The following is a 113,154-nucleotide window of genomic DNA, read 5'->3' on the forward strand; positions in this document are numbered from 1 at the left end:
AATGGAAAGTATTTGACATGATTGCCGAAGGCATCAGCCTGCTGTCCGCCAAGCAATCGGAGCTCAGTGGCCTTATTCGCCAGAAGGGCATCGATGCGGTCAGCGGCCAGTTGCGTGAGCTGACCAGCAAGCCGGTAACCCCGCTGGACACCGCCCAATGAAACTGACCCGCCCCCTGACCCGGGAGCAGTTGCCTGCCTGGTGGGCGGAGCGTGATACCCTGTTTGCCGAGACCACGGCGGATCTGAGCGGGGTGGAGCGCATCGACTCGGTGGGGCTGGCGTTGCTGGTGCAGTGGAGCCAGGCCCTGGCGGCCCGCGATCAGCGGCTGGCGCTGGGCTCTCCCCCCGACAGCTTTTATCCTCTTGCCGATTTATATGGAGTCAGCTCGCTGTTCGAGCTGGCCAACACCGATTCCCGGAGCCAACATGGATCTGAATAACGAAGTAGAACGCCGGCTGCGCGAGGCCCTGGAGCTGGACGAGCTGTATGTAAAAAGCGAAGGTGATCACTTTCAGGTGATCGCCGTGTCCGGCATCTTCGCCGACATGAGCCGGGTCAAGCGCCAGCAGGCCATCAACGGTCCGCTGATGGACCTGATTGCCCAGAACGCCATTCACGCCCTGAGCGTCAAGACCTTCACTCCCGAGCAGTGGGCCCGGGAGCGCAAATTCATCATGCCGTCCTGACAGGAGCGCGAATGGACAAATTCAGAATTCAGGGCCCCTGCCGGCTGGCCGGTGAGGTGACCATTTCCGGCGCCAAAAACGCGGCTCTGCCGATACTGTTCGGCACCCTGCTGTGCGACGAGGCGGTGCAGCTCTCCAACGTGCCCAGGCTGAAGGACGTGGACACCACCCTGCAGCTGCTGGCTTCCATGGGCGTGAGCGTCAAGGTCAACGGGGATGTCACCGTGCTGGCCGGCGCGGTCAACAGCCACATTGCGCCCTACGAGCTGGTGCGCACCATGCGCGCCTCCATCCTGGCCCTGGGGCCGCTGGTGGCCAAATTCGGCAAGGCCGATGTGTCTTTGCCCGGCGGCTGTGCCATCGGTGCCCGCCCGGTCAACCTGCATATTCACGGCCTGGAACAGATGGGCGCGAACATCAAGGTGGAAGACGGCTACATCAAGGCGCGGGTCGACGGTCGCCTCAAGGGCGCCCATATCCTGATGGACATGGTCAGCGTGACCGGCACCGAGAACCTGATGATGGCGGCGGTGCTGGCGGAAGGGCGCACCATTATCGAAAACGCCGCCCGGGAGCCGGAAGTGGTGGATCTGGCCCACTTCCTCAATGCCCTGGGCGCCAACATTCAGGGCATTGGCCAGGACACCCTGATCATCGACGGCGTCGAGGCCCTGCACGGCGGCAGTTACAGCGTGCAGCCGGATCGCATTGAAACCGGCACCTTCCTGGTGGGTGCGGCCGTGACCGGCGGTGACATCACCTGCCGCAACACGGATCCGCACCTGCTGGAAGCGGTCCTGGTGAAGCTGCGGGAAGCCGGTGCCCTGGTGGAAACCGGCGAGGACTGGATCCGCCTGGACATGACCGGCCGCACCCTGAAGCCGGTGGACATCAAGACCGCGCCCTATCCGGCCTTTCCCACCGACATGCAGGCCCAGTTCACCGTGCTGAATGCGGTGGCCAAGGGCGTGGGCCAGGTGACCGAAACCATCTTTGAAAACCGTTTTATGCACGTGCCCGAGCTGAACCGCATGGGGGCTCACATCGAGCTCAACGGCAACATGGCCATTTGCGGTGACACCGAGCAACTGACCGGCGCCACCGTGATGGCGACCGATCTGCGTGCCTCCGCCAGCCTGGTGCTGGCCGGCTTCGTGGCCGAGGGCACCACCATAGTGGACCGCATCTACCATATCGATCGCGGCTATGAAGTGATTGAAGCCAAGCTGTCCGCCCTGGGCGGCAACATAGAGCGCATCAAGGGCTAAGCCCCGTGACTGGGGACTGGGGACTGGGGATTGGCCTGGTTTCCAGCCCCATTCTTAATTCTTACGCTTTCCTAATCCCTAATCCCTAATCCCTAATCCCTAATTGGACTGGCCCGAAAAAAGTAGACACCTTCATTTAATGAGAAGGTGTTATGAAGTACAAACCCCACCGTCACTTTAGCGATGCATTCAAACGTGAGGCCGTCGAGGCCTCGCTATCCACCACAGAGACACAAGCTCAGCTTGCTGGCAGACTCGGGATCCATCCTAACCAATTGAGTCGCTGGCGCAGAGAGTGGATCATGACCAAGAAATCATCTGACAAAGCAGTTGAAAACATCGGACCAGAAAAAAGTTTGCAGGATCTGGAGCGTGAAAATGCTCGACTGAAGAAGCTGCTTGAACGAAAAGAGCTGGAGAACGAAATCCTAAAAAAGGCGCAAGAGTACTTCGCCAAGCACAGCAAGTAAGGTTTGCCTTTATCGAGGCTCACCGAAGTCAACGCTGGCGGGTCTCGATAATGTGTGAAGTACTCAATGTGTCACGAGCGGGATATTATCGTTGGCGAGCACGTCAGCATGCTCCGGGAGAACGTGTCATCAAGCGACAAACTCTGAAAACCTTCCTGCTCGAGCGAGCCAGGCAACAGAAGAATGTGCCGGGTTATCGCAAGCTGTGGCTGGAAGCACGGGATGCCGGGTTCTGCTGCGGCAAGAACCAGGTTCAGCGCTTGCTGAGAGACGCTGGTTACCATTCATGCACGGCTCTTAAAGCAGGGTATCAAAAGCCGACATCATTCTTGCCTGTGCTACCGAACTTGCTGAATCGCCGCTTCTCGGTTGGTGCGGCAAATCGAGTCTGGGTATCAGATATTACTCAAATCCGGTGCCACGAAGGCTGGCTCTACATCGCAGTAGTCCTGGACCTGGGTACACGTCGCGTGGTGAGCCGAGCCATGGGTGCCATCAATAGCGCCCAGCTGGTGCTGGAGGCCCTTGAGCAGGCATGGCAACATCAGCGGCCAGATGGGACACAGTTGTTGTTCCACTCTGACCAGGGGAGTCAGTATCGCAGCGAAGAGGTGATGAGATGGCTCACTACACGGGGAATCACCATCAGCATGTCTCGGCGAGGTAACTGCTGGGATAACGCCTGTTCGGAAAGCTTCTTCGCGCTGCTCAAGAAGGAATGGACACATCCATTAGGAATGCTCGGAAGAGACGAAATGGCAGATGAAGTCCGGTATTATACGGACGAGTATTACCCGAAAGTGCGGCGCCACATGGCGCTGGGAGGAATAACTCCCAATGCCTACGCAGCTGCCGCTTAACTTAAGTGTCTACTTTATCGGGGCCACTCCAAATCCCTAATCCCTAATCCCTAATCCCTAATCCCTAATCCCTCTTTTTATCTCAGTCGCTGAAAGCGGCGATCTTCCTCGATCTGTACCGGCAGGGTCAGGATCTTGCCTTCCCGCAGCACCGTCACGCGAATTTCCGTGCCCGGCCGGGTTTCCGCCACCATGTCCATGGCTTGGCGGGTGTTGGCGATCTCCTCGCCGTTGATGGCCAGCAGCACGTCGCCGCTTTCAATGCCGGCCTTGTCGGCGGGCGCATTGGTGCTGACGCTGTCCACATAGATGCCGGCGCGCTCTTCCAGGTTCAGCAGCCGGGCCATGACCGGGGGAATATCGGCGCCGCCAATGCCCAGGTAACCCCGGATCACTCGACCGTTGGCGATCAGATCCTGCATGATGCGGGTGGCGAGGGCATAGGGAATGGCAAAACTGATGCCATAGCTTTCCTGGTGGGCCACGCTCTGGAAAGAAGCGGTATTGATGCCCACCAGTTCGCCATACACATTGACCAGGGCGCCGCCGGAGTTGCCGGCATTGATGGCAGCGTCGGTCTGCAGCAAATCCTGGCGGCCGTTGCTGTCCGGCCCCATGCTCGACAGGCCGCTGCGGCCGGTGGCGCTGATGATCCCCTGGGTGATGGTCTGGCCTACGTTGTAGGGGTTGCCGATAGCCAGCACGATGTCGCCCACCTGGGGCGCGAGATCCTCGCTCTGGGGAATGACCGGCAGCCGGTCGGCGTCGATTTTCAGCACCGCCAGATCCGTGGGCACATCAAAGCCGATCACCTTGCCGGCGATAATGCGGCCATCCTGCAGCGCCACTATCACCTGATCCGCTTCGGCGATCACGTGGTAGTTGGTGAGCACATAGCCCCTCGGCGACATGATCACGCCCGAGCCCAGGCCGGTGGCGCTCAGCTCGGGGCTGGTGCCGCCATGCTGAAAACTGCGGGTGTAGATATTGACCACGGCGGGACCGGCCCGGGCGGCGGCGTAGGCAAAACTGGTGATGCCGGCCTGGGGATTACGCCACCAGTGTTCGATGGACTGGGTACGCAGCTGGGGAAACAGCAGCAACAGCAGCACGGCCATCAGTACGCCGTAGAGCACGCCCTGAAGACTGTATTTGAAAAGAGTGGCTGGCCGCATGGCATGAGACGGTGGCTGTTGAATCCACCAAGCATAACATAAAGGAAAGGCCAAGGGAGTGCTGCCGGCGGCAGACTCCCTTTGGTGTCAGGGAGTTATCTCAGTACCAGGTAAATGGAGGAGTTGCCGCGCTGAATGTTCAGGGCCAGCACTTCCGGTTTGGCCTCGATGATCTTGCGCAGCTCGCCCAGCTCTCTGACCCGCTGACGGTTGACGCCGATGATGACGTCCCCTTCCTCCAGGCCGGCCATGGCGGCGGGGGAGCGGGGCGTGATCTCGGTGATCCGCACCCCGCGCACGGCGTCGCCCCGCTCGCTGTTGGCCAGGGAGGCGCCTTCCAGTGCCGGGTGCAGGGTGTTGGCCGACAGGCTTTGCTCACTGGCCCGGTCCAGGGTGACGTCCACGGTGCTTTCCTTGCCGTCCCGGAACAGGCCCAGGCTGACGGTGCGGTCGGCGCCCATGGTGGCCACCTTGGCGCGCAGCTCGCCAAAGGAGCGGATCGGCTTGCCGTCCAGGCTGATGATGATGTCCCCAGCCTTGAGTCCGGCCTTGGCGGCGGCGGAGTCTTCCAGTACCTGGCTAACAAAGGCGCCGTGCTGGCTGCGGTAGCCAAAGGTGCGGGCCAGCTCGGAGGTCAGCTCGCCGCCCATCACACCCAGCACACCCCGGCGCACTTCCCCGTATTCCAGAATTTGATCCACCAGGTTTTTCACCATGTTGGCGGGAATGGCGAAGCCGATGCCGATGTTGCCGCCACCCGGGCCCAGAATGGCGGTGTTGATGCCCACCAGCTTGCCATCCAGATCGAGCAGGGCGCCCCCCGAGTTGCCGGAGTTGATGGCGGCGTCGGTCTGAATGAAGTTTTCCAGGTTTTCCACGTTGAGCCCGGTGCGCCCAAGAGCGCTGATCACGCCGGTGGTCACGGTCTGGCCGAGGCCGAAGGGGTTGCCGATGGCGATGGCGAAATCCCCCACCCTGAGCTTGTCGGAGTCGGCGAAGTCAATTTCCACCAGGTTTTTGGCATCCACCTTGAGCAGGGCAATATCGGTCTGCTGGTCGGTGCCGATCAGCTCGGCTTCGTATTCCTGACCGTCGGTCAGGGTGATGAGGATCTTGTCGGCGTCGTCGATGACGTGGTTGTTGGTGATCACATAGCCCTTGTCGGCATCAATGATGACCCCGGAGCCCAGGGCCTGAAAGGGGCGCTCGCGCACCTGCTCGCCGGGCACGTTGGGGCCAAAGAAAAAGCGGAACGGCTCGGGCAGGACCTGGCGGCTGATCTTGCTGCCGGAGACCGAGATATTGACCACGCCGGGGCTGACCTTTTCCACCACCGGAGCCAGGCTGTTGATCTCGCTACCGGCGCCAAAGGGCAGGGCGGCCTGGGCCGCGGGCAGGGCGGCGAACCCCATGCTCAGGGCCAGGGCGGAAACCAGGGGGAGTCGACCTTTCATGCATATGCTCCTAACTGTTCAAATGATAAATGCCGGAAATTGCTTGTTCAGACTCGCCGTCGTGAGCGGAGTTCCGTGCCAGCGTGTCAAATGGTGCTGCTTTCATTAATTGTGGTTTTTGTGTGGAAGATCAAGCCTCTGCCGGCCATTCCTTGCCCTGTCCCAACCCGCCTCGCTACACTGGCGGCCCTTGCGTTCATTCAGTGATTGCCATGACCCCGAGCAGTAAATACCAGGCGGATCTGACCCGTTCCGATTTTGTGCGCGACCCGGCCCAGGCCGAAGCGGTGGCCCATTTACAGCGTTTGTACGACGATCTCACGGCGGTGCCGGCCGAGCCTCCCAGGCCCAGCCTGTGGCAGCGGCTCACCGGTCGCCCCGAGGTGCCCGCAGCACCGGCTCGCGGGCTGTATTTCTGGGGCGGCGTGGGCCGGGGCAAGACCTACCTGATGGATACCTTTTATGACTGTCTGCCCTTTGAACGCAAGCTCAGGGTGCACTTTCACCGTTTTATGGTGCGGGTGCACGATGAATTGCAAAGCCTGAAGGGGCAGGCGGATCCGCTGAAAACCGTGGCCGAGCGGTTGGCCCGGGACGCCCGGGTGATCTGTTTCGACGAGTTTTTCGTGTCCGACATCACCGACGCCATGATCCTCGGCACCCTGTTTGAATACCTGTTCGGTCATGGCGTTATCCTGGTGGCCACCTCCAATATTCCCCCCGACGAGCTGTACCGCAACGGCCTGCAGCGGGCCCGTTTTCTGCCGGCCATCCAGCTTATCAAGGCCCACTGCGAGGTGGTCAATGTGGACTCGGGGACCGATTACCGGCTGCGCACCCTGCAGCAGGCGGAAATTTATCACTACCCGCTCGACGTTCAGGCCAGTGCCAACCTGGAGCAGTATTTTGCCCGCCTGAGCAACGAGCCGGGGCGCTGGGGCGCCGATATCGAGATCAACCACCGCCAACTGGCCACCATTGCCGAGGGGGATGGCGTGCTCTACATCGGCTTTAACGAGCTGTGCTGCACCGCCCGCTCCCAGCTCGACTATATCGAGCTGGCCCGCTGCTACCACAGTGTGCTGCTGGCGGACGTCCAGCCCATGGGGCTGGACACCGACGATGCCGCCCGCCGCTTTATCGCCATGGTGGACGAATTCTACGAACGCCACGTCAAACTCATTATCTCGGCGGCGGTGCCCATGGAGCAGTTGTACGGGGAAGGGCGGCTCAATTTCGAGTTCCGGCGCTGTCTGTCGCGGCTGACCGAAATGCAGTCCCATGAATATCTTGCCAGAGAGCACCTTCCTTAGTCACAATATGCGCCCCGGTCCGAGGCATGGTCGGGGGAAAGGGCGGGCGAGCCGGCCGGTTTCAACGGGCATTGAAATTAGCAGGTGATTTTTAAGGCAACTTTACCTATAATCGCCCGGCCCACGTTACACAGCCGCCGATAAGGTGGCATCACAGTAAGCAGACAGCTACTCGAAGGGGTAGGGGGTCTGGTCGTGTTTTGCGCATGTGCGCAAGTGTAGGATTCATTTTCAGTAATTTGGGTTCATCCATGAAAACTTTTGTTGCTAAGCCAGAAACCGTCAAGCGTGACTGGTATGTTGTTGATGCAGAGGGCAAAACTCTGGGTCGTCTGGCCACCGAGATCGCCCGCCGCCTGCGCGGTAAGCACAAGCCGGAATTTACTCCTCACGTTGACTGCGGTGACTACATCATCGTGATCAATGCCGAGAAGGTACAGGTAACCGGTAATAAGGCCCAGGACAAGATTTACTACTCTCACTCCGGTTTTCCGGGTGGCATCAAGTCCATCAGCTTTGAAAAGCTGATTGACCGCAAGCCCGAGATGGTTATCGAGTCTGCCGTACGCGGCATGCTGCCCCGCGGCCCCCTGGGTCGTGCCATGTACCGCAAGATGAAAGTCTATGCGGGCAGCCAGCACAACCATGCTGCGCAACAACCTCAAGTACTTGACATCTAAGGCGGGATTAGGCAAATGGCAGAAACTCAATACTACGGTACCGGCCGTCGCAAAAGCTCCACTGCGCGCGTATTCGTAAAGGCGGGCAGCGGTAACATCGTTATCAACCAGCGTTCACTGGATCAGTACTTCGGTCGTGAAACCGCCCGCATGGTGGTTCGTCAGCCGCTGGAACTGACCGAGCTGAGCGAAAAGCTGGACCTGTACATCACCGTTGCCGGTGGTGGTATCTCCGGTCAGGCTGGCGCCATCCGTCACGGCATTACCCGTGCCCTGATGCAGTATGACGAGACCCTGCGCGGTGCTCTGCGCAAGGCCGGCTTCGTGACCCGTGACGCCCGTCGCGTTGAGCGTAAGAAAGTTGGTCTGCACAAGGCGCGTAAGCGTCCCCAGTTCTCCAAGCGTTAATTGGGACAGCAGTCTTGTATATCAAAAAGCCCGGTTTACCCGGGCTTTTTTATTGTGTAGAGCCGGTTTTCACGCATCAATCACTCGTTGCTTAGATATTGATTTGAAACAAGTTGTGGCGCCATATATGAGAGCTTGGGCACTCTGGCCGTCCTTGTAAAAGACCGCGCTTTTCATTAGAATTTCCGGGTTTTTTTGTGGCAATTGAAACCATGATATCCGCCGCGGTTGCCACATCGCAGTATCAATGCATGGAACGAAAAATAAATGCGCGGAGACCAAATGGGAGAGTTTTTGGATGAGCAATGCGCCAGTTGATACCGGTCGCCGCAGATTTCTGACCTGGTCAACCACAGTTGTGGGTGGGGTCGGAGCTGCTTTTGCCGCTGTGCCCTTCATAGCATCGTGGAACCCCAGCGCCAAGGCGAAAGCCGCCGGTGCGCCGGTAGAAGTCGACATTAGCAAAATGGAGCCCGGTCAGTTGATTCGGGTGGAGTGGCGGGGCAAGCCGGTGTGGGTTGTGCGTCGCAGCCAGGAAATTCTGGACGGGCTGCCCCAGCATGACAACCAGCTGCGGGATCCTGCCTCCGAGCAGCCGCAACAGCCGGATTACGCCCAGAACGCCTACCGTTCCATCAAGCCCGAGGTGTTTGTGGCCGTGGGCCTGTGCACCCATCTGGGGTGTTCGCCGACCTACCTGCCCGACAGCTTCGGCGAGCAGGTGCAGGGTGTCAGCGCCGGCTTCTTCTGTCCCTGTCACGGTTCCAAGTTTGACATGGCCGGCCGTGTGTTCCAGGGGGTTCCGGCTCCGCTGAACCTGGTCATTCCCCCTTATTACTATGTCAACGACGCCACCATTCTGGTGGGCGAAGACAAGGAAGGAGCCTAACATCATGCTGGGTAAACTCGTAAGCTGGATCGACGAGCGCATTCCGATGACGGCGACCTACAACAAGCACGTAGGTCAGTATCCCGCGCCCAAAAACTTCAACTTCTGGTATTTCTTTGGCTCCCTGGCCATGCTGGTGCTGGTTAACCAGATCCTGACCGGCATCTGGCTGACCATGAACTACAACCCCTCCGGTGAAGGCGCCTTCGCCTCCATCGAGTACATCATGCGGGACGTGGAATACGGCTGGCTGCTGCGTTACATGCACAGTACCGGTGCCTCCGCCTTCTTCGTGGTGGTCTACCTGCACATGTTCCGGGGACTGATCTACGGCTCTTATCAGAAGCCGCGCGAACTGCTGTGGCTGTTCGGCATGCTGATCTTCCTGGTGCTGATGGCGGAAGCCTTCATGGGCTACCTGCTGCCCTGGGGCCAGATGTCGTTCTGGGGTGCTCAGGTGATTATCTCGCTGTTCGGGGCCATTCCGGTCATCGGCGACGATCTGACCCTGTGGATTCGGGGCGACTACGTGATCTCCGGCGCCACCCTGACCCGCTTCTTTGCGCTGCACGTGATTGCCCTGCCGCTGGTGCTGGTGATCCTGGTGTTCCTGCACATTGTTGCCCTGCACGAAGTGGGCTCCAACAACCCCGACGGCATCGATATCAAGAAAAACAAGGACGAGAACGGCTGGCCGAAAGACGCCATTCCCTTCCACCCTTACTACACCGTAAAAGACATTGTCGGTGTGGCCGGTTTCCTGTTCTTCTTCGCCTTTGTGATTTTCTTCATGCCCGAAGGCGGTGGTTACTTCCTGGAAGCGCCGAACTTTGAAGCGGCCAACGGCCTGAAGACCCCCGAGCACATTGCGCCGGTCTGGTACTTCACCCCCTTCTACGCCATTCTGCGGGCGGTTCCCGACAAGCTGATGGGTGTTATCCTGATGGGCCTGTCCATTGCCGTGCTGTTCGTGCTGCCCTGGCTGGATCGCTGCAAGGTGCGTTCCTTCCGCTACCGCAGCAAGCTGCACCTGCTGAACATCGCTCAGTTCGTGATCTGCTTTATTATTCTAGGCATTCTGGGCGCGCTGCCGTCCACGCCGGTACTGACGCTGCTGGCCCAGGTGACTTCGTTCGGCTATTTCGCCTTCTTCGTGCTGTTGTTCTTCTACAGCAAAAACGAAAAAACCAAGCCGCTGCCAGAGAGGGTAACGTTCAAATGAAAAGGATAGTTGTTGCATTGTTTGCGCTGTTGCCGGCTCTGACCTTTGCTGCCGGCGGCAATGTTCACCTCGACGAGGCGAACTATGATCTGACCGACAAGGCCTCGCTGCAAAACGGCGCCAAGTTGTTCATGAACTACTGTGCCGGCTGTCACAGCACCCAGTACCAGCGTTACAACCGGGTGGCCGAGGATTTGGACATTCCGGAAGACGTGATGCAGGCCAACCTGAACTTCACCGGCGTGGCCATCGGTGAGCTGATGGAAAACGCCATTCCGGAAGCCGATGCCGCCAACTGGTTTGGTGCCGCGCCGCCGGATCTGACCCTGGTTGCTCGGGTGCGTGGTGCCGACTGGCTCTACACCTACCTGCGTTCCTTCTACAAGGACGACAGCCGTCCCTTTGGGGTGAACAACCTGGTGTTCCCGTCCGTGGGCATGCCCCATGTGCTGGAACCGCTGCAGGGCAGCGCTCATCTGAAAACCGAAACCCGCACCGTTGACGGTGTGGAAGTGGTCACTCCGGTGGGCATTGAAGCGGACGGCAACGGCGAGCTGAGCGCCGGCGAATACGACCAGGCGGTGCTGGATATCGTCAACTTCCTGGTGTATTCCGGTGAGCCGGTCAAGCTGGAGCGTCAGCGCCTCGGCTACTGGGTACTGGGCTTTTTGGCTATCTTCTTCGTCATTGCCTACCTGCTGAAGAAAGAGTACTGGCGGGACGTACACTGAGTAGACGTCGTCTAAGCTGAACAGGTGAACGGCAATGGGGGTATACTGCTTCCATTGCCGTTCCATTTTTGATTTCTGGAGGATTCAATGGCAGTTGCGGCCAACAAACGTTCCATTATGACGCTGTTTTCGGGGGCGGATGACATCTACAGCCACCAGGTGCGCATTGTACTGGCGGAGAAGGGTGTCAGTGTGGAGATCAGCCAGGTCGAGCCTGACAGCCTGCCCGAGGACATGCTGGAGCTGAACCCCTACGGTACGGTGCCGACCCTGGTCGACCGGGAGCTGGTGCTTTATGAATCTCGCATCATCATGGAATACCTGGACGAGCGCTTTCCTCATCCGCCGCTGATGCCGGTGTACCCGGTGGCCCGGGGCAACAGTCGGCTGATGATGCACCGCATCGATCAGGACTGGTATTCACTGGTGGCGCGCATTCAGCGTGGCGACAAGGCCGACGAGGCCCGCAAGGAGCTGCGTGAGGCCCTGCTGGCCATTGCGCCGGTGTTTGCCGAATTCCCCTTTTTCATGAGTGAAGAGTTCAGCCTGGTCGACTGCTACATGGCCCCGCTGTTGTGGCGGCTGCCGTCCCTCGGCATTGAGCTGTCCGGCCGTGGCGCCAAGGAGCTCAAGGCCTACATGGTTCGTCTGTTTGAGCGTGACTCCTTCCAGGCCTCGCTCACCGAAGTTGAGCGCGACATGGGCGGCAAGGTGTGACCATGGACGAGATGACCCCCAGCCGGCCCTATGTGCTGCGGGCCTTTTACGACTGGCTGCTGGACAACGAACTGACCCCGCACCTGCTGGTGAACGCCGAGGTGCCCCATACCGAAGTGCCGCGCCAGTACGTTAACGACGGCCAGATCGTGCTCAATATCTCGCCCAGCGCCGTGGTCGGCCTGCACATGGACAACGAGGCGGTCAGCTTCAATGCCCGTTTCGGCGGCCAGCCGCTGCAGGTGTACATTCCCATGGCGGCGGTGGTGGCCATTCAGGCCCGGGAAAACGGCGCCGGCACCTTCTTTCCGCCGGAGCCGGCCTACGAGACCTGGCTGGAAGCCGCCAGTCGGGAAGACGATGAGCCGGTGCCGCCGGAAATGGAGCCGGCCCAGCCTGCCCCCAAAAAGGGACGGCCCAACCTCAAGGTCATCAAGTAATAAAAAACGCAGCCACGGGCTTAATGCCGATCAGTTAAGCCAAATCGCTTGACGATCCCGCTCAGAAGATCAAAATCCGATGATCACAGGTCATCGGATTTTTTTATGCTGCTTTCTGACGCACTGGCTCGCACCTCCCTCAATCGCACCGTTGAATTTCACAGCCTGGCTGAGGTGCTCGACCCCGAGATAATCCAAGCTTGTCTGGCTTCAAACGGGGTGGCGACGGTGCGCAAGCGCAAACTTCCGATGGAAGCCATGGTCTGGGCAGTCATTGGCATGGCGCTGTTTCGTGGCGATTCCGTACGCCAGCTCATCAATAAGCTGGATATCGTCCTGCCACAAGAAGTCGACTCGGTGGTGCGCAGCGCGGTCACACAAGCACGTAAAAAGCTGGGCAGCGACGTGGTGCGCGATATCTTCAGGCAAACCAGTGCCAACTGGCATGCGCAGGCTCAGCATCCGCACTGGAGCGGACTGAACCTGTATGGTGTTGACGGCGTAGTCTGGCGCACTCCGGACTCACCACCGAATGCCGGTGCCTTTGCCCGCACCGCCAACCAATCCACGGACGCCGCTTATCCCCAGGTGCGCATGGTGTGCCTGATGGAGCTGAGCAGCCATTTGTTGGTGGACAGCGCCTTTGACAGCGTCGCGGTCAATGAAATGCAGCTGGCGGTCCGCTTGCTGCCGAGCATACCGGACCATAGCCTGACGCTGTTTGATAAAGGGTTCTACTCATTGGGGTTGCTGCATGCCTGGCAACAAGGGCAGCAACGGCACTGGTTGCTGCCGTTGCGTAAAGGCACGCAGTATGAGGTGGTGCGCAACCTGGGCCGCGATGACAAACTGGTGCGGTTGACCCCCAGCCCGCAGGCAAGAAAAAAGTGGCCCGACTTATCGGAGACGCTGGAAGCGAGACTGCTGAGTAAAACCGTCAAGGGAAAGCTCGTTCATATCCTGACCTCTCTGACCGATGCCATGGCCTATCCGGGTCGGGATATTGTGGATTTATATGCCCATCGCTGGGAAATCGAGCTGGGCTATCGAGAAATGAAGCAGCACCTGCTGGACAGTCGCTTCACCTTGCGTAGCCAGTTGCCGGAGCTGATACACCAGGAGTTATGGGGTGTGCTGCTGGCCTACAACCTTATCCGCTACAAAATGATCTTGATGGCTCGAGTGTTACCGGCGACCTATCCGAATCAGCTGAGCTTCAGGGAAGCCTCGTCCTACATCATCTTCAAGCTGAGCCAGCTGCCCAGTGTGGCACCGGGCAACTTGCCAAGAGAGGTATTTGCCCCAGAGAAACAGGCCAAACAGTTCAAGCTGGAGGGGAAACGAGAACGAAGTTATCCAAGAGTGCTGAAAGCTTCCAAAAACACCTATCCGGTCAGAAAGAAAAATGCCGCTCACCTTAAGTGAACGGCATTAAGCCACGGGCTGCGTTTTTTATTACGTCTAACGTCTAACGTTTCAGGGCGCATCCTGGACGTATTCAAAGGCGGTGACCACCCTGGACACGCCAGCCACGTTACGGCTCAGCTGCACGGCGATGTCCGCCTCCTTGCGGGTGACCAGGCCAATCAGGAATACTTCGGTGTTTTCGGTGACCACCTTGAGCTTGGTGCCGTCGATGTTCTTTTCCGCCAGCAGGGTGCTCTTGACCTTGGAGGTCAGCCAGGTGTCCCTGCTCTGCTGGGCCAGGGTCAGGGGCGGGCCGATGCGCACCTCGTTGAACACTTCCCTGACCCCGGGCACCTCACGCACTATGGCCTCGGCCCGGGCACGGTAGGCCTCGGTGGGAGTCTGGCCGATCAGCAGGGCCTTGCCGTTGGTGATGATCACCGCAAAGCGGCTCTCATTCCACATCGGCTTTTCTTCCCCGAGCCGGTGCAAGGCGCGCATTTCCATGGTCTGATCGCCGATCTGGGTGCCGAAGGTGCGCCTGTCGGTGATCATGTTGGCGCTGGTGGCGCCGCCGGCGGCCACCAGGCCGGCACAGCCCTGCAGCAGGGCAAGGGAAGTCAGCAGCGTGATCACTGTCTTGTTCATGCAGTCAGTCCTCCTGGCTGGGAAACAGGGTACGGTCGATGAGATCGCACAGGCAGTGCAGGGTGAGCAGGTTTACCTCGTGAATGCGCGGTGCCCGCAAGGCTGGCACTCGAATTTCCACGTCGTTGGGGCCGAGCAGGCCGGCCAGCTCGCCGCCGTCGCCGCCGCTCAGCGCCACTATGGTCATGTCCCGGCTGAGCGCCGCCTCGGCGGCCTTGATCAGGTTGCGGCTGTGGCCGCTGGTGGAAATCACCACCAGCACGTCGCCGGCCTGGCCCAGGGCTCGTATCTGGCGGGCATAGGCGTCGTCGAAGTGATGATCCACGGCAATGGCACTGATGCTGCTGGTATCCAGGGTCAGGCACATTGCCGGCAGGGCCGGACGTTCGGTTTCATAGCGGTTGATAAGCTCGCTGACAAACAGCTGGGCCAGGGCATTGGAGCCGCCATTGCCGCAGACCAGCAGCTTGTTGCCGTTGAGCAGGCACATCACCATCATCTGCGCCGCGGCCAGAATGTCGTCGGGCAGGGCTTCGGCGGCGGCGATTTTGGTCTGAATGCTTTCGGTAAAGCTGGCTTTGATTTCTTCCTGCATGAGGCTCCTTAAAAGGCGTTGGGTATCCAGTTGAGCTGGTCGCCGTCGCAGGCAACCAGATCGAAACGGCAGGGCTGATGTGCTTCGTTCAGCCCCTTCATGTGCAGATAGCTGAGGGCGGCACGGCGCAGGCGCTGCTGTTTGGTGGTGGTTACCGACACGGCGGCCCCGCCGAAGCGGCGATTCTGGCGATAACGCACCTCCACAAACACCAGGGTTTTTCCCTGGCGCATGATGAGGTCAATTTCGCCCAGTTTGCACTGGTAGTTACGGGCCACCGGCAGCAATCCCTGAGTGCGCAGGTAGTCTTCGGCCCGGCGTTCATACAGGGCGCCATGGGCGCGTTTATTGTGGCCCGGTTTGCTGTTCGATGGAAAGCCAGTCGCCATTGACGTATTCCCTCCATTCCAGGCGGCGCTGTACCACGCCCGCGGGCGATACCGTCAGCTCGCCGGTCAGTCCCGGCACCGCCGGCGCCCCCTGGCGCAGCGCCGGCAGTTGCATCACCACGGCCCTGGCGTCATAGCCCAGGGCAAACAGCCGCAGCCAGGCGGAGCTGGCATCGGGCCAGAGGGCCAGCACCTCCTCCTTCAGCTGGGGCGAGCCGTCAAACATCCAGGGCATGTCCGCCAGCCGTAATCCGGCCAGCTCTCCCATGGGGGCTTCGCCGGCGGGAATGTAGCTGCGGGAGATCACATAGGTGGGCAGGCGGCCGGCCCGGCTGTCCCGCACAAAGTCGAAATAGGGCAGAATAAAGCGGGTTTCGGCGGCGTTGGAGACCATAAACACCGAGTCCGGTGCGCGGGCTTCCGGCACCGCGCCCAAGGGGGTGCCGCCATTCACTGGCAGCCCCGGGCCGGCAGCGGCGGGGCGGCTGCTCAGGGCCCGGCGCACGTCGGCCTCGATGCCGGCCTGGTTGCTGAAATAGGCCAGGATGGCGGGGCGGCCGCTCTGGGCCTGCCACTGACGGTTGAACTCCGCTGCCACCCGGCGACCCAGCTCGTTGGCCGGCGCGAACACCAGCGGCTGCTGGTGGCCGTCGTCCCAGATGCGGCGGGCGGCGTCGGCGGCCTCGCCCTCGGGGGACAGGGAAAAATAATAGAAGCCGGCCAGCTCCGGTTGATAGGCGGGCTGGTTCAGAGCCAGCACCGGAATGGCCGGGTCCTGCTTGAGCAGGGCGTCCACGTTTTCCTTGAGCAGGGGCCCCAGAATAAAGTCGGCGCCGGCCTGCATCACCTGCAGGTAAAGGGCACCCATCTCGGTCCCCTGAGTGTCAAAAAAGCTGACCCGGGCAGACTGGCCCTGACCGGCGCTGAGAATGCCGTTGCGAATGGCTTCGCCCTGCTCGGCCAGGCGGCCGGACAGGGGCAGCAGGACGGCGATGTGACTCGGGTTGAAGTCTTGTTGCTGCGCCACCGCCTGAGTGTCGGGCAGGTAGGCCCGGCCCGGGTGCTCCGGATAGCTGTTGCTCCAGGACTGCAACTGCCAGTTGCGCTGGGCCTCGGGCTGCCCGGTGGCGTTGAGGATGGCCATCAGCCGGAACCAGCCATTGGCCTCGGCGGAATATTGCTCGCTCTGGGCCTGGCGCAGGTTGGCGGCGGGCACCGCGCTCAGCAGCCGGTGAATGCGCTCGCGGTTGTTGCCCTGGGCGGGGCCGGAAAGCAGCTCATGGCGGGCAATCAGGGCCAGGGCGGCTTCCAGCGGCTGTTGCTGTTGCTCGTACAGGTTGGCCTGCAACAGCCACAGGTAGGCCCGGGCGGAGGGGGCAAGGGCTTGAGCGTCGATGCTCTGCAGCCGCTGCAGACCGGCTCCCGGTTGCTGCTCCGTCAGCAGCACGGCGGCGTCGAGCAGAGTGAGCACCGGCTGTTGGGACAGGGAGGCGGCATTGCGCAGGTTGTTGAGCCGGGCTCTGGCGTCGGCGGTGTTGCCCTGCTGCAGCTGGGCGCGGATGGCCAGTACTCGCCAGGCAAAGGCGTCGTCTCCGCTGGCGACCTCGGCCTGGGCCGAATACTGCTCGGCTGCGCGGTCAAGGGGACTGAACATGTCCGGTGCCGGCTCGGGCGTGACGGCGGGCTGCATGAGCCCGGTCCCGCAGGCGGCGAGAACCGATGAAAGCACCAGGGTAAACAGCAGTCGTGTTACACTGGCCCATTGAGTTTGAGTTGCCAATCCCTTATTTCCCATGCTGAGTCATTCTGGTCCTAAGTGTAATCGGGCCGGGACGGTGAAACAATTGCTTGCACAGGAGTCATCATGAACCAGGCCGCCGCCCTTTACATTGTGCCCACCCCCATCGGAAACCTGGGTGACATCAGCCAGCGTGCGCTGGATACCCTGCGCCAGGTGGATGTGATTGCCTGCGAGGACACCCGCCATACCGGCAAACTGCTGTCCCATTATCAGATTGGCACCCCTACCTGGGCGCTGCACGACCATAACGAGCAGCACAAGGCGGAGCAGCTGGTGAACCGGTTGCTGGACGGTAAGAGCATCGCCTTGGTGTCGGATGCGGGCACGCCGCTGATCAGCGACCCCGGTTATCACCTGGTCAACCGCTGTCGCGAGGCTGGCATTCAGGTGGTGGCGCTGCCCGGCCCCTGTGCCGCGGTCACCGCGCTGTCGGCGGCCGGCCTGCCCACGGATCGTTTTGTGTTCGAAGGCTTTTTGCCCGCCAAGGACAAGGCCCGTCACGACAAGCTGGAAAGCCTGAAGGACGAGCCCAGAACCATGGTGTTTTACGAATCCCCCCGGCGTCTGCTGGATACAGTGGCGGCGCTGGTTGAAGTGATGGGCGAAGAGCGCCGGCTGGTGGTGGCCCGGGAGCTGACCAAGGCCTTTGAAACCATTCACGGCCTGCCGGCAGGCGAGATGCTCGACTGGCTGAAGGAAGACGCCAACCGCTGCCGGGGCGAAATTGTGCTGATGGTGGCCGGACACAAGGCGGACGCCGATGCCCTGCCGGTGCCGGCGCTGAAAACCCTGGCCCTGCTCAGCGCCGATCTGGGGCTGAAAAAGGCCTCGGCCCTGACTGCCGAGATCCACGGCTTGAAGAAGAACGCCCTGTACAAATACGGGCTGGAAGCCGGCTTATAATCCGATGTGAAGATCGTCTGCCACAGCGCATAACGTCGACCAAAGGGCCTGCTTCTCGACACGCTTCGAGCACCTCCTTGTGTCGCTCGGCAAATGCATCTGACCGCCAGGGATGGCGGGAATGCCGAAAATGCAGGAGCAATTTTTCGGCCCCTGCATTTGATCGGTCGTGAAGCAGCTCCCTTTGCCCTCCTGTTGGTAATCTGAGCTGATTGCCGGGTTAAACTCTGAATTGCCCCAGCCGCAGTTCCTGCTGTTCCACCTGTTGCTCCATGATGGCACACTGTGCCACCTGATGGCGGGCGCCATCCGCCACTGCCTGGCCGTGATCACGAATGTTGGTGGTGTTGCGGTTGATCTCCTCGCTGGTGGCGCTTTGCTGCTCGGCGGCGGTCACGATCTGCAGGTTCATGTCGTCGATACGCGTCATGGCCTCACGAATGCGGGTCAGTAGCGCGTTGGCGGCGCCCGCTTCTTCCGCGGTGCGGCTGGCGGCGTCACGGCTTCGGTGTATGCGCGACTCGGCCAGGCTCACGCCCTGCTGCAGGCGCTCAATCATCTGGCGAATTTCCTGAGTGGACGCCTGGGTGCGCGAGGCCAGGGAGCGCACTTCGTCGGCCACCACCGCAAAGCCCCGGCCCGACTCACCGGCCCGGGCCGCCTCGATGGCGGCATTGAGCGCCAGCAGGTTGGTCTGCTCGGCAATGCCGGTGATCACCGACAGAATGGATTCTATCTGGCCGCTGAGCTGGCTCAGCTCGTTGATGGCCAGGCTGGTTTCGTCCATGTCCTCGGCCAGCCGGCGAATGGCGCTGGTGGACGATGACACCACGCTCACGCCGTCTTCGGTTTCCCGGCTGGCGTCGGTGGCCGCCTGGGCCGCGTGCTGGGCGTGGCGGGCCACGTCTTCGGCCGTGACCGTCATTTCCTGCATGGCGGTGGCCAGCTGATCCAACTCCCGTAATTGCTCCTGCAGCCGGCCGGCGGCCTGCTCGGCTTCCCGAGTGGTATGGCTGGCGCTGGCTTTTACCTGCTGCGAACTGCCCTTGACCTCGCCGATCAGGGTTTGTAAGTGCTGCAGCAGGCCGTTGAATTCCTGCTCTACCTGAGTGATTTCGTCATTTCCCCGGGCCGGCAGCCGCCGGGTCAGATCCCCTTCGCCCTGGTTGATCTCCTTCAGTGACTGGTGCAACTGCACCAGCGGGCGCAGCAGATGACGCACCAGAAAGCCCAACAGCAGCAGGCTAAGGGCCACACCGATAAAGGTACCTATTGCTGCCCGGCGGTTAAGGTTGTCAACCTCGCTCATCACAGTATCCCGATCCAGTACCACGCCGATATACCAGTCCATGCCGCTGAGGCCGTTCAGGGGCGTAAAGGACACCAGCAGGTCGGCCTCGTTACCGCTTATCTCGGTCAGGGTGGCTTCCAGGGCCGGGGTTTTGCCGTTAAACAAGGTGCTCAGCGGCTGGCCGTTAAGGGCGGCATCGGGATGGGAAATGATATTGCCCTTGCCGCTCAGCAGAAAGGCATAGCCTGCCTGGTTGAAGTCGAGGGTATTGAGGGCGTCGGAAATCACGCCAAGGTGAATGTCGCCGCCAAAGGCGCCGCGGAATTCCCCCTGCTGAGTGAATTTGGTTACGGCGGAGATCATCAGCTCGCCGCTGCTGGCGATCACATAGGGCTCGGTCAGCACCGCTCGCGGGGCCAGCCGGGCCTGGTCATACCAGGGACGCTGGCGGGCATCCCAGTCGGCCGGCGGGTTCCAACTGGCGTCGTTGGTAATGGCCCGTCCGCCGGTGCTCTCCAGTCCGCCGAACATGGAGTCGAACTGTTCCACCAGCACAGGATCGGTAAAGGCGGCATTGATCTCGCCGTTGTCAAACCGGCGATCCAGCTGCTGGGCGGTGAGATCGATCAGCTGCAGCTTGCCGTTGAGCCAGCCGGTGATCTGGCGGGCCAGGGTGTCGCTGGTTTCCATGATGCCGGCCCGGGTTTGCGCCATCAGGGCGGCGCGCATCTGGGTGGCCTGCAGTACCGACAGCACCCCTGTGGTTAAAAACAGCACGGCCGCCGCCGCCCAGCCGACCTTGTGGGCAATCTTCATGGTCATCGTCCTTGATGGGTTCCGAAAGAGAATGCTCAATAATAAAGCGCTTCAGGTCGTGGCCCCAGAGCTTGTCTCGGTAATTCGTCAAAATGAGATCCCGGCCACTGTTTAGCCTGCAGAAGGTGCAATTTGAATGGGACTGGCGCCCGGCGCCGGCCTGGGGTACACTGCGCGCCGAGCTGGCCGGACAATCGCTGCCTCGTCGTGGTGCCTTTGGCAGACGGGCGAGGGGGAGGAAAGTCCGGGCTCCACAGGGCAGGGTGCCAGGTAACGCCTGGGGGGCGTGAGCCCACGACCAGTGCAGCAGAGAGCAGACCGCCGATGGCCTTCGGGCACAGGTAAGGGTGAAAGGGTGCGGTAAGAGCGCACCGCGCGGCTGGTAACAGTCCGTGGCACGGTAAACTCCACCCGGAGCAAGACCAAATAGGCCTCCTACAGGCGCGGCCCGCGCTGGAGGCGGGTAGGTTGCTGGAGCCGGCGAGCGATTGCCGGCCTAGAGGAATGATTGTCAATCGGGCTTGCCCGATACAGAACCCGGCTTACAGGCCAGCTCACCTTATTTATCCACAACGCAGCCATCAGGCTGCGTTGTTTCGTTATGCCACCGGCTTCCGCGTATTTTTTCTTTGTCTCTCGCCTTTTCACGGCAAATCGCCGTTGGTGTTTTTAAACAGAGTCGTCAACAGCGCCCTTTGTCGTGAGCAACTATTTCCTTGCTTGAAATGCCGGTATTCGCTCCTTACACTTGGTGCGGTGGGAAAAAGTGGATCTTTGTGGAACAAAGTAGAATTTCAGGGACTCTGAATGTTGCGCGGTGCCCATGCCATCAGCCTGGACAGCAAGGGGCGGCTGGCCATACCAACCCGATATCGTGAGCCGTTGCGTGATGAATGCGATGGCTTGCTGGTATGCACTATCGACATCAGCCACCCCTGTCTGTTGCTTTACCCGCTGAACGAGTGGGAGCTGGTAGAGAAAACCCTGCGCAGCCTGTCGAGTACTCATCCCCAGGAGCGGCGCCTGCAGCGGCTGTTACTGGGGCATGCCGCCGAGTGTGAACTGGATGGCAACGGCCGTTTTCTGGTGCCGGCGCCCCTTCGGTTGCACGCGGGGCTGGATAAAAAAATCATGCTGGTAGGGCAGCTTAATCGTTTCGAAATCTGGAGCGAGCCCCGCTGGCAACAACAAATAAACGATGATTTGCAGGCGCTTCCCGAGGAAGGCTGGGACTCATCGGAACGATTGCGGGACTTTTCGCTATAACAATGAGTGAACAACAGGCACACATTACCGTTCTGCTGGAAGAAGCAGTGGCCGGTCTGAATATTCGTCCCGACGGCATCTATGTCGACGGCACCTTTGGCCGGGGCGGCCACTCGCGCCATATTCTGTCGAAACTGGGCCCGAATGGCCGCTTGCTGGCCATCGACCGGGATCCGGCGGCCATTGCCGTCGCCGAGCAAATTCATGACTCCCGTTTTCAAATACTGCACGGCCCTTTTTCCGGTCTGGCCGCCATGATGGAGGCCGAGGGCCTGACCGGCAAGGTGGACGGCGTGCTGCTCGACCTGGGGGTGTCTTCGCCCCAGCTGGATGAAGCCGAGCGGGGGTTCAGCTTTCAGAAGGACGGCCCCCTCGACATGCGCATGGATCCCGGCAGCGGCCAGAGTGCCGCCGACTGGCTCAACCATGCCGATATGGACGACATCGCCTGGGTGCTGAAAACCTTTGGCGAAGAGCGCCATGCCCGCAAGATTGCCCGGGCCATCGTACACGACCGGCAGACTACGCCCTGGAGCCGAACCCGCCAGCTGGCGGAGATGATCGCCCGGGTCAACCCCAGCAAGGAAAAGAACAAGCACGCCGCCACCCGCAGCTTTCAGGCCATTCGCATCTACATCAACAGCGAGCTGGACGAGATCGAGCAGGCACTGAATGGCGCCCTGACGGTGCTGGCCCCCGGCGGCCGGTTGTCGGTCATCAGTTTCCATTCCCTGGAGGACCGTCTGGTCAAACATTTCATTCGCAAGCAGGAAAAAGGCCCTGAAGTGCCGCCCGGACTGCCCCTGACCGAGGCCCAGCTGGCCGGTGGCCGGCTGCTGAAAAGCGTGGGCAAGGCGCAAAAGCCGTCGCCCGAGGAAGTGGCCGCCAACCCGCGGGCGCGCAGCTCGGTGCTGCGGGTGGCCGAGCGGCTGGAGACCTCGGCGTAATGGAAAGCCGCATCAACCTGGCCCGGGAAATCGGGCGGGATCTGTGGCGTTACAAATGGCTGCTGGGGCTGGCCATGATCACCGTGGTGTCGGCCATGACGGTGATCGTGGTGACCCACAGTACCCGTCAAAAAACCAGTGAATACAACGAGCTGATGGCCGAGCAGGACAAGCTCGACATCGAATGGCGCAACCTGCTGCTGGAGCAGAACACCCTGATGGAGCACAGCCGCATCGAGGCCCTGGCCCGGGAAAAACTGGGCATGAAGCGGCCCGAGCCGGGCAAGGAAAAACTGGTGATGCAACCATGAGCTGGCGCAAAAAACAGAAAAAGGAGCCGATGCTGGCCCGCGGGCGGTTTTATTTTACCTGCGGCGTGATCCTGCTGGCCTTTTTTGCGTTGTTCGCCCGGGCCGCCTGGATCCAGGTGATCTCGCCGGATCGGCTGCGTCAGGAGGGGGATCTGCGCTCCCTGCGCTCCACGGCGGTCAGTAATGCTTCACGGGGCATGATCATGGATCGCAACGGCGAAGAGCTGGCGGTGTCGGTGCCGGTGCAGGCGGTGTGGGCGGATCCCAAGCAGATCCATGCCGAACAGAGCCTTAACAAGCAGCAGGCCTGGCAGGCGCTGGCGGAAGTGCTGGGCGTGCCCCACGACACCCTGCTGGCCCGCGTGCAGGACCCCAAGCGCCGCTTTGTGTATCTGCAGCGCCAGGTCACCCCGGCGGTGGCCGACTACATTCGCAAGCTGCGCCTGCCCGGGGTGCACCTGCGTCCGGAAGAGCGGCGCTTTTATCCCACCGGCGAGATCAACGCCCACCTGGTGGGCATGACCAATATCGACGGCGCCGGCATCGAGGGCATAGAGCGGGCCTTCAACGACTGGCTTACCGCCCAGCCCGGTGAACGCAAGGTACGCAAGGATCGCCTGGGCCGAGTGATTGAGGATCTGGGGGTGGTGGCACAAGCCCGGGAAGCGAACCACATCGAACTGACCATCGACCAGCGGGTGCAGGCCCTGGCCTACCGCTCCCTCAAACGCGCCTTTGAATACCACAGGGCCACCTCGGCCTCGCTGGTGATGCTGGATGTAAAAACCGGTGAGGTGCTGGCCATGGTCAACGCGCCTTCGTTCAACCCCAACAACCGCAGCCAGTACCAGAGCTTTCGCGCCCGCAACCGGGCGGTGACCGACACCTATGAGCCGGGCTCCACCCTCAAGCCGATGATAGTGGTTAGCGCCCTGGAAAACGGCGTGGTGCAAGCCGACTCCATCATCGACACCAGCCCGGGCTGGATGCGGCTGGGGGGCAAACGGGTGGCGGATACCCGCAACCTGGGCAAAATCACCGTGGAAACCGTGCTGCAGCGCTCGTCCAACATGGGCATGGTGCGCATGGCGATGGAAGAAACCCCGGATCAGCTGCTCGACACCCTGTATCGCTTTGGCCTGGGCATCGACTCGGGCATGGGGCTGGTGGGCGAGAGTACCGGCCTGGTGCCCCAGCGCCGGCGCTGGTCCGACATCGAGCAGGCCACGTTGTCGTTTGGCTACGGCGTGACCGTCACCCCACTGCAGCTGGCCCAGGCCTATGCCATTCTGGCCAACGGCGGCGAGCGCCATCCGCTGACCATCATCAAACGCAATCAGCCCGCCAGCGGCGAGCAGGTGATCCCCCGCCGCCATGCCGAGGCGGTACTGAACATGCTGGAAAGCGTGGTACGCCCCGGCGGCACCGCCACCAACGCCGCCATTGCCGGCTACCGGGTGGGCGGCAAGACCGGCACCTCGCGCAAGGCCATCGCCGGCGGTTACGGCAGCGATTACGTGGGCCTCTTTGCCGGCGTGGCGCCGCTCAGCGATCCGCGCCTGGCCATGGTGGTGGTGATCAACGAACCCCAGGGCGATCAGTATTACGGCGGTCAGGTGGCGGCCCCGGTGTTTGCCGAGGTGATGAGTGGTGCCCTGCAACTGCTCAACATTCGCCCCGATGCGGCCACCGAAGAACAATTCCAGCTGGCAGGACAGGAGGCAGCCGTTGTCCCTCACACTTAGAGAGCTGGCGATTCCCCTGGGCCACGCGGCCCCGGCCATCGCCATTGAGCACATCACCCTCGACAGCCGGGCGGTCACCCCCGGCTGCCTGTTTATTGCCGTTAAAGGCCATCAGACCGACGGTCGTCAGTTTATCGGCAGTGCCCTGGAGCGGGGTGCTTCGGCGGTGATCTATCAGGCCGACACCCCCGAAGCGGCCGGCCTGGATGCCCAGGACCACCGCCTGCTGGGCGTGTACCGGCTGCCGGAGCAGCTGTCGCGGCTGGCCGGTGCCTTTTATGGCGACCCGTCGCGGCAACTGCAACTGGTGGGGGTGACCGGTACCAACGGCAAAAGCACCGTCTCCCAGCTGATCGCCCACTGGAGCCAGTTGCTGGGCACCACCACCGGCGTGATGGGTACCCTGGGCAACGGCTTGTGCGGCCGGCTTCGGCCTGCCGTCAACACCACCGGCTCGGCGCTGGAGGTGCAGGCCGAGCTGGCGGCCATGCTCGACGCCGGTGCGCGCAGAGTGGCGATGGAGGTGTCTTCCCACGGCCTGCATCAGCACCGAGTGGCCGCGCTGGATTTTGACGTAGCGGTGTTCACCAACCTGAGCCGGGATCATCTGGATTACCACGGCACCATGGCGGAATACGGTGAGGTCAAGCGCGGCCTGTTCGAACTGTGCCGCCAGGGCCGGGTGATCAACGCCGATGACGTTCACGGCCGGCGCTGGCTGGCTCATTACCCCGACGCCGTGGCCTACAGCCTGCACGGCCGAATGGCGGATTTTCCCGGCCGCCAGCTGGTGGCGGAAACGGTGCATTTTTATGGTGACGGGGTGAAAGTGACCATTAACTCCGACTGGGGGAATGGTGTATTATCCGCCCCCCTGATCGGCCGTTTCAATGTCGCCAATCTGCTGGCGGCCATGGGGGCGTTATTGGTGCTTGGTGAGTCCTTCGAGCGACTGCTGGAAACCGCCCCCAAACTGGTGGGGGTGGCCGGGCGCATGGAGCCCTTTACCGCCCCCGGCAAGCCGCTGGTGGTGGTGGACTATGCCCACACCCCGGATGCCCTGGAGCAGGTGCTACAGGCGCTGCGTCTGCACTGCCGGGGCCGGCTGTGGTGCCTGGTGGGCTGCGGCGGCGATCGGGACAGGGGCAAGCGGCCGCTGATGGCGGCGGCGGGGGAAAATGGCGCCGACGAGCTGATCCTGACCGACGACAACCCCCGCACCGAGTCACCGGCGGCCATTATCTCCGATATGCAGGCCGGACTCAGTGCACCGAATACCGCCAGGGTGATTCACTCCCGGGCCGAGGCCATTGCCTATGCCGTGGGCGCAGCGAACGAGCAGGACATTATTTTGGTAGCAGGCAAGGGCCATGAGGATTATCAGATAGTGGGTACACAGACCTTACATTACAGCGATCGGGAAACCGTGGCCGCCGCGCTGGCCGCCGCGCTGGGAGCAGACCGGTGATTGCCATTTCCCTGAGCCGGCTGGCCGAGGCCTCCGGCGGCGAGCTGCGCGGGAGTGACCGCGATATTCTGGCGGTGTCCACCGACAGCCGTCAGCCCATGGATGAGGGCTGCCTGTTTGTGGCCTTGTCCGGTGAGCGTTTCGACGCTCACGACTTTGCCGCCCAGGCGGTGGCGCAGGGGGCGGCCGCCCTGTTGGTGGAGCGCTGGCTGGATTCCGAACTGCCCCAGATCCGGGTGGCCGACACCCGGCTGGCGCTGGGGGTGCTCGGCGGCCTGGTGCGTGAGCAAAGTGGTGCCCGGGTGCTGGCCATTACCGGCAGCTGCGGCAAGACCACGGTGAAGGAAATGGCCGCCAGCATACTGCGCCAGAAGGGCGAGGTGCTGGCCACCAGAGGCAACCTCAATAACGAAATCGGGGTGCCCCTGACTCTGTGCGAGCTGACCCACGACACCGACTACGCGGTGATCGAGCTCGGCGCCAACCACATCGGTGAAATTGCCTGGACCAGTTCGCTGGCAAAGCCCCATGTGGCACTGATTAACAACGTGGAAGCTTCACACCTGGAAGGGTTCGGCTCCCTGGAGGGCATCGCTCAGGCCAAGGGAGAAATCTACAGCGGTCTGGTTCCCGGTGGCGTGGCCATTGCCAACGGCGACAGTCCCTTTTGCAGCCTGTGGAAACAGCAGGTGGAACTGATGTATTTCGGCGACCGGCGCGACTACCAGGCCCGCCAGGTGACCCTGGATGGCGCCGGCTGCGCCCGGTTCCGGCTGCTGACGCCTAAGGGCGAGGTAGAGGTGCAGTTGCCGGTGCCCGGCAGGCACAATGTGGCCAATGCCCTGGCTGCCGCCGCCGGTACCGAGCAGCTCGGCGCCAGCCTGGAGGAGATTGCGACCGGTCTTGCCGCCTTTAACCAGGCCAAAGGCCGGCTGCAGGTCTGGATGCGACCCGGGCTGACGGTGCTGGATGATACCTATAACGCCAGCGTCGCGTCGGTACTGGCGGGGCTCGATACCCTGGCCAGCCTGCCCGGGTATCGTATTTTTGTGTTCGGCGACATGGCCGAGCTCGGCGATTACAGCCGCGACATGCACATCAAGGTGGGCGAGCATGCCCGCCAGCTCGGCATTGATGCGGTGCTCACCGTGGGCCGTGACAGCAAGGACACGGCCACGGCGGCCCAGGGCCGTCATTTCGACAACAAGCAACAACTGTGGCCGGCGCTGAAAGCGGCGCTGGCTGCCCACAACAAGGTGGTGGTTTTGGTCAAGGGTGCACGCAGTGCCCGGATGGAACAGCTGGTCCGGGCCATTCAGGAGGGAGAGCTATGCTAGTCTGGCTGGCGGAATGGCTGACTCCCCATTTCGGTTTTTTCAACGTCTTTTCCTACCTCACCTTCAGGGCCATCATCTCCATCCTGACCGGCCTGCTGGTCTCCCTGTGGATTGGCCCCCGGCTGATCCGCCGGCTGCAGCAACTGCAGATTGGCCAGGTGGTGCGCAACGACGGTCCCGAGTCCCACTTCAGCAAGGCTGGCACTCCCACCATGGGCGGTCTGATGATCCTGATCGCCATCTTTGTATCGGTGCTGCTGTGGGCCCGGCTGTCCAACCCCTATGTGTGGGTGGTGCTGTTCGTGCTGGGCGCCTTTGGCGCCATCGGCTTTGTGGATGACTACCGCAAGGTGGTGCGCAAGAACACCGACGGCCTGATTGCCCGCTGGAAGTATTTCTGGCAGTCGGCGGCGGCATTGGCGGCGGCGGGCTTTGTGTACTGGATTGCCAAGGATCCGGCCCAGACCCAGTTGGTGGTGCCCTTCTTTAAGGACGTCATGCCCCAGCTTGGCCTGTTCTTTATCGTGCTCAGCTACTTCGTGATCGTCGGCTCCAGCAATGCGGTCAACCTGACCGATGGCCTCGACGGCCTGGCCATCATGCCCACCGTCATGGTGGCGGCGGGCTTTGCGCTGGTGGCCTGGGCCACCGGTAACGTCAATTTCGCCGAGTACCTGCACATTCCGTACGTGGCTCATGCCGGCGAGCTGACCGTGGTGTGCACCGCCATTGTCGGTGCCGGCCTCGGCTTTTTGTGGTTCAACACCTTTCCCGCCCAGGTGTTTATGGGGGATGTGGGTTCACTGGCTCTGGGAGCGACCCTGGGCGTGATTGCCGTGCTGGTGCGCCAGGAATTCCTGCTGGTGATCATGGGCGGCATTTTCGTGATCGAGACCCTGTCGGTGATCCTGCAGGTGGGCTCCTACAAGCTGCGGGGCCAGCGGATTTTCCGCATGGCACCCATTCATCACCATTACGAACTGAAAGGCTGGCCCGAGCCGCGGGTGATTGTTCGTTTCTGGATCATCACCCTGATGCTGGTGCTCACCGGCCTGGCCACCCTGAAGCTGAGATAACGCCATGATCCCTGCGCGCACTGTGATTATCGGACTGGGGCAGACGGGACTGTCCTGTGTGCGCCACTGCCTGACCCGGGGCATCCGCCCGCTGGTGATGGACACCCGTGCCCAGCCGCCGGGGGCCGAACAGTTGCCCGCAGGGCTGGAGTGTTATTTCGGTGGCCTGAACGCCGAGGTGCTCTGTGGTGCCGAGCTGATTATCGCCAGCCCCGGGGTGCCCCTGGCCACGCCGGAGCTGCGCCGTGCCGCCGAGGCCGGGGTGGAGATCATCGGCGACGTCGAGCTGTTTCTGCGGGAGTGTACGGCCCCGGTGATCGCCATTACCGGCTCCAACGGCAAGAGCACCGTCACCACCCTGGTGGGCGAGATGGCCGCCGAAGCGGGACTGGCGGTGGGGGTAGGCGGCAACATCGGTACCCCGGCGCTGGAGCTGCTGGAACGCTCCCTGGCGCTGGCGGTGCTGGAGCTGTCCAGTTTTCAGCTGGAAACCACGCCCGGCTTGCGGGCCCTGGCCGCCACCGTGCTCAACATCAGTGAAGACCACCTGGATCGCTACGACTCCCTGGCCCACTACCGGGACACCAAGCTCGGCATCTATCAGGGCGCCGGGCTGTGCGTGTACAACCGGGAAGACGCTGACACCCGGCCGCCCGCCGGTTGCCGGGCGGTGAGCTTTGGCCTGAACGAACAGGATTATGGCCGGGTCGAGCAGGGCGGCGAGCGTTGGCTGGCGGTGCACGGCGAGCCGGTACTGCCGGTACGCGAGCTGCGCATCGTCGGTGCTCATAACCAGCTCAATGCCCTGGCCGCCATGGCGCTGGCGGACGAGGCCGGGATTCCCCGTGCCGCCCAGCTTGCTGTGCTGCGCCGCTTTGCCGGTCTGGCCCATCGTTGCCAGTTTGTGGCCGAGAAACAGGGGGTGCGCTGGATCAACGACTCCAAGGCCACCAATGTGGGCGCCACCCTGGCGGCCATCGACGGCATCGCCGACGGTCTGTCCGGCCGGCTGTGGCTGATTGCCGGCGGCCAGGGCAAGGGACAGGATTTTTCCCCGCTGGTGCCGCTGCTCAACAGCCGCATTGCCGGCATGGCCTGCCTGGGAGAAGACCAGGAACAACTGCTGCGGCTTGGCTCCAATACTCATGCCGTGGCCGGCATGGCCGAAGCGGTGGCCTGGTGCGCGACACAGGCCACCCCTGGTGACTGGGTGCTGCTGGCCCCGGCCTGCGCCAGCCTCGACATGTACCCCAATTACCTGGCCCGGGGTGATCATTTCACCGCCCTGGTGGAGGCATTGTGAAACTGCTGCCCGCCTTTAGCGCCGACTGGCTGCTGCGCCCGTCCCAGGGCCATATCTATGACCGCCAGCTGGTGATTTTGTCGCTGGCGCTGATGGCCATCGGTCTGGTGATGGTGTCGTCCGCCTCCATCGCCGAGGGCATTGCGGTGGGCGACGATGCCTTTTATTTCGTCAAGCGTCACGGCAGCTTTCTGCTGATTTGCCTGTTTCTCAGTGCATTGGTATTGCAGGTGCCGATGGCCCGCTGGCAGCAGTGCAACGCCGGCTTTCTGATCCTGGCGCTGCTGATGCTGGTCCTGGTGCTGGTGGCCGGACGCGAAATTAACGGCAGTAAGCGCTGGCTGGCGTTGGGGCTGTTCAACGTACAACCGGCGGAAATTGCCAAGCTGGCGCTGTTCACTTTCCTCGCCGGTTTTCTGGTGCGCAAGCAGGATGAGGTGCGCGGTCACTGGAAGGGCTTTCTCAAGCCCCTGGCGGTGATGGGCATGCTGTCGTTCCTGCTGCTGATGCAGCCGGATCTGGGCTCGGTGGTGGTGCTGTTTGTCACCACCCTGGGCATGCTGTTTATCGCCGGCGCCCGCATGGGCCAGTTTATCAGCCTGGTCATGCTGGGCATGGCCCTGGTGGCGGGCCTGATCGCCATGGCTCCCTACCGGGTGAAGCGGGTGACTTCCTTTCTCAATCCCTGGGACGATCCCTTTGGCAGCGGTTACCAGCTGACCCAGTCGCTGATGGCCTTTGGCCGGGGCGGCTGGTTTGGCGAAGGGCTCGGCAACTCGATTCAGAAACTGGAATACCTGCCCGAGGCGCACACCGACTTTGTCTTCGCCATTCTCGGCGAGGAGCTGGGCTTTACTGGTGTGCTGATGGTGCTGTTGCTGCAGTGCTGGCTGGCGTTCAAGGCGCTGCGCATCGGTCAGAAGGTACTGAACGGCGGCCGCCAGTACGAAGGCTATCTGGCCGTGGGCATCGGCATCTGGTTCAGCTTTCAGACCGTGGTCAACGTGGGCGCGGCCTCGGGCATGCTGCCCACCAAGGGCCTGACCCTGCCCCTGGTGAGCTACGGTGGCTCCAGCTTGCTGGTCATGAGCGCCGCCGTGGCCATTCTGGTGCGCATCGATTTTGAATGGCGCCGGGATCATATGCAGGCCAGACAGCGGGAGGCACTATGAGCGACAACAAAACTTTGCTGGTGATGGCCGGCGGCACCGGCGGCCATGTGTTCCCCGGGCTGGCGGTGGCGGATCTGCTGCGGCAGGAAGGCTGGACCATTCACTGGCTGGGCACCGCCGAGCGGATGGAAGCCCGGCTGGTGCCCAGCCACGGCTACCCGCTGCATACCATCAGCATTGCCGGCGTGCGTGGCAATGGCCTCAAGCGGCTGCTGGCGGCCCCCTTTAAAGTCGCCAATGCGGTGCGTCAGGCCCGCCACATACTGAAACAGACTCAACCGGATGTAGTGCTGGGCATGGGCGGTTTTGCCGCCGGCCCGGGCGGGGTGGCGGCAAAACTGGCGGGCATTCCGCTGGTGCTGCACGAGCAGAATGCCGCCGCCGGCCTGACCAACCGGCTGCTGGCGCGCATTGCCAGCCGCGTGCTGATGGCCTTTCCCGGCGCCTTTGCCAAGGGCGAGGTGGTGGGCAACCCGGTGCGTCCGGAGGTGGTGGCGCTGCCGGCACCGGAACAGCGTATCGGCCTGGAACCCCAGCCGCTGCGGCTGCTGGTGGTGGGCGGCAGCCTGGGCGCGAAAATTCTCAACGATACCCTGCCCGAAGCGCTGGCCCGAGTGAGCGCCCCGGTGCGGGTACGCCACCAGTGCGGCAAGGGCAACAGCGAGGCGGTGCGTGCCGCCTACGCGGCTCAGGGCGTGCAGGCCGAGGTGAGCGACTTTATCACCGACATGGCCGCCGCCTACGGCGAGGCCGATCTGGTGGTGTGCCGGGCCGGTGCGCTGACGGTGTCGGAAGTGGCGGCGGCGGGTATTGGCGCCATTTTCGTGCCGCTGCCTCATGCGGTGGACGATCATCAGACCAAAAATGCCCAGGCATTGGTGAACGAGGGCGCCGCCCTGCTGATGCCTCAGGCCACCCTGACCCCGGCGGTGCTGGCGGCGCAACTGGACCAACTGGCCGGCAGCCGTGAGCGGCTGCGGGACATGGCCGACAAAGCCCGGCAACAGGCGATTACCGATGCGGCGGCGCAGGTGGCGAACTGCCTGCGCGCCCTGGCGAAATAAACGAGAGACTGGCATGACCAAGGTTGAACTGGCAAAACTGAGAAGCATGATCCCGGAGATGAGACGGGTCAGACGCATTCACTTTATCGGCATCGGCGGTGCCGGTATGGGGGGGATTGCCGAGGTGCTGGCCAACGAGGGCTATGCCATTTCCGGCTCCGATATCGCCTACAACCCGGTCACCGACCGGCTGCAGGCCATGGGCGCCACCATTTTTCTGGGCCACGATGCCCAGCAGGTGGCCGGGGCCAGCGTGGTGGTGGTGTCCACCGCCATACAGGCCGACAACCCGGAACTGCTGGCGGCCCGGGATCTGCGCATTCCGGTGGTGCGCCGGGCCGAAATGCTGGCGGAGCTGATGCGTTTTCGTCACGGGGTGGCGGTGGCCGGCACCCACGGCAAAACCACCACCACCAGCCTGGTGGCCAGCATTTACGGTGAAGCGGAGCTGGACCCGACCTTTGTGATTGGCGGCCTGCTCAACAGCGCCGGCTGCAATGCCCGGCTGGGCACCAGCCGTTATCTGATCGCCGAAGCCGACGAAAGCGATGCCTCCTTCCTGCACCTGCAGCCCATGGTGTCCATCGTCACCAATATTGAAGCGGATCACATGGATACCTACGGCGGCGACTTCAGCAAGCTGGAGGGTACCTTTGTCGACTTTCTGCACAACCTGCCGTTCTACGGTCTGGCGGTGCTGTGCATCGACGATGAAGTGGTACGCAGCCTGCTGCCCCGCATCGGCCGCCAGTCCGTGACCTACGGCTTTCATCCCGAAGCCGATTACCGGGTAGAGGACTTTCACCAGCAGGCGGATCACAGCACCTTTCGAGTCTGCCGCCCCGACGGCAGCTGCCTGGATGTACAGCTCAACCTGCCGGGCCGGCACAATGCCCAGAACGCGGCGGCGGCCATTGCCGTGGCCTGCGAGGACGGCATCGAGGACGCGGCCATACTGGCGGCGCTGAAAAAGTTCGAGGGCGTGGGCCGGCGTTTTCAGCAATACGGCGAGTTCGACACCGGTCGTGGCCGGGTCAAGCTGGTGGACGACTACGGCCACCACCCCAGCGAAGTGCGCGCCACCCAGAATGCGGTGCGCGCCGGCTGGCCCGAGCGCCGGCTGGTGACCATTTACCAGCCCCACCGCTATACCCGCACCCGGGATTTGTACGAGGATTTTGTCGACGTACTGTCGAAAAGCGATGTGCTGATCCTGCTGGAAGTGTACAGTGCGGGCGAAACGCCCATTCCCGGCGCCGACAGCCGGGCGTTGTGCCGCACCATTCGCAGCCGGGGCCAGGAGCCCATTTATGTGGCGAGCCCCGATGAAGTGCCCCTGGTGCTGGCCGACCTGATGCAAGACGGTGACATTGTGCTGACCCAGGGAGCCGGTAATGTGGGCGCCCTGGCGCGCAAGCTGGGCGGGCTCGGACTGTCCATTGAGGCGATGAAACAGCAAGGAGGCCAGTAATGGAATCATTCGGCAAGGTTGCAGTGCTCTTTGGCGGACGCTCCGCCGAACGGGAAGTGTCGTTGCGTTCCGGCGCCGCCGTGCTGGCCGGGCTGCAGCGGGCCGGGGTGGATGCCCACGGCATCGACACCAGGGATTATCCGCTGGCGCAACTGAAGGAAGACGGCTTTGACCGCGCCTTTATCGTGGTGCACGGCCGGGGCGGCGAAGACGGCACCCTGCAGGGCGCGCTGGAGCACCTGGGGCTTCCCTACACCGGCTCCCGAGTGCTGGGGGCGGCCCTGGCCATGGACAAGATCCGCACCAAGCAGGTGTGGCGGGCCATGGGGCTGCCCACCGCCGATTTTGACATTGTGCGCCGTAACCAGTACCAGCCCGCCGATGCCGACAGGCTGATGGGGCGCTTTGGCGGTCCTGTGTTCGTCAAGCCGTCTCACGAAGGCTCCAGCATCGGCATGGCCCGGGCGGAAAACGCCACTGAACTGGCCGCCGCCATCGAGGCCGCCTTTGCCTTTGACGACGAGGTGCTGCTGGAGCGTTTTATCGACGGCGATGAATACACCGTCAGCATTCTTGGCGAGCGGGCGCTGCCGGCCATTCGTCTGCGCACCCCGCACACCTTTTACGACTACTCGGCCAAGTACCAGTCGGGCGATACCGAGTATCTCTGCCCCTGCGGTCTGGACGAGGAGGAAGAGCGGGCACTGGGGGAGCTGTGCCTGCGCGCCTTTGATGCCGTGGCCGCCAGCGGCTGGGGCCGGGTCGATCTGATGCGGGATCGCGGTGGTCAGTGGTGGCTGCTGGAAGTGAACACGGTCCCGGGCATGACCGAAACCAGCCTGGTACCCAAGGCGGCCCGAGTGGCCGGCCTGGATTTCGACCAGCTGGTGGTGCAGGTGCTGGGAATGGCAAACTGACATGAGCGAGGCCGTGGTCACCCGTACCCGGCTGGGCTTTTTGTCCGGCCTGGTGTTTTTCCTGCTGGTGCTGGGCGCCCTGCTGTGGGGGCTGTGGCAGTTGGTGATGTGGGCCACGGCGGCCAACCAGGTGCCGGTGAACAGCCTGATCATTCAGGGCGAACACCGTTTTGTGGAGCGGGACGAGCTGCGCCGGTCGGTGCTGGCCCTGCCCGAGGTAGGCAACTTTTTCACCCTGGAGGTGGACCGGGTTCAGCAGCAGCTGCAGGCGCTGCCCTGGGTCTATCAGGCCTCGGTGCGCAAGCAATGGCCCGACAGCCTGCGGGTATATATCGTCGAGCAGCCGGTGGCGGCGTTCTGGAACGAACAGGCGCTGGTCAACACCCATGGCGAGGTGTTTGAGGCCGACCGGGGGCAACTGAAACTGGTGAGCCTGTCGGGGCCCGACGAGGAAGCGGCCAGGGTACTGGAAGAATACCGGCGGCTGCAGCCGCTGCTGGCGGCCAAGGGCTATGACATCAGCCGGCTGCACCTGACGCCGCGGTTTTCCTGGGAGCTGACCCTGGACGACGGCGTCAGGCTGATACTGGGGCGGGACGACATCGAAGCCCGTCTGAAACGATTTGTGAATGTCTATCCGGGCATTGTAGGGCGCGAGCGAGTGGCTTATCTCGACCTGCGTTACGATACCGGACTGGCAGTGGGATGGAAGCAGGACGAAGAGAATGACCAAGAGCGCGGAACGAAATCTGATCGTCGGGCTTGATATCGGCACGGCCAAGGTTACGGCCCTGGTAGGTGAAGTGCTGCCGGACGGCGATCTCAACATCATTGGCCTCGGCAGTCATGCCGCCAAGGGCATGGACAAGGGCGGGGTGAACGATCTCGAGTCGGTGGTCAAGTCCCTCAAGCGGGCGGTGGACGAGGCCGAAATGATGGCCGACTGTCAGATCACCTCCGTGTACCTGGGGTTGTCGGGCAAGCACATCGAATGCCGCAACGAAACCGGCATGGTGCCGGTGTCGGACGAGGAAGTAACCCAGGAAGACATGGACAACGTCATCCACACCGCCAAGTCGGTGCGCTTGTCCGATGAGCACCGGGTGCTGCACGTGATCCCCCAGGAGTACTCCATCGACTTTCAGGAGGGGATCAAGAACCCCATCGGCCTGTCCGGGGTGCGCATGCACGCCAAGGTGCATCTCATCACCTGTCATAACGACATGGCGCGCAACATCGAGAAATGCGTGGAGCGTCTGGGACTGCGGGTAGACCAGCTTATTTTCAGTGCCCTGGCGTCCAGCTATGCGGTACTGACCGACGACGAAAAGGAGCTGGGTGTATGCGTAGTGGATATCGGCGGCGGCACCATGGACATGGCGGTGTTCACCGGGGGCGCGCTGCGCCATACCAAGGTGATCCCCTATGCGGGCAGCACCGTCACCAGTGACATCGCCTATGCCTTTGGCACGCCGCCGCTGGATGCGGAAGCCATCAAGGTGCGCCACGGCTGTGCCTTCAGCCGGCTGGTGAGCAAGGAAGACAGCATCGAAGTGCCCAGCGTGGGCGGGCGCCCGGCGCGCAGCCTGCAACGCCAGACCCTGGCGGAAGTGATCGAGCCCCGCTACAGCGAGCTGCTCGGCATGATCAACCAGGAGCTGGCCCGGGTGCAGACCGAGCTGAAAAAGGCCGGGGTCAAGCACCAGCTGGCCGCCGGCCTGGTGCTCACCGGCGGCGCCGCCCAGATTGAAGGCCTGGTGGAATGTGCCGAGCAGATCTTCCAGTGCCAGGTACGCATCGGCCAGCCCGACGGCATCAAGGGGTTATCGGATTATGTTGAAACGCCGGTGTATTCCACCGCCGTGGGGCTGTTGCAGTACGGCAAGGAGCACCAGTCCATGCCTCAACAGGAGTACAGCAGCAAGTCCAGTGTGGGCGGCCTGATCAAGCGGGTCGGCAACTGGCTGCGTGGTGAATTTTAATTCCGGCGGGAGCTTGCCGGGACCAAAGCGGAGAGAGGGTTAATCCTATGTTTGAACTGATGAATGATCACGAGCAGGAAGCCGTCATTAAAGTGGTCGGTGTGGGCGGCGGCGGCGGTAACGCCGTGGAGCACATGGTGCGGGAAAACCTCGAAGGGGTGGAATTCCTGGCCATCAACACCGATGCCCAGGCGCTGCGCAACGCCAGCGCCCATCACACCCTGCAGGTCGGCAGCGCCATTACGAAAGGCCTGGGCGCGGGTGCCAATCCGGAAGTGGGCCGTGATGCCGCCCTGGAAGACAAGGACGCCATTCGCGATCTGCTCGATGGCGCCGACATGGTGTTTATCGCCGCCGGCATGGGTGGTGGCACCGGCACCGGCGCCGCGCCGGTGGTGGCGGAGGTGGCCAAGGAGCTGGGCATTCTGACCGTGGCGGTGGTGACCAAGCCTTTTGCCTTTGAAGGCAAGAAGCGCATGAACTATGCCCAGCAGGGCATCAACGAGCTGGCCAAGCACGTCGACTCGCTGATCACCATTCCCAACGACAAGCTGCTCAAGGTGCTGGGCCGGGGCATTTCCCTGCTGGACGCCTTCAAGGCCGCCAACAACGTGCTGCTGGGCGCGGTACAGGGCATTGCGGAGCTGATCACCCGTCCGGGTCTGATCAACGTCGACTTCGCCGACGTGCGCACCGTGATGAGGGAAATGGGCACCGCCATGATGGGCACCGGTCACGCCACCGGGGAAGACCGTGCCGAGGAAGCCGCCGAGAAAGCCATCTCCAGCCCGCTGCTGGAAGACGTGGATCTGGCCGGCGCCCGGGGCATTCTGGTGAACATCACCGCCGGCCTCGACATGAGCATCGAAGAGTTTGAAACCGTGGGCAACGCGGTCAAGGCCTTTGCCTCCGAGAACGCCACCGTGGTGGTGGGTACCGTACTGGATCCGGAAATCACCGACGAACTGCGCGTCACCGTGGTGGCCACCGGCATCGGTGCCGAGCGCAAGCCCGACATCACCCTGGTGAAATCCGGCAACAGCCGTGACGACAACGGCCTGCGCCGGGCCGACAGCGGCCACGACGAGCAGCCGGGCAAGCTGGCGGTGGGCGGCGACAATGCTCAGGTGAAAACCGATCTGGACTACCTGGACATTCCGGCCTTCCTGCGCAAGCAGGCAGACTGAAAAACGCGCCGAATTGGCGTGGCTGGGTAAAAACGTGTTAGGATATGTGGCCATTTTAACATGGTTCGAATCGGGCTATCTGACTGACGGACAATCCTATGATTAGACAACGAACTCTCAAGAATACCGTGCAGGCCACCGGAATCGGCCTGCATTCCGGCCACAAGGTGCAGCTGCGCTTTGTTCCTGCGCCGGCCAACACAGGTATCGTGTTTCGTCGTACCGATCTGGAGCCGCAGGTCGAGATTCGGGCCGACGCCGACCTGGTGAAGGACACCATGCTGTGTACCGCCCTGGTCAATGACGACGGCGTGCGGGTGTCTACCATCGAGCACCTGTCCGCCGCCCTGGCGGGGCTGGGCATCGACAACCTCTATATCGAGGTGGATGCCCCCGAGGTGCCGGTGATGGACGGCAGCTCCCATCCCTTCATCTACCTGCTGCAGTCCGGCGGCATTCGCGAGCTGAACGCGCTCAAGCGCTTCATTCGCATCAAGCAGCCGGTGCGGGTGGAAGACGGCGACAAGTGGGCGGAATTCCGGCCCTGGCACCGTGGCTTCAAGATGGATCTGACCATCGACTTCAAGCACCCGGTGTTTGAAGGCCAGAGTCAGCATCTGGTGCTGGATTTTTCCGGCGCCGCCTTTGTGAAGGAGCTAAGCCGGGCGCGGACCTTTGGCTTTATGCGCGATATCGAGTACCTGCATTCCCAGAACCTGGCGCTGGGCGGCAGCCTGGAAAACGCCGTGGTGCTGGATGACTACAAGGTGCTCAACGAAGACGGTTTGCGCTATCCCAACGAGTTTGTGAAGCACAAAATGCTGGACGCCATCGGCGACCTGTATATGTGCAACCACAGCATTCTGGGCGAGTTCCGCGCTTACAAGACCGGCCACGCCCTGAACAACACCCTGCTGCGGGCTCTGCTGGCGCAGACCGAGGCCTGGGAAATGGTCACCTTTGGTGACGAAGGCGCCGAGTCGCCCATCCGTTACTACGACACCGCCTTTCAGCCCGCCTGATCCTGTGCTCACACGCCGGCCTCTCTCCGCGCCGGCGTGTTTTTTGTTTTTCACGGTTGCTTGCCACCCTGTTGTTGCCCTGGTGTCGCTCACTGGCGGCAAACGGCGATTGTGTTTGCCGGCCCCCTTGAATACGGCCGCTGTCATCACCATATACTTTCCGATCCGCACATTCACCGGCAGAGCCTTTTCCTCGCTGCCCCAACGGGTTACATTTGCATGATGAAATGCCGAGAGCGCAGGGCCGGCTGCAGGGGGCACACCGTTTTTCCCGGCAATGTTATCGTTATGGCCTCGCGGGCGCGCGGGGCGACTTTTTTCAACATCACAATTGGCCAAGCATGATTACCAAACTCTTCACTCGAATCATTGGCAGTCGCAACGACAGAACCCTCAAGCGACTGCGCAAGGTAGTAAACGAAATCAATGCCATGGAGCCGAAGTTCGAAGCCCTGTCGGACGCCGAGCTGCAGGGCAAGACGGTAGAATTCCGTAGCCGCCTGGAGCAGGGCGAAACCCTGGAGCAGATTTTGCCCGAGGCCTTTGCGGTGGTGCGCGAGGCCTCCAAGCGGGTGTTTGCCATGCGCCATTTCGACGTGCAGATGATCGGTGGTATGGTGCTGAACAACAACCAGATCGCCGAAATGAAAACCGGTGAGGGCAAGACCCTGACCGGGACGCTGCCGGTGTACCTGAATGCCCTGACCGGCCGGGGCGTGCATGTGGTGACGGTGAACGATTACCTGGCCCGCCGGGATGCGGAAGGCAACCGGCCGTTGTTCGAGTTTCTGGGCCTGACCGTGGGCTGCAACCTGCCGGGTATGAGTCATCAGGAAAAACAGGCCGCCTACGCCTGCGACATCACCTATGGCACCAACAACGAGTTCGGTTTCGACTACCTGCGCGACAACATGGCCTTTTCGCCCGAGCAACGGGTGCAGCGGCCCCTGAACTACGCCCTGGTGGACGAGGTAGACTCGGTGCTGATTGACGAAGCCCGTACGCCGCTGATTATTTCCGGCCCGGCGGAAGACAGTTCCGAGCTGTATAAACGCATCGATACCCTGATCCCCAAACTGGTGAAGCAGGACAAGGAAGACACCGAGGAATACACCGGTGACGGCCACTACACGGTGGACGAGAAGAACAAGCAGGCGCTGCTCACCGAAAATGGCCAGATCTTCGTGGAAGAAGAGCTCAAGCGCATGGGCCTGCTGGACGAGAACGACTCCCTGTTCTCCGCCGGCAACATCACCCTGCTGTCCCACGTCAACGCCGGCCTGCGGGCCCACACCCTGTTTGAGCGCAACGTCGACTACATCGTGCAGAACGACGAGGTGGTGATCGTGGACGAGCACACCGGCCGTACCATGCCGGGCCGGCGCTGGTCCGAGGGCCTGCATCAGGCGGTGGAGGCCAAGGAAGGGGTGAAAATCCAGAACGAGAACCAGACCCTGGCCTCGATCACCTTCCAGAACTATTTTCGGCTGTACGACAAGCTGGCGGGCATGACCGGCACCGCCGACACCGAAGCCTTTGAATTCCAGCATATTTACGGCCTCGATACGGTGGTGATCCCCACCAACAAGCCGATGATCCGCAAGGACATGGGGGATCTGGTATACCTGACCGCCCCGGAGAAATACCAGGCCATCGTCGCCGACATCAAGGACTGCGTGGAGCGGGGCCAGCCGGTGCTGGTGGGTACCGTCTCCATTGAAAACTCCGAACTGCTGTCCGGCATTCTCGACAAGGAAGGCATCAAGCATCAGGTGCTCAACGCCAAGTTCCACCAGAAGGAAGCGGAGATCATCGCCCAGGCCGGCCGGGCCGGTACCGTGACCATCGCCACCAACATGGCCGGCCGGGGTACCGACATCGTGCTCGGCGGCAGCTGGCAGTCGGAAATCGAGGCATTGGGCGAGGGCGTCACCCCGGAGCAGATTGCCGCCATCAAGGCCGACTGGCAGCAACGCCACGATGCCGTGCTGGCCGCCGGCGGCCTGCACATCATCGGCACCGAGCGCCACGAGTCCCGCCGTATCGACAACCAGCTGCGGGGCCGGGCAGGCCGCCAGGGGGATCCGGGCTCCAGCCGGTTCTACCTGTCGATGGAAGACGCCCTGATGCGCATCTTTGCTTCGGATCGGGTCACCGGCATGATGAAGAAGCTGGGCATGCAGGAAGGCGAAGCCATCGAACATCCCTGGGTAACCCGGGCCATCGAAAACGCCCAGCGCAAGGTGGAAACCCGCAACTTCGATATTCGTAAAAACCTGCTGGAATTCGACGACGTGGCCAACGACCAGCGCAAGGTGGTGTACGAGCAACGCAACGAGCTGCTCGACTCCGGTGACATTCGCGACACCATCACGGTGATCCGCGAAGACGTGCTCACCGACGTGGTCAACGAATACATTCCGCCTCAGTCCCTGGAAGAAATGTGGGACGTGCCTGGCCTGGAGCAGCGCCTGCAGAGCGACTTTGCCCTGGAGCTGCCCATTGCTGAGTGGCTCGAGCAGGACGACAAGCTGCACGACGAGCAAATCCTGGAGCGGGTGCTGGCAGCGGCCAGCAAGACCTACGAGGAAAAGGAAGCCGTGGTCGGCGCCGAGGTGCTGCGCCAGTTTGAAACCTCGGTGATGCTGCAGACCCTCGACAACCTGTGGAAGGAACACCTGGCGGCCATGGATCACCTGCGCCAGGGCATTCATCTGCGTGGCTATGCCCAGAAAAACCCCAAGCAGGAGTACAAGCGCGAGTCCTACGAGCTGTTTACCCAGATGCTGGACAACCTCAAGCGCGAGGTGGTGAGCATTCTCAGCCGGGTGCGGGTGCAGAGCCAGGAAGAAGTGGAAGCGGCCGAGGCCAAGCGCCGCGAGGCGGCCGAGCGTCTGCCCCAGAGCTACAGCCACGCCGAGGCCGAGAACCCGCTGGCCGAGAGCGGCGCGGCCCCTCAGGATGAGGCGGCGCCCTTTGTGCGGGAAGGCCAGAAGGTGGGACGCAATGACCCTTGCCCCTGTGGCTCGGGCAAGAAATACAAGCAGTGCCATGGCCGGCTGAGTTGAGCCGGCCACTAGGATACTATCAATGCCGCCTTCGGGCGGCTTTTTGTTGTGATGTCCGGCAGGTCACAGCCTGGCTGAACGATATTTCTGCTGTCACTGTCACTTTAAGCATATCGCGCCAAATCCCCTCGGGCGACCTGGCCCCGGTTCCACTTCGGGGTGAATTGGCCCATAATTTCTCGCCCCGAGAGCAGGGGACTAAAAAACAATAAAACGGGATAAAAAAGAGGCGGATATGTATCACAGAGGAGCTCTGCGGCTGACGCTGTGGCTGGTGCCGGCGCTGTTGCTGATGGGGGCCCTGATCTTGTGGCTGTTGTTGCAGTCCCAGCGGGATCTGGAGCGGGCGCAGCAAACCCGGTTTGACTATTTTGAAGCGGCCAATCAGATCCGCATGCTGTCGGGGCAGCTCAGTGCCCGGGCCCGCAGTTATGCCTATACCGGCTCCGAACGGGATCTATCGCTCTATCACCATGTGCTGGCCATGACCGAGGGCCGCCATGCCCGGGTGAACGGCAAGACCCTGTCCAACGAGCAGTTGCTGCGGGGCATGGCTCTGACCCGGGAAGAGCTGAACCTGCTGGAGCGGGCCCGTCAGGCCACCCTGACCCTGGCCCGGCTGGAAGACGAGGCCCTGCGGCTGACCGAAGCCGGCCACTCCCATCAGGCCCGGCAAAAGGTGTTTAACCCCGACTACGACAGCTACAGCGAGGTAGTGACCGGCTCGGTCAACCAGTTTGTCGGGCTGCTGCTGGAGCGGCTGGATCGCAACATTGAGCAGGAGCGGCAGCAACATCGCTACGCCATGGCCGCCATGGTCATTATCTTTATGCTGCTGGTGTTATGCAGTCTGGTGCTCAGCTGGCTGCTACGCCAGGAAACACCCCATTCCGGTCGCGTGATGCCGGGCAGCCGTTATGGAGGGGCCCGCTGACCCTCTACTTTTCTTCGCGTCACTTTCATGAAAAGGTTTCGAGTGAATCTTTTTGTTTCATTTTGTTAAATGAAAACATAACCTGTGCCGTCTGTATCATTTATTGTGCACAGTTGCGAGGAAGGGAAAGAAAATGGGTGGCAGTATGACCCTGAGGGCCATTATTCGGCTGATTATCGTGGTGGCGCTGGGCTTTGCCCTGATCCTGGGAGGCACACTGTTCTTTCTGCTGCAGGCCCAGAACCAACTGGAAGCCACCCAGAGCAAGCAGTATGACAACTTCAACTCCGTCAACCAGATGCGGATCCTGTCGAGCGAGTTAACGTCCAGTATTCGTAATTATGTTTCCACTTCCTCCCGCCAGGAGCTGGACCACTACCGCAGCGTCCTGGCCATGACCGAAGGGCGCAAGCCCAGGCCCGGCGGCCACACCGAGTCCAATGAACAGATGCTGAAAGGGATGCAGCTGACGCCTCAGGAGCTGGCCCTGCTGGAGCAGGGGCGCCAGGCCACGATCACCATGGCCAAACTGGAAGGCGAGGCCATCGAGCGGATGCAGGCGGGCCAGAGCCGTGAGGCCTGGAGCCGGGTGTTCAATGAGCACTACGATCAGAACCGGGCGGTATTGCAGGATTCGGTGGACAGGTTTATCTCCATGTTGCTGGCTCGGCTGGAGCAGGACATTGCCAGCGCCCGGCAGAAAAAACAGAACATGGTGGCGGTGATGGTGGCCATGGCCGGGTTGCTGGTGGTGCTCAGCCTGTTGCTGGGCTGGGTGCTGCGGCGTGCCGTGCTGCAGCCGCTGGGAGCCGAGCCGGCGGAAATGGAGCGCATTGCCGGTGCCGTTGCCGCCGGCGATCTCGGGTTGCGCTTTATGCCCAACGCCGAAGGGGTATATGGCCGTCTGCAGCATATGACCGAGCGGCTGCGGGAGCTGATTGGCCAGATCAACATGTCGAGCTCGGGGCTGGCTTCGGCCGCGGAAGAAACCTCGGCGGTGTCGCTGCAGACCAGCACCAACCTGGAGCGCCAACAGCAGGACACCGAGCAGGTGGCCACCGCCATCAATCAGATGTCGGCCACGGTGCAGGAAGTCTCTCAGCATACCGCCCAGGCCGCGGAATCGGCGAAATCGGCCTTTGATGCCGCCGAGCAGGGACGCCAGGTGGTCTTGCAGACGGTTGAGCACATTCAGCATCTGGCGGAAGACGTTGGCAGCACCGGCCAGGTGGTGCAGTCCCTGGCCGACAGCAGCACTCAGATCAGTACCGTGGTTGAGGTGATCCAGGAAATTGCCGATCGTACCAACCTGCTGGCCCTCAATGCCGCCATCGAAGCGGCCCGGGCCGGTGAGCAGGGCAGAGGATTTGCGGTGGTGGCCGCCGAGGTACGCAACCTGGCCGAGCAAACCCAGCAATCTTCCCAGGAAATTGTAACCACCATCACCCGTCTGCAGGCCGATGCGGACAAGGCCCGAACCGCCATGGACAGCGGCCGGCAGCGAGCCGAGGCGACGGTCGCGCGGGCGCGGGAGGCGGAGCGGGCGCTGGAAGTGATCAGTGCCGCCGTGCAACTGATCCACGACATGAACACCCAGATCGCCAGTGCGGTGGAAGAGCAGGCCTCGGTCACCGAGAACATCAGCCGCAATGTCACCAGCATTCATGGCATGGGCGAAGAAAACGCCGCCGGTGCGGAGCAGACCGCCAGTGCCAGCCGTGAACTGGCCAGCCTGGCGGAGCAACTGCAGCTGGCGGTCAGCGGCTTTCGGCTGGAGCGGGGGCCCGGCGGCCACGGCTGATGCCGGGCCGCCGGCCTTGTTCCCTTGAGGGGCGGTCAGTATACTGCCGTCTCTCAAATTGCGAGGATTGTTCATGTTAAAGCTGTTGCGGATACTGTTGCTTGGCCTGGCCATGGTCGTCGTTTTCGTACTGGGTACTCTGCTGTGCCTGGTCCGTCCCCGCCATCCGAATAACGTCTATCTGCTCGGCCGTCTGTTTCACCTGGCCTGTCCGCTGATCGGGCTCAAGGTTCGCGTGCGCGGGCGTGAACACGTCAAGGGACTGGAGTCGGCCATTTACATCGCCAACCATCAGAGCAACTGGGACATTATCACCCACCCGGGGGTGCTCTCGCCCCGGACCGTGGCCATCGGCAAAAACAGCCTGTTCTGGATCCCTTTGTTCGGCCCGCTGTTCTGGCTCAGCGGTAATTTGCTGATCAACCGGGAAAACAAGGCCAAGGCCGCCAGCACCATTGGCAAGGTGGTGGAGAAAATCCGCAGCCGCAGGCTGTCCATCTGGATGTTTCCCGAAGGCACCCGCAGCAAGGGCAAGGGGCTGCTGCCGTTCAAGACCGGCGCCTTTCACATTGCCCTGCAAGCAGGCGTGCCCATTGTGCCCATCGCCTGCTCCAGCTATTTTGGTCAGGTGGATCTGAACCGCTGGGACAACGGTGAAGTGCTGATCGACATCATGCCGCCCATCGACGTGAGTGACTGCCAGCCGTCGCAACTGCGCGACCTGCTCAAACAGAGCCGCAAGCAGATTGCCGACGGTATTGCCCGCCTCGACGGGGAAGCCCGCCGTCCCGATACCCTTACTCAATCCGGAGCCGAATCATGAGCCAATCCCCAGACTGGCGCGCCGAAACCCGCGACATTATTGAATCCCTGCTGAGCGACGGCAGTGACCCCGACGCCGAATACACCATAGAGCATCACTTTTCCGGGCAGTATTTCGCCAAACTGGAAAAGGCCGCGGTGGACTGTTTCAACGCTGGCTACGAGGTGACCGATGCCGAGGAGCTGACCCTGGAGCGGGGCCAAACCCTGCTGTGCTTTGACGCCGTGGCTGACAGCGCCCTCGATGAAGAGCAGATCATGCAACAGATTGCAGAGTTGCTGCCCATTGCCGAGAAATACGGCATTGACTACGACGGCTGGGGTACCTATTTCGAGGGGGACGACGAAGAGGAATAACCCCGGCGGCGCAGCGCGGACGGCTCGGCTAAGCTTGATCCATATACGCATGGATCAAGGAGAGTACCATGTTATCCGGTCGCGCTGTCTTGCTGTTGTTGGTTCCCTTCCTGTTGGTTCTGTCCGGTTGCAGTGAAATTCAGGCCCGCCTGGGCCGGCACCTGCTGCCGGATCCCCCCGAGGTGGTGGTGGAGAGCCTGCCGCCGGACTATGATCCCGCTCACCCCCGCCCGCCCTATACCGGGCTTCATGCCTCCCTGGTGCCGCTGGATCTGTCCGCCTTCAATTTTCCGGTGCAACCGGGTGAAACCGGGCCTGTCGATACCTCCCTCGGGCCGCTGCAATACCCCTTTTCCTGCAATACCGAAGAGGCGGGCCTGGGCCAGCCGCTGGTGGATAACCAGGACGGCATCGGTACCCCGGTCTACGCCGAGGAAAATGGCGTCAAGAACAAGCAACAGTTGCTGGGTCACAGCAAGGACTGCCTGCTGCCAACCCGCCTCGACTATTACTATCGCATTCAGGGCCAGGATGACTTTCGGCGGTTGCCCGCAGGCGACTATCCCGCCGACATGGACTGGATCGAACGGGATGGCGAGCGCATTCCCTTTGTGCTCAGGGTCGAGCAGGGCACCATCAATCGCTTTATCTACGTGCTCGCCATGCTGGCGGATCCGACCGAGCCGGTTACCGATACTCACAGCCCCTACTGGAACCACAAGCTGATCTTTCATTTCAAGGGCGGCGTCGGTATCGGCAAGCGCCAGGGCAAGATGAGCCTGGGCCGGGTGGGCAGCCGGCTGATCCCCCAGCTGGCCCAGGGCTATGCCCTGGCGGGCTCCAGCGGCAACGTGACCAGCAACCACTACAACATGTGGCTGGCGGCCAATACCGCCGAAATGGTCAAGGCTCAGTTTATCGCCCGCTACGGCAAGCCCGACTACACCGTCGGCATTGGCGGCTCCGGCGGCGCCGTGCAGCAATATCTGTTTGCCCAGAACAAACCGGGACTGCTCGATGCCCTGATCCCCCAGTACAGCTACCCGGACATGATCACCCAGAGCATCTGGGCCCTGGACTGCGAGCTGTTTGAATATTATTTCGACGTCACCGCCCGGGAAAACAAGCGCTGGGAAGTGCAGGAAAACCGCAGTCTGGTGATGGGAGTGGCGGCCAGCAGCGAGGTGGAGCACGAGTTCAAGAAATATTATCGCTGGGCGCGCATGGCCGGACTGGGGCTGCGCCTGCCCGGGCTGCCACCGGGAGCCACCGAATGCTCCAACAGCTGGCGCGGGCTGGCGCCTCTGACCAACAATCCGCACTACTCCCATCGCGCCCATTACTACTCGCCGGCAATCGTGGCCAAGGAGCGTTTCAGCCATTGGCACGATCTGGCCCATGTGTATGGTGTGGATGAAAACGGCTACGCCAACCGTACCCACGACAACACCGGGGTGCAATACGGGCTGGAGGCGCTGAAACGGGGTGACATCTCGCCCGCCGAGTTCTTCCACCTCAACGCCAACATCGGCAGCTGGAAGCCGCCCGCCGACATGGTGCAGGAAAAGCTCTGGGTGCTGACCGGTGACGACAACCTGGCCGGTGTGTCTATCTGGAGTGATCACAACATGCGCAAAACCCCGGGCAGCCCGGTGCCACTGTGGGTGTTTGAGCGCAACCGGGCCGATCTGGTGAAAACCGCACCCCGCAGCCGGGGCAATCGCGATGCCATTGCCGCCGCCTATCGCTCCGGCCATGTGTTTCTGGGCAATATCGACCTGCCGGTGATCGATGTCCGTCATTATCTGGACCCCCAGCTCGACATGCACCACTCCTATGCTACCCAGTCGGTGTGGCTGCGCCTGCAGGCCGCTCGTGGCAACACCGACAACCTGGTGATCTGGCAAAGCGGCAAGCCCTTTAACCCCAGCGACAAGGCCTTTGAGGTGCTGGACCAGTGGCTGACCTCGGGACAGCGGCCCGCCAGTGCCGTGGATGCCTGCTGGACCGATACCGGCGAGCTGATTGCCGAGGGCGAAGACGTATGGAACGGCCCCTGGCGGGGGGACGCCGACACTGGCGCCTGCCTGCAGCGTTACCCGGCGTTTCGCTCGCCCCGCAACGTGGCTGGTGCGCCGCTCACCGGCGAGCTGTTCCAGTGTGCCCTGATCCCGGTGGAAGAGGCCGTGGTCCGGGGGTTGTACGGCGGGCTCGACATGCGTCCCCACATGGCCATGCTGAACACCGTCTTTCCCGAGGGGGTCTGCGATTACCGGCGTGGTGATGTGGCGCGGCCGACGAATGCAGAGATGGGGCTTGCCGGCGTGTTATAGTGGCGTAAATCATGATTAGGGAAGACACTCATGTATCCGCCGCCGGATCCCCACATGCAGTTGTGGGACGAATACAAATACCGCCATGACCATATCTGGCAGAAGCTGTTTCAGATCACCATAGCCGTGGTGCTGCTAGGATCCGTGCCCTATCTCAAACCCGAAATCACTCAGGTGCTGAAGGGTTGGATCCTGATAGCGCCGCTGCTGGGTACGGTACTGAGCCTGATAAGCCTGGTGCTGATGCATTTTGAGCTGACCCTGTTTGGCAAGATTGCCCGGGCGCACCGGGCTCATCAGCAGGAGCTGGGACTGATCCAGCATAGCCGGCACAACTATTTTCGTTACCTGGTGCTGAGTTACGTCAGTTTTCTGCTGCTGGTGAGCATCGCCAACGTGGCGGTGGTGCGGCTGTTGTGGCTGGCGCCCTGAATTGCTGCGTCAGTGCTCTGCACAGGGCGACCGTCCGCCGCTGTCGGGCGGGCTGGCCTCGGCATACACTTAATGATGAAGCCGGGCGTTGTGTGCCCGATGCGCGAACAGAGGTAATGAACAATGGTAATGCATGGCAAAGTGAAGGCGGGCGCGGTGGTGATGGTGCTGCTGCTCGGGCTGTCGGCCTGTGCCAATATGTCGGATCGCGAGCGCAATACCGCCATCGGCGCCGGTGTGGGCGGCGTGGCCGGCTCGGTACTGACCCACGGCAGTGCCGTGGGCACCATTGGCGGGGCCGTGGTCGGCGGGGTGATCGGCAACCAGGTCGACAAATAACGCCCGTGCCGGGCACTACCAGGCGGGCTCGCCCAGGTAGTTGCCCGGCGGATAGTAGTTGCACACCAGTATCATGATGTTATTGCAGGTGGAGGTGGCGCAGCCCAGCTCGCGGGTGACGGGCCATATCATCTGAGTATAATGGCCAACCCTGGGCACCAGCTCGCGACTGAGTGGCTGGCCCGAATAAAAACGTTTTTCGTCCTCCCAGCTCTTCACCCCGTCCAGCTCGTCGTAATAGCCCAATGTGCCCATAAACAGGTTTTCGCCAAAACCCGACCCCTGACTGTGCTCGATATCGCAGCGCTGGCTCAGCACCCGGGCCCAACCGGTGGCCTGGCTCTCGGCTCGGGCCGACCAGGTCAGCGGGGCGGCACCGACCTCGGCCCTGGCCGCATTATGGGCCTTGAGCAAGGCCTGATTGATGTCGGCGGCGGAAACAGAGCCGGCCAGCAGCCATGTCAGCCAGATAAAAAGACGTACTCTCATGGAACAACTCCCTCGGTGATCCTGCTGTTTTCAGGGTAAAGGGGAGGGTGTGAAAACGCCATGTTGCTGCCTCGTCCAGCCGCCATAAAAAAGCCCCGGCGTTTGCCGGGGCTGTGGTCTTAATCAATGGGGTGATTACAGGCTGGCGATCTGCTCCCGCTGCTGTTCCAGCTTGGCCAGAGTGGCCTGATAGTCGGCCAGTTTTTCCTGCTCCTTGGCCACCACCTCGGCGGGGGCCTTGGCCACAAAGCCGGCGTTGTTGAGCTTGCCTGCCAGGCGCTTGATCTCGCCCTGTACCTTGCCCAGCTCCTTGTCGAGGCGCGACAGCTCCGCGTCCTTGTCGATAAGTCCCGCCATGGGCAGCAGCAGCTCGGTGTCGCCGATCAGCTGTTTGGAGCTCAGCGGCGCTTCCTCGTCGGCGGCCAGCAGGGTGATGGACTCAAGCTTGGCCATGGCCTTGAGGAAGGCGTCGTTGTCGGTGGCGCGGCGGGCGTCGTCACCGGCCGGGCGCAGCAGCACGCTCAGGGGCTGACCGGGAGGAATGTTCATCTCGGCGCGCAGGTTTCGAATGGACACGATAAAGCGCTTCACCCATTCCAGATCCGCCATCGCCTGCTCGTCCTGCTCGGCGGCGTTCACCTCGGGGTAGGCGGCCAGCATGATGCTGTCGCCACCGCGACCGGCCAGCGGGGCTACCCGCTGCCAGATCTCTTCGGTGATGTAGGGCATGATGGGGTGGGCCAGCCGCAGCAGCGTCTCCAGCACCTCGATCAGGGTCTTGCGGGTAGCACGCTGCTCGGCCTCGGCACCGTGCCACAGCACCGGCTTGGTGAGCTCCAGGTACCAGTCACAGAACTGGTTCCAGATAAACTCGTACAGGGCGCTGGCGGCGCGGTCAAAGCGGTAGCCGTCGAGGGCGCTGCGCACGTCGGCGATGGTGGCCTGCAGCTGGGCGCGGACCCAGCGATCCGCCAGCGAGTATTGCAGCTCGCCGCCGTGCTGTCCGCAGTCCTGCTCCTCGGTGTTCATCAGCACATAGCGGGAGGCGTTCCACAGCTTGTTGCAGAAGTTGCGGTAGCCGTCCAGGCGCTTCATGTCCCAGTTGATGTCACGGCCGGTGGAGGCCATGGCGCACAGGGTAAAGCGCAGGGCGTCGGTGCCGTGAGCTTCGATGCCATCGGCAAATTCCTTGCGGGTGCGCTGTTCAATCTTGGCGGCCAGCTGGGGCTGCATCATATTACCGGTGCGTTTGGCCACCAGGGACTCCAGATCGATGCCGTCGATCATGTCGAGGGGGTCGAGCACGTTGCCCTTGGACTTGGACATCTTGTCGCCGTTCTCGTCACGAATAAGACCGGTGACGTAGACGGTCTTGAACGGAACCTGCGGCTTGCCGTTTTCGTCCTTGATGAAGTGCATGGTCATCATGATCATGCGCGCCACCCAGAAGAAGATGATGTCAAAGCCGGTGACCAGCACGCTGGACGGATGGAAGGTAGCCAGCTCCGGAGTCTTCTCCGGCCAGCCCAGGGTGGAGAAGGTCCACAGCGCCGAGCTGAACCAGGTGTCGAGCACGTCTTCGTCCTGGCTGAGTTTCACCTCGTCGCCCAGGTTGTGAGCGGCGCGCACTTCGGCCTCGTCCCGACCCACGTAGACCTTGCCGGACTCGTCGTACCAGGCGGGAATACGGTGGCCCCACCACAGCTGGCGGGAGATGCACCAGTCCTGAATGTCGCGCATCCAGGAGAAGTACATGTTTTCGTACTGCTTGGGCACAAACTGAATATCACCGTTTTCCACCGCCTCGGTGGCCACCTTGGCCAGGGGCGCGGCGCGCACGTACCACTGGTCGGTGAGCATGGGCTCAATCACCACGCCGCCGCGGTCACCGTAGGGCACGGTGAGATCGTGATCCTTGATGCTGTCGAGCAGCCCCAGGGTTTCCAGCTCGGCCACCACGGCGCTGCGCGCCTCAAAGCGGTCCAGGCCGTGATAGGCGGCGGGCAGCTCGGCGCTGTACACATTCGACGGCTCGCCGGTGGTGGTGAACACCTCGGCCTCATCGCGAATGGCGGCGTCAAAGGTGAGCACATTGATCATCGGCAGGCCGTGGCGCTTGCCCACTTCATAGTCGTTGAAGTCGTGGGCCGGGGTGATCTTCACACAGCCGGTGCCCTTTTCCATGTCGGCGTGGTCGTCGCCCACGATGGGAATACGGCGGTTGACGATGGGCAGGATGATGTCCTTGCCGATCAGGTCTTTATAGCGCGGGTCTGCCGGATTGACCGCCACCGCGGTGTCACCCAGCATGGTTTCCGGGCGAGTGGTGGCCACCACCAGGTAGTCCTTGCCGTCGGCGGTTTTCACACCATCGGCCAGCGGATAGCGGAAGTGCCACATGTGGCCCTTCTTGTCCTTGTTTTCCACTTCCAGGTCGGAGATGGCGGTGTGCAGCTTGGGATCCCAGTTCACCAGGCGCTTGCCGCGGTAGATGAGATCGTCCTCGTACAGGCGGACGAACACTTCCTTCACCGCGTTGGACAGGCCGTCGTCCATGGTGAAACGCTCGCGATCCCAGTCCACCGAGGCGCCCAGGCGGCGCAGCTGCTGGGTGATGGTGCCGCCGGATTCCTTCTTCCACTCCCAGATCTTGTCGATAAAGGCCTCGCGGCCGTAGTCGTGACGGGTCTTGCCTTCCTCGGCGGCGATCTTGCGCTCCACCACCATCTGGGTGGCGATGCCGGCGTGATCGGTGCCCACCTGCCACAGGGTGTTCTTGCCCTGCATGCGCTGGTAGCGGATCAGGGTGTCCATGATGGAGTCCTGAAAGGCGTGGCCCATGTGCAGGCTGCCGGTGACGTTGGGCGGCGGAATCATGATGCTGTAGGCATCTTTGCTGGTGTCGCCGTGGGCCTTGAAGTAGCCCTTGCTTTCCCATTGCTGGTACAGGGCCTGCTCGATGGCGTTGGGATTAAAGGTTTTTTCCATGGTGTTATGCATCTTGAGTGTGGAGTGGTACCGGCGCTGTGGTCAGCTCGAAGCCGGCCTGCCGGTAGGCCTTGAAGCGCTCCCGGGCCTGCTGTTTGCCGGCATCGGAGGCTGGCACAAAGTCATGCAGCTGGCCAAAGCGGCGGGCAAAGGCGGGTGCCTCGGGGGCCAGGTTGATCAGCACGGCGCGGCCGCCCTGGGGCGGCTGCCAGCCAATCACCACGGGCGCGCCCTGGCGCGGGCCTTCGCCCTGCAGGTTGTGGGCCACGAAGCTGTCGGCCTCCTGCTGCCACAGGCGTTCGTCAATGGCCTCGGCCTGGGCCTGGTCGGGGGTGTAAATAAACACCCCCAGCCCCTGGCGGTAGCAGTCGGTGGCCAACCGGCACACCCACTGCTCCAGCAGGCCGGCGTCGTCATTGGGCAGCAGGTGAAAACAGCCGGTGTTCATTTTATTCTTCGACGTTCAGGGCGCCGGCGCGGTTCAGCAGGAACTGGGTCAGCAGCGGCACCGGACGGCCGGTGGCGCCCTTGTTCTTGCCGCTTTGCCAGGCGGTGCCGGCCACGTCGAGGTGGGCCCAGTTGTACTTTTTGGTGAACCGGCTCAGGAAGCAGGCGGCGGTAATGGTGCCCGCCGGCCGGCCGCCGATGTTGGCCATGTCGGCAAAGGGGCTTTCCAGCTGCTCCTGGTATTCGTCGCTCATGGGCAGGCGCCAGGCCCGGTCGCCGGCCTGCTCGGAGGCATTGAGCAGCTCGTGGGCCAGGGGGTTGTGGTTGGCCAGCAGCCCGGAGGTGTGGTGCCCCAGCGCGATGATGCAGGCACCGGTGAGGGTGGCCACGTCGATCACCGCTTCCGGCTCAAAGCGCTCCACAAAGGTCAGCGCATCGCACAGCACCAGCCGGCCTTCGGCGTCGGTGTTGAGCACTTCCACGGTCTGGCCGGACATGGTGGTGAGAATGTCACCGGGGCGATAGGCGTTGCCGTCGGGCATGTTTTCACAGCCCGCCAGAATGGCGACCACGTTCACCGGCAACTGCAGCTCGGCCAGGGCATTCATGGTGCCCAGCACGGAGGCGGCGCCGCCCATGTCGTATTTCATTTCATCCATGCCCTCGGCGGGCTTGAGCGAGATGCCGCCAGCGTCGAAGGTGAGGCCCTTGCCCACCAGGGCAATGGGGCGGGCATCGGGGTCCGGGTGGCCCTTGTATTCAATCACCGACATCATGGCTTCGTTGTGGGAGCCCCGGGCCACCGCCAGATAGGCGTTCATGCCCAGCTCCGCCATTTCTTCCTCGCCGATGACGCGGGTGCTGATGTTGTCCCAGGCGTCCGCCAGCTGGCGCGCCTGAGACGCCAGGTAGGCGGGGTTGCACACGTTGGGCGGCATGTTGGCCACGTCGCGGCAGACGCGCACGCCCTTGGCCACGGCCTGGCCGTGGGCGATGGCGCGCTCGCCAATGGTCAGCTCGCGGCGGGTGGGGACATTGAATACCAGCTTGCGCAGCGGACGGCGCGGCTCGGCCTTGTTGGTCTTGAACTGGTCAAAGCTGTACAGGCTGGCGAGGGTGGTTTCCACCGCCTGGCGCACCTTCCAGTAGGTATCGCGGCCCTTGACGTGCAGCTCGGTCAGGAAGCAGACCGCTTCCATGGAGCCGGTTTCGTTCAGGGTGCTGATGGTGTTGCGAATGATCTGCTTGTATTGCCGTTCATCCAGCTCGCGCTCCTTGCCACAGCCAACCAGCAGCACCCGCTCGCCCAGTACGCCGGGTACCTGATGCAGCAGCAGGGTCTGGCCGGGCTTGCCTTCCAGATCGCCGCGGCGCAGCAGCGAGCTGAGGTAGCCGTCGCTGACCTTGTCGAGCTGTTCGGCCACCGGCGACAGCCGGCGCGGTTCGTATACGCCGACCACGATGCAGGCGCTGCGCTGTTTCTCGGGACTACCGCTTTTTACACTGAACTCCATGGATTCTCCTGAGCCTGAAGACAATGGGCGCCGAATGAACGATAATGACGGGCATCGCCAAGGCGCCGGATTTCGCAGAGTTAATATGCGAAAATCGTGATTTTACGCTTATTGTTAAGCGTTTCCATTAAAAAAGACAAGTTTACACTGGGATTAACGGTGATTGCATTCCGCTATTTGTTTCGGGAAACCCTGAAGACTCAGCTGGCCGTGTTGTTTGTGCTTTTGCTCATTTTTATCAGCCAGAATTTTATCGACGTGCTGGGCAAGGCCGCCAGCGGCGAGATCCCCGGTGCCCTGGTAGGCAAGCTGCTGCTGCTCAACCTGCCGGAGATGGCGACCCTGATGCTGCCGGTGAGCCTGTTTATCGGCATTCTGTTCGCCCATGGCCGGCTCTATGCCGAAAGCGAGATGACGGTGATGAAGGCGGTGGGTATGGGGCCGGGGCGCATTATGCGCACCACCCTGGTGCTGGCCCTGCTGTGGACGGCACTGGCCCTGCTGAACTCGCTGTGGCTTAACCCCTGGGCCAAGAACCAGGTATTTCAGCTGCGGGAAGAGATCAAGGCGGATCCCGGCTTTGCGGTGCTGCGCGAAGCCCGTTTCATGAGCCTGGATGGCGGCCGCATCGTGGGCTATGTGGAAGAGCTGGAAGAAGACGATGACGGCAACCGGCTCAACCGGCTGTTTGTGGTGCAGCAGGGCCAGGCCCAGCGTGCGCCGGCTATTGTCGTGGCCGACAGCGGCCGGCTGCACGAGCAGGACGACGGCCAGTGGCTGACCCTGGAGCACGGCCGACGTTACAGTGGCACGCCGGGCAACCGGGAGTTTGACGTGGCCGAGTTTGATGAATACAGCGCCTACATTCGCCCGTCGGAAATTGAAACAGCCCAAAGCCGCATTGAGTCCATGTCCAGCCGTGAGCTGCTGAACGCCGACGAGCTGCTTCAGCGTACCGAGCTGCAGTGGCGGCTGGTGCTGCCGCTGTCGATGCTGGTGCTCACCCTGGTGGTGGTGCCGCTGTCGGTGGTGAATCCGCGCCAGGGCCGCTATGCCAAGCTGCTGCCGGCGATCATGCTGTATTTGGCGTATTTCCTGTTGCAGACCGCGTCCCGCTCGGCGGTGGAAGGGGGCAGCCTCCCGCCGGCGCCCGGCCTCTATGCGGTGCCGCTGGCCTTTTTGCTGCTGGTGGCGCTGCCCCTGAACTTGGCGGAAACCGCCTGGTGGAACCGCACTCGGGAAAAACTCACACGGAGCAAGGCTGCCTGATGTTCAATATTCTCGATCGTTACATTGGCCGTACCGTGCTGATGGCCATGTTGTTGTGCGAATTCGTGCTGGTGGGGCTGTCCGCCATCATTCGCTATGTGGAGCAACTGCGCAGTGTGGGCGAGGGCAGCTATACCCTGCTCTCGGCCTTCTATTATGTGCTGCTGTCCATGCCCAAGGAAATAGTGTTGTTCTTTCCCATCGCCGCCCTGCTCGGCGGCCTGATTGGCCTGGGCCAGCTGGCCAGCTCCAGCGAGCTGGTGGTGATGCAGGCAGCGGGCAGCTCCCGTTTCAATATCGTGACCAGTGCCTTGAAAACCGCGGTGCCGATGATGCTGGTGATCATGCTGATTGGCGAGTACCTGGCGCCGACCACCAAGCTGGCGGCGGATGATCTGCGTACCCAGGCCCGCTCCGGCGGCCAGGTGGTGCTGTCGGTGAACGGCGTCTGGGCCCGGGACAATGAAGCCTACATCAACATCGGTCAGGCCCGCCGCGACGGCACCCTGAGCAACATTACCCTGTACCATTTCGACGATGAACAGCGCCTTCAGCGCATTACCCAGGCCGCCAGCGCCGACTATCATAACGGCGAGTGGACCCTGCTGAATTTGACCGACACCCTGTTTAACCATGGCGAGTCCATCGTGACCGAGCAGCAGGCCAGCCGCCGCTGGCAGACCAGCCTGACCCCCGACAAGCTGGGGGTGGTGGCGATTGAGCCGGCAGAGCTGTCGATGCGGGGACTGTGGGAATACCAGGGTTATCTGGAAGACAACGGTCAGGATGCCAGCCTCTATGCCCTGGAGTTCTGGCGCAAGGCACTGCAGCCGGTGATGGTGATCGCCATGATGCTGCTGGCCTCCTCCTTTGTGTTCGGTGCCCTTCGCAGCGTGACCATGGGCGCCCGGCTGCTGATGGGCATTCTGTTCGGTTTCGGCTTTTACGTGGCCAACGAGGTGTTCGGCCCCATCAGCCTGGTGTATGAAGTGCCGCCCGTCATCGGTGCCCTGGGCCCCAGCCTGCTGTTTATTGCCGTGGCGCTGTTTTTGCTCAACCGCCGTGCTTAACCGCAGGGAATAGGGACTGGGGATGAGGGATTTGTTTTAGTCCCCAGTCCCTGATCCCGAATCCCGACCTTTATTCCCGGCTCAGTAGTTGCCGGTTCTGCTCCTTGGTGAGTACCACCATTTCACAGTGGGCCAGCCTGTCCTGCAGGGCCAGCCGGGTACCTGGGTTAAGCCATATCCAGAAATTGCCCAGCCCCAGCAGTGCGGCCAGGGCGCGTACCAGGCACTGACCTAGGGTCAGCCGTGAGCCGTCGGTATTCTGCACGCGCAGCCGCCAGGCACGCATGCCCAGGGTCTGGCCGCTGGTACGCCAGAACCAGCAGTAAAAGCCCAGCACCACGGCCAGTAAAACCAGCTGGTAGCTTCGGCTGGCGCTGAGCAGGGCGGCGGTGTCCTCGTGTGCCCCGAGATCAATCCAGCCCAGATGCAGGGCCAGGGCGGTGAGCCCGAAACAGACAAAGCCCGCCACCATCAGCAGCGCCACCACCACCAGAAAATCATAAAGCCAGGCGCCCAGGCGCCGCAGCACCCCGGCCCGGGGCAAACCCGCATAAGAAGAAGCCACCAGTCATGTTCCTTTGATTATCGAAGAGGGGCATTCTAGCAAAAGCCGCGCCGTGAAAAAGCCAAAGCTGGCCGCGCAAATAATGCTCAGTCGGCACCGCCCTGCTGATAATCCGGTTGCGGGGTTGAGGCGGACGGGTATAATGCGAGGCCTCACTCATGGTGAGTCTACCGGTGGCAGTGTGATGGAATTGGTAGACATGAGTGATTCAAAATCACTTGCCTTCGGGCGTGCCGGTTCGAGTCCGGCCACTGCTACCAACAAAAACCCGGCCATGCCCGGGTTTTTTTGTGCCTGTGTTTCGGCTTTTGCTGACCACCTCGCGCTTTCACGGCTTGCTCCGCCCGCGACTCGCTTTCACAATAATGCCGTGTTCATACAGGGCGACATTCGTGAATATTTTCATTCTGGACAACAACATAGAGCGCTGTGCCGAGTATCACTGCGATCAGCACGTGGTCAAGATGATCCTGGAAAGCGTGCAGATCCTGTGCACCGCCCTCAACAAAAAGGGCTTTGAGACGCCTTACAAATCCACCCATGTGAAGCATCCCAGCGTGCTGTGGGTAGAAGCGTCGTACGATAATTTTCAGTGGCTGACTCGCCTGACCGAGGCGCTTAATGCCGAATACCGCTATCGCTACCGCAAGGACACCGATCACAAGTCAATGCCGGTGCTGGCGCAAATACAGCAATTTCAATACCCGGCCATTGGTCTCACCGAATTCGCCCAGGCCATGCCCGATCAGTACAAGGTGCCCGGTGATGCGGTGCAGGCTTACCGCAATTTCTACCTGGGTGACAAAATGAAATTCGCCCGCTGGACCCGGCGGGAGATTCCCCATTGGGTGCCATCCGCCGCCTCACGGTGAGGGCTCATGCTTTCCCAAGGGCGCTTTGGCCTTTCCAGTCTTCCAGCTCGAGCCTGGGTTGCTCGGTGCGAAAGCGGGCATAGAGTTCAATGCCCTGAGAGTCTTCGAGAATATCGACCTGTACGCCCCTGGCTTGCAGCAGGGCTTCGTTGCCGGCGGCATTGGTGACATCACCGACCACGACCCGGCCAAAACCACGCATATACAGCAGGGTGGCGCAGACATCGCAGGGGCTGAGCGAGGTAAACAGCGTGGCCTGGCTGAAATCCAGGCGACCGGCGTCACGAATGGCCGAGGTTTCACCATGGTTGTAGGGATGGTTTTCCTGCACCAGGGTATTGTGGCCCTTGCCCACAATGCGGCGCGTGGCGGTGTCGATGATCACGGCACCAATGGGGCAGCCGCCTTCGTCATAACTCTTTTGGGCCAGCAGCACGGCGATGCGCATAAAGTCGGCGTCACTCAGGCGCTGCACAAAGGCATCGTTGAGCAGTACCGGCAGGCTGGCGGTGGGCATGTGGGCAATGGCGGTGAGCACGGGCCCGGAAATGGGCGTGTTGTGATCAAACAGGCTGGTCATGAGGGCTCCTTCCAGGTTGGTGGTCAAAGGTCGCCGGCTGTTCAAGCCGGCGACCTGCGGTGATGGCGTGGCGCCGGCGCCTTGGGGCCAGCATAACGCACCGTTGGTTTCACTTGTATCTTTGGGTTTACGCCGGTGTTTTTGCGGGCTGTTGCGGCGGGGCCGGCTCGGGTAAACTTCGCCCTTTGCCGGCCCCGCCGGTGTGTTGCAATTCAGAGTGTACATCATGTTTAAAACCGGCCAGTTGCTTACCCTTTCCATTCACAGCCTTACCGACAAGGGCGATGGCATTGCCAGCCATGAGGGCAAGCCCGTTTACGTGGCCGGTGCTCTGCCCGGCGATGAGGTGGAGGCGCAGGTGACCCTGGCCAAGCCTCGCTATGCCCAGGCCGAACTCAGGCGCGTGCTGGCGTCGGCGCCGGGCCGCTGTGCCGACTTCTGCCCCCACACCGCCTGCGGCGGCTGCCAGCTGAGGGTGATGGACTATGCCACCCAGCTCGAGCTGAAGCGCGGGCTGCTGCTGACGGCGCTGGAGGAGCGGGGCCTGAGCTGCCCGGTGGGCGACATTCTGGGCATGAGCGAGCCCTTTCATTACCGCAACAAGGCCCAGTTTGCGGTGCAGCCCGGTCCCACCGTCGGCTTTTATGCCAAGCACAGCCACCAGCTGGTGGAAGTGGAGCAGTGTCGAGTGCAGGCGCCGGTAACCGGTGACATTACCGCGCTGGTGCGCCAGTGGATGCGGGACTGGGCGGTGCCGGCCTTTAACGAGGCGCACCACAGCGGCTGTGTACGTTACCTGATGGTGCGTGACGGGGTGCACAGCGGTGAGCTCATGGTGGTGCTGGTGGTGGCGGAAGAGCCGGAAGCCGCGGCCCTGGAGGCCCTGGTGGAGCGGCTGGCGCGAGTGCCCCACATGGCCAGCGTGCAGCTTTGTCTGAACGAGGCCGCCGGTAACCGGGTGCTGGGCCAGCAGGTGCGTACCCTGTGGGGAGAAAGCACCATTACCGACACCCTGGGCGAGCTGCAATTTGATATTTCGGCGTTGTCGTTTTACCAGATCAACCCGCGACAGACCGAGGTGTTGTACCGGGAAGCGGTGCGCTTGGCGGCGCTCTCGGGCACCGAAACCGTGTTTGATCTCTACAGCGGCATTGGCACCATCAGCCTGTTCCTGGCGCCCCATGCCGCCCGGGTGCACGGCATCGAGCTGGTGTCCGAGGCGGTGGCCGACGCCGAGCGCAATGCCGCGCGCAACGGCATGACCAACGTCAGCTTTCATCAGGGGGCCGCCGAGCAGCTGGTGCCTGCACTGTATGAGCAGGGGCTGAGCGCCGATGTGGTGGTGGTGGATCCGCCGCGCAAGGGCTGCGATGAGCAACTGCTTGGCACGCTGGCGCAAATGCGTCCGGCCCGGCTGGTGTATGTGTCGTGCAATCCCAAAAGCCTGGCCCGGGATGCGGCCTGGCTGAGCGAGCACGGTTTTGAGCTGGCCGAGGCCACCCCGGTGGACATGTTCCCCCACACCATGCACGTGGAAACCGTGGCCCTGTTTACCCTGAAACGATAACGCTTGCCATAAATACAATTGATAACTATTATCACCTTCTTAATCAGGAGGTGATCATGGTGGTATTACTGGTCGTGGGCTGGCTAACCCTGGTGTGGTGGGTGCCGGCGTCGTCACTGACCCTGTGGCTGAGCGCGGGCTTTGCGTTGTTTGCCCTGTTACTGGCCATGCCGTCGGTCAGCCGGCACTGGTACTGGCTGCCGGTGGGCGGCCTGGCTGGGCTGGGATTGTTGCTGGCCATGCCCTTTGCTATATAGACAAGGCGCAGCCTTCGCCGCGCCTTGGGTGTTCCACCGGCTTTGCTCAGTCCGACAAAGAATCAAAAATATTCAGAAAGGTGGGTGCCTTGCTGATATCCAGATCGATATGCAAACGCTCGGCCAAATCCCGGGCCGAGATCACGCCGCGGATCTGGTGCTGATCCCGGTCTACGACCAGGCAGTAGGCTTCACCACTGTGCTGTAGTGTGGCAATCACATCGCCTATGGTGCATTGCTGTAACTGTTCGTGGGCCAGCGCTTTGAGCTGCTCCCGTGGGCGCATCAGATCCGACACCATGATCTCGTGGCGCAAATCGCCATTGGCGACCCGGCGCATCATGGCCGGGCCCGAGAGTTGTTCCTGTTCAATCAGTCCCACCAGTTCGCCCCGGCTGTCGACCACCAGTTTAAAGCGGCTGTGTTCGTGCAGCATGATCTCCTGAGTGTGGGCGGCGAGTGTGTCCGCATCGATCACATCGGGTGTGCTGTGGCTGAAGTCTTCCACCAGCTCCAAAGCCGGGGAGTGGAGATCGGCATGGCCGAAATGACGGGGGTGAACCAGGTGATCCGTGGCATCCACGGCATACAGAGGCAGTGTTTTCATCATGTTTTCCTCGCGCGTTCAGAGACGGAGCCCTGAACCAATAAGATCATGGTTGGCCGGCAAGGGGCCGGTCGTGTCAGGCGAGAAAAACTGCAGGAGGGGCGCGGGCAAAATGGTGACGGCGGCCCTGCTTGTCCGCCGGCGGCCAGAACCCCACCCCGGGCAGAGAAAAGCGGCTGTCCGCTAGTACCGGCGTCTGGAAAAGCAGGCCATGCTCTGGATCATCGGCACCGGAGAAAAGGTCGGCCTCGGCCGGTTGAGTGAGCAGGGTCAGCTGCTGGCTGGAAGGCTGGTCAACGGCGCTGCCATGGGCGAGCACAGGCTGCGCAAGCAGCAGGCAAAACAGGGAATACAGGATCCAGCGCATGGGCACAGCCGTTACAATTCGTTAACACAACAACGATAATGTGTTGGCGAAAGACGGAATGCAATAGCCCGTTGCATATTTTTACAAATCGGGAAGGTTAAAACAGAAGGGATATTACCGGGAGAGTAAAACAATCGTGGTGCGAAGGGGGGGACTTGAACCCCCACGTCCGAAGGACACTAACACCTGAAGCTAGCGCGTCTACCAATTCCGCCACCCTCGCATACCTGATTGTTCGGCTGTTTGACATGGGCCACCATGATGATATTTGAGCCGTTCGCAAGCCGTTAAGCTTGGTGCGAAGGGGGGGACTTGAACCCCCACGTCCGAAGGACACTAACACCTGAAGCTAGCGCGTCTACCAATTCCGCCACCCTCGCATGCTCAAATTGTTCGGCTGTTTTGGATGAGGCCGTCATCGTTTCTCAGTGTGGTGCGAAGGGGGGGACTTGAACCCCCACGTCCGAAGGACACTAACACCTGAAGCTAGCGCGTCTACCAATTCCGCCACCCTCGCCCGTGCTGAGGACTGCGAATTCTATAGATTTTTTACTGGTCGTCAATATGCTTTTTTTGCAAAAACATAAAAAAAACGGCCTTGCCGGCCGTTTGATTAAAAATGGTCCAGTTTCACCATGTTCAGGGGGGCAGGGCTCAGGCCTGCGCTCGGTAGATCTTGAACCGGCCGTTGGAAGCCAGGGTCTGGCACTGGCCAAAGCGTTGCTCAATCAGCTCCGGATAAGGCAAAAAGGCGTTGGCCACCAGCAGCAGGCAGCCGCCCGGCTTGAGATAGTCTTTGGCCTGGGTGAGCAGAGTCTCGGTGGTGCTGTAAAAGGTCTTCAGCCCGGCATGAAAGGGCGGGTTGCTGATGATGCAGTCAAAGCGGCCCTGTACCTGGCTCAGACCATCAGAGGCATATACCTTCGCCTGCAGGCCATTTTCGGCCAGGGTCAGGCGGCTGGCCTCCAGTGCCAGGGCGTTGATGTCGATTTGCTCCAGTTCAATGCCGGGATTGCGTTTTAGCAGGCTGGCACCGATCACCCCGGCGCCGCAGCCAAAGTCCAGCACCCGGCCGTGCAGCCCGTCTGCGTTGTTGAGCAGCAGCCGAGTGCCTGCATCCAGGTGATCGGCGCTGAACACCCCGGGCAGGGTGCAGATGGTGAGCCGCTCCTCTGCCAGCGGGTAGCGGCGTACCCAGTCTGCGGCCACCAGGGGCGGGACGGGGCGGCTCAGCTCGGCCTGGTAGAGGCTGGCGCGTCGGGCGCTGTCGAGCTTGTTGACCTGCTCGCAATAAGGCGCCAACAACTTGGGGGCGGCCTTGACGCCGCCCTTGTTGTCGCCGGCCATAAACACCGGGGCGCCGGGGGGCAGCAGCGGCAGGCAGGCGGCCAGCAGGTATTCGGCCTCGGCCTTGGCCTTGGGCATCAGCAGCAGCAGGCCGGCGGCGGGTTCATTGGCGGGCACGGCGCCAAATTCGGTGTTAACGCCACTGCGGGGGCTCAGCCACTGAAAATAGCGAAAGTCGGTAGTGAATACCCGTGGCGCCGGGCCGTGTTCGGCCAGTAGCCCGGGCAGGTTGTCCTCCAGCAGGCCGCACACCAGCAATGGCTGATGGCACAGGGTGTCCAGGTTGCGGCTCAGCATTTCGCTGACCGGGGTCAGGGCCTCATACATCTCGTGTTCCTGCGTTATCTGACAAAATCGGCATTATACATGGCGTGGCCCCCCTTGACATTTGCCGGTGGTTGGCAAAAGATGCTGTTCAAGGTTTTTTCAGGTGTTCTCCATGCTCATTCCAGTCAAACGCAAACCGGCCAAACCGCTTAAACGTAAAGCGGCCTGTTTTTTTGCGTGACCGACGCCTGATACGTTCAGACCAGCCCTTGTCAAAACCCCGGTTACGCTTTCGCGCCCGGGGTTTTTTAATTCAAAATTTAATCCTCTGATCAGGAGAAGGAGTTTCCATGTTTCGCGGTTCTTTAGTTGCCCTGCTTACTCCCTTTGACGGTGACCGGCTCGACGAGGCGGCGCTGCGCCGGCTGGTTGACTGGCACATCAAGGAGGGTACTCACGGCCTTGTGCCGGTGGGCACCACCGGGGAAAGTCCGACCCTGACTCACGACGAGCACTGCCGGGTGATTGAAATTGTGGCCGAGCAGGCCGCCGGCCGAGTGCCGGTGATCGCCGGGGCCGGCTCCAACAATCCGGTGGAGGCCATTGAATACAGCGTGTGTGCCCAGCAGGCGGGCGCCGATGCCACTTTGCACGTGGCCGGTTACTACAACCGCCCAAACCAGGAAGGCCTGTACGCCCACTTCAAGATGCTGCACGATGCCACCGAGCTGCCGATCATCGTGTACAACATACCACCCCGCGCCGTGGTCGATATTCAGCCCGCCACCCTGGCCCGCATGGCCGAGCTGCCGCGGATTGTGGGCGTCAAGGATGCCACCGGCGATCTGAACCGCCCCTGGGCCGAGCGTCAGCTGATTAAAAAGCCCTTTGCCTGGCTGTCGGGCGAGGATGGCACTGCCGTGTCCTATAACGTGGCCGGTGGCCAGGGCTGCATTTCGGTGACCGCCAACGTGGCGCCCCGGCTGTGTGCCCAGTTGCAGGATCTGACCCTGGCCGGCAAGTGGGAAGAAGCCCGCGCCCTGCAGGACCGGCTGCTGCCGCTGCACCAGGTATTGTTTGCCGAGCCCAACCCGGCCTGCCCCAAGTACGCCCTGTCGTTGCTGGGCATGGCCAGCGAGCATTGCCGCATTCCGGTGGTGCCGCTGCAGCAGGACACCAAGGCGCGCATTCGCCGGGTCATGGAAGAGCTGGAACTGATATAAAAAATGGCCGCGCAAGCGGCCATTTTTTTGAGCAGGAGTCACCGGCAGAGGCGTATCAGTGATCGTCGCTGCCGTTGTCGTTACCCTGATGCTGATCTTCCCGGTGGCCGTGGTGATCATGATGGCTGTCGTAGCGGGGACGACGGGGCTTGTTGATGATCACGCCGGTGCGCGGCGGACGGCGGCTGGCCGGTGATATGGTGGAAATCTTGGCCTTGTAGATCAGCTGCTGCTGGCCACGAGGATCGGACAGCAAAATGCTGTACTGGTCAAAGGCACTGATCATCCCTTCAAGTTTGATACCATTGGTAAGGAAAATGGCGCAGTGGGTCTGGTTCTTGCGCAACCAGTTCAGTGCCGCATCCTGCCCGTTACCCAATGAAAAGGCTTGCTGCAGCGATTGGGGGTTCGATGATGGGGCGGTCATGTCGGTCAGTCCTTTTTGTTATTTTTCAATCTTGATTGTGCTTAATGAATGGTCGGCTTGTCAAAGCAAAGCGTAAATAAAATGCCCCTTTCAGCACGCATGTCGCCAAAAGTTCTGGTCCCATTCTGCCGCCATTTCTCTCCCGTTTTAACCGATACAACCAAAAGGAGCCAAAGTGACCTCTTCTGTTTCCGGCACCACCATTATGGTGCTGGCCTGCCTTATTGTCAGCATGGGGCAACTCAGCCTGGGGCTGGTATTTCCCATCCTGCCCGGCATCAGCCAGGCCCTGGCCGAGGATCCGGAGCGGGTGCAGTGGCTGATCTCCGCTTACCTGCTGGCTTTTGGCCCGGTGCAACTGCTTTACGGGCCACTCAGTGACGCCCGCGGCCGTCGCCCGGTGTTGCTGGGCGGGCTGGCCCTGGCGCTGGCGGGAGTGGGGCTGTGCCTGCTGCCGGACGTGAGTTTTGAGGGACTGCTGGCCGGCCGGCTGTTGCAGGGACTGGGGGCCGGCTGCGGCGCCGTGGTGTCCCGGGCCATGCTGAGAGACAGTTTTGACGGCGGCGCCTTGCGCAACGCCCTGTCCTACATGGCCATGGCGGCGTCCATCACGCCGGTGCTGGCGCCGGCGCTCGGGGGCATGCTGGGGGATCACTTCGGCTGGCAAAGCGTCTTTGCCGCCATGATGCTGTACCTGGGAGGGCTCTGGCTGGTGCTGCTGGCCCGGTTCAGGGAAACTCACCAGGGACCGCGCCTCAGCCTGCACCCGGGGCGTATCCTCAACAGCTACCGGGCGCTGCTTGGCCAGCGTCATTTTCTGGGGCATGGCGGCATGTTATGGGGCCAGTTTGCGCTGATGATGACCTCGGTGTCGGTGCTGCCCTATGTGATGCAGCAGCAGATTGGCATGAGTGCGACGGAATACGGCCGCTGGGCGTTGCTGCCGGCGCTGGGGTTGTTGCTGGGGGGCATTATCAACAACCGTATTCAGTTCTGGGTGCGGGCCGAGCAGGTGTTGCGCGCCAGTCCCTTTATTCAGCTGGTGGCGGGACTGTGGATCATGCTGATGCCGCTTGAGCCCTGGCTGATGGTGGCGGGGGTCTTTATTCAGGCACTGGGCAACGGCATGGCCTTTCCCAACGCCATGAGCCGGTTGCTGGAGCCTTACCGGGATCTGGCCGGCTCGGCAGCGGCATTATCGGGGGCGATGCAGATGCTCTGTGCCAGCCTGCTGACCGTGGTGCTGGCCCACGCCGGGGTGGATACGGCCTTCAGCCTGGGATGGTGTGTGGTGCTGGGCGCCCTGGCGTTGAAGGGGCTGTCGGTGTTTGCCATCGGGCGGTTTTAGGCCTGCCCCTTCAGGCCGGGCACTGGTCTTTTTGCGGCAGGCGTTGCAGCACCAACAGGGCGCCGCCCGACAGCAGCACTATGACCAGGGCACAGGACTCGCCGGCCGGCAACGGCAGCCGGCAGGCCGCAAGGGAAACGCCGGCGGCGCCGGCCATTTGCAGGCAGCCCAGCAGGGCGGCGGCGCGGCCGGCACGATCGGCAAAGGGGGCCATCGCCGAGGCAGACGCGGCACCCAGCGCCAGTGAAAAGCCCACCGAGCACAACCCCATGGGCAGCATAAAGCCGGTCACTCCGAAGGCGCCCTGCACGCCAAACAGCATGGCGACGCCCCCCAGCAGCTGCAATCCGGTTCCCAGTGCGGCAATGCGATGCCTGTCCAGCTGCCGACCCAGGCGGGGCAGTGCAAAGCTGGTTGCCATGATCAGCACGGCGTTGCCGGCGAACACCAGGGCAAAGTCGCTCTCGTTCAGTCCCAGTTGCTCCATCAGTACCAGGGGAGCCAGGGTCACGTAGGTGAGCATGGTGCCCATGGCCGCCAGACAGGTAATGCCATAGGCCCGAAAGGCGCCGTGCCGCCACAGCTCACGATAGAGGGTGGTGCTGAGCAGGGGCTGACGCAGGGTATGGGTGGGGCGGCTTTCCGCCAGACAATACAGGCACAGCAACAGGGTCAGCAGGGCAAACAGCGCCAGAAACAGGAAGTTGGCCTGCCAGCCCAGGCTCAGGGTCAGACCGGCGCCCAGCAAGGGGGCGAGGGCGGGGGCCAGGCAGAGGCTGCCGTTGAGGTAACAATAGGCTCGTACACAGTCATGGCCATTAAGCCGGTCGCGCACCACGGCAAAGACCACCACGGATGCACCACAGGCCCCCAGCCCCTGAATGAGACGTCCCAGCAGCAGGACCGGCAGGCTTTGGGCCAGCACCGTCAGCAGGGCCCCGAGCAGAAACAGCACAGTGGCGGTCAGGGCCACCGGGCGGCGGCCGTAGTTATCGGCCAGAGGACCAAAAAAGGGCTGCCCCAGCCCCAGCGCCAGGATAAATACCGACAGGCTCACCTGAATGTCTTCGGTACTGGCGGCAAACTGGCTGGCCATGGCGGGAATGGCCGGCAGATAGATATCGATGCCCAGAGGGCCGAGCAGGATCAGGGGTAACAGCAGCAATACCAGCCGGGTTACGGGCTCTCTTTCCATGCACTCTGCCTTGTCGGGGGGCTTGCTTGCCGTTACTCGGGGCGCCGGCGGCAGACATAAAAAAGCCGCGCTCGAGAGCGCGGCTTTGAAATGCTTTTAGACGCAGCCTCTTACAGAGGTACTACGTTCTCAGCCTGAGGACCTTTCTGGCCTTGGGCTACGGTGAACTCAACGGACTGACCTTCAGCCAGGGTCTTGAAGCCCGGAGTCTGAATGGCGCTGAAGTGTACGAATACGTCAGGGCCTTGTTCCTGCTCGATGAAACCGAAACCTTTGGCTTCATTGAAGAACTTTACTTTACCTTTAACAGTGTTAGACATACCTAAATCCTGTAAACAAACTTGCTAGAAAAATCGACTTGAAAATACAGCCTTGACTTATGAAATACAGGACGAGGTACTACTAGGAACTTCGTAATGAACATAAATTCAGCGGTATTATCAGAGCCAAAATCACTCTAACCGGTTCCCTGGTGGGGGTCAACAGGTATTTTTATGGTCGGTGGCGGGTTCACAAAATTTTCATCCGCCCTGCAAGGGAAGGGGATTTCCGGACGCCTCGAGCATTTACCTGCCCCAGGACAGATCGCCCCGGAACAGCAGTTCCAGGCGCAGGGTAACACCGAACTCGGCATCGTAGTTCTGCTCCCTGGGAAAGTGCAGCTCGGGAATGAAGTCCACGAACAGGATCTCCCGGTGCAGGTTGCGCCGGTAATGGCTGAGCAGATAGTAGTCGTGCAACCGGGGATCGGACGCGCTGCGGCCCACGGCCACGGCGGCATAACGGATCACGCTGCGTTTGCCGAGCAACTGATTGAGCTCGATGCCTTCGGAATATTCCAGGGTGTCGATTTCTTCCAGCCACTGCACATTGGTAATAAAACGCAGATGGTAAATGTCGTTGAGGGGGCGCCCCAGATCCCAGCGACTGCGCACCGAATAGCCCTCTTCATTGAACCACGAGGCCCGGCTCCAGGAGTCGAGCAGCCAGGGGCCGTCGTTCAGCTGCCACTGGCGCTCTCCGGTGAAGCGCACGTAAGGATCCAGCGGCAGCTTGACCTTGATGCCGGCCCCCGCATCAAAACGCCAGGCTTCGCGCTTGTCCCGGTCACTGAGGCGACGCAGGCCGATCAGAAAGTCTTCGGTTCTGAAATTGTTGTTGCTGCGGGCGGTGTTGGCCCCCTGTTCGGACAGGCTGCCCTGGGATTCTTCCGGGTCGCTTTCAATCAGAATGCGCAGCCGCTCCTCGGTGGTGGGCAGGTCCAGCTTCAGGCGCAGGGCGGTGTCCCAGTCGTAGCGATCCCGTTCGTGCCATGAAAACTCCTGGCTGAAGCGCATGTAGGATTCGTTTTCTATGGTCAGGCTGTCGTCGGAGCCAAAAAAGTTGTCGATATTGCGGGCGTTGTTGTCGAGCCAGTCGGTCACCCTGTCGTGCATGGGGGTGACGTTGTCCACCACCCAGTGGGGCAGGTCGGTGTCTTCTTCATGATTGGCATGGCCGATTCCCAGGGGCAGCAACAGCAGGGGCAGTAGCATGAGTTTCATGGCAGTATCCTTTGCCTGGGCTTTTACTAAGACTAGAAAACAGTGGGCGGGAATACCATGAGCGGGTTGCAGACACAAAAAAAACNGCACGAGGCTGGTTTTTTGTGTTGTATGGTGCCCAGAGGCGGAATCGAACCACCGACACGGGGATTTTCAATCCCCTGCTCTACCGACTGAGCTATCTGGGCAGGTTGGGCTTTTACTGGAAAAGACACCGAAAAATGGTGCCCAGAGGCGGAATCGAACCACCGACACGGGGATTTTCAATCCCCTGCTCTACCGACTGAGCTATCTGGGCAACGGGGCGTCATTTAAATCGATCGCCCCTGGCAAGTCAACCGCTTTTTCCGGGCCCTGAGACTGTTCGCTCAAGGCGTGAGCAAAGCGGTGATTTAGTTGCCGGAAGGCGGGGTATAGCCCTCAATATCGACGTCGGCGCCTTCAAACAGGTAGGCGACCATTTCCTTTTCGAGCAGCTGACGATGTTCGGCATTCATCATGTTCAGCTTTTTCTCGTTGATCAGCATGGTCTGCTTCTTCTGCCACTCGGACCAGGCTTCCTTGGAAATGTTGTCGTAAATGCGCTTGCCGAGCTCGCCCGGATACATCTGAAAATCCAGACCTTCGGCTTCCTTTTTCAAACGCTGGCAAAAAATGGTTCGGCTCATCATGTCCTCTTGTGCAGTTGCGGGTAGGCGAGCAGCTTTTTGGTGGCGGCCGCCAGGCCTACGGGGGCCGGTTGACGCAAGTTATACCAAAGACGCTCATCACTGGCCATGACCTCGGCGGGAATGTGCGGCAATTGCACGCGCCAGGGGCTGATATCCAGGTGAAAGTGGCTGAAGGTATGACGAAAGCCGGGCAGGGGCTCGGGCTCGCCGGCATCGGGAAAACGGGTGAGCCAGCGGCGCATTGCTGCCTCGTCGGCAAACTCCGGAAAACAGTAGAGTCCGCCCCACAGCCCCTGGGGCGGGCGCTGTACCAGCAGCACCTGTTCTGCACTTTGCAGCAGCACGAAGCAGGCCTGCTTCTGTGGCTGCACGGTTTTTTTCGGTTTGGGCTCGGGAAAGGCGGTAGGCGTGCCCAGCCGCCGTGCCTGGCAATCGTCGCTTACCGGGCAGCGCTCACAGGCGGGTTTGCTGCGGGTGCAGATGGTGGCGCCCATGTCCATCATGGCCTGGTTGTACTGGCTGACGCCCTCGGCGGGGGTCAGTTCGGCCACCTTGTCCCAGAGCGCGTTTTCCACGTCCTTTTTGCCCGGCCAGCCTCTCTGGCCCAGCCAGCGGGTGAGCACCCGCTTGACGTTGCCGTCGAGAATGCCGTGATGCTGACCAAGGGAGAGCGACAGCACGGCACCGGCGGTGGAGCGGCCGATGCCGGGCAGACCCAGCACTTCTTCAAAACGCTCGGGAAAACGTCCCTGGTAATGATCGCGGATCACTTGGGCGGCCTTGTGCAGATTGCGGGCCCGGGCGTAATAGCCGAGGCCGGTCCAGTGGTGCAGCACTTCGTCCTGGTCGGCATCGGCCAGGCTGACCACATCGGGAAAGCGTTCCATAAATCGCTGGTAGTAGGGGATCACCGTGGTGACCTGGGTCTGCTGCAGCATGATTTCGGACACCCATACCCGGTAGGGAGTCTTATTTAGCTGCCAGGGCAGGGTCTTGCGGCCGTGCAGTTCGTGCCAGGCCAGAATGCGTTGGGAAAAGGAAAGGCTGTTCACTGGAGTGGTCAGTTGGTTTGGCATGGGCGAATTCGACCACAAGCCGGGGCGGGGTGCAAACCCGGGGTGTTGTTTATGGTTTGTTATTGCGATGTTTTCTGATACAAAAGAAAGGTTTTGTTGGCGCCCGCCACGCGTGGTAATTCAGAGAGACCCCTATGCAGCCGTTTTTTGCCCAGCGCTTTGCCAAGGTAGAGCCTTCCTTTATTCGAGAAATACTGAAAGTCGCCGTCAATCCGGAAGTGATCTCCTTTGCCGGCGGCCTGCCCAACCCCGCGTTCTTTCCGAGCGAAGAGCTGGAAGTGGCCACCGCCAAGGTGTTGCAAAACAAGGGCAATGGCGCGCTGCAATATGCCGCCACCGAGGGCTTTGGCCCGCTGCGGGACTATATTGCCGCCCGCTACCGTACCCAGCACGGCATGGAAGTGAACCCCGACAATATTCTGATCACCAACGGCTCTCAGCAGGCGCTGGATCTGATTGGCAAGGTGCTGGTGGACGAGGGCTCGAAGCTGATCATCGAGGAGCCGGGTTACCTGGGCGCCATTCAGGCGCTGTCGGTCTATCAGCCCGAGTTTCAGGGCGTATCCCTGAACGATGACGGCCCCGATCTGAATGAGCTCGATGCCCTGCTGTCCGAGCCCAACCATGCCCGGCTGATGTACGGGGTGACCAACTTTCAGAACCCGTCAGGTCTGAGCTACAGCCTGGAAAAGCGCAAGGCGGTGGCCGAACGGCTAATCAAGCACAATGTGCTGATGGTGGAAGACAACCCCTACGGTGAGCTGCGTTTTGAAGGCGAACACCTGCCACCCATCGCCAAGCTGGCGCCGGAAAACGTGGTGCTGCTGGGCTCCTTTTCCAAGGTGGTGGTGCCGTCTTTCCGCCTGGGCTGGATGCTGGTGCCCGACTGGCTGCGCCAGAAGATCACCATTGCCAAGCAGGCCTCCGATCTGCACACCAACGGCTTTGTGCAGCAGGTGCTGTACAGTTACCTGCAGGACAACAGCCTGGATGCCCATATCGATCGCATCCGCACCGTGTACGGCGGGCAGAAAAAGGCCATGGAGCAGGCGCTGCTGCGCCATTGCCCGGGGCTGGATTTCACCCGTCCGGAAGGCGGCATGTTCCTCTGGCTGCGTCTGCCCGAGCATATCAGCGCCATGGAGCTGTTCCATCTCTCCATCAAGGAGAACGTGGCCTTTGTTCCGGGCCGGCCCTTCTATGTGCGCCCGGACATTCTCAATACCGCTCGCTTCAGTTATTCCGGCTCCGATGCCGCCACCATTGAAGAGGGCATCAGCCGCCTGGGACGAGTCATTCGTCAGGTACTGTAAGACTCAGGTGCTGTAAAACTCAGTGCCGTAAAACAAAGGGGCCGGCCGGCCCCTTTGTTTATTTCCCCTTCGCAGAATAACACCCGGTAGCTGCCCTAGTTGAAGGTCGCAGCGATCCGCCTCATGGTGCCGTCTTGCTGTGGCGTCATTGCCTGTCACTTTTTAACAAACAGCTGGCGCGGGTAGTTGCACAGGGGCTCGCCGCCGGTTTCGGTGATCACGATGCTTTCGGTGGTTTCCATGCCCCAGTCATCCAGCCACAGGCCGGGCATAAAGTGAAAGGTCATGCCCGGCTCCAGCAGGGTGTGATCCGTGTTGCGCAGACTCATGCTTCGCTCGCCCCAGTCCGGCGGATAGCTCATGCCGATGGGGTAACCGCAGCGGGCGCCTTCACGGTCAAAGCCGTAGTCGGCCAGGGTGGCGTTCAGGGCGTTGGCGATATCGGCGCAGCGGTTGCCCGGCTGGGCCGCCGCCAGTCCGGCCTCAAGGCCGGCGTTGAGGGCTTCCTCGGCGCGCAGGAAATTGTCGGTGGGCTGGCCCAGATAAATAGTGCGTGACAGCACGCAATGGTAGCGGCGGTGACAGCCGGCCAGCTCGAAAAAGGTGCCCTGATCCCGGCAAAAAGGCCGCTCGTCCCAGGTGAGGTGGGGCGCCGAGGCATCCATCCCCGAGGGCAGCATGGGAACGATGGACGGGTAATCGCCGAAATGACCGTCGTGCCCCTCCATCGCCACCCGGTAGATCTCCGCCACCAGCAGGTGCTTGGGCAGCCCCGGCTCTATCATCTCCAGGGCGGCAGCGTGCATGCGCTCCACGATGCGGGCGGCGATGCGCATGTACCTGAGCTCGGTGTCCGACTTGATAGCCCGGCACCAGTTGACCAGGGCGGTGGCGTCCACCAGCTCGGCGTCGGGCAGGTTCTCATGCAGAGCCTGCCAGGCCGCCGGGGTGAAGTAGTAACTGTCCATTTCCACCCCGATGCGGCCATAGCCCCAGTCACGGGGTTTAAGGTACTGGTTGGCCAGGTATTCCATGGCATTCATCGGCGGGTTCATCACGTAGTAGTCGGGATACCACAGAATGTTCTCCTCCTCTATCCAGACGGTGCGCCGGGCGCCGTTGGCATCCATCTGGCGGCCAAACCACAGCGGCTCACCGGTCATGTTCACCACTGCGGTCTGGGGGGTATAGAAGGACCAGCCATCGTAGCCGGTGAGCCAGGCGATGTTGGCCGGATCGTGCACGATCAGGGTCTGAATATCGCGTTTCAGCATATCGGCCCTGACCTTGGCCAGGCGCTGATGATATTCCTCGCGTGAAAAACTGGGGATCTGTGTGTGCATGCCGCCCCCTGTAAGAGAAGTGTGAAGGCCATGAGCCCGATAACGGGACTCCCCCAGTACAGTTCAGCCGGGCCTGTGGTGTCAACTGGCCTGCCGAAAAGCGCCACCGGCGCCCTGGTGCTTCCCCGAGTATCGGGGGAGGCCGCCCTGGCCTGTGCTCAGGAAAACGCCATACGTTGCTGAAAGGTTGACATTCGGAACCCTAAAAAAATTTTAACCTTTACATTTTTTGTGAGGTTGATCACGGCTGCGCTCCCGTGGTGGATCATTATGGTTGCTGCGCTGTTTTTTGAATGTAAAATCCGTGCGCTTAGTAAGTGACTGGTTAAGTTATCTACAAATATAACAAACAGCAGATAAATGATTTGGCTTTTTCTGAGGACGTAGTAATGAAAGGCTCTCTTTCCACCCGGATTTTTACCGGGCTTTTTGTCGGCCTGCTGATCGGCAGCGCCATCCAGTACCTGTTCAAGGATGTTCCCCTGCTTGACGACGGCCTGGTCGGCCTGGCCGAAGGCCTGGGCGGCATGTTCGTGTCACTGATCAAGCTGATGGTGGTGCCGCTGGTCTACATCTCCATCGTGACCGGCATCTGTGAGCTGCGGGATATCGCCAGCTTCGGCCGCCTGGGCAGCAAGACCTTTGGTCTTTATATTGTCAACACCATGCTGTCGATTGCCGCCGCCATTCTGGTGGGCGTGATCTTCCAGCCCGGCCTGGGGGCTACCCTGCCTCACGGGGCGTCCGGCGCGGTGGAACTGACCACCACCGAAACCCCGGATCTGGGCGCCATGCTGGTGAACATAGTGCCCAGCAACCCGGTGCAGGCCTTTGCTTCCGGCGACATGCTGCAGATCATCTTCATGGCCATTCTCACCGGCCTGGCCATTCAGGGCCTGGGTGCCACCGCGGCACCGGCGGCCCGTGCTTTCCGCATGGCCAACGAGGTGATGATGAAGCTGGTGGGGCTGGTGATGACCCTGGCGCCTTACGGCGTATTCGCGCTGATGATAAGCCTGGGCGCCACCCTGGAAGCGGACACCCTGATGTCGGTGGCCGGTTACGTGGCCCTGGTGGTGATGGTGCTGGTGTTCTGGATCCTGGTGGTCTATCCGCTGGCCGTGTGGCTGACCACCGGCATCAAGCCGGGCGAGTTCCGCAAGGCCACTCGGGAGCAGCTGCTGTTCTCCCTGTCCACCGCCAGCTCCAACGCCACCATTCCGGTCACCATGCGCACCCTGACCGAGAAGCTGGGCGTGTCCCGGGCCATCGCCGGTTTTGGTGTGCCGCTGGGTGCCACCATCAACATGTCCGGCTCCGCCATTTACATTACCCTGGCCGCCATTTTTGCCGCCAACATTTCCGGCACGCCCATTCCCGCCGGTGATCTGCTGACCGTCGGCATTACCGTGCTGCTGATGTCGGTGGGCGTGGGTGGCGTACCCGGCGGTGCCGTGGTCATGGCCGGCGTGCTGCTGCACCAGATGGGCCTGCCGGTTGAGGCCATGGCCATCATCATGGCGGTAGACCGCATCAACGACATGTTCTGCACTTCCTCCAATGTGGTGGGCGATACCGCCGTCAACACCATAGTGGCGAAGATGGAAGGCAACCCGGACAGCATCGAGGATGCCGAGCCGGAAGCGGTCCGCAGCAAGTAACCATCACGTGATACAAAAAACCGCCGACCGGCGGTTTTTTTGTTATTCGGGCTGGGCGGTGGGGTTGGGAATGGGGTAGAGGCGATCGTAGGCCAGGTTGTACAGAAAGGCGTAGCACAGGTAAAAGGCCGACATGGCGATGTCCATCACAAAGGCGTCCCACAGACTGATGCCCAGGTGCCAGGCGATCATCGGCAAAAACAGCAACAGCAGGCCCCCTTCAAACAGCAGGGCATGCAGCACCCGGATGAGTGTGGTCTTGCGCACATCCCCCCGCAGTCTCAGCATGGCGTGATCAAACAGCAGGTTGTACACATAGTTCCAGAAGGTGGCGATGATCGATCCCACCAGCGCCATCAGGCCCATTTCAAACAGATCGTGGCCGAATGCCAGGCTGGCCAGGGGTGCAAAGATCACCAGGCCGATGATCTCGAATCCCAGGGTATGGCGAATACGATCTTGGGTGGTACGCATAACAACTCCTTTAACAAATGCCTGCTCAGAGAGGCATTCTATCTGCTATTGTTCGCTGATAAAGTTGGTAAGCATCGGTTTTACAGATAGATGAGTTTTTCTCTGGAACAGTTGCAGGCCTTTGTGGCCACCGTGGATACCGGCTCCTTTTCGGCGGCGGCCCGGCGTCTGGGCAAGGCCCAGTCGGTGGTCAGCACCGCCGTGGCCAACCTGGAAATTGACCTGGACAACCCGCTGTTCATACGCAGCAGCCGCTATCCCCGGCTGACTCCTGCGGGAGAGCGGCTGCTGATGGAGGCCAGGGTGATCCTGGAGCGGTGCGAGCACTTTCGCGGCGTGGCCAAAAGCCTGGGAGAAGGGGTGGAAAGCCGGCTGGTGCTGGCGGTGGATGAGCTGTATCCGTCCGAGCAGCTGGGCGCCCTGATGGACGAGTTTGCCCGTCGTTTTCCCTCCGTGGAGCTGGAGCTGCTGTTTCCGCTGATGGAAGACGTCAGCCGCATGGTGCTGGAGGAGCGGGTCGATCTGGGCATCATGTGGCGGCAGGAGATTCTGCCCTCGGCACTGAACTTTCACGCCCTGGGGCGGGTGCCGTTGAAGCTGGTGTGCGCCCCCGGTCACGCCCTGGCGGGACAGCGGGTGGGCTGGGAAGAACTCAAGCGCTATCGGCAACTGATGGTGGCGACCCGTAACGACAGTGAGGAAAAGGTCCGGTTGCGGGTGGCGGCGGATGTCTGGTGGGTGGAAAGCCAGTGGGTGATAGTCGAGCTGGTGCAGCGCAACCTGGGCTGGGCCTTTGTGCCCGAACACGTGGTGGCCGATGCCCTGGCCGCCGGCAGCCTGGTGTCACCGGCGCTGGAGTTTGACGATCAGGACTGGCCGGTGGCGCTGGAGCTGGTCTGGCACAAGCAGCGGCCCCTAGGCAAGGCCGCCGCCTGGCTGAAGGCGGCGGCCATCGGAGCGGCTCAGTCGGCCAGTGCGTAGGGTAGGGGACGCAGCCGCAGCCGGCTGTTGGGCTGATCCTTGACCCGCAGCACGGTGTCGGCATCCAGATCCTTGTTGAGCACCGACGTCAGCAGGCAGCGGTTGCCCCGGCAGCACACGCTCAGCACGGTGCCGGCCCGGCGCCAGTTGTCCCCCAGTTGCAGTTCCAGATCCTGGTTGACGGTTACCTCGCCTTCTACCTCGCCTTCCACAATAAACATGGCCTTTTTATTGGCGCCCCGGTACTTGGCCCGGGCCACGGTTTCCTGGCCCATGTAGCAGCCCTTGTTGAAACTGATCCCGCCAATAGCCTGCAGGTTGAGCATTTGCGGAATGTATTCGCCCTGGTGCTCGGCACTCATGTCCGGTAACCCGGCCTGGAGCATCAGCCCTTGCCATTCCTGCTCCTCGCCCTGGGGCAGATCGGGCAGGGCGGCGTTCTTGGGCAGCACCAGCAGGGCGTGTTCGGCGGCCACCGGAATAATAACGCCGCCCTGCCACAGGTTGCCGTCGCCGACCTCGTGGCTGAGCCAGTGGGACAGCCCCTCACCGGCCAGGCCGCAGACGCGCCAGCGGTCGCTGGCCTCCTCGATGTCGACCTTGGAAAACACCGCGAATTTTTTCAGCTCCGGCAGCTGGCGCGCCACCAGCGAGCGGTTCGTGACCAGCAGCAGTTGCTCGCCCAGATTGGCCAGCCAGAAACTGGCCCACAGTTTGCCCTTGCTGTCGCAATGGCCGCCGGGGCAGGCGTCGCCGGCATTCAGGGCGGCCACGTCACAGGTAACCTGGCCTTGCAGGTATTTGACCCGCTCATTACCGGTGAGGCCGATCACGGCCCGGTCGGTCAGCGGGTAAAGGCGGGGGGAGGAGGCGATGGTAAACACGGGTGTACCCTCTGTTTCATTCTTAAAATGTGACCCTCATGGTAAAGACGGCCAAGTTATTTGTCAGTATTCATTCGACCTTATACCATGAGCTTTGTTTTGTTACATGGAAGCCGACATGCTCACAACCTCCGACAAACCCCGCCTGATCTGGGCATGCCGCCGGGGCATGCTGGAGCTGGATGTCATTCTCGCGCCCTTTGTGGAGCACGAATACGACGCCCTGGATGCCGCACAGCAGGCCACCTTCCGCCGCCTGCTGGAGTGTGATGATCCGGACTTGTTTGCCTGGTTCATGGGCCACGACAGCTCAAAGGACGTTGCCCTGCAGGCCATGGTGAACCACATTCTTGAGCGCAACCAGCTTCGCAATCAACGCTGAGCCCTCGCGGCTGCACCGGCTGTATTTGCTGGGGCTGGCGCTTGCGCTCTGGCTGCCGGCCGGGCTGTTGCTCAGTGCCGACCGGCTGCCCTGGTTTGCGCCGGGCTGGTTGCTGGCGGTGGTGCTGATGTGGCGTCGCAGCCGGCATTACCGGTTGCAGGGGGAATTCAACGCCGGTGTGCTCAGCCTGAACGGCCGCCGCGGTGAGCTGTCCCAACACAGCCGGGTGGGGCCCGGCTTTTTGTTGCTGGTACTGAAGGGCGACCCCTGGCCGCCGCTGTGGCTGTTTCAGGATGCGGTGCCCGACGCCGTGTACCGGCGCCTGGCACGGCAACTGCTTTACGCCGGCTGACGGCGGCGGTAGTTGGCGGGGATCAGCACGGTGGGTTTGGGGCTGTCCTGCTGTTCGGGATAGTCCAGGGTGTAGTGCAGGCCGCGGGACTCCTTGCGCTCCATCGCCGACAACACAATCAGCTCGGCCACCTGCACCAGGTTACGCAGCTCCAGCAGGTTGTTGCTGACCCGGAAGTTGGCGTAATACTCCTGAATTTCCTGCTGCAACAGCTCGATACGGCGCTTGGCCCGCTCCAGCCGCTTGTTGGAGCGCACTATCCCCACATAGTCCCACATGAACAGCCTGAGCTCGTGCCAGTTGTGGTGGATCACCACTTCTTCATCCGAGTTGGTCACCTTGCTTTCATCCCACAGCGGCAGCATGGGCGGCTCCGGCGTGGTGGCGAGATGGGCCAGCATGTGCTCGCCGGCGGCGCGGGCAAACACGATGCACTCGAGCAGCGAGTTGGAGGCCATGCGGTTGGCGCCGTGCAGGCCGGTGTAGGACACCTCGCCAATGGCATAAAGGCCGTCGATGTCGGTGCGGCCCTGGCGGTCGACCATGACGCCACCACAGGTATAGTGGGCGGCGGGCACCACCGGCATGGCCTGTTGGGTGATGTCGATGCCCACCTTGAGGCAACGCTCATAAATGGTGGGGAAGTGCTTGATGATAAAGTCGGCGGGTTGGTGGCTGATGTCGAGATACATGCAGTCGGCACCCAGGCGCTTCATTTCGTGGTCGATGGCCCGGGCCACAATGTCCCGGGGCGCCAGCTCGGCCCGCTCGTCGAAGTCGGGCATAAAGCGGCTGCCGTCCGGGCGCTTGAGCAGGGCGCCTTCGCCGCGCAGGGCCTCGCTCAGCAGAAAGTTGTTGTCGTCCGGGTGATACAGGCTGGTGGGATGGAACTGATTGAATTCCATGTTGGCCACCCGGCAGCCGGCCCGCCAGGCCATGGCGATGCCGTCGCCGGAGCTGACGTCCGGGTTGGAGGTGTACTGGTACACCTTGGAGGCGCCGCCGGTGGCCATGGCCACAAACTTGGCGCGTACCGTTTCCACCCGCTCCTTGTTGCGGTTCCACACATAGGCGCCCAGCACCCGGTTGCCGGGCAGGCCCAGCTTGGCGGTGGTGATCAAATCCAGGGCGTTGACCCGCTCCAGCACGTGAATGTTGGGGTGACGCTTGACCTGGTCGATCAGGGTGGTCTGCACCGCCCGGCCGGTGGCATCGGCGGCGTGGAAAATGCGTCGGTGGCTGTGACCGCCTTCCCGGGTCAGGTGGTAGCTGGGCTCGCCCTGGGCCGACTCTTCGGTATCAAAGGGCACGCCCTGGCCGATCAGCCACTGAATGGCGTCGGGGGCGTTGCGGGCGGTGAATTCCACCACGGCCTCATCGCACAGGCCGGCGCCGGCGATCAGGGTGTCGGCAACGTGGGACTCGATGCTGTCGGTTTCATCAAAGACGGCGGCAATGCCCCCTTGAGCGTAAAGGGTGGCCCCTTCGGCGAGCGGTCCTTTGCACAGCACATGCACCTGAGCGTGGCTGGCCAGTTTCAGCGCCAGGGACAGGCCGGCGGCACCGCTGCCAATGATGAGCACGTCGCAGAGGTATTCAACGGGATCCTTCATAAAGTATCATTGGCTCGAAATGGAGAGTCTTTGCATGTTATCCCATGCGTTCCTTTCGCGCAGCCGTATTTGGCTTTTCCAAATGAGTTCAGAACTTTTTCCCGCCTGTGAAGTCCATTAAGGTACGCTTGTGACGGGCTGGTGGTCAGACACCGGAAGAATCGGAGGGTACGCGGCTCGTATGAGCGAAAATTTGACGGATCAGCAACTGATCGAGCGGGTTCAGCGGGGTGACAAGAATGCGTATAACCTGCTGGTGAAAAAATATCAGTACAAAGTGGCGAACCTGGTGTCCCGTTACGTGTCCAACCCCGGAGACGTCCCCGATGTGACCCAGGAGGCCTTTATCAAGGCTTATCGGGCATTACCCGGTTTTCGTGGCGACAGTGCCTTTTTCACCTGGCTGTATCGCATTGCGGTCAACACCGCCAAGAACCATCTGGTGTCGCAGCGGCGGCGCCCGCCGGGGTCGGACGTGGAGGTGGACGACGCCGAGTATTACGGCGGCGGCGATGCCCTCAAGGAGCTGGCTTCGCCGGAAAGCCTGATGCTGACCGAAGAAATCCGCCGGGCCGTGTATGAAACCATAGACGGGCTGCCGGACGACTTGAAAACGGCAATCACACTGCGAGAGCTGGAAGGGATGAGCTACGAAGACATTGCGAGTGTCATGGACTGTCCGGTAGGCACCGTCCGTTCACGCATCTTTCGGGCTCGGGAAGCGATTGACAAGCGGGTGACCCCCTTACTTCGGAGTTGAACGGGGAAGTGTTATGGCTAACAAAGAGCAAATATCGGCACTGGTAGACGGAGAAATTCAGGACAGGGTGTTGCTGGAGGACGTTGCCAACAACAAGGAGCTGGCCGACACTTTTGGCCGTTATCACCTGTACCGCGATGCCTTGCGCAACGAGCTGCCCGAGCGGCTGCCATTCGATCTCAGCGATGGCGTGATGGCGGCGCTGGAGCACGAGCCGGCGCTCACCGCCGCCAACGACAGCCAGGCGGCTCCTGGCCGGGAAAACGTGGTGCGGCCGCGCTTCGGCCTTGGCCGGCTCACGCCAGCCCTGCGCCACGCGGGCCAGTTTGCCATTGCCGCCTCGGTGTCGGCGGCGGTCATTTTCGGTGTGCAGCAATACAGTCAGCCCTCGGCCACCCAGTCGCCGGTGCTCAATACCGTGCCCCTGAGCGGCGGCGCCGCCCCGGTCAGCCTGAATTACCAGGCTGATGCCCAGCAGCGGGCCAAGGAGCAGCAACTGCTGGAGCAGGAGCGGCGCATCAACGCCCTGCTGATGGACCACGAACTGCAGCAACGGCTGCGCCAGGACTGAGGTAGCCATTTCTTGATGTATCGCGGACTGTGGGGGTGGCTTGCCCTGCTGCTGATAACGGCGTGGCCCGCCCGGGCCACCGTGGAGGCCGATCCGGAGGTGCTGCTGCAACGCATGCAGCAGGCCTACCGGCAATTGAATTTTGAGCTGACCCTGATCGACTCGGGCATCGGCGAGCCCGAACCCAAGCGGCTGACCCGGGGCCACCTCGATGGTCAGGCGCTGACCCACCTGCTGCACCTCAATGGTCGTCCCCGGGAGTTCGTCCAGCGGGATGATGAAACCAGCTTTTTTGATTACGGCCCCGAAGGTTACACCCTGCGCGACTCCCGTCTGCCGGGACTGTTTACCCGGGTGCAACGCTTGCCGCTGGCGCAGTTGCTAACGCACTACGAGGCGGTCATCGCCGGGCGCAGCCGGGTGCTGGGGCGCACCGCCAACCTGGTACGGCTGTTGCCCAGAGCGGAGCACTGCTACGGCTATGTCTTGTGGCTGGATCAGCAGTCCGGTTTGTTGCTGCGCCTCGACACCCTGGATCAGGAAGCCACCCTGGTGGCCCAGAGCATGGGGGTGGCGCTGACCATCAGCGAAGAGCCGGCGCCCTTGCTGCGGGAATTGCAGGCTATTCGCCTGCCTCCCGCCATGCCCCTGGCCGAGGTGCCCCCGGCACCGGGGCAGACCAGCTGGCAGGCCGGCTGGCTGCCGGAAGGCTTTGAAATCCGTACTCAAAATCGGCACCGGCTGCCGCTGACCGAGCAGCCGGTGGAGTACCTGATGGCGTCCAATGGCGTGGTGGATGTGTCGGTCTACGTGGCTGAGTCCACGGTCAGCGAGCCCCGTCAGCAACTGGTGCGTCAGGGGGCCACCCATCTGGTGAGCCTGGTCAGCCCGGGGCGAGTGGAAGTCACCGTGGTGGGCGACGTGCCCGCCGATATCGCCCGGCGCATCGCCGAGTCGGTTGCCCCCGCAGAGGCGAAAGAATGATTGAAGAAATCGCCACCGTGACCGCCGTGCACTCGGGTGGGGTGGAAGTCCGCTGTTTCAGCAAGTCGGCCTGTGGCCAGTGCCGGCAACGCAGCACCTGCGGCACCGGCCTGGTGTCGGGAGCCCTGCCGGAACGCAACCACCAGTTTGTGATCGCCACCGAGCTGGTGCTCAAACCCGGAGAACAGGTCCGCATCGGCATTCCCGAACAGAGCCTGATTACCGGCGCCCTGCTGGTCTATCTGCTGCCGCTGTTGTGCCTGCTGACCGGCGGCCTGGTTGCCGGCTGGGCCGGGCTGGGGGAAGGCGCCAGCATTCTGGGGGCGCTGGCCGGTGGCGGGCTGGGTTTTGGGCTGGCAGCCCGCCTTGCCCAGCGCCGCGGCCGGCGGGATCAGCCGGTGATACTGGGGCCGCTGATCCCGGTGGTGCGCGCCGACTAGTCCCGACTAAGGATTGGTCACTGTGCCGGGAATCCGGTAGAATCTCGTCTTTATTGTCGCCATTGACTACGGACGCCTTATCGCATCATGAAGCATATTCGTAATTTCTCCGTCATCGCTCACATCGACCACGGCAAATCGACCCTGTCCGATCGCCTGATCCAGGTATGCGGTGGCCTGACCGACAGGGAAATGCAGCAGCAGGTTCTCGACTCCATGGATCTGGAGCGTGAGCGCGGCATTACCATCAAGGCCCAGAGTGTGACCCTGAACTACCAGGCGCAGGACGGCAACCAGTACCAGCTCAACTTCATCGATACGCCCGGGCACGTGGACTTCTCCTACGAGGTCTCCCGCTCGCTGGCGGCCTGTGAAGGGGCGCTCTTGGTGGTGGACGCCGGTCAGGGGGTTGAGGCACAGACTCTGGCCAACTGCTACACCGCGCTGGACATGAACCTGGAAGTGGTGCCGGTGCTGAACAAGATTGACCTGCCCCAGGCCGAGCCGGAGCGGGTGGCGGAAGAAATCGAGGATATCGTCGGCATCGATGCCATCGACGCGGTGCGCTGCTCGGCCAAAACCGGCCTGGGCGTGGATCAGGTACTGGAAACCATCGTCCAAAAGATTCCGTCACCGGAAGGCAATCCCGAGGGGCCGCTGCAGGCGCTGATCATCGACTCCTGGTTTGACTCCTACCTGGGCGTGGTGTCGCTGGTGCGCATCAAGCACGGCAACCTGAAAAAGAACGACAAGATCAAGGTGATGAGCACCGGCCAGGTATGGGGCGTGGATCGCATCGGCATCTTCACCCCCAAGCAGAAGGACACCGAGGGCCTGAACTGCGGCGAAGTGGGCTGGGTGGTGTGCGGCATCAAGGATATTCACGGCGCGCCGGTGGGGGATACCCTGACCCATGCCAAGTACGGGGCCGACAAGCCGCTGCCGGGCTTTCAGAAGGTCAAGCCCCAGGTCTATGCCGGCCTGTTCCCCATTTCCAGCGACGACTACGAGGCGTTCCGTGACGCCCTCGACAAGCTCTCCCTGAACGACGCCTCGCTGTTCTACGAGCCGGAAACCTCCAACGCCCTGGGCTTTGGTTTCCGCTGCGGCTTCCTTGGCATGCTGCACATGGAGATCATTCAGGAGCGGCTGGAGCGGGAATACGATCTGGATCTGATCACCACGGCGCCCACCGTGGTCTACGAGGTGGTCAAGACCGACGGCGAAGTAGTCTACATCGACAGCCCATCCCAGCTGCCGGCGGTGAACAACATCGAGGAAATTCACGAGCCCATCGCCGAGTGCCATATTCTGGTGCCCCAGGAGTACCTGGGCAACGTCATCACCCTGTGCATCGAGAAGCGCGGCGTGCAGACCAACATGGTGTATCACGGCAACCAGGTGGCGCTGACCTACGAAATTCCCATGGCGGAAGTGGTGCTCGACTTCTTTGACCGGCTGAAGTCCACCAGTCGCGGCTACGCCTCGCTGGATTACGGCTTCAAGCGTTTCGAGGCGGCCAACATGGTACGCCTGGACATCATGATCAACGGGGATCGGGTCGACGCCCTGGCGATCATCACCCACAAGGACAACGCCCAGTTCCGCGGCCGTCAGCTGGTGGAGAAAATGCGCGAGCTGATCCCCCGCCAGATGTTCGATATCGCCATTCAGGCGGCCATCGGCAACCAGATCATCGCCCGCAGCACCGTCAAGGCCCTGCGCAAGGACGTGACCGCCAAGTGTTATGGCGGCGACGTCAGCCGCAAGAAAAAGCTGCTGGCCAAGCAGAAGGAAGGCAAGAAGCGGATGAAATCCCTGGGGCGGGTTGATATTCCCCAGGACGCCTTCCTGGCCATTTTGCACGTAGGTAAGGACAAGTAACCATGGCAAGTACCTTTGCCCTGATCCTGGTGCTGGTGACCCTGGTCACCGGTATCATCTGGGCCTGTGACAAGTGGATCTGGGCGCCCCAGCGGGGGCGCCGGCTGGCCGAGGCGCAACAAAGCCACGGCAACAAGGTGGATGCGGCCGCCCTGGCGAAAGCCGCCGCCACCCCCGGCTGGATCGAACAGGCCAGATCCATCTTTCCGGTGATCGCGGCGGTGCTGGTGCTGCGCTCCTTTATCTATGAGCCCTTTCAGATCCCCTCCGGCTCCATGATGCCCACCCTGCTGGTGGGCGACTTCATTCTGGTGGAGAAATTCTCCTACGGGCTGAAGGAGCCGGTCACCAACACCACCCTGATCCCCACCGGCAAGCCGGAGCGGGGGGACATAGCGGTGTTCAAGTATCCCGAGAATCCGCGTATCGACTACATCAAGCGGGTGGTGGGGCTGCCCGGGGACCATATCGTTTACCGGGACAAGCAGCTCTATATTAAGCCCGCCTGTGACGGCAACGACTGCCCCGGTTACGCGCCGGTGCCGCTCACCTTTGCACAAAGCGGCGAATTTACCCAGATGGGCATACCCCTGGCCCGTTACCGTGAAGCGCTGACCGAACGCGCCCACGACGTGCTGCAAAATCCGCTGCTGCCGGACCGGGTGTCCATGTATCACCGTCAGCCGGGCACCGCTCTGAATGAATGGGTGGTACCGGAAGGGCACTACTTCACCCTGGGCGACAACCGGGACAACAGCACCGACAGCCGGTTCTGGGGCTTTGTGCCCGAAGGCAACCTGGTGGGCCGGGCGGTCGCCATCTGGATAAGCTTTGAGTTTGATCGCAACGCCGACAGCTGGCTGCCATCCTGGGTGCCGAGTGATGTGCGTTTCAGCCGAATAGGCGCAATTCATTGATGAAAAAATTGAACAACCTGCAAAAACAACTGGGTCATACCTTTAACGACGAAGCCCTGCTGGTACGGGCGCTGACTCACCGTAGCGCCGGCTCCCGCCATAACGAGCGACTGGAGTTCCTTGGGGACTCCATCCTCAGCATGGTGATCGCCGACGCCCTGTTCCATCGTTTTCCCAAGGTCAACGAAGGGGACATGTCACGCATGCGCGCCACCCTGGTGCGGGAAAAGACCCTGGCCGAGCTGGCCCGGGCCTTTGAGCTGGGGGAATACCTGATCCTGGGGCCCGGTGAGCTGAAAAGCGGCGGTTACCGCCGGGAATCGATCCTGGCCGATGCGGTCGAGGCGCTGATCGGCGCCATCTACCTCGACAGCGGCATAGAGCGCATTACCCAGCTGCTGCTGAGCTGGTACGACAGCCGGCTCAACGACATTCAGCCCGGGGTGGAGCAAAAGGATCCCAAGACCCGGCTGCAGGAGCTGTTGCAGGGCAAGCGCAAACCGCTGCCCACCTACGAGGTGGTCGACGTTATTGGCGAGGCCCATAATCAGAAATTTACCGTGCACTGCACCGTGGACGGCCTGGCCGAGCCCGTGGTGGGGGTGGGCACCAGCCGCCGCAAGGCGGAACAGGCGGCGGCCGAGCAGGCCCTGGATACCTTGTTATGACAGAACAACAGCAAACCTATTGCGGCTTCGTGGCCATCGTCGGCCGTCCCAACGTGGGCAAGTCGACCCTGCTGAACCGGCTGCTCGGGCAGAAGGTCAGTATTACCTCGAAAAAACCCCAGACCACTCGGCACCGCATCATGGGCATCGACACCGACGGCGCCTACCAGGTGGTGTATGTCGATACCCCCGGGCTGCACATCGAGGAAAAGCGGGCCATCAACCGGCTGATGAACCGCGCCGCCAGCAGCTCGCTGGGCGACGTGGAAATGGTGGTGTTCGTGGTGGACGGCACTCAGTGGACCAAGGACGACGACATGGTGCTGAACAAGCTGCGGCGCATGGATTGCCCGGTGGTGCTGGCGATCAACAAGATCGATAATGTCGACAACAAGGAGGCCCTGCTGCCCCACATGCAGTGGCTGGCCCAGCAGATGGACTTTGCCGACATCGTGCCTATCTCGGCGGAAAAGGGCACCAACGTCGACACCATCGCCAAACTGGCGCGCTCGCGGCTCAAGCCGTCGTTGCACTATTTTCCGGAAGACTACATCACCGATCGTTCCGCCCGTTTTATGGCGGCGGAGATCATTCGCGAGAAACTGATGCGTTTTACCGGTGATGAGCTGCCCTACTCGATCACCGTGGAGATCGAGCGTTATCAGACCGACGAAAAAGGCGTGGTGCACATCAACGGCCTGATCCTGGTGGAGCGCAGCGGCCAGAAGCGTATGGTGATCGGCAACAAGGGCGAAAAGCTGCGCACCATCGGCACCGAAGCCCGGCTGGATCTGGAGCGGTTGCTGGAGCAGAAGGTCTATCTGGAGCTGTGGGTCAAGGTCAAATCCGGCTGGGCCGATGACGAGCGTGCCCTGCGCAGCCTGGGTTACGGCGACGACTGAGCATGGCGCACGCCGCCTTTGTCATTCACAGCCGTCCCTACCGGGAAACCAGCCAGCTGGTGGAGGTCTTTACTCGGGAGCGGGGGCGGCAGAGTCTGGTGGCCCGGGGCAGCCGCCAGCCCCGCTCGCCCTTGAAGGGGCTGCTGCAGCCCTTTGTGCCCCTGCGGCTCACCTTTGGCGGCAAGGGCGAGCTGAAAACCCTCTACAGCGCCGAGGCCACCGGCCCGGCTATTCGGCTGACCGGCCCGGCCCTCTACAGCGGCCTGTACCTCAACGAACTCATTTATTACCTGCTCGAGATACAAACGCCCTTTGACGAGGTGTTTGAGGTCTACGTGGAAACCCTGCACCAACTGGCGGGCGGCAGCACGCTGGAGCCCTGTCTGCGTCATTTCGAGTTTTACATGCTGAATGTGCTCGGCTACGGTGTTGATTTTACCCAGGATGCCGAGAGCGGAGCAGCCGTTTGTGCTCGAGGCTGGTATGCTTACCAGCCCGAAGCCGGCTTTGTGGCGCTGGAGAGCCGGCAGCCCGGCGCCTTTCGCGGCGACTGGCTCCATGCCCTGGCCAGGCTCGAGCTGGACACGCCCGAGGTGCTGGCGGCGGCCAAGCGTTTCAGCCGTACCGCGCTGGCGCCCTATCTGGAGGGGCGGGTGCTGAAAAGCCGGGCCCTGTTTATCAAAGGAAAGAGAGGAAGTCCCAGTGAGTGAACTGTATTTGGGTGTGAACATCGATCATATCGCCACGCTGCGCAACGCCCGGGGCACCAGCTATCCGGACCCGGTCTACGCGGCGACCATGGCCGAGCAGGCCGGGGCCGACGGCATTACCGTACACCTGCGTGAGGATCGCCGTCACATTACCGACCGGGATGTGGAGATCCTGGCGCGTACCATTCAAACTCGCATGAACCTGGAAATGGCGGTGACCGACGAGATGATCGACATCGCCTGCCGCATCAAGCCGGCCTTTGTCTGTCTGGTGCCGGAAAAGCGGGAAGAAGTGACCACCGAAGGCGGCCTGGATGTGGCCGGCCAGCTCGACAAAATCACCGAGGCCGTGACCCGGCTGCGTGAGGCAGGCATCAAGGTATCCTTGTTCATTGATGCCGACAAGGCCCAGATCGATGCGGCGGTCGCCACCGGTGCGCCCTACATTGAAATTCACACCGGGCATTACGCCGATGCCACCAATGAGGCCGAACAGCTGGCGGAGCTCAAGCGCATTGCGGCCTGTGCCTCCCATGCTCACGACGCCGGGCTCAAGGTCAATGGCGGCCACGGCCTGCATTACCACAACGTCAAGCCCATCGCCGCCATTCCGGAAATGCTGGAGCTGAATATCGGCCATGCCATTATTGCCCGGGCCGCCTTTGACGGCCTGGAAAAGGCGGTGCGCGATATGAAGCGCCTGCTGCGGGAAGCCCGTCAGGGCGTGTAAACCCGAGGATTCGGGACTGGGGAATGGGGACTGGAAAGGTCCCGTTCTTTGCCAGTCCCGAGTCCCTAATCCCCAATCCCTGGTGTTATAAATACGCTTTCGCTTCCGCCCGCACCTGCTCAATCCGCTCTTCCAGTTCCAGCAATTCCGGCTCCAGCGCCTCAAGGGGTTGTTTGTCGAGCAATGCCTGCTCCAATCCGGCCAGCAGCGACTGCAACTGGGGCACACCACAATACACGGCGCCGCCGTGCAGCTTGTGCAGCGGGCCGTACAGATCTTCGCCCTTCAGTTCGCCGGCCAGGGCCGCACCCAGTCGGGGGGTGAACTCATCAAAGCTTTGCAGCAGCAGGCTCAGCATTTCCCTGGCCAGCACATCCTTGCCACCGGCCCGTTGCAGGGCCTGCGACCAGTCGATTTGGCCACTGGCCGCCGGTTTGCGGGCAAAGTGATTGATAATGCGCGCCAATATGGCTTCGTCAATGGGTTTGGCCAGGTAGTCGTCCATGCCCTGGCGCAGCAGCCGGTCCCGCTCGCCGGCAATGGCGTGGGCGGTCACCGCCACGATGGGGGTGTGAACATTGAGGCCGCCCTGGCGGCGAATTTCCTGAGTGGCCTGAATACCGTCCAGCACCGGCATCTGAATATCCATAAAGATGATGTCGTAGCGGTGGGTGGTGGCCAGGTTGAGCGCTTCCCGGCCATTGCGACCAGTGTCTACCTGGCTGACCTGCTCGGCCAGCATGGCGCTGATAAGCTTCAGGTTGGCCGGGTTGTCGTCCACCGCCAGCACCCGCATTGGCTGGCGGCTGGCGGGCGGCGGCAAGGCGATGGGCGCCACCGGCTCGTCAACGGGGCGGCGCTGCTCGGTCAGGGCCTGGGCCAGCTTCTGGTAATGGGCCGGTTTGCTCAGGCAATGGGCGGCGCCCACCGCCAGCAGGGAGTCGCTCAGGGTCGGATCGGTGGAACTCAGCAGTATGATGGTCTTGTTGTCAAAGGCCAGCTGGCGCTTGAGCTCCTGCTCCACCTGGCTGGGCAGGGCGTGGGGGCCAAAGCCGAGCAGGGCCACATCGACAGGCTGCTCCGGTGAGGGCTCGTAGAGCACCTGCATGCCCCATTCCCGCAGCAGGGCGCTGGTGGCGCGCCGGCTGAAGCCGTCTTCTTCCTGGTAGAGCACCGTCTTGCCGGCCAGCTCCGCCAATGGCAGGGGTTCGGCCAGGGGCAGGGCGGCCTTGTCCAGCTCCAGGGTAAAGCTGAATACCGAGCCCGAGCCCGGCTCGGAGTAAAGCTCGATGTCGCCGGCCATCTGGTGCACCAGCTTTTGGGTGATCACCAGTCCCAGGCCGGTGCCGCCATAGCGGCGGGAAATGCTGGAGTCGGCCTGGTTAAAGGCCTGGAACAGCTGGCGGCGCTGGCTGTCGGAAATGCCGATGCCGGTGTCCTGCACATGAATACACAGGCCGCTGCGCTCGGGCTGGCCGGCGGGGCGGGCGTCGACCCGCACGTCCACGTTGCCCTGCTCGGTAAACTTGATGGCGTTGCCCACCAGGTTGTTGAGTACCTGCTGCAGCCGCAGCGGATCCCCCACCAGGCTGTCGTGCACCGCCGCATCCACCCTGAGCGACAGTTCCAGCCCCTTGTCGTGGGCGCTGGGGGCGAGCAGGGTCATCACCTCCTGCAGGGTATCGCGCAGGGAGAAGGGGATCTGCTCCATCTTCAGCTTGCCCGCTTCCAGCTTGGAGAAGTCGAGAATGTCGTTGATGATGCCGAGCAGGTTCTGGGCCGACTTCTCGATGGTCTTGAGGTAGTCCAGCTGGTTGGCGGTGAGCTTGGTTTTCTGCAACTGGCGGGCGAAGCCGATCACGCCGTTGAGCGGGGTGCGCAGCTCGTGGGACATGTTGGCCAGGAACTCGGTCTTGACCCGGGCCGCCTCCTGAGCCCGCTTCTTGGCCATGTCGAGTTCGATGTTCTGAATTTCGATCTGCTCCAGGGTCTCGCGCAGATCTGAGGTGGCCTGATCGATGTTCTGCTGCATTTCGTCATGGTATTCCGACAACGACTTGGCCATGGCGTTGATGCCGTTTTTGAGCATTTCCAGCTCGCCGCTGAACTCGCCACTCACCCGAGTATCGAGCCGGCCTTCCCGAATCTTGTAGACGGCGCTCACCATGTCGGTGATGGGCTGGGACACGCCCTTGATAAGCCGCACCCCGAACAGGGCGCTGACACACACGCCCAGCAGCACGATCAGGCCGGCAAAAAAGGTGTCGCGGTAATGCAGCAGCATGGCGGAATCGTCGGTCAGCTGCATGGCCACGTAGCCGATGGCCCGCATCGACGACTCCTCCCACAGGGCGTCGGCCCGGGCCGCATCGGTCAGCACCGGGGTGCGCAGAATAATGCCGCTCTCACCGCTTTCCACACTGGTGGCCGCGGGAATGTCGATGCCCTCGGGCAGACGCAGGGTGTTGAAATCCTTGTGGTAGTTGGACGTCACCAGCAGCCGGCCCTCGGTGTCGAACAGGGCGATGGAGGTGACCAGCGGGCTGTTGTTGCGGTGAATGTTGCTGAGCAGGCGGTTGAGGGCTTCCCGGTTGCGCCCGGACAGCGCCAGCTCGCTGGCCAGGGCCAGGGGTTCAATCACGTTCACCCCTTCCTGGATCAGCGCTTCTTCCAGCTGCTGGTAGCGGTTTACGGAAAAGTAACCGGCCAGCAGAATACCGATGATCAGGGTCGGAATAATGGTAAAGGCCAGTACCCGGGCTCGCAGGCCGTATTTGGTCATAGTGGGCTTATGTGGGACAATGCGCGTTCAAAAGACAGTAGACTTATGATGACATAGCCGGTTCGAGGGCTCCACGTTTTATGGTTCAGTTCTTCAAGGTCAAAAAGCCCGCTGTGCCGGCGCAAACGCCACTGGATATTCGCATTCTGGAACTCAATGGTCACGGCATGGGCGTGGCCCGGCACCAGGGCAAGCCGCTGTTTGTGGCCGGGGTGCTGCCGGGCGAGGAAGTGCGTGTCACCCTGAACACCCAGACCAGCCGTTATGCCACCGCCACCCTGCAAAAAGTGCTCAAGGCTTCGCCCGAGCGGGTCAAGCCCTTTTGCACTCGTGTGGCCGACTGCGGCGGTTGCAACCTGCAACAAGCGCCCCTGGCGGCCCAGCGCGCCCTCAAGCAAAAGGCGGTGTTCAGCCTGTTTGCCCGTCATGGCATCAATGAGCTGCCCGAGCCCGAATGGCTGGCCGGAGAAGGCCAGGGCTACCGCCGGGTGGCGCGACTGGCCATTCGCCGTCAGGGCAAGGGCGTGGCCCTCGGCTTTCGCCAGTCCCAGTCCCACGAGTTGGTGGAAATCGAGCACTGTGGCGTGCTGACGCCGGTGCTCTCGGGCCTGATCGCGCCGTTGCGCCGGCTGCTGAACCGACTGCGGGCGCAGCGTCAGCTCGGGCACCTGGAGCTGTACGAGGCGGCGGAAGGCGTGGCCCTGCTGCTGCGCCACAAGGGCACGCTGCCGGCGGAAGATCTGGACACCCTGCTGGCCTTTGCCCAGGAGCGGACGCTGGTGCTGTTTTTGCAGGACGATACCGCCCGGCGGCCTTTACATGTTCCCTTTCCGCTTTATTATCAGATAGATAATATCAGGCTCTCGTTTACCCCCGGCGACTTTATTCAGGTGAACGGCCCGCTCAATAAGCGCATGGTACAGCAGGCCATCCACTGGCTGGCGCCCGAGCCGGGCATGCCGGTGCTGGATCTGTTCTGCGGCATCGGCAACTTCTGCCTGCCTCTTGCTGCCGCCGGCCATCCGGTGGTGGGCGTGGAAGGGGTGATGGAAATGGTGGAGCAGGCCCGGGGCAACGCCGAAGACAACCAGCTCACCCGGGCCCGGTTTTACCGGGCCGATCTGGCCGCCGATTTTACCGGAGAGCCCTGGGCGGCGGAGGGATTTTCCCGAGTGCTGATCGATCCGGGCCGGGCCGGTGCCGAGCGGGTGATGCCCTACCTGGCGGAGCTGGCACCCGAGCGGCTGCTGTATGTGTCGTGCAACCCGGCCACCCTGGCCCGGGACAGCGAAGTCCTGTGCGCCGCCGGCTACCGCCTGGCCCGGCTTGGGCTGGTCGACATGTTTCCCCATACGGCTCATTGCGAAGCGATGGCGCTGTTTGAACTCAGTTAAGGACGCTTATGGTTGCGGTGCGCGAAACTCATCTCAAGTCGACCTTCTGCCTGCAGGAATGGGCCGACAGCCTGCCGCTGGATGCGGATGAGCGGGCACGGCTGAAGGCGGTCTACCAGTACTGCCAGCGGCTGGAGTTGGGGGCCGACGCGCAGGGGCGGCTGCTGGCCCAGGGGGTGGAAATGGTCGGCATTCTGCTGACCCTGAGCATGGATACCGATACCCTCAAGTCGGCGTTGCTCTACCCCTTTGTGGAACAGGGCGCGCTCAGTCCGGAGCGGGTGCGAGAGGACTTTGGCGACAGCATTCACCGCCTGTTGCAGGGGGTGGCCGACATGGAGGCCATTCGTTCGCTGCAGCATGTGCACAGCGACAAGAGCAACGAAGCCCAGGTCGACAAGGTGCGGCGCATGCTGCTGGCCATGGTGGAAGACGTGCGCGCCGTGGTGATCAAGCTGGCCGAGCGCATCACCTGTCTGCGTGAGGTCAAGTGTGCCGACGAGGAAACCCGGGTACTGGTGGCCAAGGAGATCGCCAATATCTATGCGCCCCTGGCCAACCGGTTGGGCATCGGCCAGCTCAAGTGGGAGCTGGAAGACCTGTCGTTTCGTTACCTGCATCCGGAAACCTACAAGCGCATTGCCCGGTTGCTGGATGAAAAACGGCTGGCCCGGGAAGACTACATCAGCAACTTTGTCGGCTCTCTCAAGCAGGCCCTGAAAGACGCCGGGGTCGAGGCCGAGGTCTATGGCCGGCCCAAGCATATCTACAGCATCTGGCGCAAGATGCAGAAAAAGAACCTCGACTTCGATGAGCTGTTTGATGTGCGCGCGGTGCGGGTGGTCACCCACCGGCTGCAGGACTGCTACGCCGCGCTCGGCATCGTCCACACCCAGTGGCGCCATATTCCCCGGGAATTCGACGACTACGTGGCCAACCCCAAGCCCAACGGCTACCAGTCCATTCATACCGTGGTGATCGGCCCGGAGGGCAAGACGGTGGAGATCCAGATCCGCACCGATCAGATGCATCAGGACGCCGAGCTGGGGGTGGCGGCCCACTGGAAATACAAGGAAGGCGCCGGCGGCGGCCGACAGGGCAGCTTTGAGGAAAAGATAGCCTGGCTGAGAAAGCTGCTGGCCTGGCAGGAAGACATGGCCGAAAGCGGCTCCCTGGTGGACGAGCTGCGCAGCCAGGTGTTTGAAGACAGAGTCTACGTATTTACTCCCAAGGGCGAGGTGGTGGACATGCCCGCCGGCGCCACACCGCTGGATTTCGCCTACTACGTGCACAGCCAGGTGGGCCACCGCTGCATCGGCGCCAAGGTCGACGGCCGTATCGTGCCCTTTACCTACCAGCTGCAAACCGGCGATCAGGTGGAGATCATCACTCAGAAGCAGCCCAACCCCAGCCGCGACTGGATGAATCCCAATCAGGGCTTTCTGCGCACCAGCCGGGCCCGCTCCAAGGTGGCCACCTGGTTCAAGAAGCAGGACAGGGACAAGAACATACTGGCCGGCCGCGAGCTGCTCGACAAGGAGCTGGAGCGGCTTGGGCTGACCTTTGCCCAGGTCGACAAAAAGGCGCTGGAGCGGTTCAATGTCGCCACCCTGGATGATCTGCTGGCGGGTATCGGCGGCGGCGATCTGCGCATCAATCAGCTGCTCAACCACCTGCAAAGCCAGCACAAGAAGCCCACCGACGCCGAGCAGGATCAGCAGGTGCTGCGGGAGCTGGAGCAAAAGGCGGCGAAAAAGCAGGACAACAAGCCCAGGGGCCACATAGTGGTGCAGGGAGTGGGCAATCTGCTGACCAACACCGCCCGCTGCTGTCAGCCCATTCCCGGCGACGAGATCATCGGCTTCATTACTCAGGGACGGGGCATCTCCATTCACCGGGCCGACTGCGATCAGCTCAAGGAGCTGACCGCCCAGCATCCGGAGCGGGTGGTGGATGCGGTGTGGGGCGAAGATAACGGCGGCGGTTACCAGCTGACCCTGCGGGTGGTGGCCAACGACCGCTCCGGCCTGCTGCGCGACATCACCACCATCCTCGCCAACGAAAAAATCAATGTCATGGGGGTGAACAGCCGCTCCAACCGCAAGCAGCAGACCGCCACCATCGACATGGAGCTGGAAGTCTACAACATCGATACCCTGAGCCGCACCCTGGCCAGGATCAGCCAGCTGCCGGATATTCTGGAAGCCCGGCGGCTGTAGCTGAGATACCAAAAATGACTGGCGTCGGCGCTCACGCCAAGGGAGAGACATGGAACAACACCAATATTCGCTGACCGATCTGCTGGCGATCATGGCCGCCCTGCGGGATCCGGAGAACGGCTGCCCCTGGGATCTGCAACAGGACTTTGCCAGCATAGTGCCCCACACCCTGGAAGAAGCCTACGAAGTGGCCGATACCATTGCCCGGCAGGCCTGGGACGAGCTGCCCGGGGAGCTGGGAGATCTGCTGTTTCAGGTGGTGTTCTATGCCCGCCTGGGGGAAGAGCAGTCCCGCTTCACCTTCGGTGACGTGGTGCAGGCCATCAGCGCCAAGCTGGTCAGTCGCCACCCCCATGTGTTTGGCAACGCCCGTTTTGACGACGAGGCCGCCATCAAGGCCAACTGGGAAGCCACCAAGGCCGCCGAGCGCAAGGCGCGGAATGAATCTGCCACCAGCGCCCTGGATGATATTCCCCTGGCCCTGCCGGCCCTGACCCGAGCCCACAAAATCCAGAAGCGCTGCGCCGCCGTGGGCTTTGACTGGCGCGAGCTGCCGCCGGTGGTGGACAAAATTCGCGAAGAGCTGGACGAGGTGATGGCCGAGCTAAACCAGCCCGAGCGCGATGAGGACCGCATCGCCGACGAGCTGGGGGATCTGCTGTTTGCCAGTGTCAATCTGGTGCGCCACCTGAAGCAGGAGCCGGAAGCGGTGCTGCGCCGGGCCAACGACAAGTTCGAACGCCGTTTTCGTGCGGTGGAGCGGTTGCTGGCCGCCGACGGCAAGGACAGCCGCGCCTGCTCGCTGGAAGAGCTGGACGGCTACTGGAACCGGGTCAAGGGCGGCGAAGGCTGAACGGCTCAACTTTGCCGGGATCCGGCCGATAACCGGCACATAGAGGAGGTGCCATGAAGCTGTTGTCCCTGTTAGTGCTGTGTTGCTGTTTTTCGGTCTCGGCCCAGACGTCCCTGGCCACGGATCCCGAGCTGCCTTCCGGGATCGAGGCGGATCTGGACGGGCTCAGGGCGGTGCCCCTGTACGAGGAAAGCGAGCTTATCACTTTGATCAACGCCAACCGCCATCTGCAGCGGGTGCGGGATCAGGATGGCTGCCAGCTGGTGCAGGATATCGAGGCCCGGGCCGAGGTACTGCGTCTGCCGTCCTACCAGTTTTTGTGGGGAGACATGCTGGCCTGGGGGGTGTGCGTGCCTGCCCAGCCACGGCGGGGTCTGCAGATGCTGTGGGCGGCGGCCCGCCAGGGGCTGCCCGCGGCCCTGGAGCAGCTGGGGCGATATTACTACCAGGGCACCCTGGTGCAGCAGAACCGGGAGCGGGCGGCGCCGCTGATGCAGGAGGCCGCCAGCCTGGGACTGGAGAAGGCCCAGTTTACCTGGGCCGCCTGGCTGCTCGATGGTGTTGGCAGTCCGCTGGATTACCCCCAGGCCTACCTCTGGCTGAAACAGATAGTCACCGATGATCAGGCGCGCTACCGGGAAGCGGAGCGCCTGAGCCAGGGACTGGCGGCGCGCATGCCGCCGCACAAGGTAAAAGCGCTCAATCACCAGTTATTGTACTGATCATGGCCCGCTCACGGCGTGACATTTAATGTCAGTTTGTCCATGAATGTGTATCATGTATATATGTTCGCCCCTATCTGGACATCATGAACTCATGAAGCTGACCACCTATACCGACTTCGGCCTGCGGGCCCTGATGTACCTCGCCACCCTGCCGCGGGGAGAGCTCACCAGCGTGGCCCGGGTGTCGGCGCTGTACGATGTCTCCCGTAACCACATGGTCAAGGTGATCAACCAGCTGGCCCGGGAAGGCTATATTCATGCCCTGCGTGGCAAGAACGGCGGCATTCGCCTGGCCAGAGAGCCAAAAGACATCAACGTAGGCCGAGTGATCCGGCTGCTGGAGCATAACCTCAGGGGGATCGACTGCGGCAGCCCGGCCTGCCAGCTGGTGCCGGCCTGCCGGCTGCGCAACGCCCTGGGGCAGGCGATGGAGGCATTTTTGCAGGTGATGGAAGGCTATACCCTGGCGGATCTGGTGGGCAACCGGGATGAGCTGATGACCATTTTCAGCCACCTGGAAGCGGAAAGCCTGCGCCGCAGCGCGAGCTGATCTGTCCGCATGCCGCTGGAGGCAACGCCCGTTGCGGCTCGGCTCGCTACTTGGGGCTTAATGCCAGGGCACTAGCCCTGCCTCGGCAGGTAATACTGGGGTTGTACCCGCACCTGCTTGATCACATTGTTTTCCACTTCCAGAATTTCTATCGGGTAACCCGCCAGCCGCAGGCCGATGTTGGCCTCGGGAATGTCTTCCAGGTATTCCAGGATAAGGCCATTCAGGGAACGGGGGCCGTCGGTAGGCAGATTCCAGTTCAGCTCCTTGTTCAGATCCCGAATGCTGGCGGAGCCCTCAATCAGGTAGGAGCCGTCGTCCTGGGGCTTGATCTCGTCGCTGAGGGTGGGGCTGATGGTGGTGGTAAAATCCCCCACGATTTCTTCCAGAATGTCGTCCAGGGTGATCAGGCCCTGAATGTCGCCGTATTCATCCACAATCAGCCCAATGCGCTCCTTGTTGCGCTGGAATTTGAGCAGCTGCACATTGAGCGGGGTGGCTTCGGGAATAAAGTAGACCTCCCGCGCTGCCCGCATCAGGCTGGGCTTGCACAGCTCTTCCTTGGCCAGCAGGCGCAGGGCGTCCCGGGCGTGAATAAAGCCGAGCGCGTCGTCGATGTTGTCCCGGTACAGCAGCACCTTGGTGTGCGGGCTTTGCAGCAGCCGGCGGTTGATGCTTTTCCAGTCCTGGGTGATGTCGATGCCGTAAATTTCGTTGCGCGGCACCATGATGTCGTCCACCGTCACTTTTTCCAGATCCAGAATGGATACCAGCATGTCCTGGTGACGGCGCGGGATCAGGCCCCCGGCCTCGTTGACGATGGTGCGCAGCTCTTCCGAGCTGATGGCGGTGTCTTCGCCGCCCTTGGGGTTGATGCGAAACAGCGCCAGCAGGCCGTTGGAAATGGCGTTGATGGCCCATACCGCCGGGTACAGCACCACCATCAGCGGCCGCAGGATCAGCGAGGCGGGAAAGGCGACCTTTTCCGGGTAGAGGGCCGCCAGGGTCTTGGGGGTGACTTCCGAGAAGATCAGCACCGCCAGGGTCAGACCAATGGTGGCGATGGCCACGCCGTAGTCGCCGAACAGGCGAATCGCCAGCAGGGTGGCGATGGCGGAGGCCAGAATATTGACCAGGTTGTTGCCGATGAGGATAAGGCCAATCAGACGGTCCGGACGGGACAGCAGCTTTTCAACCCGGGTGGCGGCCTTGTGGCGGCTTTGCACCAGGTGCCGCAACCGGTAGCGGTTGAGCGACATCATGCCGGTTTCGGAGCTGGAGAAAAAGGCGGAAACAAACAGCAGTGCAATCAGGATGCCGGTCAAGGCACCCGTCGATATGTCGTCCAAACAGACCGTCCTGTGTAAAAAACCTGATCAATTTCTACGGGGTTGGCGAAAGCCTGTCAAGAACCGAGCAGCACTTCCCGCACGAAGCGGCTGCCAAAATAGGCCAGGGTCAGCAGCAGGCTGCCGGCCACGCTGGTCCAGATCACCTTGCGGCCGCGCCAGCCCAGGCGGTGGTGGCCCCACAACAGGCCGACATAGACGCACCAGGCAATGATGGTAAGCACCGCCTTGTGCACCTTGCCGGGGCTGAACATTTCCTGCAAAAAGAACAGGCCGCTGGAAATGGACAGGGTCAGCAGCACCACACCGGCAAAAATCAGCCGGAACAGGTAGCGCTCCAGGGTCATCAGCGGTGGCATGGCGGGCAGATTGGTGAGCTTGTGTTTTTTCAGCCGGTGATCGAGAAAGCCGAGCAGAATGGCCAGCAGGCAGGCAATGCCCAGCAGCGAGTAGGACATCAGCCCCAGGGTAATGTGCACCAGCACCTCGGGGCGGGTTTCCAGGTGCATGGTGTAATGGCCGGGCAGCAGCATGTCGGCCAGCAGCAGCAAAAAGGCAAAGCCGTACACCACCGGCATCAGCACCCAGACGTTGAAGCGGGTGACCAGCAGGCTCATCAGGCCGGCCACAATCAGACTGACCAGCGACGCCACGTTGAGCATGCTGAGGTTCTGCCCCGGCACCAGTATGACGGTGTTGACCAGCCAGGTGCCATGCAGCAGTAATGCAAAGACGGCAGCCAGCAGGCCGTAGCGGCGGCCGTTGTTGTGCGGATTAAACAGGTTGTGCACGCAGGCAAAGGCCGCCAACAGGTAAAATGCCATCGCCAGAACAGCAAGCAGTTCCATCATGAATGTCAGCCATTTATCGGAAATATAAAAAGAAAGGCCAGTATACCCCCAAGGCTTCGGCCATCGCCAGCCGGGTTCGCTTAAGTTCGGAGCGCAACTTGGTTATACTGGTCGCAATTTTCGCCATTTGCGGACGCTGTTCATGTTTGAGAATCTCACCGAAAGGCTGTCGCGCACGCTGAAGAACATCAGCGGCCGCGGACGCCTGACCGAAGAAAACATCAAGGAAACCCTGCGCGAGGTGCGCATGGCCCTGCTCGAAGCCGACGTGGCCCTGCCGGTGGTGCGGGAGTTCGTCAACCGGGTCAAGGAAAGGGCGGTGGGCCAGGAGGTCTCCAAGTCCCTGAGTCCGGGCCAGGCCTTTATCAAGATCGTCAACGCCGAACTGGTGGCGGTGATGGGCGAGGCCAACGAGGCCCTGGATCTGGCGGTCAGTCCGCCGGCGGTGGTGCTGATGGCGGGCCTGCAGGGCGCCGGTAAAACCACCTCGGTGGGCAAGCTGGCCAAGTACCTGAAAGAGCGGCACAAGAAAAAGGTGCTGGTGGTCAGTGCCGACGTCTATCGCCCGGCGGCGATCAAGCAGCTGGAGACCCTGGCGGCGGATCTCGACGTGGAATGCTTCCCCAGTGACATCAGCCAGAAGCCGGTGGACATCGGCCGCAACGCCGTCGACTACGCCCGCAAGAAGTTCTTTGACGTGGTGCTGGTGGATACCGCCGGCCGGCTGCATGTTGACGAAGCCATGATGGCCGAGATCCAGCAGCTGTACGCCGCCATCGAGCCGGTGGAAACCCTGTTCGTGGTGGACGCCATGACCGGTCAGGATGCCGCCAACACCGCCAAGGCCTTCAGCGAGGCGCTGCCGCTGACCGGCGTTATCCTCACCAAGGCCGACGGTGACGCCCGGGGTGGTGCCGCCCTGTCGGTGCGCCACATTACCGGCAAGCCGATCAAGTTTATCGGTATGGGCGAAAAGGTCGATGCCCTTGAGCCCTTTCACCCGGACCGGGTGGCCTCGCGCATTCTGGGCATGGGTGACGTGCTGTCGCTGATCGACCAGATGGAGCGGTCGGTGGACAAGAACAAGGCCGCCGAAATGGCCCAGAAGCTCAAAAAGGGCAAGGGCTTTGATCTGGAAGACTTTCGTGACCAGCTGGTGCAGATGCGCAGCATGGGCGGCATGATGAGCCTGATGGACAAGCTGCCGGGCATGAGTCAGTTGCCCGACAACGTCAAGGATCAGGTCAACGACAAGCTCACCGTGCGCATGGAGGCCATCATCAACTCCATGACCCCGAAAGAGCGTCGCCATCCGGAGCTGATCAAGGGCAGCCGCAAGCGCCGTATCGCCCTGGGCTCCGGTACCGAGGTGCAGGAAGTGAACAAGCTGCTCAAGCAGTTCACTCAGATGCAGAAAATGATGAAGAAAATGTCCGGCAAGGGCGGCATGCGCAAGATGATGAGCCAGATGCAGGGCATGATGGGGCCGGGTGGCCTGGGCGGCGGCGGACGTCGCGGTCCGTTCTGACCTTGCCATGAATCTTTCGCCGGCGTTGTCGGCGAAGTAACGCGGGCCGCGCACCCCCCCCCTTTTGGTTGCATTCTCACCTGATCGGAGTACAATTGCGCGGCTTATTTTAAGCCGGGGTTCGCATTGTTCGCGAACCTTGTTTGTTTCAAGTGAATAGAGGACGGTATGGTAACCATTCGTTTACAACGTGGTGGCGCGAAAAAGCGTCCGTTCTACCAGGTAGTAGTTGCAGACAGCCGCTACGCTCGCGATGGTCGTTTCATCGAGAAAGTAGGCTTCTTCAACCCGATCGCTTCCGGCCAGGCAGAAAAACTGCGTCTGGACCTGGAGCGCATCAACCACTGGGTAGCCCAGGGTGCAAGCCTTTCCGAGCGCGTGGCCAAGCTGGTCAAAGACGCTTCCAAAGCCGCTGCCTAAGCCGGTCGGGCAGGGAGTGAAAGGTGAGTGAACCTGTCATAGTAGGCCGCCTGGGCGCCGTTTACGGCATCAAGGGCTGGTTGAAAGTCAACTCCTTTACCGAACAGCCCGATGGCATATTCGATTATCAGCCCTGGCTGATAAAGGATGGCAAAGGCTGGCGCGAAATCCAGGTCACCGGATGGAAGCGCCACAACAAGAGCCTGATTTGCAAGCTGGCCGATATCGACCAGCGCGAAGATGCTCAGGCACTGACCGGTGCCGACATCGCAGTCAGCGCCGAGGCTCTGCCCTCGCTGCCGGCGGATGAATTTTACTGGCGCGATCTGGTCGGTTGTCGAGTGAGCAACACTCAGGGGTACGACCTCGGGGTGGTGTCTCAGTTGATGGAAACCGGCTCCAACGACGTGCTGGTGGTCAAAGCCAATGCCAACGACGCATTTGGTCAACGGGAACGGTTGATTCCGTTTCTGGAACAACAGGTGATCAAGTCCGTGAATATTCAGGACCGCATCATCGAAGTAGAGTGGGATCCGGATTTTTAATCCCGGCAGTCCTGCGCGGAGAGAATCATGTGGATAGGGGTCGTCAGCCTCTTCCCGGAGATGTTCCGGGCAGTCAGTGACTACGGGGTCACCGGTAGGGCCGTGAAAGAAGGCCTGCTGACATTTGAACGCTGGAATCCGCGGGATTTCACCCGGGACAAACACCGCACTGTCGACGACAGACCCTACGGGGGCGGACCGGGCATGCTGATGATGGTACAACCATTGCGCGACGCCATAGCGGCGGCGCGAACAGCGGCGGGCGAGGGCGCGAAGGTCATCTACCTTTCACCCCAGGGCCGCCGGCTGGATCAGCAGGGCGTGCGCGAACTGGCCAGCCGGGACAAACTCATCCTGGTGGCCGGACGCTATGAAGGAGTGGACGAGCGCGTGATCCAGGCCGATATTGACGAAGAATGGTCGGTGGGCGATTACGTGCTCAGTGGCGGCGAATTGCCGGCCATGGTGCTGATTGATGCGGTGGCCCGTCTGGTGCCCGGCGTACTCGGTGACATGGCAAGTGCGGAGCAGGATTCCTTCAGTGAAGGCTTGCTGGATCATCCTCACTACACGCGTCCCGAGCAACTGGAGGGAATGGCCGTTCCCGAGGTGTTGCTCAGCGGCAACCACGCCGACATAGCGCGCTGGAGAATGCAGCAGTCACTGGGTCGTACCTGGTTGAGAAGACCGGAACTGCTAAACAACCTAGCTCTGACTGACGAGCAAGAACAGCTTCTTGCCCAATTTGTCCGCGAACAGCAGCACAAACAGTAGAGTTTTCAGTTTACCCTAGGTAAGGAAATATCATGAGCAACATCATCAAGCAGCTTGAAGAAGAACAACTGCGCAAGGACATTCCCGCATTTGTACCGGGTGACACCGTGCGCGTACAGGTACGCGTTGTAGAAGGCGGCAAAGAGCGTCTGCAGGCTTACGAAGGCGTTGTTATCGCCAAGCGTAACCGCGGTCTGCACTCTTCTTTCACCGTTCGCAAGATCTCCAGCGGTGAAGGCGTTGAGCGTACCTTCCAGACTCACAGCCCGCTGATCGGCAGCGTGGAAGTGAAGCGTCGCGGCGCCGTGCGTCGTGCCAAGCTTTACTACCTGCGCGACCGCTCCGGCAAGTCTGCTCGTATCAAAGAGCGTCTTGTTACCAAATAAGCCGAACCGGCTGTCAAAAAAGGCCCGCAACCGCGGGCCTTTTTGTTTTTGGGAACGCGCGCTATCATATTTCAAAATTTTCTAATGTAACCAAGGATCCGTCATGCCGATCACCGTATGGGGGCTGGCCATTGCCCAGGCACTGCTGGCATCGGGAAACATTCTGCTGGTGTCGGTGTCGGCGCTGATTGGCCGGCAACTGGCCGCCGAGCCCTGGCTTATCACCCTGCCGGTGGCCTGCCAGTTTACCGGCCTGATCGCGGCCACCCTGCCGGCGGCGCACCTGATGCAGCGGCTTGGCCGCAAGACCGGTTTTGTACTGGGCAATCTGTTTGGCCTGCTCGGCGCCTGGGTGGCGCTGCAGGGACTGGTGGCCACCAGTCTGCCCCTGTTTGCCTGCGGCACCTTCCTCACCGGCATTGCCATTGGTGTGGGTCAGCAATACCGCTTTGCGGCCCTGGAAGCCTGCGACAGCGGCCAGCATGCCCGGGCCATTAGCCTGGTGATGGCCGGCGGTGTGCTGGCGGCGGTGATCGGCCCTAACCTGGCGGTTTGGTCCCAGGACTGGCATGCCGGGAGTCCCTACGGAGGGGCCTTTTACGGTCTGTTCGGACTGTATGTGGTGGCGCTGCTGCTGATCCTGCTGCTGCCGCTGCCGGCGGCCACGGTGCCCAGCGGCCACGAGCCCCAGCGCACCTACGGCGAACTGTTTCGCCAGCCCTTGCTGCTGGCGGCAGTGGCCTCGGGCATGATCGGTTATGGCATCATGGTGTTGTTGATGACCGCCACCCCCCTGGCGATGGAGCATCACCGCCATGATTTCCCCGCCACCGCCATGGTGATCCAGTGGCATGTGCTGGGCATGTTCGTGCCGTCCTTCTTTACCGGTCATCTAATTCGCCGCTTCGGTACTCGTAACGTCATCCTCTGGGGCTGTGGGGCCCTGCTGCTGAGTGTGGCGGTGAATCTGTCCGGTACCGGTTTCTGGCACTACTGGTGGGGCTTGTTGTGGCTGGGCGTGGGCTGGAACTTTACCTTTATCGGCGCCACCCACCTGCTGACCTTCAGTTACCGGCCGGCGGAAAAGGCCAGGGTACAGGGCATCAACGAGTTTCTGGTGTTCACTGCCGCGGCCTTTGGCAGTCTGTTTGCCGGGCAGGGTGTAGTGATATTTGGCTGGGTCTGGCTCAACCTGTTCGCGGTACCCTGGATCCTGCTGGTCTTTGCCCTGATCTGGCGACTGAATACGCGTGAAGCGGCGACGGCCTGAGTTTGCCCTCTACATTCATCACTGAGCCGCAGGTAATCTCGTGCAGACGATGCTGGAGGCAGGAGAAGCGGCAGCCGGAATTGCCGGAGCCGACCGTCAAATGTCATGGATGACATTTGCCGAGCGTCCCAGGGATGGGCTCGAAGCGTGTCGGCGGAGGTAATCCGGCTGTCGCTTCGTTTACGGCTCAAAGCATAAAATGCCTCGCCAGCAGGGCTTTGGTAAAACCGGTTTTCAGGTAAAAGCCGCGGGGGCGGGTTTGTATGTAGCCGCCGTCGGGGCCGATGGCGTCGGTCAGGGCTCGGCCGTTGGCGGCCTTGGGCCTCAGTTGCAGGGCCTGGCCATGGCGGGCGGTGATCTCCTGCACCCGGCCCAGGCTGATAAGCTCCATGATCTCCTCCCAGTCCTGGCGCAGCAGCCATTCCTCTTCCTCATTGGGCGTCCATAGCAACGGCTGGCCAATCAGGCGCTCACCGAGGGGAGTATCCCGGTCGCCCAGCACCGGGATCCAGAGTACCCGGGACAGCTTGTTGCGCACATTGCTGGTCTCCCAGCTCAGGCCGGCAATGTCGAGCAGGGGCGCCACGCACACAAAGGTGGTTTCCAGCGGTCGGGCGGCGGAGTCCAGGGGAATGGTCTTGAGCTCGACGCCCAGTTCGGGGAAGTCCTGCTCTGGCTTGGATCCGGCGCTGGCGCCCAGGGTCAGCTCCAGCAACTGGCCAATCCAGCCCTTGTCCCGGCGCAGGCTGGCCGGCACCGGCTGCGCCAGCGCGCCGGCCAGCTCCGCCAGCGGCAGGCCGGCCAGGTGCCGGGCCCGTTCAAGCAGGACGGCAAGGCTTTCTGGGCGGGAAACAGGGTTGTTCAAAATTTCATCACCTCTTGTGGTGCGGGGCGCTATCCGGGGGAAAGGGGGCGGGGTAGGATCATATACTCCTTTTACCCAGGTATGAACATGCCGTTGCACAAGCTTATCCACAGAAATACTGGATAACTGGATCTTCACCGCCACTTACCTCTGCCGGGTGGCTGAAAAGACAAAAAACCGGAAAATGGCAGCGCGGAAACCGGCGGGATCCTGCCGGGGGTTGTGGATAACAATGCGGTGGGGAATTCTTGACCGGACCAAGTTATCAACATCCTGTGTCATGTCGATCCCCCTGATCAAAGATCCAGTTCGATCCTTCTTTTTGTTTTTAATTTTTTGTTTTATATATGTTTTTTATTTTAAACTAGACTGAGATCACATCTCTTCCGGCATTTTCGCTAATGAAGAGATCAAGCCTATACCGCTTTTACCACAGTATTATCCACATCTTTTGGGGGCAATGAGCGGAAGGTATCGGTTTTTTTGTTTATAAGTGTTGACAAAACACCAAGTTATTCAGGTTCGAGCAAGAAAAAGAAGCGCAGGCTTGATTTGCCGGAAATGGGGGAATATGGAACAATCGATGCCATGTTAGCTTTGAATCTGGTGATTGCGTGATAGATGGCGACGGATTTCGTCCCAATGTAGGCATAGTGATCTGCAATCGCAAGGGCCAGGTATTGTGGGCCAGGCGCTATGGTCAGCACTCCTGGCAGTTTCCCCAGGGGGGCGTAGACGACGGGGAAAACCCCGAGCAGGCCATGTACCGGGAGTTGTACGAAGAAATCGGACTTCGCCCCGAGAACGTGACCCTGCTGGCGGTCACCCGCCACTGGCTCAAGTACAAGCTGCCCAAGCGGCTGGTAAGATGGGACAGCAATCCTGTCTGCATTGGTCAGAAACAGAAATGGTTTTTGCTGCGATTGGACTCGGATCATGAATCACACATCAAATTCGGCTGCCACGGGCATCCGGAGTTTGATGACTGGCGCTGGGTCAGCTACTGGTATCCGGTACGCCAGGTGGTGTCTTTTAAACGGGAAGTATATCGGCGGGTGCTGCGGGAGTTTGCCCCCATCGTAATGGCAGAGCAGAACCGTCACCGGGCTGACCAGGGTCGGCCGCGGACGGAGCCGGGACGCCAGCGGGACGGACGCCGGCGGCACAGGTAATAGCAAGGGGGAGCGGCAGTGTTAAGGGAACTGAGAGAAATTGTCCAGCGGGTCACGGCCAGCTCCGATCTGAACGCAGCCATGGCGGAGCTGGCGCAACAAACCCGTCAGGCCATGCGGGTAGACTGCTGCTCCATTTATCTGCGCCGGGAAGACGACCCGGGGTTTCTGCTGGCCGCCACCGACGGCCTGGCGCCGGAAGCGGTGGGCCGGGCCCGCATTCCGCCGGGCGAAGGCATTGTTGGCCTGATTGGTGAAAAAGAAGAGCTGATCAACCTGGCCGACGCCCAGCACCACCCCAGCTTCAAATATCTGCCGGAAGCCCACGAAGACGAATTCAGATCCTTTCTCGGCGCCCCCATTATTCACCAGCGCAAGACCCTGGGGGTGCTGGTGGTGCAGCAAAAGCAGGTGCGGCTGTTCGAGGAAGGGGAAGAGTCCTTTCTGGTCACCCTGGCGGCCCAGCTGGCCACGGTGATCGCCCATGCCGAGGCCAGGGGTAACCTCAAGTCCCGCAACTGGCACGGCATGCTGCGGGGCCTGGCTGGCTCGCCCGGGGTGGCCATTGGCAAGGCCTGGGTGTGGCGCCCCAAAGTGGAGCTGGATCGGGTACGGGTCCGCCGGGCCGATGATTTGCCGGCCCAGCATCAGCGCCTCGACAAGGTGTTACAGCAGGTGGAGCAGGAGCTCGACGGCATGGCCCTGCGTTTCAAGGAGTCCCAGGCCGGTGAATCGATGGCGGTGTTTGAGGTGTATCAGTACATTCTCAAGGATCCGGTATTCATCGGGCTGATTCGGGAAGAGATCGAGCATGGCTGGAGCGCCGGCAGTGCGGTCAAGCGGGTGTGTGAAAAGCAGATCGCCCAGTTTGCCAACATGGCCGATCCTTACCTGCGCGAGCGGGCCGCCGACATTCGGGATCTGGGCCAGCGCCTGCTCACCCGGCTGATCCATGAAGATGACGGCCCCCTGGCGTTGTCCGAGCCCATTATCCTGGTGGCCGATGAAATCAGTGCCACCCTGATCGCCGAAATTCCCCGCAACAAGCTCAAGGGCATAGTGTCGGCCAAGGGCTCCATCAACTCCCACGCCGCCATTCTGGCCCGGGCCATGGGCATTCCGGCCGTGATGGGCATCGATCACTCCTTTGAGCTGTTGGAAGATCGTCAGTTGGTGGTGGATGGCTATACCGGTGAACTGCTGGTGGAGCCGGCGCCTTCGGTGCTGAGGGAATACCGGCGGGTGATCGCCGAAGAAGCCCAGATGGACGAGCTGTTTGCCACGGTGCGCAAGGAGGCCTCGCGCACCCTGGACGATGTACAGGTGTCGCTGTTGCTGAACGCCGGCCTCAGTGCCGACGCCGACATTGCCATGAACGATGCCGCCGACGGGGTCGGGCTGTTCCGCACCGAGATCCCCTTTATGATGCGGGATCGTTTTCCGTCCGAGCAGGAGCAGGTGCACAGCTACCGGCGGGTACTCACCAGCTATGTGGGCAAGCCGGTATGCATGCGTACCCTGGATGTGGGGGGCGACAAGCAGCTGCCTTATTTTCCCATTGTCGAGGAAAATCCCTTTCTCGGCTGGCGCGGCATTCGCCTGACCCTGGATCACCCGGAGATCTTCCTGGTGCAGCTCAAGGCCATGCTGAGGGCGAGCATCGGCCTCGACAACCTGTCGATCATGCTGCCCATGGTGGGCAGCCTGGACGAAGTGCGGGTAGCCCGCCGGCTGCTGGACCGGGCCTGGCGCGAGGTATCGGCGGAAACCGCCGACGAGCAGGGCATTATTCGCTACCCCAGCCTGGGGGTGATGATCGAAGTGCCCTCGCTGTTGTACCAGCTGGCCGAGCTGGCGCCGCTGGTGGATTTCTGGTCGGTGGGCACCAACGATCTGACCCAGTACCTGCTGGCGGTGGATCGCAACAACGGCCGGGTTGCCGGTATTTACGACTCCCTGCATCCGGCGGTGCTGCGGGCCCTGCAGCAGATTATCGACACCGCCCGCCAGCATGCCCGGCCGGTATCCATCTGCGGCGAGCTGGCCGGAGACCCTATCGGCGTACTGGTGCTGATGGCCATGGGCTACCGTCGCTTCAGCATGAATAACAGCAACATCATGCGCATCAAGTACATCGTGCGCCAGTCCCGTACCGACGAGCTGAAAAAACTGCTGCAGGAAGCCCTCAGCCACCACCATGTGGGCGCCTTCAAGGGCATCTTCGGGCGTTATCTGGAAGAGCGCGGCCTGGGCGGCCTGCTGCGCTCGGGGCTGTAGCAGCAGCAAGGATTGTAGCCGTCACTTTAGTCGGCGGGGCCTGTGCAACAGGCCTCCAACACATCGGCACCTTCAGGTTTGCGCCAGCTAAAGCGGCGCCTACCACTTTATGTCCCTTCACTCGGCCTGACGAAATGCACAGGTCCACAGACACTCGTCACGGTTTGCCTTACAATATCCGCTTTCCATTTTTCGGGGTAAACGCATGTCTGATTCTCACTGGGTGTTTCCCGGCTTTGATCCCGTGGCCATTCAGCTGGGGCCGCTGGCGGTGCACTGGTACGGCCTGATGTACCTGTTGGGCTTTTTGTTCGCCTGGTGGCTGGGTAACCGGCGGGCCGCACAACCGGGCTCAGGCTGGACCAAAGATCAGGTGTCCGATGTGCTGTTCTACGGCTTTCTCGGGGTCATTGTGGGCGGCCGGCTCGGCTATGTGCTGTTCTACCAGTTCGATACCTTTCTTGCGGATCCGCTTTACCTCATCAAAATCTGGTCCGGTGGCATGTCGTTCCACGGCGGCCTGCTGGGCGTGCTCACCGCCTTCTGGCTGTTTGGCCGCAAGCATCATAAAACCTTCTTTGCGGTCGCAGACTTTATCGCGCCGATGATCCCCTTTGGTTTGGGGGCCGGGCGCCTTGGCAACTTTATCAACGGCGAGCTGTGGGGTCGGGTGACCGACCTGCCCTGGGGCGTGATTTTCCCTGCCGCCGGTGCACTGCCCCGGCATCCTTCCCAGCTGTATCAGTTTGCCCTCGAAGGGGTGCTGCTGCTGATCATCCTCAATCTGGCCTGGCGTGCCCGGCCGCCCCGGGGCGTGATCTCCGGGCTGTTTTTGTTGTGCTACGGGCTGTTCCGCTTCCTGGTGGAGTTTGTTCGCCAGCCCGACGCCCAGCTGGGGCTGTACCTGGACTTGTTCAGCATGGGCCAGCTGTTGTCGATGCCGATGATGATCGGCGGCGCATTGATGTTATGGGCGGCCTGTCGTCGTCCCCACTGGTTTGGTAATGGAGCAAAGACCGCATGAAAGCCTATCTTGAGCTGATGCAACACATTCTTGATCACGGTGAACGCAAGGAAGACCGCACCGGTACCGGCACCCTGTCGGTGTTCGGCCACCAGATGCGTTTTAACCTGGCCGAGGGCTTCCCGCTGGTTACCACCAAGAAATGCCACCTCAGATCCATCATTCACGAACTGCTGTGGTTTCTGAACGGCGACACCAATATTGCTTATCTCAAGGATAACGGCGTCAGCATCTGGGATGAATGGGCCGACGACAACGGCGAGCTGGGGCCGGTCTATGGCAAACAGTGGCGCAGCTGGGAAGCGGCCGATGGCCGGGTGATCGATCAAATCAGCCAGGCGCTGGCGACCATCAAAACCAACCCGGACAGCCGGCGGATTATCGTCTCCGCCTGGAATGTGGGGGAGCTGGAGCAAATGGCGCTGGCGCCCTGCCATGCGCTGTTTCAGTTCTATGTGGCCAATGGGCGGCTGTCCTGCCAGCTTTACCAGCGCAGTTGCGATGTGTTCCTGGGGTTGCCGTTCAATATCGCCAGTTATGCCCTGCTGACCATGATGATGGCCCAGCAGGCGGGACTTGAGCCGGGAGACTTCGTCTGGACCGGTGGCGACGTGCACCTTTACAGCAATCATCTGGAGCAGGCCCGGCTGCAACTGGGGCGTGAGCCGAGAGCCTTGCCCACCATGCGGCTGGCGCGCCGCCCGGATTCACTGTTTGAGTATGTTTATGAGGATTTTATTCTGGAAGAGTACCATCCTCACCCCCATATAAAAGCACCCGTGGCCATTTGACAGATTTTTGTTTGTAAATAAAGCTATACTTTAGTTTAACATTTTAATTTCATCGGTATTTATGAGTCGTTGTGCGGTTTCTTTCGTTTTTACCGAGGTGTTGATCAGAAACAACCGATTATTACCACTGTAACAAGCTGATTACACTCGGGCTGTTCTTTGAGAAGGAGCTCGATTATGTCTCATGTGCTTAAACGCTTTCTGGCCATGGAATCGGCCGGTGGCATACTGCTAATCATTGCCGCCCTGATCGCCATGTTGATGGCCAATACCGGCCTCTCCGGCCTATACCAGGAATTCCTCAACATGCGCATTCAGTTGCGCATCAGTGATCTCGATCTCGACAAGCCGTTGTTGCTGTGGGTAAACGACGGCATGATGGCGGTATTTTTCCTGCTGGTCGGCCTCGAGGTGAAGCGGGAAATGGTGGAAGGCGCGCTGTCTACCCGTGAAAAAGCCATGTTTCCGGCCCTGGCGGCTATCGGTGGCATGGTGTTTCCGGCGCTGTGGTTCATGCTGCTGAACCTGGGTGAGCCCGCCAACCACGGCGGCTGGGCCATTCCTGCCGCTACCGACATCGCCTTTGCCCTTGGAGTCATGGCGCTGCTCGGCAAGCGGGTACCGCTGACCCTCAAGGTCTTTTTGCTGGCGCTGGCAATCATCGACGATCTGGGCGCCATCATCATCATCGCCCTGTTCTACAACCACGGTGTGGACTTCACTGCCATGGCGGTGGGCGCGTTGGGTATCGTTGGCCTGGTGTGGCTCAACCGAGCCCGGGTATGCAACCTGGTGCCCTACCTGCTGCTGGGCTGGATCATCTGGGTTGCGGTGCTCAAGTCCGGCGTACACGCGACCCTGGCCGGTGTGATTCTGGGCTTTTTGATCCCCCTGTACGGCCATCGTTTTTCACCCTCCAAGCAACTGGAGCACTTCCTGCACCCCTGGTGTGCCTTTGTGATTTTGCCGCTGTTTGCCTTTGTGAACGCCGGCGTGTCGCTGGAAGGCCTGTCGCTGGCTGACCTGACCTCGGCGCTGCCTCTTGGCGTGATGGCCGGCCTGCTGCTGGGCAAGCCCATGGGCATTTTCCTGGTGAGCTGGCTGTCGGTGCGGCTGGGCTATGCCCAGTTGCCGGCGGGGGTGTGCTTTAAGCAGATCTTTGCGGTGTCGGTGCTGTGCGGTATTGGCTTTACCATGTCGATCTTCATTTCATCCCTGGCCTTTGCGGATCAGGCTCAGCTGGCCAACCTGTCGCGCCTCGGCATTCTGATGGGCTCGAGCCTGGCGGCGGTGAGCGGTTATGTCATGCTGAGACGGGTATTGCCGCAAAAGGAGCCCCAGCGGCGCAAGGTGCCGGTGCGTACGCAACTGGTATAAACAAGCGCCGATAGTGAATGGAGCCGGCCGGGTGTAAAAATCCGGCCGGTTTCTTTATTATGGGCCATTGCATCGCGGAGGCGGCACCTTGTCACACCTGAATTACAATCATCTTTATTATTTCTGGATGACCCAGAAAAAGGGCTCGGTCACCAAGGCCGCCGAGGCCCTGTTTCTGACCCCCCAGACTGTGACCGGGCAAATCCGCCAGCTGGAAGAGCGGCTGGGGGGCAAATTGTTCAAGCGTAAGGGCCGGCAGCTGGAGGCGAGCGAGCTGGGCCAGCTGGTGTTTCAGTATGCGGATCGCATGTTCAGCCTCTCCTACGAGATGCTGGATATCGTCAACTACCGCAAGGAAGATCACCTGGTGTTCGAGGTGGGCATTGCCGATGCCCTGTCGAAACGGCTGGCGAGCCGGGTGCTGTTATCAGTCATTCCCAATGACGGCTCCATTCACCTGCGCTGCTACGAGTCGACCCACGAAATGCTGCTGGAGCAGCTCAGCCAGCACAAGCTCGACATGATCCTCTCCGATTGCCCGGTGGACTCCGCCCAGCACGGGGGGTTGCTGTCGAAAAAGCTGGGGGAGTGCGATATCGGCTTTTACTGCCGCGAGCCGCTGCCGGTGAAGCCCTTTCCCGCCTGTCTGGAAGAGCGCAAGTTGCTGATCCCGGGGCGACGCACCGCCATGGGACGCCAACTGCGGCACTGGCTGGAAGTGCAGGGTCTCAAGCCGCAGATCCTGGGGGAGTTTGACGATGCCGCCCTGATGAAGGCCTTTGGCTTTTTTAACCAGGGCATTTTCGTGGCGCCCGCCATTTACCGGGATGCCATCTTGCAGTATCAGCCGGTGATCGAGATCGGTCGGGCCACGGAGCTGAAAGAGGAATACTATGTGATCTTCGCCGAACGCATGATCCAGCACCCGGCGGTAAAACGGTTGTGCGAAAGTGACTTCAGCTCCCTGTTTTCGGGTCTCGACGACTTTTCGGCGGTGACCCCGCCCGCCACCTTTGATGATGAATTCAGCTGAGATCCCACACGTGAACGCGACCAACGCAATGAATATCGAGGACATGGAAGCCAACGCCGCCCAGGCGGTGAAGCTGCTCAAGGCGCTGGCCAACGAGCGGCGGCTGTTTATTTTGTGTCACCTGCTCGACAAGGAGCTGTCGGTGGGAGAGATGAATCAGTTCCTGGGGCTGAGCCAGTCGGCCCTGTCCCAGCATCTGGCCATACTGCGCAACGACGATCTGGTCAGCACCCGCAAGGAAGCCCAGACCGTGTATTATTCGCTGAAAAGCAACGAAGTGCGGGAAATGATCGCCCTGCTGCACCGGCTGTATTGCCGGTAGGCGGAAACGCGGTGAGGAGTGAGGAGAAAACCTTACTTCAGGCTCCTCACTCCTCACCGATAAACAGGCAACAAAAAACCGGCATAAAGCCGGTTTTTTCGATGCCAGATTAACAGCGCTTACAGGGCTTTGATCTGGGCATTCAGGCGGCTCTTGTGACGAGCGGCCTTGTTCTTGTGGATCAGACCTTTGGTGGCCATGCGGTCCAGCAGCGGCTGAGCGGCATCAAAGGCCTTCTGGGCGTTGGCCTTGTCACCGGTAGCGATGGCGGCAATGACTTTTTTCACGTAGGTGCGAACCATGGAACGACGGCTGGCGTTGTGCTTACGACGCTTTTCAGCCTGAATCGCGCGTTTCTTAGCAGACTTGATGTTAGCCAAGGTAAAACTCCTGAATCTGTCTTAGCGAGTGCTCATAAAAGGCCGTGGACTATGCCTTTTTCACCGCTGATTGTCAATTGATTTGTGCAAATAAACACCGCCCTGTGGCGTGGCACAGGGCAGGGGGTTAAACTGTCCGCCGAATTCTAGCAGTATTCACCTGCGTTCAGCAATTTCTACCGTGAGGTTTTCATTTTGAGCAAGGCGCTGTTGCGGTCGGGCATGATTGTTTCTGCCATGACCCTGGTTTCCCGCGTGCTGGGTCTGGTCCGGGACGTGGTGATCGCCAACCTGATGGGGGCGGGAGCCTCGGCCGATGTGTTCTTTTTTGCCAATCGCATCCCCAACTTTCTGCGCCGGCTGTTTGCCGAGGGAGCCTTTAACCAGGCCTTTGTGCCTGTCATGACCGAATACAAGCAGACCAAAAGCTTCAAGGACACTCAGGATCTGCTGGCGGCGGTGTCGGGCACCCTGGGGCTGGTTGTGAC

The 113,154-nt window shown here is 61.6% G+C and carries 111 protein-coding genes, 6 tRNA genes and 1 other RNA gene (2 of these 118 only partly in view); 82 read left to right on the plus strand and 36 right to left on the minus strand.

Features of this window, described 5'->3' with window-relative positions; all coding sequences use genetic code 11:
• The 5 genes from GU3_RS04335 to GU3_RS04360 all read left to right on the plus strand — a co-directional run.
• Positions 1-161, plus strand: the 3' portion of a protein-coding gene (locus GU3_RS04335) for a phospholipid-binding protein MlaC (RefSeq protein ID WP_041542919.1). It extends 472 nt beyond the left edge of the window; only the last 161 of its 633 coding nucleotides appear in the window; the start codon falls outside the window, past its left edge; the stop codon is at positions 159-161.
• Positions 158-442, plus strand: a complete 285-nt coding sequence (locus GU3_RS04340) for a lipid asymmetry maintenance protein MlaB (protein WP_014291334.1) — start codon at positions 158-160, stop codon at positions 440-442. The genes GU3_RS04335 and GU3_RS04340 overlap by 4 nt, the downstream gene beginning before the upstream one ends.
• Entirely contained in the window at positions 429-689 is a 261-nt protein-coding gene (locus GU3_RS04345) for a BolA family protein (protein ID WP_041542921.1), read from the plus strand. The genes GU3_RS04340 and GU3_RS04345 overlap by 14 nt, the downstream gene beginning before the upstream one ends.
• An 11-nt stretch (positions 690-700) precedes the next feature.
• A complete protein-coding gene (murA, locus tag GU3_RS04350; RefSeq protein WP_014291336.1) occupies positions 701-1,957 on the plus strand; it encodes a UDP-N-acetylglucosamine 1-carboxyvinyltransferase in 1,257 nt (418 codons plus the stop codon).
• Positions 1,958-2,109: 152 nt separating this feature from the next.
• A protein-coding gene (locus tag GU3_RS04360; protein WP_148265849.1) for an IS3 family transposase occupies positions 2,110-3,287 on the plus strand; the annotation gives its coding sequence in 2 pieces (ribosomal slippage) (positions 2,110-2,401 and positions 2,401-3,287; 1,179 coding nt in all).
• Positions 3,288-3,364: 77 nt separating this feature from the next.
• Here the strand turns inward: GU3_RS04360 and degS are convergent.
• Both degS and GU3_RS04370 read right to left on the minus strand, forming a co-directional pair.
• Positions 3,365-4,462, minus strand: a complete 1,098-nt coding sequence (gene degS, locus GU3_RS04365) for an outer membrane-stress sensor serine endopeptidase DegS (RefSeq protein ID WP_041542925.1) — start codon at positions 4,460-4,462, stop codon at positions 3,365-3,367.
• Positions 4,463-4,557: 95 nt separating this feature from the next.
• Positions 4,558-5,916 carry a Do family serine endopeptidase gene (locus GU3_RS04370; RefSeq protein ID WP_014291339.1) on the minus strand — a complete coding sequence of 453 codons (1,359 nt, stop codon included), beginning with the start codon at positions 5,914-5,916 and terminating at the stop codon, positions 4,558-4,560.
• 212 nt (positions 5,917-6,128) lie between these two features.
• Between GU3_RS04370 and zapE the strand changes: the two genes are divergently transcribed.
• The 9 genes from zapE (at position 6,129) to GU3_RS04415 (ending at position 13,741) form a co-directional block, all read left to right on the plus strand.
• Positions 6,129-7,229 carry a cell division protein ZapE gene (gene zapE, locus GU3_RS04375; protein ID WP_014291340.1) on the plus strand — a complete coding sequence of 367 codons (1,101 nt, stop codon included), beginning with the start codon at positions 6,129-6,131 and terminating at the stop codon, positions 7,227-7,229.
• A gap of 251 nt (positions 7,230-7,480) precedes the next feature.
• On the plus strand, positions 7,481-7,909 hold the full coding sequence (gene rplM / locus GU3_RS04380; protein WP_014291341.1) for a 50S ribosomal protein L13: 429 nt from the start codon (positions 7,481-7,483) through the stop codon (positions 7,907-7,909).
• 15 nt (positions 7,910-7,924) lie between these two features.
• Complete coding sequence (rpsI, locus tag GU3_RS04385; RefSeq protein ID WP_014291342.1) at positions 7,925-8,317, plus strand: 30S ribosomal protein S9; 393 nt, start codon at positions 7,925-7,927, stop codon at positions 8,315-8,317.
• Positions 8,318-8,615: 298 nt separating this feature from the next.
• Positions 8,616-9,206 carry a ubiquinol-cytochrome c reductase iron-sulfur subunit gene (petA, locus tag GU3_RS04390; protein ID WP_014291343.1) on the plus strand — a complete coding sequence of 197 codons (591 nt, stop codon included), beginning with the start codon at positions 8,616-8,618 and terminating at the stop codon, positions 9,204-9,206.
• 4 nt (positions 9,207-9,210) lie between these two features.
• Positions 9,211-10,428: a cytochrome bc complex cytochrome b subunit gene (locus tag GU3_RS04395; protein WP_014291344.1), complete on the plus strand. Its 1,218-nt coding sequence runs from the start codon at positions 9,211-9,213 to the stop codon at positions 10,426-10,428.
• The gene (locus GU3_RS04400) at positions 10,425-11,159 is read left to right on the plus strand and encodes a cytochrome c1 (protein WP_014291345.1); all 735 of its coding nucleotides are present in this window, start codon (positions 10,425-10,427) and stop codon (positions 11,157-11,159) included. Before GU3_RS04395 ends, GU3_RS04400 begins: the two co-directional genes overlap by 4 nt.
• An 87-nt stretch (positions 11,160-11,246) precedes the next feature.
• The gene (sspA, locus tag GU3_RS04405) at positions 11,247-11,876 is read left to right on the plus strand and encodes a stringent starvation protein SspA (protein ID WP_014291346.1); all 630 of its coding nucleotides are present in this window, start codon (positions 11,247-11,249) and stop codon (positions 11,874-11,876) included.
• A gap of 11 nt (positions 11,877-11,887) precedes the next feature.
• Complete coding sequence (locus GU3_RS04410; protein WP_193372548.1) at positions 11,888-12,316, plus strand: ClpXP protease specificity-enhancing factor; 429 nt, start codon at positions 11,888-11,890, stop codon at positions 12,314-12,316.
• 105 nt (positions 12,317-12,421) lie between these two features.
• Positions 12,422-13,741: an IS4 family transposase gene (locus GU3_RS04415; protein ID WP_014290740.1), complete on the plus strand. Its 1,320-nt coding sequence runs from the start codon at positions 12,422-12,424 to the stop codon at positions 13,739-13,741.
• 51 nt (positions 13,742-13,792) lie between these two features.
• Here the strand turns inward: GU3_RS04415 and dolP are convergent, their stop codons facing one another.
• From dolP to GU3_RS04435, 4 genes are read right to left on the minus strand one after another with little or no spacing between them, the layout of a single operon-like run.
• Positions 13,793-14,371, minus strand: a complete 579-nt coding sequence (gene dolP / locus GU3_RS04420) for a division/outer membrane stress-associated lipid-binding lipoprotein (protein WP_014291348.1) — start codon at positions 14,369-14,371, stop codon at positions 13,793-13,795.
• Positions 14,372-14,375: 4 nt separating this feature from the next.
• Positions 14,376-14,966 carry an SIS domain-containing protein gene (locus GU3_RS04425; RefSeq protein WP_014291349.1) on the minus strand — a complete coding sequence of 197 codons (591 nt, stop codon included), beginning with the start codon at positions 14,964-14,966 and terminating at the stop codon, positions 14,376-14,378.
• An 8-nt stretch (positions 14,967-14,974) separates the two neighbouring features.
• Entirely contained in the window at positions 14,975-15,355 is a 381-nt protein-coding gene (locus tag GU3_RS04430; RefSeq protein WP_014291350.1) for a YraN family protein, read from the minus strand.
• On the minus strand, positions 15,312-17,045 hold the full coding sequence (locus tag GU3_RS04435) for a penicillin-binding protein activator (RefSeq protein ID WP_014291351.1): 1,734 nt from the start codon (positions 17,043-17,045) through the stop codon (positions 15,312-15,314). Before GU3_RS04435 ends, GU3_RS04430 begins: the two co-directional genes overlap by 44 nt.
• A 174-nt stretch (positions 17,046-17,219) precedes the next feature.
• On the opposite strand from GU3_RS04435, the gene rsmI reads away from it, so the two are divergent.
• Entirely contained in the window at positions 17,220-18,059 is an 840-nt protein-coding gene (gene rsmI / locus GU3_RS04440) for a 16S rRNA (cytidine(1402)-2'-O)-methyltransferase (protein WP_014291352.1), read from the plus strand.
• A 220-nt stretch (positions 18,060-18,279) separates the two neighbouring features.
• On the opposite strand, the gene GU3_RS04445 is transcribed toward rsmI, so the two are convergent.
• Positions 18,280-20,166, minus strand: coding sequence for a methyl-accepting chemotaxis protein (locus tag GU3_RS04445; RefSeq protein WP_014291353.1), 1,887 nt, complete (start codon positions 20,164-20,166; stop codon positions 18,280-18,282).
• Between the two features lie 178 nt (positions 20,167-20,344).
• Between GU3_RS04445 and rnpB the strand changes: the two genes are divergently transcribed.
• From rnpB to GU3_RS04565, 25 genes are all read left to right on the plus strand, one after another.
• An RNA gene (rnpB, locus tag GU3_RS16675) (RNase P RNA component class A) lies at positions 20,345-20,727 on the plus strand.
• 246 nt (positions 20,728-20,973) lie between these two features.
• Complete coding sequence (mraZ, locus tag GU3_RS04450) at positions 20,974-21,432, plus strand: division/cell wall cluster transcriptional repressor MraZ (RefSeq protein WP_014291354.1); 459 nt, start codon at positions 20,974-20,976, stop codon at positions 21,430-21,432.
• Positions 21,433-21,434: 2 nt separating this feature from the next.
• Positions 21,435-22,379: a 16S rRNA (cytosine(1402)-N(4))-methyltransferase RsmH gene (gene rsmH, locus GU3_RS04455; RefSeq protein ID WP_014291355.1), complete on the plus strand. Its 945-nt coding sequence runs from the start codon at positions 21,435-21,437 to the stop codon at positions 22,377-22,379.
• Positions 22,379-22,690, plus strand: a complete 312-nt coding sequence (gene ftsL, locus GU3_RS04460; RefSeq protein WP_014291356.1) for a cell division protein FtsL — start codon at positions 22,379-22,381, stop codon at positions 22,688-22,690. The genes rsmH and ftsL overlap by 1 nt, the downstream gene beginning before the upstream one ends.
• Complete coding sequence (locus GU3_RS04465) at positions 22,687-24,435, plus strand: peptidoglycan glycosyltransferase FtsI (protein ID WP_014291357.1); 1,749 nt, start codon at positions 22,687-22,689, stop codon at positions 24,433-24,435. Before ftsL ends, GU3_RS04465 begins: the two co-directional genes overlap by 4 nt.
• The gene (gene murE / locus GU3_RS04470; RefSeq protein WP_014291358.1) at positions 24,419-25,903 is read left to right on the plus strand and encodes a UDP-N-acetylmuramoyl-L-alanyl-D-glutamate--2,6-diaminopimelate ligase; all 1,485 of its coding nucleotides are present in this window, start codon (positions 24,419-24,421) and stop codon (positions 25,901-25,903) included. Before GU3_RS04465 ends, murE begins: the two co-directional genes overlap by 17 nt.
• Positions 25,900-27,240 (plus strand): UDP-N-acetylmuramoyl-tripeptide--D-alanyl-D-alanine ligase, encoded by a 1,341-nt coding sequence (murF, locus tag GU3_RS04475; RefSeq protein WP_014291359.1) that lies wholly within the window; start codon positions 25,900-25,902, stop codon positions 27,238-27,240. The genes murE and murF overlap by 4 nt, the downstream gene beginning before the upstream one ends.
• A complete protein-coding gene (gene mraY / locus GU3_RS04480; protein ID WP_014291360.1) occupies positions 27,234-28,316 on the plus strand; it encodes a phospho-N-acetylmuramoyl-pentapeptide-transferase in 1,083 nt (360 codons plus the stop codon). Before murF ends, mraY begins: the two co-directional genes overlap by 7 nt.
• Positions 28,317-28,320: 4 nt before the next feature.
• The gene (gene murD, locus GU3_RS04485; protein WP_041542931.1) at positions 28,321-29,619 is read left to right on the plus strand and encodes a UDP-N-acetylmuramoyl-L-alanine--D-glutamate ligase; all 1,299 of its coding nucleotides are present in this window, start codon (positions 28,321-28,323) and stop codon (positions 29,617-29,619) included.
• Positions 29,616-30,791, plus strand: coding sequence for a cell division protein FtsW (gene ftsW / locus GU3_RS04490; protein ID WP_014291362.1), 1,176 nt, complete (start codon positions 29,616-29,618; stop codon positions 30,789-30,791). The genes murD and ftsW overlap by 4 nt, the downstream gene beginning before the upstream one ends.
• Entirely contained in the window at positions 30,788-31,855 is a 1,068-nt protein-coding gene (gene murG / locus GU3_RS04495; RefSeq protein WP_014291363.1) for an undecaprenyldiphospho-muramoylpentapeptide beta-N-acetylglucosaminyltransferase, read from the plus strand. Before ftsW ends, murG begins: the two co-directional genes overlap by 4 nt.
• A gap of 13 nt (positions 31,856-31,868) precedes the next feature.
• Positions 31,869-33,326 (plus strand): UDP-N-acetylmuramate--L-alanine ligase, encoded by a 1,458-nt coding sequence (gene murC / locus GU3_RS04500; RefSeq protein ID WP_014291364.1) that lies wholly within the window; start codon positions 31,869-31,871, stop codon positions 33,324-33,326.
• On the plus strand, positions 33,326-34,243 hold the full coding sequence (locus GU3_RS04505; protein WP_014291365.1) for a D-alanine--D-alanine ligase: 918 nt from the start codon (positions 33,326-33,328) through the stop codon (positions 34,241-34,243). The genes murC and GU3_RS04505 overlap by 1 nt, the downstream gene beginning before the upstream one ends.
• A gap of 1 nt (position 34,244) precedes the next feature.
• Positions 34,245-35,009, plus strand: coding sequence for a cell division protein FtsQ/DivIB (locus GU3_RS04510; RefSeq protein WP_014291366.1), 765 nt, complete (start codon positions 34,245-34,247; stop codon positions 35,007-35,009).
• Positions 34,969-36,225 (plus strand): cell division protein FtsA, encoded by a 1,257-nt coding sequence (ftsA, locus tag GU3_RS04515; RefSeq protein WP_014291367.1) that lies wholly within the window; start codon positions 34,969-34,971, stop codon positions 36,223-36,225. Before GU3_RS04510 ends, ftsA begins: the two co-directional genes overlap by 41 nt.
• A gap of 47 nt (positions 36,226-36,272) precedes the next feature.
• Positions 36,273-37,412 (plus strand): cell division protein FtsZ, encoded by a 1,140-nt coding sequence (gene ftsZ, locus GU3_RS04520; RefSeq protein ID WP_014291368.1) that lies wholly within the window; start codon positions 36,273-36,275, stop codon positions 37,410-37,412.
• A 98-nt stretch (positions 37,413-37,510) separates the two neighbouring features.
• On the plus strand, positions 37,511-38,434 hold the full coding sequence (lpxC, locus tag GU3_RS04525) for a UDP-3-O-acyl-N-acetylglucosamine deacetylase (protein ID WP_014291369.1): 924 nt from the start codon (positions 37,511-37,513) through the stop codon (positions 38,432-38,434).
• Positions 38,435-38,775: 341 nt separating this feature from the next.
• Positions 38,776-41,502 (plus strand): preprotein translocase subunit SecA, encoded by a 2,727-nt coding sequence (gene secA, locus GU3_RS04530; RefSeq protein WP_014291370.1) that lies wholly within the window; start codon positions 38,776-38,778, stop codon positions 41,500-41,502.
• A gap of 235 nt (positions 41,503-41,737) precedes the next feature.
• A complete protein-coding gene (locus GU3_RS04535; protein ID WP_014291371.1) occupies positions 41,738-42,436 on the plus strand; it encodes a hypothetical protein in 699 nt (232 codons plus the stop codon).
• Between the two features lie 133 nt (positions 42,437-42,569).
• A complete protein-coding gene (locus GU3_RS04540; protein WP_014291372.1) occupies positions 42,570-44,237 on the plus strand; it encodes a methyl-accepting chemotaxis protein in 1,668 nt (555 codons plus the stop codon).
• A 73-nt stretch (positions 44,238-44,310) separates the two neighbouring features.
• Positions 44,311-45,060, plus strand: a complete 750-nt coding sequence (locus tag GU3_RS04545; protein ID WP_014291373.1) for a 1-acylglycerol-3-phosphate O-acyltransferase — start codon at positions 44,311-44,313, stop codon at positions 45,058-45,060.
• Positions 45,057-45,416: a ribonuclease E inhibitor RraB gene (rraB, locus tag GU3_RS04550; protein WP_014291374.1), complete on the plus strand. Its 360-nt coding sequence runs from the start codon at positions 45,057-45,059 to the stop codon at positions 45,414-45,416. Before GU3_RS04545 ends, rraB begins: the two co-directional genes overlap by 4 nt.
• Positions 45,417-45,484: 68 nt before the next feature.
• Positions 45,485-47,749, plus strand: coding sequence for a DUF6351 family protein (locus GU3_RS04555; protein WP_014291375.1), 2,265 nt, complete (start codon positions 45,485-45,487; stop codon positions 47,747-47,749).
• A 30-nt stretch (positions 47,750-47,779) separates the two neighbouring features.
• Positions 47,780-48,181, plus strand: coding sequence for a hypothetical protein (locus GU3_RS04560; protein WP_014291376.1), 402 nt, complete (start codon positions 47,780-47,782; stop codon positions 48,179-48,181).
• Positions 48,182-48,310: 129 nt separating this feature from the next.
• A complete protein-coding gene (locus GU3_RS04565) occupies positions 48,311-48,520 on the plus strand; it encodes a glycine zipper 2TM domain-containing protein (protein ID WP_014291377.1) in 210 nt (69 codons plus the stop codon).
• Positions 48,521-48,535: 15 nt separating this feature from the next.
• Here GU3_RS04565 and GU3_RS04570 read toward each other — a convergent pair whose 3' ends face one another.
• The 4 genes from GU3_RS04570 to pepA all read right to left on the minus strand — a co-directional run bounded on the left by GU3_RS04570 (position 48,536) and on the right by pepA (position 53,958).
• Entirely contained in the window at positions 48,536-49,009 is a 474-nt protein-coding gene (locus GU3_RS04570) for a CAP domain-containing protein (RefSeq protein ID WP_014291378.1), read from the minus strand.
• A gap of 135 nt (positions 49,010-49,144) precedes the next feature.
• The gene (locus tag GU3_RS04575) at positions 49,145-51,997 is read right to left on the minus strand and encodes a valine--tRNA ligase (protein ID WP_014291379.1); all 2,853 of its coding nucleotides are present in this window, start codon (positions 51,995-51,997) and stop codon (positions 49,145-49,147) included.
• Positions 51,998-52,001: 4 nt separating this feature from the next.
• On the minus strand, positions 52,002-52,445 hold the full coding sequence (locus GU3_RS04580) for a DNA polymerase III subunit chi (RefSeq protein ID WP_014291380.1): 444 nt from the start codon (positions 52,443-52,445) through the stop codon (positions 52,002-52,004).
• 1 nt (position 52,446) lies between these two features.
• Positions 52,447-53,958, minus strand: a complete 1,512-nt coding sequence (gene pepA / locus GU3_RS04585) for a leucyl aminopeptidase (RefSeq protein WP_014291381.1) — start codon at positions 53,956-53,958, stop codon at positions 52,447-52,449.
• A 159-nt stretch (positions 53,959-54,117) separates the two neighbouring features.
• On the opposite strand from pepA, the gene lptF reads away from it, so the two are divergent.
• Positions 54,118-55,227, plus strand: coding sequence for an LPS export ABC transporter permease LptF (gene lptF / locus GU3_RS04590; protein WP_237711167.1), 1,110 nt, complete (start codon positions 54,118-54,120; stop codon positions 55,225-55,227).
• Complete coding sequence (lptG, locus tag GU3_RS04595; RefSeq protein WP_014291383.1) at positions 55,227-56,297, plus strand: LPS export ABC transporter permease LptG; 1,071 nt, start codon at positions 55,227-55,229, stop codon at positions 56,295-56,297. The genes lptF and lptG overlap by 1 nt, the downstream gene beginning before the upstream one ends.
• 70 nt (positions 56,298-56,367) lie before the next feature.
• Here the strand turns inward: lptG and GU3_RS04600 are convergent, their stop codons facing one another.
• Complete coding sequence (locus GU3_RS04600) at positions 56,368-56,862, minus strand: RDD family protein (RefSeq protein ID WP_014291384.1); 495 nt, start codon at positions 56,860-56,862, stop codon at positions 56,368-56,370.
• A gap of 175 nt (positions 56,863-57,037) precedes the next feature.
• On the opposite strand from GU3_RS04600, the gene GU3_RS04605 reads away from it, so the two are divergent.
• Together GU3_RS04605 and GU3_RS04610 are read left to right on the plus strand one after the other, a co-directional pair.
• A tRNA-Leu gene (locus GU3_RS04605) sits at positions 57,038-57,122 on the plus strand.
• A 132-nt stretch (positions 57,123-57,254) separates the two neighbouring features.
• Positions 57,255-57,734, plus strand: coding sequence for a pyrimidine dimer DNA glycosylase/endonuclease V (locus GU3_RS04610; RefSeq protein WP_014291385.1), 480 nt, complete (start codon positions 57,255-57,257; stop codon positions 57,732-57,734).
• Between the two features lie 4 nt (positions 57,735-57,738).
• Here GU3_RS04610 and GU3_RS04615 read toward each other — a convergent pair whose 3' ends face one another.
• A complete protein-coding gene (locus tag GU3_RS04615; RefSeq protein ID WP_014291386.1) occupies positions 57,739-58,314 on the minus strand; it encodes a nucleoside deaminase in 576 nt (191 codons plus the stop codon).
• A gap of 226 nt (positions 58,315-58,540) precedes the next feature.
• On the opposite strand from GU3_RS04615, the gene rlmD (GU3_RS04620) reads away from it, so the two are divergent.
• Both rlmD (GU3_RS04620) and GU3_RS04625 read left to right on the plus strand, forming a co-directional pair.
• Entirely contained in the window at positions 58,541-59,881 is a 1,341-nt protein-coding gene (rlmD, locus tag GU3_RS04620; RefSeq protein WP_014291387.1) for a 23S rRNA (uracil(1939)-C(5))-methyltransferase RlmD, read from the plus strand.
• A gap of 56 nt (positions 59,882-59,937) precedes the next feature.
• Positions 59,938-60,138: a hypothetical protein gene (locus GU3_RS04625; protein WP_014291388.1), complete on the plus strand. Its 201-nt coding sequence runs from the start codon at positions 59,938-59,940 to the stop codon at positions 60,136-60,138.
• A gap of 46 nt (positions 60,139-60,184) precedes the next feature.
• Here GU3_RS04625 and GU3_RS04630 read toward each other — a convergent pair whose 3' ends face one another.
• The 6 genes from GU3_RS04630 to rsmC form a co-directional block, all read right to left on the minus strand.
• Positions 60,185-60,745 carry a CBS domain-containing protein gene (locus GU3_RS04630; protein ID WP_014291389.1) on the minus strand — a complete coding sequence of 187 codons (561 nt, stop codon included), beginning with the start codon at positions 60,743-60,745 and terminating at the stop codon, positions 60,185-60,187.
• Between the two features lie 76 nt (positions 60,746-60,821).
• On the minus strand, positions 60,822-61,112 hold the full coding sequence (locus GU3_RS04635; RefSeq protein ID WP_014291390.1) for a hypothetical protein: 291 nt from the start codon (positions 61,110-61,112) through the stop codon (positions 60,822-60,824).
• A gap of 137 nt (positions 61,113-61,249) precedes the next feature.
• Positions 61,250-61,335: transfer RNA gene (locus GU3_RS04640), tRNA-Leu, on the minus strand.
• 71 nt (positions 61,336-61,406) lie between these two features.
• Positions 61,407-61,492, minus strand: a tRNA-Leu gene (locus GU3_RS04645).
• A gap of 51 nt (positions 61,493-61,543) precedes the next feature.
• Positions 61,544-61,629, minus strand: a tRNA-Leu gene (locus GU3_RS04650).
• A 137-nt stretch (positions 61,630-61,766) separates the two neighbouring features.
• On the minus strand, positions 61,767-62,786 hold the full coding sequence (gene rsmC, locus GU3_RS04655; protein ID WP_014291391.1) for a 16S rRNA (guanine(1207)-N(2))-methyltransferase RsmC: 1,020 nt from the start codon (positions 62,784-62,786) through the stop codon (positions 61,767-61,769).
• 290 nt (positions 62,787-63,076) lie between these two features.
• On the opposite strand from rsmC, the gene dapA reads away from it, so the two are divergent.
• Complete coding sequence (dapA, locus tag GU3_RS04660) at positions 63,077-63,949, plus strand: 4-hydroxy-tetrahydrodipicolinate synthase (RefSeq protein WP_014291392.1); 873 nt, start codon at positions 63,077-63,079, stop codon at positions 63,947-63,949.
• Between the two features lie 55 nt (positions 63,950-64,004).
• On the opposite strand, the gene hfq is transcribed toward dapA, so the two are convergent.
• A complete protein-coding gene (gene hfq / locus GU3_RS04665; RefSeq protein WP_014291393.1) occupies positions 64,005-64,376 on the minus strand; it encodes an RNA chaperone Hfq in 372 nt (123 codons plus the stop codon).
• Positions 64,377-64,551: 175 nt separating this feature from the next.
• Here hfq and GU3_RS04670 point away from each other — a divergent pair, with 175 nt between their 5' ends.
• On the plus strand, positions 64,552-65,724 hold the full coding sequence (locus GU3_RS04670) for an MFS transporter (protein ID WP_014291394.1): 1,173 nt from the start codon (positions 64,552-64,554) through the stop codon (positions 65,722-65,724).
• 10 nt (positions 65,725-65,734) lie between these two features.
• On the opposite strand, the gene GU3_RS04675 is transcribed toward GU3_RS04670, so the two are convergent.
• The 7 genes from GU3_RS04675 to mutY all read right to left on the minus strand — a co-directional run bounded on the left by GU3_RS04675 (position 65,735) and on the right by mutY (position 70,210).
• A complete protein-coding gene (locus GU3_RS04675; RefSeq protein ID WP_014291395.1) occupies positions 65,735-66,919 on the minus strand; it encodes a multidrug effflux MFS transporter in 1,185 nt (394 codons plus the stop codon).
• 110 nt (positions 66,920-67,029) lie between these two features.
• Positions 67,030-67,239 carry a cold-shock protein gene (locus GU3_RS04680; protein ID WP_014291396.1) on the minus strand — a complete coding sequence of 70 codons (210 nt, stop codon included), beginning with the start codon at positions 67,237-67,239 and terminating at the stop codon, positions 67,030-67,032.
• 246 nt (positions 67,240-67,485) lie between these two features.
• Positions 67,486-68,463 (minus strand): hypothetical protein, encoded by a 978-nt coding sequence (locus GU3_RS04685; protein WP_014291397.1) that lies wholly within the window; start codon positions 68,461-68,463, stop codon positions 67,486-67,488.
• A gap of 112 nt (positions 68,464-68,575) precedes the next feature.
• Positions 68,576-68,651 (minus strand) — tRNA-Phe (locus GU3_RS04690).
• Between the two features lie 34 nt (positions 68,652-68,685).
• Positions 68,686-68,761 (minus strand) — tRNA-Phe (locus GU3_RS04695).
• Between the two features lie 94 nt (positions 68,762-68,855).
• Complete coding sequence (locus tag GU3_RS04700) at positions 68,856-69,131, minus strand: oxidative damage protection protein (protein WP_014291398.1); 276 nt, start codon at positions 69,129-69,131, stop codon at positions 68,856-68,858.
• Positions 69,131-70,210 carry an A/G-specific adenine glycosylase gene (gene mutY, locus GU3_RS04705; RefSeq protein ID WP_041542938.1) on the minus strand — a complete coding sequence of 360 codons (1,080 nt, stop codon included), beginning with the start codon at positions 70,208-70,210 and terminating at the stop codon, positions 69,131-69,133. Before mutY ends, GU3_RS04700 begins: the two co-directional genes overlap by 1 nt.
• Positions 70,211-70,344: 134 nt before the next feature.
• Here mutY and GU3_RS04710 point away from each other — a divergent pair, with 134 nt between their 5' ends.
• Positions 70,345-71,523, plus strand: a complete 1,179-nt coding sequence (locus GU3_RS04710; protein WP_014291400.1) for a PLP-dependent aminotransferase family protein — start codon at positions 70,345-70,347, stop codon at positions 71,521-71,523.
• Between the two features lie 155 nt (positions 71,524-71,678).
• Here GU3_RS04710 and GU3_RS04715 read toward each other — a convergent pair whose 3' ends face one another.
• Positions 71,679-72,866, minus strand: a complete 1,188-nt coding sequence (locus GU3_RS04715) for a M24 family metallopeptidase (RefSeq protein ID WP_014291401.1) — start codon at positions 72,864-72,866, stop codon at positions 71,679-71,681.
• A gap of 389 nt (positions 72,867-73,255) precedes the next feature.
• On the opposite strand from GU3_RS04715, the gene GU3_RS04720 reads away from it, so the two are divergent.
• Positions 73,256-74,527 carry a dicarboxylate/amino acid:cation symporter gene (locus GU3_RS04720; protein ID WP_014291402.1) on the plus strand — a complete coding sequence of 424 codons (1,272 nt, stop codon included), beginning with the start codon at positions 73,256-73,258 and terminating at the stop codon, positions 74,525-74,527.
• Between the two features lie 42 nt (positions 74,528-74,569).
• Here GU3_RS04720 and GU3_RS04725 read toward each other — a convergent pair whose 3' ends face one another.
• A complete protein-coding gene (locus GU3_RS04725) occupies positions 74,570-75,001 on the minus strand; it encodes a PACE efflux transporter (RefSeq protein ID WP_014291403.1) in 432 nt (143 codons plus the stop codon).
• 90 nt (positions 75,002-75,091) lie between these two features.
• On the opposite strand from GU3_RS04725, the gene GU3_RS04730 reads away from it, so the two are divergent.
• A complete protein-coding gene (locus GU3_RS04730; RefSeq protein ID WP_014291404.1) occupies positions 75,092-75,982 on the plus strand; it encodes a LysR family transcriptional regulator in 891 nt (296 codons plus the stop codon).
• Here the strand turns inward: GU3_RS04730 and GU3_RS04735 are convergent.
• Positions 75,964-76,866 (minus strand): folate-binding protein YgfZ, encoded by a 903-nt coding sequence (locus GU3_RS04735; RefSeq protein ID WP_014291405.1) that lies wholly within the window; start codon positions 76,864-76,866, stop codon positions 75,964-75,966. The genes GU3_RS04730 and GU3_RS04735 overlap by 19 nt on opposite strands.
• Before the next feature lie 118 nt (positions 76,867-76,984).
• On the opposite strand from GU3_RS04735, the gene GU3_RS04740 reads away from it, so the two are divergent.
• Together GU3_RS04740 and GU3_RS04745 are read left to right on the plus strand one after the other, a co-directional pair.
• Positions 76,985-77,248, plus strand: coding sequence for a succinate dehydrogenase assembly factor 2 (locus GU3_RS04740; protein ID WP_014291406.1), 264 nt, complete (start codon positions 76,985-76,987; stop codon positions 77,246-77,248).
• Positions 77,217-77,600, plus strand: a complete 384-nt coding sequence (locus GU3_RS04745; protein WP_014291407.1) for a protein YgfX — start codon at positions 77,217-77,219, stop codon at positions 77,598-77,600. The genes GU3_RS04740 and GU3_RS04745 overlap by 32 nt, the downstream gene beginning before the upstream one ends.
• Here the strand turns inward: GU3_RS04745 and nadB are convergent.
• A complete protein-coding gene (gene nadB, locus GU3_RS04750; RefSeq protein ID WP_014291408.1) occupies positions 77,588-79,213 on the minus strand; it encodes an L-aspartate oxidase in 1,626 nt (541 codons plus the stop codon). The two genes, GU3_RS04745 and nadB, sit on opposite strands and share 13 nt — an antisense overlap.
• A 181-nt stretch (positions 79,214-79,394) precedes the next feature.
• On the opposite strand from nadB, the gene rpoE reads away from it, so the two are divergent.
• The 10 genes from rpoE (at position 79,395) to pdxJ (ending at position 87,779) form a co-directional block, all read left to right on the plus strand.
• Entirely contained in the window at positions 79,395-79,973 is a 579-nt protein-coding gene (gene rpoE / locus GU3_RS04755) for an RNA polymerase sigma factor RpoE (protein ID WP_014291409.1), read from the plus strand.
• Positions 79,974-79,986: 13 nt separating this feature from the next.
• The gene (locus tag GU3_RS04760) at positions 79,987-80,544 is read left to right on the plus strand and encodes a sigma-E factor negative regulatory protein (protein ID WP_014291410.1); all 558 of its coding nucleotides are present in this window, start codon (positions 79,987-79,989) and stop codon (positions 80,542-80,544) included.
• Between the two features lie 15 nt (positions 80,545-80,559).
• Entirely contained in the window at positions 80,560-81,528 is a 969-nt protein-coding gene (locus tag GU3_RS04765; protein WP_014291411.1) for a MucB/RseB C-terminal domain-containing protein, read from the plus strand.
• Complete coding sequence (locus tag GU3_RS04770) at positions 81,525-81,968, plus strand: SoxR reducing system RseC family protein (protein WP_014291412.1); 444 nt, start codon at positions 81,525-81,527, stop codon at positions 81,966-81,968. Before GU3_RS04765 ends, GU3_RS04770 begins: the two co-directional genes overlap by 4 nt.
• Positions 81,969-82,055: 87 nt before the next feature.
• Positions 82,056-83,852: a translation elongation factor 4 gene (gene lepA, locus GU3_RS04775; RefSeq protein WP_014291413.1), complete on the plus strand. Its 1,797-nt coding sequence runs from the start codon at positions 82,056-82,058 to the stop codon at positions 83,850-83,852.
• Positions 83,853-83,854: 2 nt separating this feature from the next.
• Positions 83,855-84,769, plus strand: coding sequence for a signal peptidase I (gene lepB / locus GU3_RS04780; protein ID WP_014291414.1), 915 nt, complete (start codon positions 83,855-83,857; stop codon positions 84,767-84,769).
• Positions 84,769-85,437 carry a ribonuclease III gene (gene rnc, locus GU3_RS04785; protein ID WP_014291415.1) on the plus strand — a complete coding sequence of 223 codons (669 nt, stop codon included), beginning with the start codon at positions 84,769-84,771 and terminating at the stop codon, positions 85,435-85,437. Before lepB ends, rnc begins: the two co-directional genes overlap by 1 nt.
• Positions 85,434-86,339 carry a GTPase Era gene (era, locus tag GU3_RS04790; RefSeq protein ID WP_014291416.1) on the plus strand — a complete coding sequence of 302 codons (906 nt, stop codon included), beginning with the start codon at positions 85,434-85,436 and terminating at the stop codon, positions 86,337-86,339. Before rnc ends, era begins: the two co-directional genes overlap by 4 nt.
• A gap of 2 nt (positions 86,340-86,341) precedes the next feature.
• On the plus strand, positions 86,342-87,049 hold the full coding sequence (recO, locus tag GU3_RS04795; protein WP_014291417.1) for a DNA repair protein RecO: 708 nt from the start codon (positions 86,342-86,344) through the stop codon (positions 87,047-87,049).
• Complete coding sequence (gene pdxJ, locus GU3_RS04800) at positions 87,042-87,779, plus strand: pyridoxine 5'-phosphate synthase (RefSeq protein ID WP_014291418.1); 738 nt, start codon at positions 87,042-87,044, stop codon at positions 87,777-87,779. Before recO ends, pdxJ begins: the two co-directional genes overlap by 8 nt.
• Before the next feature lie 85 nt (positions 87,780-87,864).
• Here the strand turns inward: pdxJ and barA are convergent, their stop codons facing one another.
• Positions 87,865-90,561 carry a two-component sensor histidine kinase BarA gene (gene barA / locus GU3_RS04805; protein WP_014291419.1) on the minus strand — a complete coding sequence of 899 codons (2,697 nt, stop codon included), beginning with the start codon at positions 90,559-90,561 and terminating at the stop codon, positions 87,865-87,867.
• 80 nt (positions 90,562-90,641) lie between these two features.
• Between barA and rlmD (GU3_RS04810) the strand changes: the two genes are divergently transcribed.
• The 5 genes from rlmD (GU3_RS04810) (at position 90,642) to GU3_RS04830 (ending at position 96,302) form a co-directional block, all read left to right on the plus strand.
• Positions 90,642-91,955, plus strand: a complete 1,314-nt coding sequence (rlmD, locus tag GU3_RS04810; protein WP_014291420.1) for a 23S rRNA (uracil(1939)-C(5))-methyltransferase RlmD — start codon at positions 90,642-90,644, stop codon at positions 91,953-91,955.
• Positions 91,956-91,963: 8 nt separating this feature from the next.
• The gene (gene relA, locus GU3_RS04815; protein WP_014291421.1) at positions 91,964-94,174 is read left to right on the plus strand and encodes a GTP diphosphokinase; all 2,211 of its coding nucleotides are present in this window, start codon (positions 91,964-91,966) and stop codon (positions 94,172-94,174) included.
• Positions 94,175-94,223: 49 nt separating this feature from the next.
• Positions 94,224-95,027, plus strand: a complete 804-nt coding sequence (gene mazG / locus GU3_RS04820) for a nucleoside triphosphate pyrophosphohydrolase (protein WP_014291422.1) — start codon at positions 94,224-94,226, stop codon at positions 95,025-95,027.
• A 53-nt stretch (positions 95,028-95,080) separates the two neighbouring features.
• Positions 95,081-95,749 (plus strand): tetratricopeptide repeat protein, encoded by a 669-nt coding sequence (locus GU3_RS04825; RefSeq protein ID WP_014291423.1) that lies wholly within the window; start codon positions 95,081-95,083, stop codon positions 95,747-95,749.
• Positions 95,750-95,843: 94 nt separating this feature from the next.
• On the plus strand, positions 95,844-96,302 hold the full coding sequence (locus GU3_RS04830) for an Rrf2 family transcriptional regulator (protein ID WP_014291424.1): 459 nt from the start codon (positions 95,844-95,846) through the stop codon (positions 96,300-96,302).
• 71 nt (positions 96,303-96,373) lie between these two features.
• On the opposite strand, the gene GU3_RS04835 is transcribed toward GU3_RS04830, so the two are convergent.
• Positions 96,374-97,651: an HlyC/CorC family transporter gene (locus GU3_RS04835; protein WP_014291425.1), complete on the minus strand. Its 1,278-nt coding sequence runs from the start codon at positions 97,649-97,651 to the stop codon at positions 96,374-96,376.
• A gap of 56 nt (positions 97,652-97,707) precedes the next feature.
• Positions 97,708-98,499, minus strand: coding sequence for an inner membrane protein YpjD (locus GU3_RS04840; RefSeq protein ID WP_193372549.1), 792 nt, complete (start codon positions 98,497-98,499; stop codon positions 97,708-97,710).
• 145 nt (positions 98,500-98,644) lie between these two features.
• On the opposite strand from GU3_RS04840, the gene ffh reads away from it, so the two are divergent.
• The 6 genes from ffh to GU3_RS04870 all read left to right on the plus strand — a co-directional run bounded on the left by ffh (position 98,645) and on the right by GU3_RS04870 (position 103,425).
• Positions 98,645-100,030, plus strand: coding sequence for a signal recognition particle protein (ffh, locus tag GU3_RS04845; protein WP_014291427.1), 1,386 nt, complete (start codon positions 98,645-98,647; stop codon positions 100,028-100,030).
• A 168-nt stretch (positions 100,031-100,198) separates the two neighbouring features.
• Positions 100,199-100,450 carry a 30S ribosomal protein S16 gene (gene rpsP / locus GU3_RS04850; RefSeq protein WP_014291428.1) on the plus strand — a complete coding sequence of 84 codons (252 nt, stop codon included), beginning with the start codon at positions 100,199-100,201 and terminating at the stop codon, positions 100,448-100,450.
• A 23-nt stretch (positions 100,451-100,473) separates the two neighbouring features.
• A complete protein-coding gene (gene rimM / locus GU3_RS04855) occupies positions 100,474-100,995 on the plus strand; it encodes a ribosome maturation factor RimM (protein WP_014291429.1) in 522 nt (173 codons plus the stop codon).
• A 27-nt stretch (positions 100,996-101,022) separates the two neighbouring features.
• Positions 101,023-101,769, plus strand: a complete 747-nt coding sequence (gene trmD, locus GU3_RS04860; protein WP_014291430.1) for a tRNA (guanosine(37)-N1)-methyltransferase TrmD — start codon at positions 101,023-101,025, stop codon at positions 101,767-101,769.
• Between the two features lie 32 nt (positions 101,770-101,801).
• Entirely contained in the window at positions 101,802-102,155 is a 354-nt protein-coding gene (rplS, locus tag GU3_RS04865; protein WP_014291431.1) for a 50S ribosomal protein L19, read from the plus strand.
• Between the two features lie 103 nt (positions 102,156-102,258).
• The gene (locus tag GU3_RS04870) at positions 102,259-103,425 is read left to right on the plus strand and encodes an MFS transporter (RefSeq protein WP_014291432.1); all 1,167 of its coding nucleotides are present in this window, start codon (positions 102,259-102,261) and stop codon (positions 103,423-103,425) included.
• Between the two features lie 187 nt (positions 103,426-103,612).
• Here GU3_RS04870 and mutH read toward each other — a convergent pair whose 3' ends face one another.
• Positions 103,613-104,290: a DNA mismatch repair endonuclease MutH gene (gene mutH, locus GU3_RS04875; RefSeq protein WP_014291433.1), complete on the minus strand. Its 678-nt coding sequence runs from the start codon at positions 104,288-104,290 to the stop codon at positions 103,613-103,615.
• A gap of 614 nt (positions 104,291-104,904) precedes the next feature.
• Between mutH and rppH the strand changes: the two genes are divergently transcribed.
• The 7 genes from rppH (at position 104,905) to GU3_RS04910 (ending at position 112,286) form a co-directional block, all read left to right on the plus strand.
• Positions 104,905-105,462: an RNA pyrophosphohydrolase gene (gene rppH / locus GU3_RS04880; protein ID WP_083829440.1), complete on the plus strand. Its 558-nt coding sequence runs from the start codon at positions 104,905-104,907 to the stop codon at positions 105,460-105,462.
• Positions 105,463-105,480: 18 nt separating this feature from the next.
• Complete coding sequence (gene ptsP, locus GU3_RS04885; RefSeq protein WP_041542943.1) at positions 105,481-107,739, plus strand: phosphoenolpyruvate--protein phosphotransferase; 2,259 nt, start codon at positions 105,481-105,483, stop codon at positions 107,737-107,739.
• Between the two features lie 205 nt (positions 107,740-107,944).
• Positions 107,945-108,763, plus strand: coding sequence for a prolipoprotein diacylglyceryl transferase (gene lgt / locus GU3_RS04890; protein ID WP_014291436.1), 819 nt, complete (start codon positions 107,945-107,947; stop codon positions 108,761-108,763).
• A complete protein-coding gene (gene thyA, locus GU3_RS04895) occupies positions 108,760-109,554 on the plus strand; it encodes a thymidylate synthase (protein ID WP_014291437.1) in 795 nt (264 codons plus the stop codon). Before lgt ends, thyA begins: the two co-directional genes overlap by 4 nt.
• A 177-nt stretch (positions 109,555-109,731) precedes the next feature.
• The gene (gene nhaA / locus GU3_RS04900) at positions 109,732-110,931 is read left to right on the plus strand and encodes a Na+/H+ antiporter NhaA (RefSeq protein ID WP_014291438.1); all 1,200 of its coding nucleotides are present in this window, start codon (positions 109,732-109,734) and stop codon (positions 110,929-110,931) included.
• 88 nt (positions 110,932-111,019) lie between these two features.
• Positions 111,020-111,964 carry a transcriptional activator NhaR gene (gene nhaR / locus GU3_RS04905; RefSeq protein WP_014291439.1) on the plus strand — a complete coding sequence of 315 codons (945 nt, stop codon included), beginning with the start codon at positions 111,020-111,022 and terminating at the stop codon, positions 111,962-111,964.
• A 28-nt stretch (positions 111,965-111,992) separates the two neighbouring features.
• Complete coding sequence (locus GU3_RS04910; RefSeq protein WP_014291440.1) at positions 111,993-112,286, plus strand: metalloregulator ArsR/SmtB family transcription factor; 294 nt, start codon at positions 111,993-111,995, stop codon at positions 112,284-112,286.
• Between the two features lie 119 nt (positions 112,287-112,405).
• On the opposite strand, the gene rpsT is transcribed toward GU3_RS04910, so the two are convergent.
• Positions 112,406-112,666 (minus strand): 30S ribosomal protein S20, encoded by a 261-nt coding sequence (gene rpsT / locus GU3_RS04915; RefSeq protein WP_014291441.1) that lies wholly within the window; start codon positions 112,664-112,666, stop codon positions 112,406-112,408.
• Between the two features lie 195 nt (positions 112,667-112,861).
• Between rpsT and murJ the strand changes: the two genes are divergently transcribed.
• Positions 112,862-113,154, plus strand: the start of a protein-coding gene (gene murJ, locus GU3_RS04920; RefSeq protein ID WP_014291442.1) for a murein biosynthesis integral membrane protein MurJ. 1,270 nt of this gene lie beyond the right edge of the window; 293 of the gene's 1,563 nt are visible here — the first part of the coding sequence; it begins with the start codon at positions 112,862-112,864; its stop codon lies off the right edge, out of view.

The organism is Oceanimonas sp. GK1 (genome assembly GCF_000243075.1).
Taxonomy (GTDB): Bacteria; Pseudomonadota; Gammaproteobacteria; order Enterobacterales; family Aeromonadaceae; genus Oceanimonas.

Bases quoted from the DNA above. Each gene is read 5' to 3' on its own strand.
- GU3_RS04465 (WP_014291357.1), top strand. From the start codon at position 22,687: ATGAGCTGGCGCAAAAAACAGAAAAAGGAGCCGATGCTGGCCCGCGGG.
- era (WP_014291416.1), top strand. From the start codon at position 85,434: ATGACAGAACAACAGCAAACCTATTGCGGCTTCGTGGCCATCGTCGGC.
- rraB (WP_014291374.1), top strand. From the start codon at position 45,057: ATGAGCCAATCCCCAGACTGGCGCGCCGAAACCCGCGACATTATTGAA.
- GU3_RS04510 (WP_014291366.1), top strand. From the start codon at position 34,245: ATGAGCGAGGCCGTGGTCACCCGTACCCGGCTGGGCTTTTTGTCCGGC.
- rpsP (WP_014291428.1), top strand. From the start codon at position 100,199: ATGGTAACCATTCGTTTACAACGTGGTGGCGCGAAAAAGCGTCCGTTC.
- dapA (WP_014291392.1), top strand. From the start codon at position 63,077: ATGTTTCGCGGTTCTTTAGTTGCCCTGCTTACTCCCTTTGACGGTGAC.
- rlmD (WP_014291420.1), top strand. From the start codon at position 90,642: ATGGTTCAGTTCTTCAAGGTCAAAAAGCCCGCTGTGCCGGCGCAAACG.
- recO (WP_014291417.1), top strand. From the start codon at position 86,342: ATGGCGCACGCCGCCTTTGTCATTCACAGCCGTCCCTACCGGGAAACC.
- lpxC (WP_014291369.1), top strand. From the start codon at position 37,511: ATGATTAGACAACGAACTCTCAAGAATACCGTGCAGGCCACCGGAATC.
- rsmH (WP_014291355.1), top strand. From the start codon at position 21,435: ATGAGTGAACAACAGGCACACATTACCGTTCTGCTGGAAGAAGCAGTG.
- GU3_RS04425 (WP_014291349.1), bottom strand. From the start codon at position 14,966: ATGCAGGAAGAAATCAAAGCCAGCTTTACCGAAAGCATTCAGACCAAA.
- GU3_RS04435 (WP_014291351.1), bottom strand. From the start codon at position 17,045: ATGCAGCCCGCCGTCACGCCCGAGCCGGCACCGGACATGTTCAGTCCC.
- GU3_RS04370 (WP_014291339.1), bottom strand. From the start codon at position 5,916: ATGAAAGGTCGACTCCCCCTGGTTTCCGCCCTGGCCCTGAGCATGGGG.
- lepB (WP_014291414.1), top strand. From the start codon at position 83,855: ATGGCAAGTACCTTTGCCCTGATCCTGGTGCTGGTGACCCTGGTCACC.
- sspA (WP_014291346.1), top strand. From the start codon at position 11,247: ATGGCAGTTGCGGCCAACAAACGTTCCATTATGACGCTGTTTTCGGGG.
- nadB (WP_014291408.1), bottom strand. From the start codon at position 79,213: ATGAAGGATCCCGTTGAATACCTCTGCGACGTGCTCATCATTGGCAGC.
- ftsA (WP_014291367.1), top strand. From the start codon at position 34,969: ATGACCAAGAGCGCGGAACGAAATCTGATCGTCGGGCTTGATATCGGC.
- GU3_RS04635 (WP_014291390.1), bottom strand. From the start codon at position 61,112: ATGCGCTGGATCCTGTATTCCCTGTTTTGCCTGCTGCTTGCGCAGCCT.
- ftsZ (WP_014291368.1), top strand. From the start codon at position 36,273: ATGTTTGAACTGATGAATGATCACGAGCAGGAAGCCGTCATTAAAGTG.
- GU3_RS04740 (WP_014291406.1), top strand. From the start codon at position 76,985: ATGCTCACAACCTCCGACAAACCCCGCCTGATCTGGGCATGCCGCCGG.
- rplS (WP_014291431.1), top strand. From the start codon at position 101,802: ATGAGCAACATCATCAAGCAGCTTGAAGAAGAACAACTGCGCAAGGAC.
- GU3_RS04400 (WP_014291345.1), top strand. From the start codon at position 10,425: ATGAAAAGGATAGTTGTTGCATTGTTTGCGCTGTTGCCGGCTCTGACC.
- mraZ (WP_014291354.1), top strand. From the start codon at position 20,974: ATGTTGCGCGGTGCCCATGCCATCAGCCTGGACAGCAAGGGGCGGCTG.
- mazG (WP_014291422.1), top strand. From the start codon at position 94,224: ATGGAACAACACCAATATTCGCTGACCGATCTGCTGGCGATCATGGCC.
- ffh (WP_014291427.1), top strand. From the start codon at position 98,645: ATGTTTGAGAATCTCACCGAAAGGCTGTCGCGCACGCTGAAGAACATC.
- rpoE (WP_014291409.1), top strand. From the start codon at position 79,395: ATGAGCGAAAATTTGACGGATCAGCAACTGATCGAGCGGGTTCAGCGG.
- GU3_RS04720 (WP_014291402.1), top strand. From the start codon at position 73,256: ATGAAAGGCTCTCTTTCCACCCGGATTTTTACCGGGCTTTTTGTCGGC.
- GU3_RS04445 (WP_014291353.1), bottom strand. From the start codon at position 20,166: ATGAAGATTGCCCACAAGGTCGGCTGGGCGGCGGCGGCCGTGCTGTTT.
- mutY (WP_041542938.1), bottom strand. From the start codon at position 70,210: ATGCCAAACCAACTGACCACTCCAGTGAACAGCCTTTCCTTTTCCCAA.
- GU3_RS04770 (WP_014291412.1), top strand. From the start codon at position 81,525: ATGATTGAAGAAATCGCCACCGTGACCGCCGTGCACTCGGGTGGGGTG.
- petA (WP_014291343.1), top strand. From the start codon at position 8,616: ATGAGCAATGCGCCAGTTGATACCGGTCGCCGCAGATTTCTGACCTGG.
- GU3_RS04410 (WP_193372548.1), top strand. From the start codon at position 11,888: ATGACCCCCAGCCGGCCCTATGTGCTGCGGGCCTTTTACGACTGGCTG.
- GU3_RS04830 (WP_014291424.1), top strand. From the start codon at position 95,844: ATGAAGCTGACCACCTATACCGACTTCGGCCTGCGGGCCCTGATGTAC.
- GU3_RS04580 (WP_014291380.1), bottom strand. From the start codon at position 52,445: ATGAACACCGGCTGTTTTCACCTGCTGCCCAATGACGACGCCGGCCTG.
- GU3_RS04630 (WP_014291389.1), bottom strand. From the start codon at position 60,745: ATGAAAACACTGCCTCTGTATGCCGTGGATGCCACGGATCACCTGGTT.
- GU3_RS04430 (WP_014291350.1), bottom strand. From the start codon at position 15,355: ATGGCGACTGGCTTTCCATCGAACAGCAAACCGGGCCACAATAAACGC.
- lptG (WP_014291383.1), top strand. From the start codon at position 55,227: ATGTTCAATATTCTCGATCGTTACATTGGCCGTACCGTGCTGATGGCC.
- GU3_RS04715 (WP_014291401.1), bottom strand. From the start codon at position 72,866: ATGCACACACAGATCCCCAGTTTTTCACGCGAGGAATATCATCAGCGC.
- degS (WP_041542925.1), bottom strand. From the start codon at position 4,462: ATGCGGCCAGCCACTCTTTTCAAATACAGTCTTCAGGGCGTGCTCTAC.
- GU3_RS04570 (WP_014291378.1), bottom strand. From the start codon at position 49,009: ATGAGAGTACGTCTTTTTATCTGGCTGACATGGCTGCTGGCCGGCTCT.
- GU3_RS04625 (WP_014291388.1), top strand. From the start codon at position 59,938: ATGGTGGTATTACTGGTCGTGGGCTGGCTAACCCTGGTGTGGTGGGTG.
- GU3_RS04710 (WP_014291400.1), top strand. From the start codon at position 70,345: ATGCAGCCGTTTTTTGCCCAGCGCTTTGCCAAGGTAGAGCCTTCCTTT.
- GU3_RS04730 (WP_014291404.1), top strand. From the start codon at position 75,092: ATGAGTTTTTCTCTGGAACAGTTGCAGGCCTTTGTGGCCACCGTGGAT.
- rpsI (WP_014291342.1), top strand. From the start codon at position 7,925: ATGGCAGAAACTCAATACTACGGTACCGGCCGTCGCAAAAGCTCCACT.
- zapE (WP_014291340.1), top strand. From the start codon at position 6,129: ATGACCCCGAGCAGTAAATACCAGGCGGATCTGACCCGTTCCGATTTT.
- rsmI (WP_014291352.1), top strand. From the start codon at position 17,220: ATGAACCAGGCCGCCGCCCTTTACATTGTGCCCACCCCCATCGGAAAC.
- murD (WP_041542931.1), top strand. From the start codon at position 28,321: ATGATCCCTGCGCGCACTGTGATTATCGGACTGGGGCAGACGGGACTG.
- GU3_RS04675 (WP_014291395.1), bottom strand. From the start codon at position 66,919: ATGGAAAGAGAGCCCGTAACCCGGCTGGTATTGCTGCTGTTACCCCTG.
- GU3_RS04685 (WP_014291397.1), bottom strand. From the start codon at position 68,463: ATGAAACTCATGCTACTGCCCCTGCTGTTGCTGCCCCTGGGAATCGGC.
- GU3_RS04555 (WP_014291375.1), top strand. From the start codon at position 45,485: ATGTTATCCGGTCGCGCTGTCTTGCTGTTGTTGGTTCCCTTCCTGTTG.
- GU3_RS04415 (WP_014290740.1), top strand. From the start codon at position 12,422: ATGCTGCTTTCTGACGCACTGGCTCGCACCTCCCTCAATCGCACCGTT.
- GU3_RS04560 (WP_014291376.1), top strand. From the start codon at position 47,780: ATGTATCCGCCGCCGGATCCCCACATGCAGTTGTGGGACGAATACAAA.
- GU3_RS04615 (WP_014291386.1), bottom strand. From the start codon at position 58,314: ATGACCAGCCTGTTTGATCACAACACGCCCATTTCCGGGCCCGTGCTC.
- murA (WP_014291336.1), top strand. From the start codon at position 701: ATGGACAAATTCAGAATTCAGGGCCCCTGCCGGCTGGCCGGTGAGGTG.
- lgt (WP_014291436.1), top strand. From the start codon at position 107,945: ATGTCTGATTCTCACTGGGTGTTTCCCGGCTTTGATCCCGTGGCCATT.
- GU3_RS04345 (WP_041542921.1), top strand. From the start codon at position 429: ATGGATCTGAATAACGAAGTAGAACGCCGGCTGCGCGAGGCCCTGGAG.
- pepA (WP_014291381.1), bottom strand. From the start codon at position 53,958: ATGGAGTTCAGTGTAAAAAGCGGTAGTCCCGAGAAACAGCGCAGCGCC.
- GU3_RS04910 (WP_014291440.1), top strand. From the start codon at position 111,993: ATGAATATCGAGGACATGGAAGCCAACGCCGCCCAGGCGGTGAAGCTG.
- secA (WP_014291370.1), top strand. From the start codon at position 38,776: ATGATTACCAAACTCTTCACTCGAATCATTGGCAGTCGCAACGACAGA.
- lepA (WP_014291413.1), top strand. From the start codon at position 82,056: ATGAAGCATATTCGTAATTTCTCCGTCATCGCTCACATCGACCACGGC.
- GU3_RS04700 (WP_014291398.1), bottom strand. From the start codon at position 69,131: ATGAGCCGAACCATTTTTTGCCAGCGTTTGAAAAAGGAAGCCGAAGGT.
- GU3_RS04840 (WP_193372549.1), bottom strand. From the start codon at position 98,499: ATGGAACTGCTTGCTGTTCTGGCGATGGCATTTTACCTGTTGGCGGCC.
- murC (WP_014291364.1), top strand. From the start codon at position 31,869: ATGACCAAGGTTGAACTGGCAAAACTGAGAAGCATGATCCCGGAGATG.
- rsmC (WP_014291391.1), bottom strand. From the start codon at position 62,786: ATGTATGAGGCCCTGACCCCGGTCAGCGAAATGCTGAGCCGCAACCTG.
- mraY (WP_014291360.1), top strand. From the start codon at position 27,234: ATGCTAGTCTGGCTGGCGGAATGGCTGACTCCCCATTTCGGTTTTTTC.
- rlmD (WP_014291387.1), top strand. From the start codon at position 58,541: ATGTTTAAAACCGGCCAGTTGCTTACCCTTTCCATTCACAGCCTTACC.
- GU3_RS04825 (WP_014291423.1), top strand. From the start codon at position 95,081: ATGAAGCTGTTGTCCCTGTTAGTGCTGTGTTGCTGTTTTTCGGTCTCG.
- nhaA (WP_014291438.1), top strand. From the start codon at position 109,732: ATGTCTCATGTGCTTAAACGCTTTCTGGCCATGGAATCGGCCGGTGGC.
- murG (WP_014291363.1), top strand. From the start codon at position 30,788: ATGAGCGACAACAAAACTTTGCTGGTGATGGCCGGCGGCACCGGCGGC.
- GU3_RS04575 (WP_014291379.1), bottom strand. From the start codon at position 51,997: ATGGAAAAAACCTTTAATCCCAACGCCATCGAGCAGGCCCTGTACCAG.
- rnc (WP_014291415.1), top strand. From the start codon at position 84,769: ATGAAAAAATTGAACAACCTGCAAAAACAACTGGGTCATACCTTTAAC.
- GU3_RS04760 (WP_014291410.1), top strand. From the start codon at position 79,987: ATGGCTAACAAAGAGCAAATATCGGCACTGGTAGACGGAGAAATTCAG.
- relA (WP_014291421.1), top strand. From the start codon at position 91,964: ATGGTTGCGGTGCGCGAAACTCATCTCAAGTCGACCTTCTGCCTGCAG.
- GU3_RS04545 (WP_014291373.1), top strand. From the start codon at position 44,311: ATGTTAAAGCTGTTGCGGATACTGTTGCTTGGCCTGGCCATGGTCGTC.
- GU3_RS04340 (WP_014291334.1), top strand. From the start codon at position 158: ATGAAACTGACCCGCCCCCTGACCCGGGAGCAGTTGCCTGCCTGGTGG.
- GU3_RS04870 (WP_014291432.1), top strand. From the start codon at position 102,259: ATGCCGATCACCGTATGGGGGCTGGCCATTGCCCAGGCACTGCTGGCA.
- dolP (WP_014291348.1), bottom strand. From the start codon at position 14,371: ATGAACAAGACAGTGATCACGCTGCTGACTTCCCTTGCCCTGCTGCAG.
- barA (WP_014291419.1), bottom strand. From the start codon at position 90,561: ATGACCAAATACGGCCTGCGAGCCCGGGTACTGGCCTTTACCATTATT.
- GU3_RS04765 (WP_014291411.1), top strand. From the start codon at position 80,560: ATGTATCGCGGACTGTGGGGGTGGCTTGCCCTGCTGCTGATAACGGCG.
- GU3_RS04725 (WP_014291403.1), bottom strand. From the start codon at position 75,001: ATGCGTACCACCCAAGATCGTATTCGCCATACCCTGGGATTCGAGATC.
- ftsL (WP_014291356.1), top strand. From the start codon at position 22,379: ATGGAAAGCCGCATCAACCTGGCCCGGGAAATCGGGCGGGATCTGTGG.
- GU3_RS04505 (WP_014291365.1), top strand. From the start codon at position 33,326: ATGGAATCATTCGGCAAGGTTGCAGTGCTCTTTGGCGGACGCTCCGCC.
- GU3_RS04680 (WP_014291396.1), bottom strand. From the start codon at position 67,239: ATGTCTAACACTGTTAAAGGTAAAGTAAAGTTCTTCAATGAAGCCAAA.
- GU3_RS04565 (WP_014291377.1), top strand. From the start codon at position 48,311: ATGCATGGCAAAGTGAAGGCGGGCGCGGTGGTGATGGTGCTGCTGCTC.
- GU3_RS04540 (WP_014291372.1), top strand. From the start codon at position 42,570: ATGGGTGGCAGTATGACCCTGAGGGCCATTATTCGGCTGATTATCGTG.
- GU3_RS04535 (WP_014291371.1), top strand. From the start codon at position 41,738: ATGTATCACAGAGGAGCTCTGCGGCTGACGCTGTGGCTGGTGCCGGCG.
- trmD (WP_014291430.1), top strand. From the start codon at position 101,023: ATGTGGATAGGGGTCGTCAGCCTCTTCCCGGAGATGTTCCGGGCAGTC.
- rplM (WP_014291341.1), top strand. From the start codon at position 7,481: ATGAAAACTTTTGTTGCTAAGCCAGAAACCGTCAAGCGTGACTGGTAT.
- thyA (WP_014291437.1), top strand. From the start codon at position 108,760: ATGAAAGCCTATCTTGAGCTGATGCAACACATTCTTGATCACGGTGAA.
- hfq (WP_014291393.1), bottom strand. From the start codon at position 64,376: ATGACCGCCCCATCATCGAACCCCCAATCGCTGCAGCAAGCCTTTTCA.
- GU3_RS04395 (WP_014291344.1), top strand. From the start codon at position 9,211: ATGCTGGGTAAACTCGTAAGCTGGATCGACGAGCGCATTCCGATGACG.